At 64.9% G+C, this 91,143-nt stretch carries 76 protein-coding genes; 27 read left to right on the top strand and 49 right to left on the bottom strand.

Features of this window, described 5'->3' with window-relative positions; all coding sequences use genetic code 11:
• Positions 1–72: 72 nt before the first annotated feature.
• Positions 73–1,008, bottom strand: coding sequence for a LysR family transcriptional regulator (locus OK352_RS13160; RefSeq protein WP_265141945.1), 936 nt, complete (start codon positions 1,006–1,008; stop codon positions 73–75).
• 90 nt (positions 1,009–1,098) lie between these two features.
• On the opposite strand from OK352_RS13160, the gene OK352_RS13165 reads away from it, so the two are divergent.
• Complete coding sequence (locus OK352_RS13165) at positions 1,099–1,815, top strand: SDR family oxidoreductase (protein WP_265141946.1); 717 nt, start codon at positions 1,099–1,101, stop codon at positions 1,813–1,815.
• A gap of 60 nt (positions 1,816–1,875) precedes the next feature.
• Complete coding sequence (locus OK352_RS13170) at positions 1,876–2,946, top strand: helix-turn-helix domain-containing protein (RefSeq protein ID WP_265141947.1); 1,071 nt, start codon at positions 1,876–1,878, stop codon at positions 2,944–2,946.
• Here the strand turns inward: OK352_RS13170 and OK352_RS13175 are convergent.
• Complete coding sequence (locus OK352_RS13175; protein WP_265141948.1) at positions 2,894–4,981, bottom strand: oxidoreductase; 2,088 nt, start codon at positions 4,979–4,981, stop codon at positions 2,894–2,896. The genes OK352_RS13170 and OK352_RS13175 overlap by 53 nt on opposite strands.
• A gap of 75 nt (positions 4,982–5,056) precedes the next feature.
• Here OK352_RS13175 and OK352_RS13180 point away from each other — a divergent pair, with 75 nt between their 5' ends.
• Positions 5,057–5,707, top strand: coding sequence for a maleylpyruvate isomerase family mycothiol-dependent enzyme (locus tag OK352_RS13180; RefSeq protein WP_265141949.1), 651 nt, complete (start codon positions 5,057–5,059; stop codon positions 5,705–5,707).
• Between the two features lie 29 nt (positions 5,708–5,736).
• The gene (locus OK352_RS13185) at positions 5,737–6,246 is read left to right on the top strand and encodes a GNAT family N-acetyltransferase (RefSeq protein ID WP_265141950.1); all 510 of its coding nucleotides are present in this window, start codon (positions 5,737–5,739) and stop codon (positions 6,244–6,246) included.
• 236 nt (positions 6,247–6,482) lie between these two features.
• Here OK352_RS13185 and OK352_RS13190 read toward each other — a convergent pair whose 3' ends face one another.
• From OK352_RS13190 to OK352_RS13205, 4 genes are all read right to left on the bottom strand, one after another.
• Positions 6,483–8,159: a glycoside hydrolase family 13 protein gene (locus tag OK352_RS13190; RefSeq protein WP_265141951.1), complete on the bottom strand. Its 1,677-nt coding sequence runs from the start codon at positions 8,157–8,159 to the stop codon at positions 6,483–6,485.
• Between the two features lie 65 nt (positions 8,160–8,224).
• The gene (locus OK352_RS13195; RefSeq protein WP_265141952.1) at positions 8,225–9,106 is read right to left on the bottom strand and encodes a carbohydrate ABC transporter permease; all 882 of its coding nucleotides are present in this window, start codon (positions 9,104–9,106) and stop codon (positions 8,225–8,227) included.
• 17 nt (positions 9,107–9,123) lie between these two features.
• Positions 9,124–10,035 carry a carbohydrate ABC transporter permease gene (locus OK352_RS13200; RefSeq protein ID WP_265141953.1) on the bottom strand — a complete coding sequence of 304 codons (912 nt, stop codon included), beginning with the start codon at positions 10,033–10,035 and terminating at the stop codon, positions 9,124–9,126.
• Entirely contained in the window at positions 10,032–11,330 is a 1,299-nt protein-coding gene (locus tag OK352_RS13205) for an ABC transporter substrate-binding protein (protein WP_265141954.1), read from the bottom strand. Before OK352_RS13205 ends, OK352_RS13200 begins: the two co-directional genes overlap by 4 nt.
• Positions 11,331–11,475: 145 nt before the next feature.
• Here OK352_RS13205 and OK352_RS13210 point away from each other — a divergent pair, with 145 nt between their 5' ends.
• From OK352_RS13210 to OK352_RS13220, 3 genes are all read left to right on the top strand, one after another.
• Positions 11,476–12,690, top strand: a complete 1,215-nt coding sequence (locus OK352_RS13210) for an ROK family protein (RefSeq protein ID WP_265141955.1) — start codon at positions 11,476–11,478, stop codon at positions 12,688–12,690.
• A gap of 87 nt (positions 12,691–12,777) precedes the next feature.
• Entirely contained in the window at positions 12,778–13,080 is a 303-nt protein-coding gene (locus OK352_RS13215; RefSeq protein WP_265141956.1) for a 4a-hydroxytetrahydrobiopterin dehydratase, read from the top strand.
• Between the two features lie 4 nt (positions 13,081–13,084).
• Positions 13,085–13,450, top strand: coding sequence for an META domain-containing protein (locus OK352_RS13220; RefSeq protein WP_265141957.1), 366 nt, complete (start codon positions 13,085–13,087; stop codon positions 13,448–13,450).
• A 42-nt stretch (positions 13,451–13,492) separates the two neighbouring features.
• Here OK352_RS13220 and OK352_RS13225 read toward each other — a convergent pair whose 3' ends face one another.
• The 8 genes from OK352_RS13225 to OK352_RS13260 all read right to left on the bottom strand — a co-directional run bounded on the left by OK352_RS13225 (position 13,493) and on the right by OK352_RS13260 (position 31,671).
• Positions 13,493–17,068: a TM0106 family RecB-like putative nuclease gene (locus OK352_RS13225; protein ID WP_265141958.1), complete on the bottom strand. Its 3,576-nt coding sequence runs from the start codon at positions 17,066–17,068 to the stop codon at positions 13,493–13,495.
• Between the two features lie 148 nt (positions 17,069–17,216).
• Positions 17,217–17,939 (bottom strand): hypothetical protein, encoded by a 723-nt coding sequence (locus tag OK352_RS13230; protein ID WP_265141959.1) that lies wholly within the window; start codon positions 17,937–17,939, stop codon positions 17,217–17,219.
• Between the two features lie 12 nt (positions 17,940–17,951).
• The gene (locus tag OK352_RS13235; RefSeq protein ID WP_265141960.1) at positions 17,952–18,833 is read right to left on the bottom strand and encodes an ABC transporter ATP-binding protein; all 882 of its coding nucleotides are present in this window, start codon (positions 18,831–18,833) and stop codon (positions 17,952–17,954) included.
• Positions 18,830–19,189 carry a GntR family transcriptional regulator gene (locus OK352_RS13240; protein ID WP_265141961.1) on the bottom strand — a complete coding sequence of 120 codons (360 nt, stop codon included), beginning with the start codon at positions 19,187–19,189 and terminating at the stop codon, positions 18,830–18,832. The genes OK352_RS13235 and OK352_RS13240 overlap by 4 nt, the downstream gene beginning before the upstream one ends.
• A 249-nt stretch (positions 19,190–19,438) precedes the next feature.
• Positions 19,439–26,074, bottom strand: coding sequence for a hypothetical protein (locus tag OK352_RS13245; protein WP_265141962.1), 6,636 nt, complete (start codon positions 26,072–26,074; stop codon positions 19,439–19,441).
• 74 nt (positions 26,075–26,148) lie between these two features.
• Positions 26,149–27,474, bottom strand: a complete 1,326-nt coding sequence (locus OK352_RS13250; protein WP_265141963.1) for a hypothetical protein — start codon at positions 27,472–27,474, stop codon at positions 26,149–26,151.
• 94 nt (positions 27,475–27,568) lie between these two features.
• Positions 27,569–30,517: an AAA family ATPase gene (locus OK352_RS13255; RefSeq protein WP_265141964.1), complete on the bottom strand. Its 2,949-nt coding sequence runs from the start codon at positions 30,515–30,517 to the stop codon at positions 27,569–27,571.
• Positions 30,514–31,671, bottom strand: a complete 1,158-nt coding sequence (locus tag OK352_RS13260) for an exonuclease SbcCD subunit D (protein ID WP_265141965.1) — start codon at positions 31,669–31,671, stop codon at positions 30,514–30,516. The genes OK352_RS13255 and OK352_RS13260 overlap by 4 nt, the downstream gene beginning before the upstream one ends.
• Positions 31,672–31,908: 237 nt before the next feature.
• Here OK352_RS13260 and OK352_RS13265 point away from each other — a divergent pair, with 237 nt between their 5' ends.
• From OK352_RS13265 to OK352_RS13275, 3 genes are all read left to right on the top strand, one after another.
• Entirely contained in the window at positions 31,909–32,070 is a 162-nt protein-coding gene (locus tag OK352_RS13265; protein WP_265141966.1) for a ribbon-helix-helix domain-containing protein, read from the top strand.
• Entirely contained in the window at positions 32,067–32,798 is a 732-nt protein-coding gene (locus tag OK352_RS13270) for a VOC family protein (RefSeq protein WP_265141967.1), read from the top strand. The genes OK352_RS13265 and OK352_RS13270 overlap by 4 nt, the downstream gene beginning before the upstream one ends.
• A gap of 195 nt (positions 32,799–32,993) precedes the next feature.
• Positions 32,994–34,229, top strand: coding sequence for an APC family permease (locus tag OK352_RS13275; protein ID WP_265141968.1), 1,236 nt, complete (start codon positions 32,994–32,996; stop codon positions 34,227–34,229).
• An 86-nt stretch (positions 34,230–34,315) separates the two neighbouring features.
• Here OK352_RS13275 and OK352_RS13280 read toward each other — a convergent pair whose 3' ends face one another.
• Positions 34,316–34,960, bottom strand: a complete 645-nt coding sequence (locus OK352_RS13280; protein WP_265141969.1) for an NAD(P)-dependent oxidoreductase — start codon at positions 34,958–34,960, stop codon at positions 34,316–34,318.
• Between the two features lie 91 nt (positions 34,961–35,051).
• Between OK352_RS13280 and OK352_RS13285 the strand changes: the two genes are divergently transcribed.
• Positions 35,052–35,438: a winged helix-turn-helix transcriptional regulator gene (locus OK352_RS13285; protein ID WP_265141970.1), complete on the top strand. Its 387-nt coding sequence runs from the start codon at positions 35,052–35,054 to the stop codon at positions 35,436–35,438.
• A 168-nt stretch (positions 35,439–35,606) separates the two neighbouring features.
• On the opposite strand, the gene OK352_RS13290 is transcribed toward OK352_RS13285, so the two are convergent.
• Positions 35,607–35,939 (bottom strand): hypothetical protein, encoded by a 333-nt coding sequence (locus OK352_RS13290; protein ID WP_265141971.1) that lies wholly within the window; start codon positions 35,937–35,939, stop codon positions 35,607–35,609.
• Positions 35,940–36,020: 81 nt separating this feature from the next.
• Between OK352_RS13290 and OK352_RS13295 the strand changes: the two genes are divergently transcribed.
• Positions 36,021–36,701, top strand: coding sequence for an HAD-IA family hydrolase (locus tag OK352_RS13295; protein WP_265141972.1), 681 nt, complete (start codon positions 36,021–36,023; stop codon positions 36,699–36,701).
• Positions 36,702–36,808: 107 nt separating this feature from the next.
• Here OK352_RS13295 and OK352_RS13300 read toward each other — a convergent pair whose 3' ends face one another.
• From OK352_RS13300 to OK352_RS13310, 3 genes are all read right to left on the bottom strand, one after another.
• Positions 36,809–37,540, bottom strand: coding sequence for an IclR family transcriptional regulator (locus OK352_RS13300; protein WP_265141973.1), 732 nt, complete (start codon positions 37,538–37,540; stop codon positions 36,809–36,811).
• Between the two features lie 45 nt (positions 37,541–37,585).
• Positions 37,586–39,151 carry an N-acyl-D-amino-acid deacylase family protein gene (locus tag OK352_RS13305; RefSeq protein ID WP_265141974.1) on the bottom strand — a complete coding sequence of 522 codons (1,566 nt, stop codon included), beginning with the start codon at positions 39,149–39,151 and terminating at the stop codon, positions 37,586–37,588.
• Positions 39,152–39,359: 208 nt separating this feature from the next.
• Entirely contained in the window at positions 39,360–40,652 is a 1,293-nt protein-coding gene (locus OK352_RS13310; RefSeq protein ID WP_265141975.1) for a type III PLP-dependent enzyme domain-containing protein, read from the bottom strand.
• Between the two features lie 456 nt (positions 40,653–41,108).
• Between OK352_RS13310 and OK352_RS13315 the strand changes: the two genes are divergently transcribed.
• The 3 genes from OK352_RS13315 to OK352_RS13325 are packed head-to-tail and all read left to right on the top strand — an operon-like array spanning position 41,109 to position 43,123.
• The gene (locus OK352_RS13315) at positions 41,109–42,032 is read left to right on the top strand and encodes a sugar kinase (protein WP_265141976.1); all 924 of its coding nucleotides are present in this window, start codon (positions 41,109–41,111) and stop codon (positions 42,030–42,032) included.
• 3 nt (positions 42,033–42,035) lie between these two features.
• A complete protein-coding gene (locus OK352_RS13320; protein WP_265141977.1) occupies positions 42,036–42,641 on the top strand; it encodes a bifunctional 4-hydroxy-2-oxoglutarate aldolase/2-dehydro-3-deoxy-phosphogluconate aldolase in 606 nt (201 codons plus the stop codon).
• Between the two features lie 2 nt (positions 42,642–42,643).
• Positions 42,644–43,123, top strand: a complete 480-nt coding sequence (locus OK352_RS13325) for a rhodanese-like domain-containing protein (RefSeq protein WP_265141978.1) — start codon at positions 42,644–42,646, stop codon at positions 43,121–43,123.
• Between the two features lie 49 nt (positions 43,124–43,172).
• Here the strand turns inward: OK352_RS13325 and OK352_RS13330 are convergent, their stop codons facing one another.
• The 18 genes from OK352_RS13330 to OK352_RS13415 form a co-directional block, all read right to left on the bottom strand.
• Positions 43,173–43,838 (bottom strand): DUF6320 domain-containing protein, encoded by a 666-nt coding sequence (locus tag OK352_RS13330; protein WP_265141979.1) that lies wholly within the window; start codon positions 43,836–43,838, stop codon positions 43,173–43,175.
• Positions 43,835–45,628 carry an alcohol acetyltransferase gene (locus OK352_RS13335; RefSeq protein ID WP_265142035.1) on the bottom strand — a complete coding sequence of 598 codons (1,794 nt, stop codon included), beginning with the start codon at positions 45,626–45,628 and terminating at the stop codon, positions 43,835–43,837. Before OK352_RS13335 ends, OK352_RS13330 begins: the two co-directional genes overlap by 4 nt.
• A 29-nt stretch (positions 45,629–45,657) precedes the next feature.
• A complete protein-coding gene (locus OK352_RS13340; protein ID WP_265141980.1) occupies positions 45,658–46,719 on the bottom strand; it encodes an alpha/beta hydrolase in 1,062 nt (353 codons plus the stop codon).
• Between the two features lie 89 nt (positions 46,720–46,808).
• Positions 46,809–47,477, bottom strand: a complete 669-nt coding sequence (locus OK352_RS13345) for a DUF4433 domain-containing protein (protein WP_265141981.1) — start codon at positions 47,475–47,477, stop codon at positions 46,809–46,811.
• Between the two features lie 180 nt (positions 47,478–47,657).
• Positions 47,658–48,305, bottom strand: a complete 648-nt coding sequence (locus OK352_RS13350) for a TMEM175 family protein (protein WP_265141982.1) — start codon at positions 48,303–48,305, stop codon at positions 47,658–47,660.
• Between the two features lie 39 nt (positions 48,306–48,344).
• Complete coding sequence (locus OK352_RS13355) at positions 48,345–49,946, bottom strand: hypothetical protein (protein ID WP_265141983.1); 1,602 nt, start codon at positions 49,944–49,946, stop codon at positions 48,345–48,347.
• Between the two features lie 133 nt (positions 49,947–50,079).
• On the bottom strand, positions 50,080–50,940 hold the full coding sequence (locus tag OK352_RS13360; RefSeq protein ID WP_265141984.1) for a MurR/RpiR family transcriptional regulator: 861 nt from the start codon (positions 50,938–50,940) through the stop codon (positions 50,080–50,082).
• Positions 50,937–51,815, bottom strand: coding sequence for a metallophosphoesterase family protein (locus OK352_RS13365; RefSeq protein ID WP_265141985.1), 879 nt, complete (start codon positions 51,813–51,815; stop codon positions 50,937–50,939). Before OK352_RS13365 ends, OK352_RS13360 begins: the two co-directional genes overlap by 4 nt.
• Positions 51,816–51,930: 115 nt before the next feature.
• Positions 51,931–52,896, bottom strand: a complete 966-nt coding sequence (gene phnE / locus OK352_RS13370; protein WP_265141986.1) for a phosphonate ABC transporter, permease protein PhnE — start codon at positions 52,894–52,896, stop codon at positions 51,931–51,933.
• Positions 52,893–53,699: a phosphonate ABC transporter, permease protein PhnE gene (phnE, locus tag OK352_RS13375; RefSeq protein ID WP_265141987.1), complete on the bottom strand. Its 807-nt coding sequence runs from the start codon at positions 53,697–53,699 to the stop codon at positions 52,893–52,895. The genes phnE (OK352_RS13370) and phnE (OK352_RS13375) overlap by 4 nt, the downstream gene beginning before the upstream one ends.
• Positions 53,696–54,517: a phosphonate ABC transporter ATP-binding protein gene (gene phnC / locus OK352_RS13380; RefSeq protein ID WP_265141988.1), complete on the bottom strand. Its 822-nt coding sequence runs from the start codon at positions 54,515–54,517 to the stop codon at positions 53,696–53,698. The genes phnE (OK352_RS13375) and phnC overlap by 4 nt, the downstream gene beginning before the upstream one ends.
• Positions 54,518–54,551: 34 nt before the next feature.
• Complete coding sequence (gene phnD / locus OK352_RS13385; RefSeq protein ID WP_265141989.1) at positions 54,552–55,574, bottom strand: phosphate/phosphite/phosphonate ABC transporter substrate-binding protein; 1,023 nt, start codon at positions 55,572–55,574, stop codon at positions 54,552–54,554.
• Between the two features lie 33 nt (positions 55,575–55,607).
• Entirely contained in the window at positions 55,608–56,378 is a 771-nt protein-coding gene (locus tag OK352_RS13390; protein ID WP_265141990.1) for an HAD family hydrolase, read from the bottom strand.
• Between the two features lie 171 nt (positions 56,379–56,549).
• Entirely contained in the window at positions 56,550–58,043 is a 1,494-nt protein-coding gene (locus OK352_RS13395; RefSeq protein ID WP_265141991.1) for a mannitol dehydrogenase family protein, read from the bottom strand.
• 31 nt (positions 58,044–58,074) lie between these two features.
• On the bottom strand, positions 58,075–58,890 hold the full coding sequence (locus OK352_RS13400) for a DeoR/GlpR family DNA-binding transcription regulator (RefSeq protein ID WP_265141992.1): 816 nt from the start codon (positions 58,888–58,890) through the stop codon (positions 58,075–58,077).
• A gap of 34 nt (positions 58,891–58,924) precedes the next feature.
• The gene (locus OK352_RS13405; protein ID WP_265141993.1) at positions 58,925–59,797 is read right to left on the bottom strand and encodes a carbohydrate ABC transporter permease; all 873 of its coding nucleotides are present in this window, start codon (positions 59,795–59,797) and stop codon (positions 58,925–58,927) included.
• Positions 59,797–60,759 carry a carbohydrate ABC transporter permease gene (locus OK352_RS13410; RefSeq protein ID WP_265141994.1) on the bottom strand — a complete coding sequence of 321 codons (963 nt, stop codon included), beginning with the start codon at positions 60,757–60,759 and terminating at the stop codon, positions 59,797–59,799. The genes OK352_RS13405 and OK352_RS13410 overlap by 1 nt, the downstream gene beginning before the upstream one ends.
• Positions 60,760–60,845: 86 nt before the next feature.
• Positions 60,846–62,210, bottom strand: a complete 1,365-nt coding sequence (locus OK352_RS13415) for an ABC transporter substrate-binding protein (RefSeq protein ID WP_265141995.1) — start codon at positions 62,208–62,210, stop codon at positions 60,846–60,848.
• 195 nt (positions 62,211–62,405) lie between these two features.
• On the opposite strand from OK352_RS13415, the gene OK352_RS13420 reads away from it, so the two are divergent.
• From OK352_RS13420 to OK352_RS13430, 3 genes are all read left to right on the top strand, one after another.
• Positions 62,406–63,167: a DeoR/GlpR family DNA-binding transcription regulator gene (locus OK352_RS13420; RefSeq protein ID WP_265141996.1), complete on the top strand. Its 762-nt coding sequence runs from the start codon at positions 62,406–62,408 to the stop codon at positions 63,165–63,167.
• Positions 63,168–63,286: 119 nt separating this feature from the next.
• Entirely contained in the window at positions 63,287–64,699 is a 1,413-nt protein-coding gene (locus OK352_RS13425; protein WP_265141997.1) for a xylulokinase, read from the top strand.
• Positions 64,700–64,899: 200 nt separating this feature from the next.
• The gene (locus OK352_RS13430; RefSeq protein WP_265141998.1) at positions 64,900–67,194 is read left to right on the top strand and encodes a heavy metal translocating P-type ATPase; all 2,295 of its coding nucleotides are present in this window, start codon (positions 64,900–64,902) and stop codon (positions 67,192–67,194) included.
• A 231-nt stretch (positions 67,195–67,425) separates the two neighbouring features.
• On the opposite strand, the gene OK352_RS13435 is transcribed toward OK352_RS13430, so the two are convergent.
• From OK352_RS13435 to OK352_RS13465, 7 genes are all read right to left on the bottom strand, one after another.
• Entirely contained in the window at positions 67,426–67,797 is a 372-nt protein-coding gene (locus OK352_RS13435; protein ID WP_265141999.1) for a VOC family protein, read from the bottom strand.
• A 328-nt stretch (positions 67,798–68,125) separates the two neighbouring features.
• Entirely contained in the window at positions 68,126–69,226 is a 1,101-nt protein-coding gene (locus OK352_RS13440; RefSeq protein WP_265142000.1) for an ABC transporter ATP-binding protein, read from the bottom strand.
• Positions 69,223–70,389 carry an ABC transporter permease gene (locus tag OK352_RS13445; protein WP_265142001.1) on the bottom strand — a complete coding sequence of 389 codons (1,167 nt, stop codon included), beginning with the start codon at positions 70,387–70,389 and terminating at the stop codon, positions 69,223–69,225. The genes OK352_RS13440 and OK352_RS13445 overlap by 4 nt, the downstream gene beginning before the upstream one ends.
• A gap of 4 nt (positions 70,390–70,393) precedes the next feature.
• The gene (locus tag OK352_RS13450) at positions 70,394–71,374 is read right to left on the bottom strand and encodes an ABC transporter permease (protein ID WP_265142002.1); all 981 of its coding nucleotides are present in this window, start codon (positions 71,372–71,374) and stop codon (positions 70,394–70,396) included.
• Positions 71,371–72,435, bottom strand: a complete 1,065-nt coding sequence (locus OK352_RS13455) for an ABC transporter ATP-binding protein (RefSeq protein WP_265142003.1) — start codon at positions 72,433–72,435, stop codon at positions 71,371–71,373. The genes OK352_RS13450 and OK352_RS13455 overlap by 4 nt, the downstream gene beginning before the upstream one ends.
• 61 nt (positions 72,436–72,496) lie before the next feature.
• A complete protein-coding gene (locus OK352_RS13460; RefSeq protein WP_265142004.1) occupies positions 72,497–74,155 on the bottom strand; it encodes an ABC transporter substrate-binding protein in 1,659 nt (552 codons plus the stop codon).
• A gap of 53 nt (positions 74,156–74,208) precedes the next feature.
• A complete protein-coding gene (locus OK352_RS13465) occupies positions 74,209–76,833 on the bottom strand; it encodes a beta-glucosidase family protein (RefSeq protein ID WP_265142005.1) in 2,625 nt (874 codons plus the stop codon).
• A 149-nt stretch (positions 76,834–76,982) separates the two neighbouring features.
• On the opposite strand from OK352_RS13465, the gene OK352_RS13470 reads away from it, so the two are divergent.
• The 3 genes from OK352_RS13470 to OK352_RS13480 are packed head-to-tail and all read left to right on the top strand — an operon-like array spanning position 76,983 to position 78,913.
• Positions 76,983–77,690, top strand: a complete 708-nt coding sequence (locus OK352_RS13470; RefSeq protein WP_265142006.1) for a TetR/AcrR family transcriptional regulator — start codon at positions 76,983–76,985, stop codon at positions 77,688–77,690.
• Between the two features lie 23 nt (positions 77,691–77,713).
• Positions 77,714–78,100: a BlaI/MecI/CopY family transcriptional regulator gene (locus tag OK352_RS13475; RefSeq protein WP_265142007.1), complete on the top strand. Its 387-nt coding sequence runs from the start codon at positions 77,714–77,716 to the stop codon at positions 78,098–78,100.
• 6 nt (positions 78,101–78,106) lie between these two features.
• On the top strand, positions 78,107–78,913 hold the full coding sequence (locus OK352_RS13480) for a M48 family metalloprotease (protein ID WP_265142008.1): 807 nt from the start codon (positions 78,107–78,109) through the stop codon (positions 78,911–78,913).
• Here OK352_RS13480 and OK352_RS13485 read toward each other — a convergent pair.
• Both OK352_RS13485 and OK352_RS13490 read right to left on the bottom strand, forming a co-directional pair.
• A complete protein-coding gene (locus OK352_RS13485; RefSeq protein ID WP_265142009.1) occupies positions 78,903–79,970 on the bottom strand; it encodes a copper resistance D family protein in 1,068 nt (355 codons plus the stop codon). The two genes, OK352_RS13480 and OK352_RS13485, sit on opposite strands and share 11 nt — an antisense overlap.
• A complete protein-coding gene (locus OK352_RS13490) occupies positions 79,946–80,521 on the bottom strand; it encodes a DUF5134 domain-containing protein (RefSeq protein ID WP_265142010.1) in 576 nt (191 codons plus the stop codon). The genes OK352_RS13485 and OK352_RS13490 overlap by 25 nt, the downstream gene beginning before the upstream one ends.
• Before the next feature lie 232 nt (positions 80,522–80,753).
• Between OK352_RS13490 and OK352_RS13495 the strand changes: the two genes are divergently transcribed.
• Complete coding sequence (locus OK352_RS13495; RefSeq protein WP_265142011.1) at positions 80,754–82,742, top strand: cytochrome c oxidase assembly protein; 1,989 nt, start codon at positions 80,754–80,756, stop codon at positions 82,740–82,742.
• Complete coding sequence (locus OK352_RS13500; RefSeq protein WP_265142012.1) at positions 82,739–85,072, top strand: heavy metal translocating P-type ATPase; 2,334 nt, start codon at positions 82,739–82,741, stop codon at positions 85,070–85,072. The genes OK352_RS13495 and OK352_RS13500 overlap by 4 nt, the downstream gene beginning before the upstream one ends.
• Here OK352_RS13500 and OK352_RS13505 read toward each other — a convergent pair.
• Complete coding sequence (locus OK352_RS13505; RefSeq protein WP_265142013.1) at positions 85,045–85,962, bottom strand: helix-turn-helix domain-containing protein; 918 nt, start codon at positions 85,960–85,962, stop codon at positions 85,045–85,047. The two genes, OK352_RS13500 and OK352_RS13505, sit on opposite strands and share 28 nt — an antisense overlap.
• Positions 85,963–86,089: 127 nt before the next feature.
• Between OK352_RS13505 and OK352_RS13510 the strand changes: the two genes are divergently transcribed.
• Positions 86,090–87,130 carry an SDR family oxidoreductase gene (locus OK352_RS13510; protein ID WP_265142014.1) on the top strand — a complete coding sequence of 347 codons (1,041 nt, stop codon included), beginning with the start codon at positions 86,090–86,092 and terminating at the stop codon, positions 87,128–87,130.
• Positions 87,131–87,188: 58 nt separating this feature from the next.
• On the opposite strand, the gene glsA is transcribed toward OK352_RS13510, so the two are convergent.
• Complete coding sequence (glsA, locus tag OK352_RS13515; protein WP_265142015.1) at positions 87,189–88,565, bottom strand: glutaminase A; 1,377 nt, start codon at positions 88,563–88,565, stop codon at positions 87,189–87,191.
• Between the two features lie 199 nt (positions 88,566–88,764).
• On the opposite strand from glsA, the gene OK352_RS13520 reads away from it, so the two are divergent.
• From OK352_RS13520 to OK352_RS13530, 3 genes are read left to right on the top strand one after another with little or no spacing between them, the layout of a single operon-like run.
• Positions 88,765–89,784: an LLM class flavin-dependent oxidoreductase gene (locus OK352_RS13520; protein WP_265142016.1), complete on the top strand. Its 1,020-nt coding sequence runs from the start codon at positions 88,765–88,767 to the stop codon at positions 89,782–89,784.
• Positions 89,785–89,787: 3 nt separating this feature from the next.
• Entirely contained in the window at positions 89,788–90,030 is a 243-nt protein-coding gene (locus tag OK352_RS13525; protein WP_265142017.1) for a hypothetical protein, read from the top strand.
• A gap of 34 nt (positions 90,031–90,064) precedes the next feature.
• Positions 90,065–90,364 (top strand): hypothetical protein, encoded by a 300-nt coding sequence (locus tag OK352_RS13530; RefSeq protein WP_265142018.1) that lies wholly within the window; start codon positions 90,065–90,067, stop codon positions 90,362–90,364.
• A 138-nt stretch (positions 90,365–90,502) separates the two neighbouring features.
• Here OK352_RS13530 and OK352_RS13535 read toward each other — a convergent pair.
• Positions 90,503–91,143: HNH endonuclease signature motif containing protein (locus OK352_RS13535; protein WP_265142019.1), on the bottom strand; the 641-nt coding region annotated here is incomplete at its 5' end.

Genomic DNA, 91,143 nt, shown 5'->3' on the forward strand with positions numbered 1-91,143 from the left:
ATAGTTCAGAGCCCCGCCCCGCATTTGCGAGCCGAGGGGCTCTTCCAAGCGGCGTGAACACGACTGTCTGCCTCACACAGGTGAGGTGGGTGCTGCCGAGGCCACCGACATCGACCCGGACGGGCTCGACTTACGACTCGGCGCGTGCTCATCGCCCGTCGCGAGATCCATCGCCGCGCGCACGACGGCTGCAACACCGAGCGAGCGACTGGTCGCCGGCCACGCGACGGCCGTGGTGATCTGCGGCGCGTCCACGACTGGAACCGCGACGTGCTCGGGCCATTGCCAGGCACGACTCGACGCCGGAATCACCAAGAGAGTTCGACCCAGCGCGACCAGCTGTGCCAGCTGCGACTGCGTGCGAACCTCCGGACCAGGGCCATCCGGATATGTGCCGTCGAGCCGAGGCCAGCGGGCGATGGGAAGATCGGGAACGTGCTCAACATCAGCGAGCGTCAGCTGCTCGCGGGAGGCAAGCGGGTGCGCTGCGGGAAGAATGGCGACCTGGCCCTCAGTGACGATGTCTACGGCATCGAGACCCGCGAAGTCGTCGACGGGTCGGTGCATGAGAGCAAGATCAGCGGCTCCCGTGCGCAGCAACTTCGCCTGTTCACCGACCTCGCACAGCTGCAACTCGATCGGAACCGTTTCGTCAACGCGCTCGTACGCGGCGAGCAGGGAGTTCAGGAGGTCGTGCGATGCTCCCGCTTTGGTCGCGAGCACGAGCGATCGCACCGGCGCGGCAGCTCTTCGAGTGCGGCGAGACGCGGCTTCGACAGCGTCGAGAGCCAATCTCGCTTCGCGAGCCAGTACGTCGCCAGACGCCGTGAGCGTCACGCCTCGACGATCGCGTTCAAACAGCTGTGCACCGAGACGCGTTTCCAGCTGGTGAATCGCTCGCGAGAGTGGGGGCTGCGCAATTCCAAGCCGCTCGGCAGCACGCCCAAAATGCAGTTCTTCGGCAACCGCGAGAAAGTAGCGCAATTCACGCGTCTCGAGATGACCCACTGACACAGTGTAGCTCCGATACCCAGCGGGTATCACAGGTCACCGAATCGGTGTTGGAGATCGCCGAGATATCCCGGGAGCATCGAACATGTGAATACGAAACAGACAGCGCTGGTCACCGGCGCGAACAAAGGAATCGGCCTCGCAATCGCACACGCTCTCGGGGAGGCAGGGTTTCGAGTGGCCGTCGGCGCTCGAGATAGCGCTCGACGGGACGATGCAGTATCGCAATTGAGAGTCGCTGGTCATGACGCGTTCGGCGTCGCACTCGACGTCACATCGGACGTCAGCGTCGCGGCCGCAGCACGCGAAATCGAACAGGAAGTCGGCAGTCTCGACGTTCTGGTCAACAACGCCGGCATCGCGGGACGAATCGATGATGGCGTGCAGAATCCCACGACTCTCGACATCGACAATGTGCGCACTGTCCTTGAGACGAACGTCTTCGGCGTCGTGCGCGTCACCAACGCGATACTGCCGCTGCTGCAGCGCTCGCAATCGCCCCGAATCGTCAATATGTCGAGTGATATGGGCTCACTCACGCTGCAAACGGGCCCAATGCTGGCAGCATACGCGCCGTCGAAGACGATGCTCAACGCCATCACCGTGCAGTACGCTCGCCAACTCGCCGGCACAAACATCATCGTGAATGTCGCGTGCCCTGGCTTCGTCGCGACAGACTTCACCGGGCACAATGCCCCACGGACACCGGAGGAGGGCGCAGTGATCGCTGTGAAGCTTGCTACGCTGCCCGATGATGGGCCACGCGGAAGCTTCTTCAACGAAGATGGACCCATTCCCTGGTAACCACCCAGGCGTTCGCCCGCGACTTGCATCTCAAGCCACTTGAGCGCTCAGAGTGAGGATATGAATCACAACGAACCTACCCTCCACTCCATTGGCGACGTTGCACAGCGCACTGGGCTCAGCGTCAGCGCCATCCGGTACTACTCCGACGAAGGGCTCGTCACCCCGACAGAGCTGACGGACGGCGGGCATCGCCTCTACGACATCGATGCGATCGCCCGCCTCGAGTTCATCCGAACGCTTCGGGATCTCGAGACAGACCTGACCCACGTGCGGCGAGTCCTCACTGGGGCAACATCGCTGCGTGACATCCTCGCCGAGCATCTCGAAACCGTCGAGAAGCGCACAGACAAACTCCTGACGAAACGCGCCGTACTGCGCGCGCTCGTCCGGGCGGAGAGCACGGCCGAGCGCGCGCAGCTGCTGCAGAAGCTTGTCACGATGCCCGACGCCGACCGTGAGCGTCTGATCGATGACTTCTGGAGCGACGTCTCTGCGGGGCTCCCCTCTGCCGCACTCACTCGCTTGGACGGCGTAAGACCGCTGCTGACCGCCGACCCGACGCCCGCGCAGCTCGATGCCTGGGTCACTCTGGCGGAGCTGCTCGGTGACGAGCAATTCAGACATGCGACGCGGGAATACCTTCACGACACATACACGCACGGCGCGGGAGAAGAGATGTCTGCCCCCGGCGTTCAGGAGCACATCGAATCGACGGGCGCAGACCTGACGCAGAAGTTGGGCGCCGCCCACGCGGCAGGCCTGAGCGCAGACGACGCACATGTGCTCGAACTTGCGACGCAGTTCGTGGAGCAGACCGCGCAGGCCGTCGGCGCGAGCGTCAATGACGAACTGAGGATGCGGCTGGCAGATCGCTACCGCACCATCAGCACCCTCGCCCTCGAAACGGTGAACGATACCGGTTACCGGGCAACCGAGGGGCTCTATCTCGAGCTGGTCGCGATTATCAACGACGAGCAGAATGACGATACTGCCCTCTCGGATGCTGCACGCGGGAGCTCCGCCGAAGGGCACGGCCTCGACCTGCGCGCCTTCGGGCCGTGGCTCGCTGATGCCATCAGCGCAACTCTCCCGAGATTGACACCGAAGTCGAGCCAGACGGCCCAGTGACGGCGCCCAGCGAGAACGCGGCCTCGAAGCCGTCGAAGATCGCCGCGTCGATGGTGCGGGGTGCCCGCGCGTCACCGACCACCGTCGTCGGGCTCTCGAGACGAGAACCGTCGAACGGCACCTGCTCGCGCGGTGTCACCAGCACGATCGTGCCGGCCCCGACGACGCGCTCGCGCCCGGAACGCAGGTCTCGGATCGTCGCCTGCGCAGCATCCGGATCATAACCACTGACGGTGGTGGACTCGGCGATCTCGAACGAGCCCTCCCCCGGCAGCGCGCCCGGCGTGCCCGGCACACGGTAGAGCCGCCTGTGCAGATGATCGCGATCCTGACTGCCGCGAATAAACGGGAACGCCGTGTCGAAACGGGTCACCAGCCGCGCATCATTCGCCGCTGCGGCGACGGCGAGCGCGACTCCCGAGGCATACGGGGTTCCATCGTGGTCGACGATGACGACGGGACTCTGCAGAAGCTCGGGCCTCTCGACGGCCTGCCACGCGGTCAACACTCCGGGCTCCGCGGCGATATCGGCGAGCGCGGTTGAGGCGGCATCCGCCACACTGGTCCCGTGCTCGGCCGGGCGCGACCCTGTGGCGACGATGACGCGGTCGAACCGCTCGGGCGCCGCAGAAAGCTGCGCGGGCGTGACACGTGTTCCGAACCGGATGTCGAGACTGGCCGCGTCACGCGTGAGATCGTCGACCAGCAACCGGATGCTGTCGCGCCCCGGAACGCGGGCGGCGAGGTTCAGCTGCCCGCCGAGGTGCTCGGTCGCCTCGAACACCGTGACCCGATGCCCGTTGTTTCGAAGCTCGATTGCCGCTTTCAACCCCGCTGGCCCCGCACCGACGACGGCCACACGCAGTGCTTCAGCGACAGCATCCGGCACCGACCTGCTCGCCTCGCGCCCGACCGTCGGGTTGACGGTGCAGCTCATGGGCAGCCCGTTTCCGGTCCGCGCGAGGCAGCCCTGATTGAGGCGGATGCAGTGGGTCACCGGTGCGCCGGAACGCAGCTTCGTTGCGAGATCGGGATCGGCGATCTGCGCGCGCGTAAGGGCCACCATGTCGGCGACGCCCTCGGCGATCACATCGCGTGCGTCGTCGACCGTCGCAGCAGCGCCGACGCCGAACACCGGGATGTCGGCATTGCGCTGCTTCACAGCGGCGACGTCGTCATGCAGCCAGGCCGCGGGCATCGCCGAGGAGGGAAAGACGTAGTGCACTTGGTGGTATTCGCCACCCGCGAGGTTGATGTAGTCGATGCGCACGTTCGCGCGCAGGTGGTCAATGATCGCGAGGCAGTCCTCGCGCGAGAGACCCGCGTCAGCGAACTCGTTGGCGACGATGCGGATGCCGACGACGGCCTCGTCGCCCACCCGCTCGCGCACTCCCCGCAGCACCTCGAGGGGAAACCGCGCTCTCTCCGGCATCCCGCCACCGTATTCATCGGTGCGCCGGTTGTAGAGAGGCGAGAGAAACTGATGCAGAAGATACCCGTGCGCCATGTGCACCTCGACGCCGTCGAAACCGCCGCGCAGGGCGTTCTCGGCCGTGACCGCCCAGCCGTCCGCGAACGCGGCCAGGTCGGCTGCGGTCGCCGCGACCGTCGCCGCACCCGTTGAGGGAGACACCAGCCGGCTGGCGCTGAACACCGGGCGCGGGCCGTCAGGACCATCCGGAGATGCCTGGGCGCCATGGTGATTGAGCTGCGCAAAGATCTTGGCACCGCGCGTGTGAACAGCATCCGTCAACGCTCGGTCTGCATCGACAATGTCGCGCCGCCACCCATCGACGAAACCGCGAATCGCACTGGAGGGGTGCACAAACCGGTTGCCCGCGATGAACAGCGCCGTACCGCCGTCGGCGCGGCGCGCGAAGTAGTCGATCTCCTGCCCAGACTCACGGCCGCCCACGGCATACAGCTTGGAGTGCGCCGCCTGCATCAGCCGGTTGCGCACCGTCACGGTGCCAATGCGCAGCGGTGAGAACAGTGGGTCGGATGCGTCGCCGCCATGTTCCTGAACAATGCTCATGCGTTCACTCTAGGATGCTGTTGATAGTGATCGGCGCAGGGTCGCAGCCCTGACACGAGAACGCACGGGAGCGACATGTCGACCTTGTCCGACAACGAGTTGTGGGCACATATCCATGCCGAGCGCGCGAGACTCGCAGAAGACCTGTCTCGACTCAGCCGGGAGCAGTGGCGGCACGAGACGTTGTGCGGTCAGTGGGACGTCGAGCAGGTTGTCGCCCACCTCACCGCCGCGGCGAGCCTTGGCCAGTGGCGGTGGCTGCGCAGCATGCTCGGCGCTCGGTTTCGCCCCGACGTGCACAATCAACGCCGACTCGACGAGTATCGGGGCCAGACTCCCGCTGAGACTCTCGACACGTTCACGGCCGTCGTCAACGCCACCGTCGCCCCGTCAAAAGACATCGCCGCCTACCTCGGCGAGGTCGTGGTTCACGCGACCGACATCCGCCATCCCCTCGGAATCGACAATGTCCCGAGCGTCGAGGCACTGACGCCGGTCGCGCACTTCTTCGCACGGCGAAACTTCACTGTCAACAGTCGCACGCTGGTTTCCGGACTCCAGCTTCGCGCGATCGACGGCCCGTTCGCCGCGGGCGAGGGGCCGCTCGTCCGTGGGACGACGCTCGCCCTGGTGATGAGCATGGCCGGCCGCGCCGCATTTCTCGACGACCTTGAGGGCCCCGGTGTCGCAACGCTGCGTCATCGCATCACAAACGCGTCCGGCTGACGACAGGTCGTGGCGCTAAGCTCTGGGCTGTGAGCGCCCGAGAGTATTCCATTCGCCGCACCGTCGAGTCAGACTGGCGCAACGTACGTGAGTTGCGCCTGGAGATGCTCCGCGACACCCCGATCGGCTATGCCGAGTCATACGACACCGCCGCTGCTCGTGGCGAAGCCGAGTGGCGCATGCGCGCGGCGCGAGGAACAGCGGAGCACGGCATCGTTCTTGCCGCCATCGATACCGCCGGCCGCTGGGTCGGGACGATGGGCGGATACGTGCCGGAGCATGAGGTCCATCCGACCCTCGTCGGCGTGTACGTTGCTCCCGCTCACCGGGGTCGGCGTCGCGGAGTCACCGATGCACTTCTTGAGGCGATCGAGGACTGGGCGCGGGCGGAGAGCACCCGGTTGACCCTCCACGTGCACGAAGACAATGCGCGTGCGCGAGCGGCGTACGAACGACGTGGGTTCGTGCAGACCGGCCACACCGTTCCGTACAGCCTCGACCCCCGCAGACGTGAGCTCGAGATGATCAAGCGGCTCTGACGGTCACTCGCCCGCCGGGCTGAACTCCCGCGAGTCCCGTGGGGCGGTGCCCGCAGCCCCCTGCGGTTGCACACGGCAGTTCATATGGCCCAAATGGTCATTTGTGACGGTCTGAAGCGTGCATTTGCGCCACCTGAACGGCAGACACTGGACTGCTCGCCGGACGCCGATCAGGCCTTCAGTCGCCGGACGCCGGACGCCGATCAGGCCTTCAGTCGCCGGACGCCGGACGCCGATCAGGCCTTCAGCCACACCGTCGTCTCACCGGGAAGCGTGTCACCGGCTAGCGGCCCGCTCGACACGAGCACGGTCCCCGCGGGCAGGGCCACGGGCTCCGTGCCGAAGTTCGTCACGACCTCCCAGCCGTTCGGACGACGGAAGTGCAGGACGTCCGGGGCATCGGCCTCCACCCACTCGAGCTCCTCAGCGGTCTGCAGGTCGTCACGCAGTTCGAGCGCACGGCGGTAGAGGTTCAGGGTCGACGCCGGGTCGCCCTCTTCCGCCTCGACAGACACGGAGCCGAACCACGCCGGCTGCGGCAGGTGCGCCTCGCCCGACCCGAAGCCGAACGACACGCCCTCCCGCGTCCAAGGCAGCGGCACGCGGCATCCGTCTCGACCCGGATCAACACCGGGATTGCGGAAGAACGCAGGGTCCTGGTGCTCTTCAGCCGGAATGTCGGCGACCTCGCCCAGCCCGAGCTCTTCGCCCTGATAGAGGTACGCCGATCCGGGGAGACCGAGCATAAACAGGGATGCTGCGCGGGCACGCCGCAGCCCCGTGGTGACGTCAAGCTCCGGCGTCGTTCCGCCGGACAGCAGCCATTCGGTTCCCTGCTTCACGTCGCGGCCATGACGCGGCGGCAGCCCGTACCGCGTGGCGTGCCGCACGACATCGTGGTTCGAGAACACCCACGTCGTCGATGAGCCCGCGGTCTTCGCCTCGGCGAGGTTCGTGCTGACGATCTCAAGGAACGATCCGGCGTCGAAGTCTGCCTCGAGCAGATCGAAGTTGAATGCTTGGCCGAGCTCGGTCGGGCTGGCATATCGGGCACGGCGCTCGGCAGACGCCACCCAGGCCTCGGCGACGGCGATGCGCGGCGGGTCGTACTCGTTGAGCACCTCACGCCATTCGGTGTAGATGTCGTGCACCTCGTTGCGGTCCCAGATCGGATGCTGTCCGTCCGTCGTCGGCGTGGCATCGAGTTCCGCCTGGGTGGGCAACACCTCGGGCAGTTCTTTCGCGCAGCCGTGTGCCACGTCGACGCGGAAGCCGTCAACGCCTCGATCGCTCCAGAAGCGCAGTGTGGTGAGGAAGTCCTCGTGGACGTCGCGGTTCTTCCAGTTGAAGTCGGGCTGCTCCGAGGCAAAGAGGTGCAAATACCACTGGCCGTCGTCGACGCGTGTCCAGGCCGGTCCCCCGAACATGGAGACCCAGTCAGAGGGCGGCAGCTCACCGTTCTCGCCCAGCCCCTCGCGGAAGATGTACCGGTCGCGCTCTGCCGAGCCCCGCCCGGCGGCGAGCGCCTGCTGGAACCACTCGTGCCGATCGGAACTGTGGTTGGGAACGATGTCGACGATCAGTTTGATGTTCGCCGCGTGCAGGGCCGAAACCATCTCGTCGAAGTCGTCGAGCGTACCGATCTTCGGGTCAACGTTGCGGTAATCGTCAACGTCGTAGCCGCCGTCGGCGAGCGCTGACGGGTAGAACGGGCTGAGCCACACGGCGTTGACGCCGAGCTTCGCTAGGTACGGAACCCGGCTGGTGATGCCGACCAGGTCGCCAATGCCATCGCCGTTCGCGTCCGCGAAGCTGCGCGGGTAGATCTGGTACACGGTGGCTTGGCGCCACCAGGTGCACTCGTTCGCCTGGTCGGCGTGGTCGGCCGCCTTGCTGTCGATTACGGTCGTCATCGGTTGTTCTGCCTTTCCTGGATCCTGGGTATGTGTGTAGCGCGACTGCCGAGCATCACTGTCGTTTAGCCTTTCACAGCTCCTTGTGTGACACCCTCCATAACCCAACGTTGAGCAAACAAGTACGCGATGATTGCGGGAGCCATTGCCATCAGGTACGACGCGAACGCCACGTTGTAGTTGTTGCTGAACTGGGTCTGAAACAGGTTCTGTCGAACCGGGAGCGTTTGCAGATCGGGATCGGAGATGATGAGGGAGGGCATCATGAAGTCATTCCATGCGTACAGAAATGCGAAAATCCCCACGGTCGCACTCATCGGTGCCAACAGAGGGAAGATGAGCTTCCAAAACGTCTGCCATGTTGATGCCCCGTCGATGCGTGCACTCTCCTCCAACTCCATCGGAATGGAACGGAGAAAAGCGGTGAAGAGCAGCACGCTGAAGCTGAGCTGAAACATGGTGGCGAGGATGATGACCCCGAGCGGATTGTCGAGTCCAACACGGCCCGTGAGCTGAATCTGCGGCAAGGCTACGACGGGGAAGGGGATGAACATGGCCGCGAGGAGATAGTAGAACGACCATCGGAACAAGCGCTTGTCCCAATTGCGCATGATCGCGTACGAGGCGAAGGCGGCCAGGATAATCGTGGCGACAACCGTTCCCGCGGTGACGATGACCGACATCGCCAAGCCGACGGGAAACTCGGTGAGCTGCCACGCATCGATAAACCCTTGAAGGGAGAACGGCATAGGTAGTGAGAAGGCATTGCCGTCAACGGCCTGCTCCGAGGTCTTGAATGCCATCGACACCGTTACGTAGAGAGGTAGCACAACGGTAACGGCACAGAGCACGAGAATGACCGTGCCGGACAGGTTTGCGCGTGCTCTTCCGAAGCGAGACCACGATGATCGCCCGTCAATAGTGAGCAGACGGGTGCTATTTGGCATGCTGGTACGCGTGGACATCAGAGTGTGTTCCTTCCGCGAGTAACTGAAAGCTGCAAGAGTGCGACGAGAATCGCGACGACGAAGAATATTGTCGCGTTTGCCATTTGGTAGGCGTAGTCGCCGCCATTGAAGCCGGCGATAATTGTCATCGCGACGCTTCGTGTCGACGTTCCAGGCCCACCGTTTGTGAGTCCAACGATGATGTCGTACGCGTTCAAGAAGTTCTTGAAGCCCAGAATCACGTTGATGACGACATACCCCACCATCAGCGGGAGCGTGATTTGCAGAAGCTGCTGCGACTTCGAAGCGCCATCGATATCTGCAGCCTCATAGACATCGCTCGGAATAGCGAGAAGGCCCGCAATATAGATGAGCAGTGCCCCCGGAACCGCCTGCCACGCTGTAACAATGACAATCGCGGTCCAGGCAAGGTCCGGATTGGCCAGGATGCTTGTCGATAAGTAGGGAATCCCCAGTGCAGCTCCTGCGCCCGGCAGGGAGTTCGAAAAGAGGAAGTTGAAGACGTAGGCGATGATGATTCCGGACACGACCATGGGAATCACGAAGATGGCGCGGAGCCCAGCCTTCATGCGAATTCGAGACGTCAGCCCGACCGCGAGGAGGAAGGCGGCCACGTTCACAACGATGACCGTTGCGACCGAGAACCCGAAGGTGAACACGTAGCTCTCCATAATCGCTGGATCGCCGAACGCGGCAATGTAATTGATGAGGCCGATGAAATGCCAATCACCAATTCCGATCGAATCGGTGAAGCTAAAGAATATTCCGACGATGCCCGGGACTGTGACAGCGAGTGTGAACAGAATCAGGCTCGGCAGCAGGAAGAGAAAATAGATCGGTTCGACGCGACGCTTAGAGAGTGGCGCCGTCGGCCGATTTCGCGTGACGATGCGTGCGGTGGTCGTCATTTCGCTGGCTCCTCAGATTCGCTCGATCGCGCAGGCTGACGGAATGCGAGCCGTGACCAGTCGGCATCGAGCGTGCTTAACACGCTCTCCGTGTCAGCACCAAGCATGATGGACTGGGCGTAGTTAAAAACGGGAATTGTCTTTGGAATCAAGACGGAGGGCCCCTGATAGATCTTGCTGTCGTTGTAATACGGAATCATCCCGGCAATGCGCGGATCTGACGGATCAGGAGCGTCTTTGGTCGGGATAAACCCCAGCTGGGACTCGTTGTACTGCTGGATGATCTCGGGTTGAAACAGGTACTCGAGAAAGTCTCGCGCGGCGTCCTTGTGCTGCGAGCCTTCGGGGATCATGGCGGCAAGGTCGACGTTAACACGCACACTCAGATCCGTTGGATCCTCAGTCATGGGCAGCGGGAAGGTGCCCAGTTCGAGATCCGGGTCGGTCTTCGCGATCTCGCTGAACGCCCACGGACCCTGCAAATACATCGCTGCTTGACCCTTGGCGAACGCCAGATTGCCGTCACCGTACCCTCGACTTGCGGCGTCCACGTTAGTGTACGAGTTGCCAAGCTCGACGATCTTCTCGAGCGATTCTGCAAAATCCTTCTGGAAAGATGTCGTCGAATTCGGTCCGACTTCGTCGCCTTCACTCTCGAGGCGTTCGAAGAAGTCGATGACATCAAGGCTCCCACCGATGGCGTAGTCAAACCAGCCCTGTCCCACGGTCCAGTCGTCTTTGAATGTGGCGTAGAACGGGGTTACGCCTGAGCCTTTCAGCGTCTCGCAAACCGCCACGAGTTCGCTCCAAGTTCGAGGGACGTCGAGATCATGCTCGGCAAAGACCTTCTTGTTGTAGATCACGGATGCCGCCATGATCGAGTACGGAAGTGCACTTGTCCGGCCTTCGCAATGGCCGTACTGGTCCATGTACGGCTGGAGGTCAGGTCGGATGCTGTCGGCTGCTTGTGTGCTCGACAGGTCACTCAGTGCACACCGCTCGATGAATCGGGAGACCTCCATGTTGTAGTTGGCTAGCATCAAGTCGGGTGGGTTTCCACGGACGAAACTGGCTGAGACCACATCGACACCTGACGTGTCCAGCTCGACGGTGACGTCTTCCTGCGATGCGTTGTACTCGGCAACCAGGTCGGTCATGAATGAGATCGCCTCGCGCTTGCTGAAGGTGAAGCGGACGGTCTCAGAGCCGTCCATGCTGCAACCTGTCAGTAAGCTGCCCGCGATAGCGAAACCGAGCGTTGCGGCAAGTGTTCGCACGACACCTTTTACTCTCATAGACACCGTTGTCCCTTCAAATCACATTAGATTTAGATACTAAATGTAATGGCACAATTTATCTTGTGTCAATCTCGACGCGGCACACATCGGAGTTGATTCATCGCTACGATCAAGGAAGGTAGATCGAGAGGAGGGCAGTGCAATGGCGCAAGAGCAGCCCGTGTCAACCCGTGGCCCCCTGAACGCCTCAGCGATCCTCAGGTTCGCGTGGGACTCCCCAGCGTTCACTGCGAGCGACGCAATGAGTGCGACGCACCTCACCCGTTCGACAGTTATTGCGCTCTGCGATCTGTTGGTCGCTGAGGGCTGGCTTCGAGAGCTTGAGAATGCGCGAGCGGCCGGCGAATACAGCAAGGGTCGCCCCGCACGCCGGTACGTACTCCGCGCCGATGCGGGGGTCGTTGTCGGATTGGATGCTGGACAACACCACCTGACCGCCATCGTCAGTGACCTCAGCGGACGCGAGTTGGCTCGTGTGCAGTCGTCAGCGAACCCAGATTCCGACATCGCCCGCGAACGACTCGCTGCCGCCGATGGAAGCGTAAACGGCGCCCTTCAAAAAGCGGGCGTGACTTCCGATCGCGTCCTCTGCATCGTTGTGGGGGTCCCCGCCCCGACCGATGCTGATGGCCATTCGCCTGAAGGTCAGAATAGCTTCTGGCGGATCATGAATCCTGGCTACGCCGAGCACTTCTCGAAACGAGGATGGCCGACCGTGGTAGAGAACGATGCAAATCTTGCCGCGATCGCAGAAGGATGCCGCGGACGAGCTGCGGGTGCCTCGTCGTTCGTCACTTTGCTCTCGGGCGAACGATTCGGAGCGGGTTACGTCGTCGACGGGCGCCTCGTTCGCGGCGCGCAGGGGGGAGCAGGCGAAATGCGGCTTTTGTCACTCGTCGAAGGTGTCGGATCACCGGATGGGATCGGCGCGCTGGCACGTGACTGGCTCCACAAGGCCATCGCGCAAAACGTCGTGCCTCCTTCCAGCGCCCTGGCTGGGCTCCCAGAACACGAGCAGGATGCACGGACGGTCTTCCGCGCAGCCGACGCCGGTGATTCGTTCGCACTCTCGATCATTGATCGCATTGCCGAGCGACTCGCACGCATCTGCGCGGTTCTCGCTGGTTTACTCGACGTGGAGCGAATAGTTGTCGCAGGTGCCGTGGCTACGAGCATCGGACCGCTTCTGGAACGCACAGCTCGTCGGCTTACTGAGCTCACTCATCCACCAGCGCCCGAACTCACCGCGTCGACACTGAGCGACAACGTCGTTAGCATCGGCGCCGTCGCCCACGCCCTCGAGTATGCACGGGACCACGCACTCACCATGACCGTTGCCCCGCCGACCTCCGCCTAATCAAAACGCGTCCGTATCTTTCCCCACATCGCCATTTCGTGAGCGCACCCCCTGTTGCCCGCGCGCTTCCCGACGTAGCCTGAGGGCATGGTCGATCGAATCAGCGCAGAAGAGTTCAGTGAGGCTCCCGGCGTCGCTGACTGGGAGGCAGACGAGGCGAGCGCCACTGCCACGTTCGCGACGGGGACGTTCTCAGACGGAGTCTCGTTCGTCGACGAGATCGGGGCTCTTGCGGATGCCGCCGAGCACCACCCCGATGTCGAGCTCACGTATCCGGCCGTCACCGTCACCCTCACCACACACGAGGTCGACGGTCTGTCGGAACGCGACGTCGATCTGGCGAGGCAGATCTCGCAGGTCGCACACGACAGCGGCATCCACGCCACGTGATCCCGTGCCGGTGATCAGGCGACAGATACGGATGCTGGCGGGCGCCGCCGCGCTGGCACTCTGCCTGACAGCATGCTCGTCGGGCGAGGAGGTGTTCCCGGGCTCGTGGGGAAGCGATGCGACGGGCGAACCGAGCCTCACGATCGACGACGACAGCTCGTTCGAGGGAACCGATGGCTGCAACCATCTCTCGGGGCAGGGCACGGTCTCTGGTGACACGTTTCGATTCGGGAACTTCGTCACCACGCTGAAGGCCTGCGAGGGGGTCGACCAGTGGTTGGCCAAGGCCGACACGGCACAGGTCATCGACGGTGACCTCGTCGTCTACGGGCAGGACGGCGAGAAGATCGGAACGCTCGCCGGCGAGTAGCCCAGCACAGCGGGTTCCGGCTCCACTCAATTGTCGCCGACGTTACTCCGTACGTGCGCCGCCGTGCTCCACAAGCCGGATGAATGCGCTCAGCTGCGCCAACTCGTCGGGCGTGTGCGGCAGGTAGTCGACGAGCGCGGGCGACGAGACGAGGTATGCCGCCCACTGCGCGCGGGAGATCGACACGTTCAGCCGATTCTTCATCAACAGAAATCCCATACCCCTCGGCGCTTCTGACGAGTCGGATGCTGCAAGGCTCACGATCGCGATGACGGCTTCCTGCCCCTGGAACTTGTCAACGGTTCCCACGCGGATGCGCGTGTAGCCCGCCCGATCGAGTGCGACACGGATCTCGCCCACCTGCGCGTTATACGGCGAGACCACGATGATGTCTCGTTCGGTCAGTGGATCCCTCTCACGGTTGTCATCGGGATCCGTCCAGGCACGACCGAGATTCTCGCGCACGATGTCGACGACGCACGCGGCCTCCTGCGGTGATGACGTCGCGTTTCCGGTGTGCTCGATCGCGCGCATGTGCAGCCCGGGTTCGAGACCCGCGAGGTGACGAGCCCCCGCACACGCGTGTGAGCGAAGCGCTCCGTCGTATGACAGTTCAGACACAACGGCGGTGACTTCGTCGCGCATCCGCCTACTCTCGGCAAGAAAGTAGCCGAGGTCGTCGGGCAGCACGTCGTGACCGGCGCTCACCCAGCCAAGCGCTGACTCGTCAACGGGCTCGGGATGCGTGCCCTGACTCACTTGGGGCAGCTGCTGCGGGTCGCCGAGAAGCACGAGGTTGCGTGCGGCAACGCTCGCGGCGATCGTCGATCCGAGAGAATACTGCCCGGCTTCGTCGACGACGAGCAGATCGAGGTCGCGGCGGCCGACGTACGCGGGGTTGCTGAATGTCCATGCGGTGCCGCCGATCACGTAGCCGGTGGCCGCGTGATCAAGCCCGAATGTCAGATATTGCTTTCGGTCGAGCGCCGTGAATGCGTGGTCAGCGTCATCGCCCTGTTTGAGTGCCTTGCCGACCAGTGACGCGTCGAGTCCCGCGCTCGTCACGACCCGGTCGAGAACGTTCTCGACGACGGCGTGCGATTGTGAAACGACTCCGATCTTCCACTTGTGCTTTCGCACGAGTTCGGCGATGAGATGCGAGGCGAGGTAGGTCTTGCCCGTTCCGGGCGGGCCCTGCACGGCAAGGTATGAAGTGTCGAGATCACGCACGGCAGCCGCCACATCGACTACGTTGTCGCCGGAGCGCGGCAGAGAACCGCGGTGCGTACGAGGTGGAACGCGCCGCAGCAGGTCGAGCACGGGATCGTGCGGAAGCGCTGCGGCAATCGCATCGGGGTCGGATGCCGGTGTCGCCCCGGCCTCGGTGAGGGCGGTCAGAATGTTCTGCCCCCACCAGGCAATCGCGTCGACCTGCGTTCCCGGGTGGGGTGGGCTTTCGGGCGTGAGGGCGACGGGCATCACTGTGTACGGGTCAACGCCCTTGGCGAGTGTCTCTTCAAGCAGCATCCGCCCGTCATCGAAGACCTCGAGAACGGTGACGGTCTTGGCGAGGCGCGCGCCGGGATCTCCGCGCTCGTCGTGCCACGGCCCGGGGTAGTCGTAGAGGGCGGAAGGTTTGGCTCCCGGTTTCACCGTGCTTCCCGGTGCCCACGACCCACGCACGATCAGGTGTCGTCGGTCGGAGCGTTGCTTGCCCTCGCGATGCCAGTCGCGGTCGAGCACAGCCCGCTCGATCACAAAGCAGTCACGGGTGTCGGCCCACTCATCGATCGGTTCGGCGGGCCGCGAGTAGTGACCCCACCAGAAGCTCTTCTGCTCGCGTCTGTGGTAGTCGATCGCTGCCGCGGCGATGCCGAGCGCCCTCTGATCTCCCGTGCGATCAATCGCAAGCGGGTCGCCGCCGAATGTCACGAGCTTCTCGTGCAGCGGCGACGGTTCGATCTGGACGTCGTCGCGATCGTCAGTGGTGAGCGACTGCACTCCCGCATCGCGAGCGAGGCCGAGCAGCCAATCGCGCAGCCGCAGCGTCGAGACGCAGTCGTACTCGTTGTAGTCGGCGATCGACTGCAGCATGCGCTGCGCCTCGGCCGCGGCATCCGAATCTCCCGCCTGCCCCGCGGCCCTCAGTGCGCTGAAGTCGGCATACTCGGTGATCGAATCGCCCGCGTTTGTGACGTCGCCCTCGCGATGCTCGTCGCCCATGTACAGCGGTTCGAGCTTCTTGATCGAATACGACCGCGACCCGACGCGCACGCTGTGGCGCACGATCGGGTAGAGGTCGACGAGCACGTGAGCGCGCAGCAGCTCATCGACGTATGCCTCACCCACGCCGTGCCGCCCGGCAAGCGACAGCAGGTGCGTGCGCTCATACGACGCGTAGTGGTAGATGTGCATATTCGGATGCTGTTCCCGCCGACGCCGCACGTAACTGAGAAAGTCGAGCAGGGCCTGGCGCTCCTCGACGAAGCTGTGCGCCCAGAAGGCTCTGAAAGTGCCGTCTGACTCGATGAGACCGAACAGATAGTCGAGCCCCCATTCAGTCATTCCGTCACCGCGCGCCTCGCTATACAACGGATCTCCCTCGAAGTCGAAGAAGATGTCTCCGGGGTCGGGCTGGGGAATCGCGGCTAGTGCGGCAGGATCGACAACGCGCACCGCGGGGGCCGCGTGCCCCTGTCCGCCGACAGCATCCGTCCCGTGGCTTTCACTCTCACGCTGAAGTCGTGCCTGTTCGCGCAGGCCCGTGAACGTCGCCTCCGTCATGTCGGGAACGGGACCGGATGCTGTCGCGAGCGCGTCAATCGTGTCGATTCCCGCTTCGAGAAGTCGCGTCCGCTGCCGGGTGCTGAGCCCCGCGACGAGCAGAACATCGCGATGCTCGTGCACGGCCTCCTCGCACTGATCGCATCGCCCGCATGCGACATACCGTGCATCACCCCACGCCAGGGCGTCTGACGCCGCGAGCCGCTCATCGATGATGCGGTGCAGGCGGGCAACGCGACGTCGGTAGACGGGAATGATGTCGGCAAGACGGTGTTCGCTGTGGCTGCCATCGCCGAGGATCAGCCGTGCTATCGGTGAGACCCGGATGCCGAGAGCCGCCATCTTCTCCCCATATGCCGCGAGCTGCAGCAGTGCCGTGATCTTCGCCGACCGCGCGAGTTTCGTATCTTGCACCTCGTAACTGCCGTCTGGGGTGCGCACGATGAAGTCGGCGAATCCCACGAACGAGCCGTCCCAGAAGGTGGCTTGAAAGACCACGTCGGCGCCTGTTTCGAACGCGGAGAGCGTCGCGTCGGCGGCATCCTGGAGGTGCTCTGCCGACATCGATGCAGGGCGGTCGATCTCGACGACGCCCGTGCCAAAGCGATCACGATACTCCTGCAGCACGCGCGCTTCGTGCTCGTCGCCCAGCGCTGACGTTCGACGGTTCATGGCATCGCGTTCTTCAACGATAGGAGCGATGCGTCCAAGCTTCCCGTCAAGCTTCCGCAAGAACGCCCACTCGCAGGTCGACGCCTGTGTGAGGTCGCTCGCGCTCGTCACTACGTGGGGCGTGCCGTGGGCAGCATCCGCCGGTTCAGAGCGCAGAAACACGAAGACCTCCTCAAAACGCACGACGGTGTGCCGTGCATCATCAGGTTAGAGGCTGGCACCGACACCCGAGGAGGGTGAGCGTTCGCTACGGCAGCTGGCCCGGCGTGCGTGCGCACACCGGGCCAGCTCTCGCGAGGGCGACCGCTCCTTAGCGAGCCTGTGCTCTGCGTACCAGAATCGCCCACGCCACGGCACCGATGATTCCAATCGCGAGAACCACGCCCATCCAAGGCACCCATCCCATCGAGAGCAGAGAAAAGAGCCACGCCGCAAACTCGTCATTGAGAATGGCGCCCATGACGGCGCACAGACCAGCGAGCATGAACAGGGCAAGAAGAATCCAGAGCGAGAACTGCCCCCAGCGATTGACCATGGTCGTCGCAGCAGCACCGACGAACATGAACGCCGAAATGACCAGAAATGTCTGGATCAGCGTCTGCCAGGCGGGCCCAACACCCGTGTAGAAGACGTCGAAGAATCGGATGTGGAGGCCCCAGCCGGTGGTCGCCTCTTCAATCACTTTGCCGATCGTCACGACGACCGTGAAGATGGCGGCGAGCCCCAGAAACACCAGAGCGGTGCCGCGTGCGAACTCGCGCCGCGTCAGCCCGAGACCGGTCGCGAGCGGGAAATACTGGGTCATCGCCGCGATGCCAAAACCCATGAGTGGCCCGAGTAAGGCGAAGATCGCGCCGTTCCATCGCATGCCCTGGTACATGTCTGTGAGGTCCGAGGCGCTGCTGGTGACGCTGTTCGCGATGATCCCGACAACGAGGATGACGGCGAACGAGAAGCTCATGATCATGAGCGGCTGCCCGATGACCGTAAAGCGGTTAGCGGTGTGCAGGTTCACAACTGGTCGAATTCGCATGATTCCTGACTTTCACGCAGTGACGGTGGAACGCTGAGCGTCCGTCGTCAGATGGACGATGAGGTTTTGAAGCGAGACGGGAGACACTGACAGATCTGCGCGCTGGGCAGCATCCTGATCTCCCTCGTTCGCGATGAGCGTGGCAGACGCGAGCCCACCCATGCGCTCCTGAGCGATGACCTCGCGGTTTGCGACGAAGGCGTCGACGTCGGCGGCGCGACCCGAGATTTGAATGGCGTGTCCGCGGAGTTCCTCGGTGTCGCTGTCCAACAGCACACGACCCTCGTCGAGGACGACGACGTGCTCAAGCAGGTTGGCCGCTTCATCGATGTGGTGGGTCGATAGCACGACCGTGCGGGGATACTCGGCGAAGTCAGAAAGCAGGCGGTCATAGAAGATCTGGCGGGCGACAGCATCCAGACCCAGGTAGGGTTCGTCGAAGAAGGTCAGCGGTGCACGCGAGGCCAGACCAATGATGATGCCGATCGCACTGAGCTGACCGCGCGAGAGTTTCTTGATGAGCCGCTTGGTCGGCAGGCGGAAATCGTCGACAAGACGCCCGGCAAAAGAGTCGTCCCAGTTGGGGTAGACGGATGCTGCGACGGTGAGCACGTCTCGCGCTCGGAACGTGTCGGGGTACTTCTGGCTTTCCTGGATGAAGCAGGTCTGCGCCAAGATCTCAGCGTTCTCCACCGGATTCTCACCGAAGACCGTCATCGCGCCTTTCGTAGCGAAGATCTGCCCCGTGAGCAGCTGCATGAGCGTGGTTTTTCCGGCGCCGTTGCGGCCGAGAAGCCCGTAGATGCGGCCGGGCTCGAGGTCGATCGTGACGCCATCGACCGCGCGGACGTCTTTGTACGTCTTGGCGAGATCACGCGTAGATATCGCGGTCATGATTGTGCCTCTTTCGTGATCAGAGCGATTAAGTCTTTAGTGCTGATGCCGAGCTTCGCGGCCTCATGTACAAGAGGGGCGACGTACTCTGCGGCGAACGACGTCTGCCGTGATTCCTTCAGCTGGCGCGTGGCGCCGGTTGCGACGAACATGCCGATTCCCCTCCTCTTGTAGAGGATTCCGGAGTCCACAAGGCGATTGAGCCCTTTGCCGGCCGTGGCCGGGTTGATGCGGAGGAAGGCAGCGAGCTCGTTTGTCGAGGGCACGGCCGTTTCTTCCGGGTATGTGCCGTCGAGGATGTCGTTCTCGATCTGCTCTGCGATCTGAACGAACAACGGGCGACTGTCATCAAGCATCCTGTGTGACTCCTCGTTGGTTCATTACTCAACTAATGAACCATAGAACCTAACTCATGTCAAGATGATCGCTGAGATTCGTCGGCATCGGCAGTCACGGAAAGCCGCACGCATCGAAGCGCCCATGGAGTTGCCGTCTTACGCGCGACAAAGACAACTGCGCCCGAGTAGCGGCGCAGCACTAACCTGCTTTCCAGACAGGCAAACGGGCGGTCGCCAGAATTGGCAACCGCCCGTCGGCCAGGGGTCCTAGCGGCGCTTGAGCGACCGCTTGCGACCCACCAACTTCACCCCCACTCCGAGCAGCAGCATCAAAGCTGCAATTCCGAGAATCGCGGCCCCACCATCGGGACCAGTCGCAGGGAGCTCATCCCCTACGGCGCCGTTCTTCCAGGCTTCCGAGCTGTCGGAGGAAGCATCGTCGCCCGCGTTCTGTGAACCGGCCTGCTCACCTCCTGTGACTCCAGCTTCGGAGCCGTCGGAACTGTTCTCGTGATCGCCCGAGTCCCCGGTGTTCGAATCATCGTCACCGGAATTGCCCGAGCCCGAGTTGTCAGAATCTGAGCCATCAGAGCCTGACCCGTCGGAATCTGAGTCATCAGACCCAGTCCCGTCAGAATCTGAACCATCAGACCCAGTCCCGTCAGAATCTGAACCATCAGACCCAGATCCGTCGTTGGACGAGGAGTCGTCCGTGGTGCTGTCTCCAATAATGGAGATCGGCGAGTCCCCCACCGTCACCGGAATGTCGATGACCGGGGCGATAATCGTGTCTCCAAGGATGCCGTCGCCGGCGTCGCCACTGTCGGCATCGCCCGAGTCGGCACCGTTGTCGTCAGATTCACCGTTTCCAGCGCCTCCGTCACCAGCACCGTTCTCACCGATGTCGCTGTCTCCAGCATCGCTGTTTCCCGTGTCGCTGTCTCCAGAGTCACCGTCGTCAGCGGTATCGTCACCGGCATCGCTGTCACCAGCGTCACTGTCACCGGTGTCACCGTTGTCAGCGTCACCGTCGTCAGCAGCACCGTCACCAGCGTCACCGTCAACACCGTCATCAGAACCGGACGACGTCGAATCACCAATCACTGAGATCGGCGAGTCCTCCACCGTCACCGGAATCGAAACAACAGGGCCGGCAATCGGCCCGGTCGTCGAACTGTCATCAGTTCCGTTCTCACCGGTATCACTGTCTCCAGCATCGCTGTTTCCCGTGTCGCTGTCTCCAGAGTCACTGTCACCAGCGTCACCTTCGTCAGCAGCACCGTCACCAGCATCACCGTCATCAGAACCGGACGACGTCGAATCACCAATCACTGAGATCGGCGAATCCCCCACCGTCACCGGAATCGAAACAACAGGGCCGAGGTCATCAAGTGAACCTTCACTTCCTCCTGGAAGAACGTCGCCGATAACACCCGAGGGCACATCGGTTACGTCCTCCGGCAACCCCGGAAGACCGCCATCGAAGATGCCATCAACAATGTCTCCAGGCAAAGCCGGAAGGTCACCATCGACGACACCAGGAACAACGTCACCGATAACGCCCGAAGGCAAGTCGATCACGTCACCCGGCAGACCAGGCAAACCCGGAAGACCACCATCGAGAATGCCATCAACAACGTCCCCCGGCAGAGCCGGAAGATCGCCACCAAGGACACCATCGACAACGCCCGAAGGCAGATCGATCACATCCCCCGGAAGGCCACCATCGACAACACCAGGAATCAGGTCACCAAGCGAACCATCAAAGATCCCACCAGGCAGACCCGGAAGACCCGGAAGACCGCCATCGAAGATGCCATCAACGACACCAGGAACAACGTCACCGATAACACCCGAAGGCAGATCGATCACATCCCCCGGAAGGCCGCCATCGATAACACCAGGAATCAGCTCCCCAAGCGAACCATCAATGACGTCACCCGGCAGACCCGGAAGGTTGCCGTCGAAGATGCCATCAACAACGTCCCCCGGCAGAGCCGGAAGATCGCCACCAAGGACACCATCAACAACACCCGAAGGCAGGTCGATCACATCCCCCGGAAGGCCACCATCGACAACACCAGGAATCAGGTCACCAAGCGAACCATCAAAGGTCCCACCAGGCAGACCCGGAAGACCCGGAAGACCGCCATCGAAGATGCCATCAACGACACCAGGAACAACGTCACCGATAACACCCGAAGGCAGATCGATCACATCCCCCGGAAGGCCGCCATCGATAACACCAGGAATCAGCTCCCCAAGCGAACCATCAATGACGTCACCCGGCAGACCCGGAAGGTTGCCGTCGAAGATGCCATCAACAACGTCCCCCGGCAGAGCCGGAAGATCGCCACCAAGGACACCATCAACAACACCCGAAGGCAGGTCGATCACATCACCAGGCAGGCCCGGAAGCCCCGGAAGACCGCCATCGAAGATGCCATCAACGACACCAGGAACAACGCCATCAACGATGCCCGAAGGCAAGTCGATCACATCACCCGGCAGGCCAGAAAGGCCGCCATCGATAACACCCGGGAACAGGTCACCAATCGAACCATCAAAGATCCCACCAGGCAGACCCGGAAGACCCGGAAGGTTGCCATCGAAGATGCCATCAACAATGTCTCCAGGCAAAGCCGGAAGGCCACCATCGAAAACTCCATCAACGACACCCGGAACAACGTCACCGATAACGCCCGAAGGCAGATCGATCACATCGCCCGGAAGCCCCGGAAGGCCACCGTCGACAACACCAGGAACCAGGTCACCAAGCGAACCATCAAAGATCCCACCAGGCAGACCCGGAAGACCCGGAAGGTTGCCGTCGAAGATGCCGTCAACAATGTCTCCAGGCAAAGCCGGAAGGCCACCATCGAAAACTCCATCAACGACACCCGGAACAACGTCACCGATAACACCCGAAGGCAGATCGATCACATCGCCCGGAAGCCCCGGAAGGCCACCGTCGATAACACCAGGAAGCAGATCCCCAAGCGAACCATCAATGACGTCACCCGGCAGACCAGGCAGACCCGGAAGGTTGCCATCGAAGATGCCATCAACGACGTCCCCCGGCAGAGCCGGAAGATCGCCACCAAGGACACCATCGACAACACCCGGAATCAGATCCCCAAGTGAACCATCAATGACGTCACCCGGCAGACCCGGAAGGTTGCCGTCGAAGATGTCATCAACGACACCCGGGACGACGCCATCAACAATGCCCGAAGGCAGGTCAGTCACGTCACCAGGCAGATCCGGCAACCCCGGAAAACCGCCATCGAGAATGCCATCGAGAATGCCATCAACGATGCCCGAAGGCAGGTCGATCACATCACCAGGCAGGCCCGGAAGACCCGGAAGGTTGCCATCGAAGATGCCATCAACAATGTCACCAGGCAGTCCCGGAAGACCGCCGTCGATAACACCCGGAATCAGATCCCCAAGTGAACCATCAAAGATTCCACCAGGCAGACCAGGCAATCCCGGAAGACCGCCATCGAAGATGCCATCAACGACACCCGGAACAACGTCACCGATAACGCCCGAAGGCAGATCGATCACATCGCCCGGAAGCCCCGGAAGGCCACCGTCGATAACACCAGGAAGCAGATCCCCAAGCGAACCATCAATGACGTCACCCGGCAGACCCGGCAGAACCGGAAGGTTGCCATCGAAGATGCCATCAACGACACCCGGAACAACGTCACCGATAACGCCCGAAGGCAAGTCGATGACATCACCCGGAAGCCCCGGAAGGCCACCGTCGACAACACCAGGAAACAGATCCCCAAGTGAACCATCAATGACGTCACCCGGCAGACCAGGCAAACCCGAAAGGTTGCCGTCGAAGATGCCATCAACAATGTCACCAGGCAGACCCGGCAACCCCGGAAGACCGCCATCGAGAATGCCATCAACGATGCCCGAAGGCAGGTCGATCACATCCCCCGGAAGGCCACCGTCGATAACACCAGGAATCAGGTCACCGAGTGAACCATCAAAGATTCCACCAGGCAGACCAGGAAGCCCCTGAAGGTTGCCATCGATAACACCAGGAATCAGGTCACCAAGCGAACCATCAAAGATTCCACCAGGCAGACCACCATCGAGAATTCCATCAACGACACCCGGGACGACGCCATCAACGATGCCCGAAGGCAAGTCGATCACATCACCCGGCAGGCCAGAAAGGCCGCCATCGATAACACCCGGGAACAGGTCACCAATCGAACCATCAATGACGTCACCCGGCAGACCCGGCAGCCCCGGAAGGTTGCCATCGAAGATGCCATCAACAATGTCTCCAGGCAAAGCCGGAAGGCCACCGTCGAAAACTCCATCAACGACACCTGGAACAACGTCACCGATAACACCCGAAGGCAGATCGATCACATCGCCCGGAAGCCCCGGAAGGCCACCGTCGACAACACCAGGAAGCAGATCCCCAAGCGAACCATCAATGACGTCACCCGGCAGACCAGGCAGACCCGGAAGGTTGCCATCGAAGATGCCGTCAACAACTCCAGGAAGCAGGTCACCAAGCGAACCATCAAAGATTCCACCAGGCAGCCCCGGAAGGCCACCGTCGAAGATGCCATCAACAATGTCTCCAGGCAAAGCCGGTAGACCGCCATCGAAGATGCCATCAACGACACCCGGGACGACGCCATCAACGATGCCCGAAGGCAAGTCGATCACATCACCCGGCAGCCCAGAAAGGCCGCCATCGATAACACCCGGGAACAGGTCACCAATCGAACCATCAATGACGTCACCCGGCAGACCCGGCAGCCCCGGAAGGTTGCCATCGAAGATGCCATCAACAATGTCACCAGGCAGTCCCGGAAGGCCACCGTCGATAACACCAGGAATCAGGTCACCGAGTGAACCATCAAAGATTCCACCAGGCAGACCCGGAAGACCCGGAAGGTTGCCGTCGAAGATGCCGTCAACAATGTCTCCGGGCAGAGCCGGAAGGCCACCGTCGAAAACTCCATCAACGACACCTGGAACAACGTCACCGATAACGCCCGAAGGCAGATCGATCACATCACCCGGAAGCCCCGGAAGACCACCATCGATAACACCAGGAATCAGGTCACCAAGCGAACCATCAATGACGTCGCCCGGCAGCCCCGGAAGGTTGCCATCGAAGATGCCGTCAACAACTCCAGGAAGCAGGTCACCAAGCGAACCATCAAAGATCCCACCAGGCAGACCAGGCAGCCCCGGGAGGTTGCCATCGAAGATGCCATCAACAATGCCCGAAGGCAGATCGATCACATCACCAGGCAGGCCCGGCAACCCCGGAAGATTGCCGTCGATAACACCAGGAATCAGGTCACCAAGCGAACCATCAAAGATTCCACCCGGCAGACCAGGCAAACCCGGAAGGCCACCGTCGAAGATGCCGTCGACAACTCCCGGGACGAGGTCGCCGATAACGCCCGAAGGTACATCGATCAGATCACCCGGAAGGTCCGGCAGAATCCCACCGAGAACGCCATCAACAGCATCCGGGAGCAGACCGCCGACATCCACCACTGGCGGGTAAATGTCGTCGCCCGGGAACGTCGGAACGTATCCCGGAACAATGTCTCCCACGAGCCCGTCAACGACATCGCCCGGCACAACGCCGCCGACGACTCCGCCAACGACACCGGGGATCACCCCAGCAACGTCGCCTGACGGGACATCACCAGCATCACCCGGAAGCATCGGAACGTCACCCAGGATGCCGTCCACGAGACCTGGAATGATTCCAGTAGCGTCGCCAGAAGGCACCTCCGTGTCTTCCCAACCAACGGACACCGATCCGGAAACCGCACCGGATGTCGCATCAGCTCCGATGGAAACACCAAGATCGCCCAGCGAGACCGGGAGGCTGATTCCGCCTGACACCGCTGTGTCACCGGCAGTACTGTCATCGCCAGGGAAAATTTCCCCCACGATGCCCGTACCGATGTTCACGTCGACATTCGTCCCAGACTGTGATGTGTCCCCTCCGATCGACACCGAAAATCCGTCATCGGTAAGAGGCAAATTCACAACGACACCAGCCGTCGATCCGTCATTCGATCCACTCCCTGGAGGAGTGTCCGAATCATCGGTGGGCGGAACCTCACCGTCATCAGCGGGTGGATCAGTGCCCTCTGTCGGTGGAGCCGACCCATCCGTTGGCGGCCACTCGTCGCCAGCCGGTGGGACTTCCCCACCAGTCGGAGGCAGGATCCCACCAAGCGGCGGGAGCAAGTCACCTACCGGTGCCAGCACCTCGTCAAGAGGTGGAACCACACCGCCTGTGGGCGGAACAGCGTCGTCAGCTGGCGACGTTTCGTCGTCTGCCGGAGGTGTTTCGTCCTCGGCGGGCGGCGCGTCGTCCTCCGCAGGAGGCGTCTCGTCATCAGCCGGCGGCGTTGAATCCTCCGCTGGAGGAGTCGTGTCCTCAGCAGGCGGAGTCTCATCCGCGGGCGGCATCGAGTCCTCTGCAGGAGGCTCCGTGTCCTCCGCAGGCGGTGTTGTGTCGTCCGCGGGCGGCGTTGAATCCTCCGCTGGAGGCGCTGTGTCCTCCGCGGGTGGAGTCGATTCCTCCGCAGGCGGAGTCGCGTCATCCGCAGGCGGCGTTTCCTCCGCAGGCGGTGTTGTGTCATCAGCAGGCGGCGTCGCGTCGTCTGCCGGAGGTTGAGACCCGCCACCAGTTGCCGACGACACGATGTCATCGACAGCATCCGTCGCGGTGTCTGTCACGTCCGTGACGATGTTCGTGACGCAGCCACAGGCCGTGTCATCGTCATCGGGCGGAGACTCTGCGGCATTCGCCGCAGTCGCGCCGAAGAATATTATTCCTCCGGCGAGCAAGGTGCCATAGAGACACCTTGTCAAGGTTCGTTTCATTTCTCTCTCCTGATCGAAATCGGACCCATCGCGCAGATGGGTTGCGCATCGCCGCAATGGCGACTGCGCGCCCGTCAATCAGGAGAGCAAGTGAGAGTAAGTGTCAAAGATTCTGGGATGACGTCGTCATCGACGAGACCCGAAAGGATGCTGTCGCCCGCGACGACCGCGCCACTGGAGAGCTGGTCCGCAACCGGGCCCGTTGCGCCTGCGGAGCCGCTCGCGGTCGCGAGGCTTCCGCTGGTGAGCGTTCCGCGGGACGGAGCCGGTGCGGTCGGAGTCGGCTGCTCCGCGTCGCTGGACGAGTGAACGGCACTCGAGTTTGAGGGCGCCGGGTGGAAGGCACTGACCGACACACGTGACGCATCGGTCGTCGTGCTCTGCACAGTCGCTTCTTCGGCAGTCGCAACTGCTGCGTCACCAGAGTCCTGAGCACCCGTCTGCGTCGCCGATTCCACAGCCGCAGTCGCCTCCGACAGCGGTGAAGTAGCGTCCGTGACGCCGTAGACAGCTGTCGACACCGTCTGGTCGACGGTGACGGTCACAGCATCCGTCGTCTGTGTCGCCGTCGTCACGACATCTGAGACAAGTGGATCGAGAACCTCGGAAAGCGCGCCGGTCGTCGACGTTACGATGCCCGTTCCGACGACATCGCTAAGGCCGTCTCCGACAAGCGGCAGGCTCGCAACGAGCGGGTCGACAACAGAATCGACTGCCGTCGCGACTGGGGCCGTGACATCGTTGATGACGGTGTCAGATACGACAGATTCAACGGCGCCCGTGACCGACTCGGTCGGCGCGTCCTCAGCCTCCTCGGCGTCTGTCGGTGCGTCAGCTGATTCTTCTGCCGACGCGTCTGTCGTTTCTTCGTTCTGCTCGCCGGCCGCATCGTCTGCGGCTTCAACATCGTCAGCAGGGGGAGCCTCGTCTACAGGCTCATCCTCTTCTGCCGGCGGAGCATCATCAGCAGGGGGTGTCTGCCCCGAGCTGGAATCTGAGTCCTCAACCGGTGTGCTCGACGCCTCATCCGACTCGGACGGAGCCTCCGACTCGTCGGCGGGCGGAGCAGAATCTTCAGCGGGAGGCGCATCGTCTGCCGGCGGTGCGGGCTGCTCGGCCGGCGGTGTGACAGCATCCGTGACGCCATCAACAACATCGACGACCTCATCGGTTGCGGCATCGACGACGTCAGACACTGGGTCGGTCACGTCGTCAGTCACTGCGTCGGTGACCTCGGAGACGACGTCGCTGACGCTAGTGCTCGACTCGTCTTCGCCCTCATCGGCAGACGCCGGCGAAGCACCGAAGAACAGCTGTGCGAAGAACCACACAAGAGCGAGGGCACCTGCCGCGACAAGCACACGGGTGATATGGAATTCACCCCATGTCGCGGATTTCACGAGCTCCACCCCCGAAGCTGGCTCTCAAAATGCCGTTACTCGACAGGATGCCACGACAAGTGCGTCTTGGCCAGGAAATCTTCCTGACGAATTGTCACGTTTCTTGGTGAATCTCGCTCCATCCGCCGTCTGCCACGGTAATGCGCAGCTTGGCCGGAATCTGCTCTTTCATGCCCTCGACGTGGCTGATCAAACCAACAGTGCGGCCACCGGCGCGCAGCGAATCGAGCGTCGACATCGCGACCTCAAGGGTGTCGGCGTCGAGCGATCCGAAGCCCTCGTCGATGAACAGCGTGTCGAGAGTGATGCCACCGGAGCGCGCCGTGACCACCTCGGCGAGACCGAGAGCGAGCGCGAGTGATGCGAGGAAAGTCTCGCCACCCGACAGCGAGTGCGTCGCGCGCGCAACACCCGTGTGCTGGTCGAAGATCGCGAGGCCAAGACCGGACTTTACGTTGCGGTACTGCACCGAATCGTCGTGCTCGAGAGCGTAGCGACCACCCGTCATCGTCCGCAGCCGAGCGTTGGCCGCCTCGACGATGCGTTCAAGTTCGGCGGCAAGCACGAAGCCCTCGAGGCGCATCTTGCGCGTGTTCGGGCCGTCACCGGCGAGCGTCTTCGCGAGGGTGCGCACCCGCTCGAACTCGGCAGTCGCCGTCGCCGACTCGGCCAGCCGCTCCTTCACCATCTTCACCGTGCGCATGAGAGCCGCCAACCGTTCATTGAGCGCCTCACGAATGCGCACCGCCTCATCTCGGGCGGCGCGAGCCTCGGCGACGGTGGCCTGCGTCGCCTCGGTGTCGGGAATCTCAGTCGGCACGTCGGCCAGCTCGGGCTCGGCCAGGATCGACCGCACACTCGCACGGGCGTCGTCATGAGTGCGAATGCGCTCGCGCAAGCGTTCGAGGTCGGGCCCGGAGCGCCGAGCATTTTCAACGGCCGCCGCATCAGCAAAATCGCGCTCAGACATGCTTTGCGCGAGCTTCTCACTGGCTTCCGCCGCGTCCGCCTCGCGGTCGTCTCGCGTGCGCAGCGCCGATGCGAGCGTCGCAGCGGAGTCACGCAATGCCGTCACGCTCGAGACCACCTCGGCGATCGACGGGGCTTCTCCTCGCTGGGCGTCGACGGAGGCCCTGATGCGCGCGATCTCCGTACGCGCTTCACTCTCGGCAGCAGCCTGCGCGTCTCGCTCGGCGCGCAGCTTCTCGCGCTGACCGTCGCCTGCGTCGCGTTCCTCGATGAGCGATGTCTGTTTTTTCTCGAGCGCAGTGACAGTCGAGGCAGCGTCAGCTGCCGCCGTGACGCGCTGCCTCGCGGGCTCCAGCTCGGCGTCGATCTGCTCGAGAGTGCGGTCACCGGCGATGGCCCGCTGCTCGGCAAGCTTCGCATCGAGAGCGGATGCTGCGCGCGCAGCATCCGCTTTGGCCTTCTCTCGTGTGGCGAGAACCTCCCTGGCCGCGTCGACATCGGCCTCGGTCACAGGCACACCCGAGTGCGTTGCCGGTGACGGATGCTCGGTGGCACCGCACACCGCGCAGGGCTCCCCCGCGCGCAGCTCCGTCGCGAGTTCCGCTGCGTGACCGGCAAGCCGCGCATCGAGAAGTTGCTGCAGCGCCGCCGATGCCTCGGTGTTCTCGCGCACACGTTCGGCCTCGACCTGGCGTGCGGCGTCGCGTTGAGTCTCAACCTCGGCAGCGAGCGCCGCGGCAGCACGCGCGGTGGTCAGCCGGTCGACGTCAGCGTTTGCGGCGTCAGCCCGCGACGCGTCCACGCGGGCGGCCGTGAGTTCGTCGTTCACGGCCGTGAGCGCCTGGGGAAGCTCCGCCAGCCGAGACTCGAGTTCGGCCAGCGCCGACTCGGCCACGAACTTCCTCTGGGCAGCCTCAGCTTCAGCGGCGTCGAGTGCCTCGAGACGTAATTCTTGAACACGCACCTCGTCGAGCAGCGCGAGGCGCCCCGAGTGCTTCTCTGCAGCAGCATCCAGCTGATCTGCCGTCAGCGTTGCATCGCCTCCCGCGGCCGTGTGGGCGTCGATCGCCGTCGCGACGTTCGTGCGGGCGGCTTCCGCAGCGCTCTGCGCCGACCGCTGTGCCGTCACGTACGGCCACACCTGCTCCGCCCGTTCGGCAGCTGCCTGCTCGGCCCGCATGTGGGCAATCTCGGGCTCCGCCTCATCCAGCTCTGCCGCGCGCGTTCGCGCGTCAAAAAGTCGCTTCTGGCGTCGCTGCTGCTCGGTCGCCTCCGCGTGCTTCGCTTCGGCGTCATCGCGCACGGTGTCTGCCGCGGCGGCGTCAGACACCGCCGACGCGACGCGTGTTCCGAGCTCGATCACCCGGTGCTCGAGCCAGTCGACAACGCCTTCCTCGGGCGGCTCTGCTTCGGCGAGGCGCGCGGCTTCGCTGACCAGCTGATCGGTCTGCACTCGCGTCGCCGCCACCATTGCCTCGAGTTCGCGACGGCGTTCGTCGACGATTCCCTCGTAGTCGGCGAATCGCTTGGTGCCGAAGAGGCTGCGCAGCACCGCTTCGCGATCGCGGCTGCCCGCCAGCAGAAACTGTTGGAAACGGTTCTGCGCGAGCAGGATCACCTGCAGAAACTGCTCCTTCTTCATGCCGACGATCTCGGCGAGCTCGTGGCCGACATCGACGGGGCGCGACGCAATTCCCTGCCACTGGTCACCCGTCAGAACATCCAGCTGCGCCGCCGGCTTCTGCGTCGTTGTTCCGGTTCCGCTTTTCTTCGGCCTCTCATACTCGGGCGACCGCGTCACGCGATAGCGGGTGTCACCGATCGTGAACTCGAGTTCCACACGCGTCTCATCGCTCGGGGCGCAGTGATCGCTGCGCAAACGGGATTTCGTCCCGTCGAACCGAGGGACGCTGTCATACAGCGCAAACGCGATCGCGTCGAGAATGCTCGACTTTCCGGCGCCCGTCTTGCCCGAAATCAGAAAGAGCCCGTCGTCGGTGTACGCATCGAAGTTCACGGTCTGGGTCGTGCGATATGGACCGAACCCCGTGATGCTCAGCGAGTTGATTCTCATGCGCTGGTCTCCGCCGACCGCACCTCAGCGACAGCATCCCGGATGATCTCGCTCTCAGCAGCGCTGGCCCCCTCACCGTTGCGCACGTAGGCGAGAAACTCGTCGATCACGTCGATATCGCTCTTGCCCTGCACCCGCTGTGCGTACGTGCGCGTGCCGTGGTCGGCCACCACGGAGGGCTCGTGCACCATCGTGGCGCAGTGCGGAAACCGGCGTTGCAGCTTACGCATCGCGTCGAGTGGTCGCACCGTGTCTGTCAGCACGGCGCTGACCCAATCATCTTCGGCATCGGTGTAGGCGTCGTCGGTCAGCAGGTCGTCGAGCGTGCCGGTCAGGATGCTGAGTCGCCGCGGAATCGGCAGGTCGACCCAATCGACAGACGCGAGGCCCGTCGCATCGAGCTCGACGAGCCAGGCACCGCGCGGCTTTCCGGCTTCACTGAATGAGTAGTGCAGCGGCGCCCCGGAGTACCGGACGCTGTCGCTCAGCCGTGCGCGCCCGTGAATGTGCCCCAGGGCGGCGTAGTCGACGCCATCGAAGACGCTCATCGGCACGAGGTCAATCCCGCCAGATGTGATGTCGCGCAGATCGTCAGAGGCCGCATCGGCCACACCCTGCGCGAAGCAGTGCGACACGACGACCGAACGCCCTCCGCGCTCGGCAAGATCTGCGCGAATGCGGCGCATCGCGAACCTCACGGCATCCGCCTGCGTGCGCAGTATCTCACCCGGGTGCCGGTGCCTGATCAAGGCCGGCTCGAGGTACGGGATGCCGTAGATGTGCACCGGCCCATGATCGTCGTCGACAGTGACCGGAACGTCGAGCGTCTCGTCGCGAGTCAATACATGGATGCCGGCGAGACGGGCAAACTCCGATTGAAACCCGAGCCGCGCGGCGGAGTCGTGGTTGCCGCTCGTCGCCACGATGACGGCGCCCGTGTCGCGCAGTTCAGTGAGCACCCGCGTCAGCACTCCGTATGCATCGGCAGAGGGCGTCGCCGAGTCGAAGATGTCGCCCGCCACGATCACCACGTCGACGCTCTGTTCGCGAACGATGCGCGTGAGTTCGCCGAGCACTCCTTCGAGCGCGTCGAGCGTCGGGTGCCCGTGGAATGAACGCCCGATGTGCCAGTCTGAGGTGTGCAGAATCCGCATGCTCCGACGCTACCGGCTGCGGCCGACAACGTGGATTGCCTGCCTCGACCGCACAGTGAGTTGCAGGAAGTGGCGACCTCGCAGCGGGGCGGAGGCCGCCACTTCCCGCCACTCACTTCCGCGGCACGCAGATGAGCGCGCGCATTCAGATGTCAAAGGTTGCAGTAAACGAGGTCCTCAACTGCACATTGCGCCACCTGAGTTGCGATAGCGCACCTCCTGAGCTAGGTTGCTAGCATGGTAGAAGATGCGAGCACGAAGAAGGTGCAGTTCAATGTGTACCTTCCCGCAGCGCTGGTCACGCAGATCAAGCACCGCGCGATCGACGAGGGCACGTCGCTGTCTGCCCTGGTGGAGCGCATCATGACGGAGTACGTCTCGAAGGAGGGCACATCATGACCGCCATTCAGGTCATTCAGCTCACGGAGCGCCCCCGCCCCTGGCACGATCTCGCGCAGGGAATCGGCCTCACGGCACCCGCAGAGAGGAACGACGCGTGGACAGAGTTCGACGGCGACGGGATGCTGGCCGTGCACGGCGTCGAGTCGAGCGACCCGCTGGCGGGCACCGCAGAGATCTGGCTGCTCGTCGATGATTCTGCGGCACTCGATGCTTTGGAGTCGCGACTGCGCTCGGCAGACATCCCTGTCACGCGCGGCGAGATGGCGGACATCGGTGCCACGCTGGAGATCAGCGTCGATGACACCGCACGAGTGCACGCCGTTGTCGGTGCCGCACGTCCGCCGCACGGCGACGTCTCGCTTCAGCCCCTGATCTTCACGCCCGACGTCGACGGCGCATCGCGAGTTCTCACGACTCTCGGGCTCGCGCTGAAGATTACCTCGAACTCGGGCAGCTGGGCCGTGTTCGACGCAGACGGTGGCGGCAGCATCGCACTGCACGACATTGCATCGGCGACGACACCGGTGACGGATCCCGTCAGCCTGTCGTTCGAGCACCGCGGCGACCTCGACGCCGCGGTCGAGCGCCTGACGGCATCCGGAATCGACGCCTCCGTCGTCGACGAAGCCTACAACCGCACACTCCGTGCCCCGACGCCCGAGCACACCGAGCTCTGGGTGAACGGAGCCTCGACCGACCTGTATGGGTACACGGAGCACGGCTGACACGCTCTCGGCTCTGCCACATCGGCACAGGCCACCGGGCCGATACCGACGGTGCACATCGTTGCCCGCAGCGGTGGCCGCGCATGGCAAAGCTGCGCGCCGCGGCCTGGCTCATCGTGACCGCGCTCAGACGCGGCATCCGATCACAGGCTCGTTCATACCGAAGCGACACCCGCCGGTCGTACCCTGGGTGGTATGACCACGCTCGCACGCCGGCTCGGCCCCGCAGACGCCGTCGTCATCGGGCTCGGCTCGATGGTCGGCGCTGGAGTGTTCGCCGTCTTCGCACCAGCAGCGCGCGCCGCCGGTTCCGGACTGCTCATCGGGCTGCTCGTTGCCGCCGTCATCGCCTTCTGCAATGCGACGTCGTCTGCACAGCTTGCCGCCCAGCACCCGGTCTCCGGAGGCACATACGCATACGGTCGAGCACAGCTCGGGCCCTGGTGGGGGTTCGCCGCCGGGTGGTGCTTCCTCATCGGCAAGGCGGCGTCGACGGCGGCAATGGCACTCACCTTCGCGGCGTATGCGGCACCGGTCGGCGGCGAGAAGCCGATCGCCGCTGTCGCCGTCGCTGCCGTCGCGATCGTCAACCTGCTGGGCGTGACGCGCACGGCGATGGCAACGCGCGTGATCGTCATCATCGTGCTCGCGTGCCTCGGCGTTGCGCTGATTGCCGCGAACTCCGGCGTCGAGCGTGCCCCGTTCGGCGGTATCTTCGCGTCAGGCCCCTACGGGATGCTGCAGGCGGCCGCACTTATCTTCTTCGCATTCGCCGGGTACGCGCGCATCGCGACGATGGGCGAAGAAGTGCGTGACCCGGCGCGCACCATCCCTCGCGCGATCGTGATCGCGCTGGCGGCGGCGACAATCATCTACGCTGCAGTCGCTGTCACGGTGCTCACCACGCTGGGCGCCGATCAGCTGGCGGCCACGACATCGCCTCTCGCAGACGCTGTGCCGGGGTGGGCACAGCCCGTCGTACGAGTGGGTGCTGCGGCGGCATCCCTTGGCGCCTTGCTCGCGCTCATGGCGGGAATCGGCCGCACCGGTCTCGCCATGGCGCGCGAGGGGGATCTGCCGCGGTGGCTCGCCGCCGTGCATGAACGTCGTCGTGTTCCGCACCGCATCGAACTCGTGCTCGCTGTGGTCTCCATCGCGCTTGTGCTCACCTTCGACGTGCGCGGCGCGATCGGCTTCTCGAGCTTCGGCGTGCTGCTCTACTACTTCATCGCCAATGTCTCGGCCTGGACGCAGACGCGAAGCAACAGGCGCTACCCGAAGTGGCTGCAGGCTCTCGGCATGGTGGGGTGCATCGCCCTCGCGGCCGCTGTGCCGTGGCAGAGCCTCCTCGGTGGCGTGGCCGTTCTGGCGATCGGCCTGATCGGCAGGATGCTGGTGAGGCGCCGCCCCCGCACCGACCCACGGGCATGAGGCACACACCGGTGCTCACTCGCGCGGAGCGTGCGTGAGGCGACCGCGAGGGCAGGCGTGCGCCGCACACCCGCGGGGCGTGGTGCTCAGTGCCCCAGGTTGACGTGGGCTCGGTGGTGCTCGCCGCTCTCGATGAGGTCGACCATGCCGAGCGCGTAGTCTGCCGCCGAGATCGCGCCGCCATCCGCAGCCACGGCGACGTCGTCACCGAGCCGGTATCGGCCAAGCTCTTCTGCCGGCATGTGCGCGCCGAACCGCAGTGCAGGGCTCACGAACACCCAGTCCAGCGAGGGCGACGTGGCCGGGAGATCTTCCATGACGAAGGCCGCGCCCAGTCGAATCTCTTCGTGCAGTTCCTCGGGAATGCCGCTGAGGTCTGAGACGAAGCGTTCCACTCCGGGTGCGGGGCGCAGCGACGAGGCTCCCCCGACGATGTACAGCCGCACGCCCGCGGTGTCGGCGCGCTCGGCGAGGGAGCGATAGAAGTCGCGCCACGCGCTCGCGAGGTCTCCGCGCGGAGCGAGCGCGCCCACCACCACGTCGGATTCTTCGATGGCTGACGCCAGCGTCGCTTCGTCTGTGGCGTCGCCCTGCACGTATCTCACGTTCGGTGTGGGCTCGGCGGGAAGCGAACGGCTCAGCGCCGTGACTTCGTGGCCACGGGAGACGGCTTCGGCGACGATGGCGGATCCGGCGTAGCCGGTGCCGCCGATGACGGTGATGCGAGACATTGAGTGCCCTTCTGTGTTCGAAATGGTGGCGCCAGGTGGCGGCCACTAGTTACCATAAGAGAGCATCTCTCTGAACGGAAGAAGGCACTTTGTGGTAACCACCTCAGTGACATCGAGTTTCCCCGGCAATCCGTACAACGCCGACTGCCCGACGCGTCGTGTGCTCGACCGCATCGGCGACCGCTGGACTGTGCTCATCGTCGGCATCCTGGGGCAAGGCGATGCACGGTTCTCAGAGCTGCGCCGCCAGGTCGAGGGCGTCTCTCAGAAGATGCTGACGCAGACGCTGCGGGCGCTCGAGCGCGACGGCCTCGTGCGTCGCACCGTCTTTCCCGAAGTTCCCGTTCGCGTCGAATACGCCCTGACAGAAGCGGGGCGAACCCTCCTCGAGCCGCTCAATGCCCTGCAGGAGTGGTCGATCGCGCACATGGGCGACGTGGCGGAGTCGCAGAAGCGCTACGACAACGCCCATCAGTAACCGTCACACCTGCCGACGCGATCGCAGAGTGCGACGGCGTGGGATTGCCCGTGCGCTCATCGACACGGCTTTCCACGCGAGTGGCACAGAAAGGCTCGACCTGATCACGGACGAAGCCCAGGAGTTCTACCGCTCGTTTCCCTTTCGCGAGAAATCCGGGTTCCGCATCTATCCCGATTCCTCTGTGTGATGTCGCGACTGCTCTCCTGCGGCATACAGTCCACGATTAAGAAACCACTCCCACGAACGCCCGCCTCGCCCGATGAAGTCAACAAGGTCAACGCTCAGATCAGTGTCTGCGGCAACACGATCGACGCCAGAGCCCTCTGCCAGAGCGGTCAACACGGCACTGTCGAGTTCTCTGCTCAACTCCTCGGCAACAAGGACTCTCCTCTGCAGACCGGCCCCACACTCACGGGCGATCTCGGCAATCTCGGCTCGCACGGGGACCGATGGTCGATCGGTCGAACGGGTCTCACCGGTGAATGCTTGCTCGCCCATTGCTGCATCTTACGCTGCCCGTGGCCCAGCGTTTCTTCGGGTCGAATCGATACGATCGCAGAAGACGAACGGAGAACCTCTGTGACACTCGATCTCGATCAGGCAGCCGGCCTCGACACCCGCACGTTCCGCGGCGCCCTCTTCGACATGGACGGCACGCTGATCGATTCCACGCCAGCAGTCGTGCGGTCGTGGTCACGCCTCGCTGAAGAACAAGGCGTGCAGACGGACCTCGGCACGGGCAACCATCACGGCCGGCCGGCACGGGAGCTGCTCGCCAGCATCCTGCCCGCTGATCAGGTTGAAGCGGCACTTGCCCGCGTGACGCAGCTGGAGATCGACGATACAGATGGCGTCGTTGCGCTGCCTGGAGCCACCGACCTGCTCGCAGCGCTGCCCGAGCATTCGTGGACGATCGTGACGTCATGCACGCAGAAGCTTGCCGAGGTGCGGATTGCGGCATCGGGAATTCCCCGCCCCGATTCCCTCGTCACCTTCGACGACGTTGTGGCGGGAAAACCCGACCCCGAACCGTTCGAGACGGGCGCGGCTCGACTGGGCACTCACCCGAGCGATTGCATCGCCTTCGAGGATGCTCCGGCCGGGCTCGCGTCAGCGCGAGCAGCCGGATGCTTCACCGTCGGCCTCCCCGGAACACACACCGCTGAGCAGCTCGACGCCGACCTGGTGCTGACGAGCCTCGACCAGCTGACGGTTGAGCTTGTCGACGGCGGCGGTTTCCGCCTCAACGTCACGCCCTGACGGCCGAACCTGCCGCACGCGGGTCTTCGTCAGCTCCGGACACATTCGCGGGGTGTGCCCGCCGATCATGTCCGCGCGATGACACTATGCTGCGACGGCGTCAGCGATCACCCGAGCTCGCGAGCGATCTGCGCCGCCGTCTGCTGCATAAGGGGCAGGCGCGTCTTCAGCATCTCGAGATCTTCGGCCATGCGGATCGCCGTGAGAGACAGCGCGCCCACGACACCCGCCCGGCTGATGATCGGCACCGCGACGCAGTTGACGAAGTCCTCGAACTCGCCATCGTCAACGGCCCAGCCCTGCTCGGCGATGCGCTCCAGCTCGACGTCGAGCGCCTCACGCGTGGTGATCGTCTTCTCGGTGTACTTCGCCCAGTCAGTCGTCGCGAGCACAGCATCCCGGCGTGGTTCGTCGAGGTTCGCCAGAATCGCCTTGCCCACCCCGCTGCAGTGCGTGCGGACGGGGGCGCCGACCCGTGAGTACATGCGCACACCGCTGGCGTCTTCGACCTTGTCGACGTAGATGATGGCGCTGTCCATGAGCGCCGCCAGGTGAACCGTATTGCCCACGACCTTGTGCATGCGGCGCAGGTGTGCCGAAGCCACCTCGCGCAGATCGATGCTCTCGAGCGAGCTCTGCGCGAGAGCCACCAGGTGGAAGCCGAGCGTGTATGTGCCGTCTTTGCGCCGCCGCGCGTAGCCGACCTCTTCCAGCGCCTGCAGTTCGCGGAACATGGTTGACCGGTGCAGCTCGAACTCGTCGGCGAGCTGCACGACGCTCTTCGGCTCATCCGCGATCGAGTCGATGATGCGGGCTGCCCGCTTCACGCTCTGCGACATACGTCCTCCAGTGCTCCGGTATCGGCGACGGGATGCTGCATTGTGCTACCCCTCATTCTCGCGACGAATCCCGCTGCCCGGTGTCGCGCCCTGCAGCTCGCCGCCGGCGAGGACGGGAACTCCGGCTACGAGCACGTCGTCGATGCCGACGGCCTCGCCGAGGGGGCGGTCATAGGATGCTGTGTCAGCCACGGCCTCCGGATCCACAACGATCAGGTCGGCAATCCAGCCCGACGCGATGCGCCCGCGGCGACCGAGCGAGAACCTGTCGACCGGCGCCGTGGAGAGGTGGGAGACAGCTTCGGGCCACGACCAGGTCTGCGTCTCGCGCACATATTCGCGCAGGTATCGGGCGAACGTTCCCCGGGCACGCGGGTGCGGATGTGCACCGATGAAGATGCCGTCCGAACCGCCCATGTGCGCGGGGTGCGCGAAGATCTGCGCGAGCTCTGAGACCGGGCGCTCGTAGCGCACCGCCATCACGGCATTGGCCTGCAGGCGGGAGGCCGTAAGCACGTCAAGCGAGAACTCGATGGCGTCGACGCCCGCTCGGGCGGCAGCATCCTGAACCGTCATACCGAGCGCCCAAGCGTAGTCATCAGCGGCGATGTGGGCGAGGGTGATCATGCTCGGCCAGTCGGGGCCCAAGCTGGCCTTGCGGTCGACCTCGGGGAACCAGTCGCGGCGAAGGCGGTCGCGTTCGCTCGCGTCGCTGATAACGCGCACGACCTCGTCAACCGGCTGCGCCGAAAGTTCGGGCGGCAGCAGCGGCATCGCCAGAAGTGTGCACCCTCGCGTGTACGGGTAGGCGTCGAACGTGGCGTCGACACCGGCCGCGTCGAGGGCGTCGAGCTGTGCCTTCACGACGTGCGCTTCGGCATGAAAGTGCGACACGTGAACGCGGGCACCGGATGCCGCGGCGATCGCGGCGATCTCGTCGATCCCCTCGGCCGAGTTCGCTTCGTAGCCGCCGCGCATGTGGCTGATGTAGACGCCGCCCGCTTGGGCTACAGGCACCGTGATCGCGGCGATCTCGGCCGAGTCGGCGAAGATTCCCGGCACGTAGTCGAGTCCTGTCGACAGGCCGACGGCGCCCTCACGCATCCCCTGCTCGACGAGCTCGACCATGCGCGATCTCTCGTCGTCTGAGGCCGCGGCGGTCGAGCGCCCGCAAACCTCCCAGCGCACGGTTCCGGCGGGGATCGCGTATGCCGCGTTGAGCCGCGAGCGCCCGTCAACAGCGCTCAGATACTCGGCGACACCCCCACCGGAATAGCTGGGGTGGGACCCGTTGATCGCCGCGAAGTATTCGCTGCCGTAGCCGCCGTCTCCCGGGGCATATGAGACGCCGTCCTGACCGGCGATGATGCTCGTGACACCTTGTTTGAGCACCGCGCGCTGCACGTCGTCGTCCGTCAGCAGTCCATCGACGTGCGCGTGTGCGTCGACGAACCCGGGCAGCACGAAGCGTCCGGTGCAGTCGATGACGCGGTCGCCGTCGCGCACGAGGTCGGCGCCGATCGCGCTGATCGTATTGCCCTCGACGGCGACATCGGCGACGCAGTGGCCGTCGCTGTCGACGATAGTTCCGCCCGTCAGGATCGTACGCATAGTGCCTTCCTTCCCGTGTGTTGTGCCGCCGCTGTCCGGGGCGGGCGTGCCCCGGATGCTGTCAGCCGCGCCAGCCGCGACGACACCGACAATCGTCGCTGCGCTGCCGGGCGTGCGGGTGAGGATGCCCGTGCGGAGCCCTCCAGCGATGCGAGTCGCAGCGTCATGCGCGCCATGTCGGCGGGCAGATCGTTAGCGTGTCTGCGCATCAGAAGAACGTGCGCACGAGCGCAATCACGCGGTCAGAGTCGGCAGATTCGACGACGGGAAGGTAGTGCCATTTGTCGAACGCCGTGCAGGGGTGCGAGAGGCCGAGCGAGACGACGTCGCCGATCGCAGCATCCGGCGTCTCTGACCCTTCGTGCGGAAGCGCGAGGTAACTGTGCTGGTCGTTCATCGCGGAGATCGATGCCCCCTCAAGCGACCGCCATTCCTGCCCGATGTCGCGCGCGATCGAGCGGGGAATCGGCAGTCCCTCGTCGAAGGGGAAGTCACGCTTTCCGCCGTCGATCAAGGCGAGGCCTGGTTCGGGGTGCGAGACCACGCGGGCGACGCCGCGCATGGCGGAGCGCAACGGGTTCGCGACGTCGGTTCCCGCTTCGTCGAGGGGTGAGATGCCGCGGTAGAAGCCGTCATCGTGGGTGATGTATGCGCCGGATCGCAGCGTCCAGTGCGTGCGCTCGTCGCCGCGCATCGCACCGGCGTAGACGTCGGCGACGATGTCGAAGTAGGCGCTGCCGCCCGCGGTGACGGTGATGTCGCCGTCGTCGTAGAGGTCGCCGAGCGCCGTGTGCAGCTCGACCTGCCGTTCGAGATAGCGGCGCACGGCATCGACGGAATGCGCTGACCGGTCGTGGCCAAGGCTCCCTTCGTATCCGCCCACGCCCGCAAGCCTGACGACACCGGATGCTGCCGCGCGACGCGCGACGGTGATCGCCTCGTCAATGGTGCGCGCACCCGTGCGGCCGCCGTCCTGCCCCAGCTCCACGAGCACGTCGATCCGGCGGGGCAGCGACACGTTCTCGAGCGCACGCTCTATGGCGTCGATCGTCTCCACCGAGTCGACCCAGCACGAGAACCGGACGTCGGGATCGGCGAGCTCTGTGGCGAGAAAGCGTAGTGCGCGCGGGTCGACGGCGGAATTGGCGAGCATGATCGAGTCGAGCCCGAACGAGCGAGCGGTTCGCACCTGCCCCATGGTGGCGAGAGTGATTCCGGTGCAGCCGGCGTCGAGCTGCCGCTGCCACAGTGCCGGAGCCATGGTGGTCTTGCCGTGCGGCATCAGCTCGAGGCCGCGCGTGGTCGTCCATTCGGCCATCACATCGAGGTTGCTCTGCATGGCGGCATCGTCGAGCACGATCAGCGGAGTCCAGAACTCGCCGAGGCGCGGATCGAGGGCCAGAAATTCGGCGACGGTGAGGCCGATCGCGCGGGCGGGAAGTCCCTTGTCGTGCGGGGAGAGACGTTCGTCGGCCAGCGTGGCCAGGTTCAGCGATGTCATCGCGGGTTCACTCCCCTTGCGTTGCATTTCTTGCACACCGTGTTGCGTGCATTCTGCAACGCTAACCTTGCGGTGTCGTGTGCCGCAAGGCGGCGGTATTTCGTGGCGTGTAACGCAGTGGCCTCAGCGTGCGCGGCATGCCGTCGCTGCAACCGTCTCCTGTATCGCATCCTCGCGTCCCACATTCTGTGAATGTGATGGCAGCCGCAGCGACGGCGACAGAATCGGAACCGCGCTACAGAATTTTCGAGAGCGCATTTCCGATTCTGTAGCTCAACGGGTGACAGGGCAGGATGGCGAGCCAGGGCAGCGTGGCGTCACAGGGCCGGGCGGCACAAGCTGGGTGACGCGGGCAAGGCGCCCGGCTAAGGCGGCACGTGGCCGGCTCCGCGATCGTGCTGTGCATATGGTGCAACACGCATTGCAGACGCCGCACAAGAGGTGCATGATGGAGAAATGACTTCCGAGGCTGCTCCGCGCCTGATCACGATCGGCGAGACGATGACGCTCGTCACGCCCATGACCGCTGAACCGGTCGCAACGGCCACCGGTTTTCGGCTCGACGCAGGCGGTGCCGAGTCCAACCTCGCATCGCACCTCGCCCAGCTCGACATTCCCGCGGCGTGGGTCAGTGCCGTCGGTGCGGATGTGCTTGGCGAACGGCTGCGCGCCACCATCGCCGCGCGCGGTGTCGACACCCGATGGGTGACAACGGATGCTGACGCACCGACCGGTCTGTACGTGAAAGACCCTGGCAACGGTGTTCTCTACTACCGGGCTGGCTCGGCAGCATCCCACATGGGACCCGCATCGGTACGGGACGTCCCCCTAGAGTCTGCCGAGATCGTGCACCTGACGGGAATCACGCCGGCCCTGTCGTCGAGCTGCTCGGCAATGATCGACGCCATTATCGACCGCGTCGCCGCCAGCGATGCCGTGCTGAGCTTCGATGTGAACCACCGCCACGCCCTGTGGCAGCAGGGAGTCGCCTCCCCCGCTCTTCGCTCCCTCGCGAACCGCGCCGACATCGTGTTCGTCGGACTCGACGAGGCGCAGGACCTCTGGAACACCGACACGGCAGACGACGTGCGCGCCCTGCTGCCGGGGCCCGAACGCCTCGTCGTCAAAGACGGCGACGTCGGCGCCACCGAGTTTCACCGCACGGACGCCGGTGCAGACGAGCGCGTCTTCGCACCGACAACACCGGTCGACGTCGTGGAGGCCGTCGGCGCGGGCGACGCGTTCGCCGCCGGGTACCTCGCTGCCGCGCTGCGTGGCGAAGCAGCATCCGTTCGTTTGGCCGCCGGTCACGCGCGTGCGCGCCTCGTGCTGCAGTCGACGAGCGACTTCATCGCAGAGACCACAGAACAGAAGGGCTGACTCATGGCCGACAACACACAATTCGACGAGGTCTTCGCCGCCGCACCGCTGATGGCGATCATGCGCGGCATGGGCGTCGAGCGCAGCCTGAAGGTCGCGCGCGCGGCTTGGGATCTCGGCATCGACGTCGTTGAGCTGCCGATTCAGAGCGCAGACGACATCGAGGCGCTTCGTGTCGTGGCAGAGGCCGGTCGCGAGCGCGGCAAGAGCGTCGGCGCGGGAACTGTCGTCACCGTCGAACACGTCGCGCAGGCCGCGGCCGCGGGTGCCGAGTTCACCGTCAGCCCCGGTTTCGACGTCGACGTCGTGCGCGCCTCAAGCGAAGCGGGTCTGCCGGCGCTGCCCGGTGTCGCCTCGCCGAGCGAAGTTCAGCTCGCCATGAAGGAGGGGCTGACCTGGCTCAAGGCCTTCCCCGCCTCGCTGCTCGGCACTGCCTGGTTCGGCGCGATGCGTGGGCCGTTCCCGCGCGCAAAGTTCGTCGCGACGGGGGGAATGGATGCTGCGAATGCCGGCGATTTCCTCTCCGCCGGCGTTCGCGTGGTCGCCGTCGGCTCGGCGCTGGAAGACGAGTCGCAGCTGCCGAAGCTCGCCGAGCTTCTGAAGCGCTGATCATGACGGATGCTGGTGACAGCACTGCCACCCCGGAGAGCGATGCCGGTGCCCAGAACGGTGCTGCTGATAGCATCCGGGATCGCCTGAGATATGTCGAGGCGCGGCTCGCCTACGAGGTCGACGTCGTGGCTGCCCGGGCGGCCCAGTCTGGCGGCGCGGTGATCGTCGACACCCGCAAGCAGCGGTCGTGGGATCACGGCCACGTGACCGGAGCACTGCACCTGCCGAACGACAGACTCAGTGGAGACCTCGACGAGGTCCCTACGGATCGCACGCTGATTGTGTACGGGTGGGGTCCCGGATGCAACGGAGAGACGAGCACGGCACGTGTGCTGCTTGATCGCGGGTACGACGTGCGCGAGATGATCGGCGGTTACGAGTACTGGGTGCGCAACGGATTTCCCGTCGAAGGAGTCACGGCCGACGGCACACTCGTCGACCTGACCCGCCCGGCCGATCCGCTCGTCACCGCCGAGTAACGCACCCTTTTTGCGCGCAGGTGCAGGCGCTGGGCGTGCACGTGCGACGTTACACGTGCAGGCGCTTGCCCAGCTCGTGCCGGACGGTGCGGCCTCCGACGAGCTGCAGCAGAACGAGGACGAGCAGGCTGAGTCCGCCGCAGATGATCGACGGAAGCGCGTTCGTCACCCAGCCGAACGCCAGAAAGCCGATGGGCGCGAGCCCGAGCAGCACCGTCAGTACGCTGTAGACGACGTGCTCGCCTGTCTCGATGCGCATCAGCCTGACGGTGATCAGCAGGGCGAGGATGGATGATGCGCAGAGAATCGGAACCGCGTACGTCAGTGACCAGCCGGGCCAACCGGAGAGGTAGTCCCAGTAGACACAGACGAGGCCGACGATGACAACAAGGTAGACGGTGCTCTTGGCGAGGTTGCGGCGTTTGCGCACGGCCATCAGCACGACCAGCCACATGGCGCTCAGGCCCAGCCAGACCGACCGGATGACTCCGAGGCCGGTGAGCTCGTGGCTGAACAGAAGTTGGGCCGCGAATGAAGCGAGGATCACGGCAAGCGACGTGAAGAAGAGCACCCGCAACACACGACGCCGCGAGAACGTCAGCGGGACCGCCGGCAGTGGGCTGGCCGTCGCCTCACCCGTGGCCGGTGTTTTGCACAGCGGGCAGCGGGCCCAGGCTCCCTCGATGTCGACGGCGCACGCGTCGCAATGCCTCATGCCGACACCTCCGCGAGCTCGCCTTCCGTCACCCGTGCGGCGGCGACGGTGACAGCGACCCCGCGAGCGGTCAGCAGCCGCGCGAACTGCGTGATGTGATCGGTCTCGACGAACGGTGAGGTGAAGCTGACCGCGAGAGTGCCGGCGTGACTCATGACGCAGATCTGCGGTCGTGCTGCTGAGACGTGAAACAGCATCCGTCTAACGTGCGATTCGGCGGGTTCGGGCAGGCTGACGCGGCCGAGGTTCGAGACGGCGATGCTCAGACCGCGGTTGTTTCCCCAGTTGATCAACTTCAGAATCACGTCTTTGAGCGGCCGCGGAATGACCCTCAGGATGAGCATGCCCTCGAGCCGGATGAAGCGGCGCAGCGTCTTCTCGAGCGCCTCGGGGGTCACTTTCGGGCCGAACTGAGCATTCAGCTGCCGGCCGATCGTGCCGACGTCGTCTGTGCTGGTGTGGTCGGGGATCGCGTGGTCTGGGCTGGTGCGGTCCGGGATGCTGTGGTCTGGGATGCTGTGGTCTGGGCCCGCGGCGGTGGTATTCGTGGCGGTCGGACTCGCGCGGTTGCGGTCGCGGTCGCGGTCGCGAGGGATGCTGTCGGCACTCTCGCTGCCTCGGCGAACCTCGTCTTCGCTCTCGTACGTGTGGTCCACGCGGACCGTTGCGAAGAAGTTTCTGGGTGAGGTCGACGGAAAGAACTGGCGCAGATTGACCGGGGCCGAGGCCGACAGCGTCCGCGCCGTGCCCAGGTCGCCCGCCGAGAGGCGGATGGCCTCGAAGAACAGAGCCGTCAGGAACATCGTGAGCGGAACGCCTTCGGCACGTGCGAGATCGAGGATGTCCTTCGCGGGCATTGTGAGTTCGACGGCGCGCGTCCGGTTGTCCGGAGTCCGGGTGCCCGGGACTCGGTACACCTTCTTCTCGGGGAGGTGGAGCTTCTCGGGCAGACGCAGCACTCGGCCGATTCTTCGGCGCACACCCGGAGCGGGCCCGGCACGTCGCTCGGTGGCATCCGGATTCCCGGCGGCGTCCGGTTGCTCGGTGGCATCCGGTCGCTCGGCAGCATCCGCTTTTCCGGCAGCGTCCGGTTGCTCGGCGGCGTCCGGCTTTCCAGCGACATCCGGTCGCTCGGTAGCGGCCGGTCGCTCGGCAGCATCCTGTTTCTTGGTAGCAGGATCGTCGCTGAAGTCGGACTCCGTTGCCGGCGCCTCGTCACGGCGGCGCCGGCGGAAATAGTGCGCGAAGCTGTCGGCAACGAGTCCGTGCGCGGGTTCGGCGCTCTCCCCCGCCTGTGAGCCTCCGCTCTGCTCGTCGAGTTCAGCGGTCGATCCGGGCTGGGCACCGGGCGCGTCTGCGCTGCCCTGCTCGTCGGGGTATGCGAGTCGGGCGTACCCGGTCACGAGATCGGTGAGGAACCACAGAGCACCGGTGCCGTCGGAGAGGGCATGGAAGATCTCGAGGATGATGCGCTGCCGGTGATGCATCACACGGAAGAGCAGGGTGCGCCGGTCCGCCTGGTAAATGGGAGCGCACGTGTACTGCACCTCGCCGGTGACGCGTGGACGCAGGTCGCTGTCTTGCAGGTAGTACCAGAACACTCCGCGACGCAGCACCGCGTGGTAGAGCGGATAGCGGTCGTACGTCGCGTCTAACGCCTCTTGCAGAAGAGCCGGATCCACGTCGTGGTCCATCTCAGCGCTGATGCGGAATACCTTCGGATCGGAGTCGCTTCGCGCGGCGAGAAAGATGTTTGAGGCGTTGTCGAGCCGCACCCAATTGCGGCGCATTGCCTCGCCGCGCATCGCGCTGCCGCGGGTCACGGTGCCGCCTCCTGACCGGAGTCCTCGGCGTCTGTCTCGTCCGCGGTGGCGGACGCGTTCCCCGTTCCCGACGGATTCTCGACAGCATCCGTCACCGTGGTGTCCCGCGCGGTGGTGCCCACGGGAGACCCGAGATCTTCATCGAGGAACGCGTTGATTACGGCGTAGGCCTCCCGCACCGGCCGGGAGAATCGCGGCAGCTGAATGAATCCGTGCAACGCTCCGCCCACACGATGAATCCGCACGGTGTTTCCGGCGCGGGCAACGGCACGGCCATACGCCTCTCCCTCATCACGAAGGAGGTCAAGCTCTGCCGTCACCACGAGTGTTGCCGGCTGCCCGGTCAGATCCGTGGCCTCCAGCGGAGCGACGAACGGATCGCGACGCCGTTCCGGGTCGGGCACGTACATGTCGAAATAGTCCTGCACCTCGACGCTGGTCAGCCTGAGATCCTCGCCGTGCTCGCGCACCGAATCGAACGGTGACGTTGCCTGCGCATGGTCCCAGTGGGTCACCGGGTAGAGCAGGATCTGCCGCCCAGCACCACGGAGGCCGAGCTGGCGGAGCTTCAGAGACACGGCAGCGGCAAGGTTTCCTCCCGCCGAGTCACCCACCAGCACGATGCTCGCGGCATCGGCGATGCCCGCGCCTTCGGGGTTCGCCAGCAGCTGCTCGGCGACACTGAAGCAGTCATCGAAACCGGCGGGGAACGGATGCTCCGGCGCGAGCCGATAATTCACCGAGGCCACGGCGCACCCCGTGAGATCGGCCATCGTCGAGCATGCCGGCGTGTACGTCTCGATGTCTCCGGTGACCCACCCGCCGCCGTGAAAGAAGAGCAGGACGTCGTCGCGAAGCCGCTCTTTCGGTTGAAAGACGCGGACCGAGATCGAGCGTCCCCCGACCTCGGCGACGGTCTGCCGGTATGGCGTGCGGCGCCACGGCATCGACATCAGGGCGAGTCGCCGTTGGATGCGCCGGACTTTTCCGTAGTCCTCGCGCATGTTGATGCGCGGGGCAGCGAACAGCCCCAGCACGGACCGCGTCAGCCGGTTCATGGGCTTACGGCATCGTCGGTGGCGGGCTGGTGCATGCCTCCAGCGTAGAGGGCAACAATGTGTGGCGCAGTGTGCGCCGCGACCCCCGTCTACTGCGGGGCAAACCAGGGCTGGTGGGCCGCCACCTTTGTGTTCAGGCCGGCGTCGGCGAGCTGCTGCTTGACGCGTTCACGCTGCTTGATGCTCGCGACGCCGATGATGCTCAGCGCCGACACGGGGACCTCCCCGCGCACGAGAGCCTCGGCGACGAGCTTCAGCTCACCGCTGTCGTCAAGAGCGAAGCGCGACAGCATCCGCTCTGCCTGGTCGGGTTCACTCGCGAAACGGGTCAGCCCGGCCGCCGCGTCACCATCGGCGATCACCAGATCTGTCGTGTCCAGAGCACGGATGCTCGCAACGGTTGCCACCAGCATGACGTAGTCGTTGGGCGATGAGCGCACGAGGTCGGGGTTCAGCCGCACGTTCGGCTCGCGACTCCGGATGCTGCCCCACACCGATGCGTCGGGTGAGAGGAAGAACGGCACGTACGCAGACACCGTCGTGTCTTCGATGGTGATGCGTCTGCGTGCCGCGCGGTTCTCATCTGACGACAGCAGAACCTCGGCCGTCTCGGCGCGGTCGTCGTCGTGCAGAAGGTCGTCGCAGAGGATGCTGCCGCTGGCGATGATCGACGGCAGGTTGCGTACATGCGTGACGTGGAACAGCCGCTGCTGGTCGACGCGCACCGGCTTGCCCTGCTTCTTCGACCCACGATTCACGGGGCTCGATCGCGGTGTTCGGCGGGCCGTCGTGGCCCTCGTGGCGGCGGTCTTTTCGGGGATCTTCGGTGGATTGCAGATTGCGCACTGCTCCAGTTCGAAGCCGTGCCTACATTCGTCGCTCAAGGGAACCTTTCATCCGTCGGCCGCGTGGCTGCTCCGGTCGGCCGGGAATCAAGGTTACGCCCCGTGCCGGGGTGCGCGCGAGTTGGAATCTGCAGGGCGGTCATGGACGCGTCGCACCACAATCACATTGAGCGGCCAGCTCAGCACAAGAATGAACAACGCGTAGTAGTTGACCGTCGGAAAGACCACTCCCAGGATGCCGGCGAGCACGAAGAGCAGGGTGGTTCCTCCGCTATTCACCAGCACGTGCAGAGGCAGCCTGTCGTCTGGATCTTCGCTTGCCGAGCCGCGGATCACCAGAACAAGGAGCGTCAGCATCAGGCTCGACGCGGCCATTGTCGCGATGTAGAAGCCGATGACGCCCGGCTCGAGCGCGAAGTTCGCGGTCATGGCGGTAGGAAGCGGCATGATCACGATCGTGAGCGACCACAGAATGGTGAACATCAGGATGCGCGGCGAGTAGCTTCGCAGGTGCTCGAAGATGCGATGGTGGCCGACCCAGAGTCGCGCGATCACGGCAAAGCTGATCAGGAACGTGCCGATCTGCCCGAAATGCTCGTTGAAGAACGCCCCGAATGTGGATCCCTCGTTGATCTCGTCGGATGCTGCGTCGACAAGCGGGAGGATGAGCAGGGTGATCGCAATCGCAACGATCGCATCGGTGAACGCGGCAAGCCGTTCCGGGCTCTTTCTCGTTGCCATGCGCCAAGATTACTCCTGCCGCGCACCCGGCGAATTCCGTCAGGCGGTGACCGATTCCCGGGCGTGCGCGCGCCGGTGGGCGAGTCCGATGAGCAGGGTGAGCCCGAACGCGATGCCGAAGGCCACGAGCATCGACACCGTCATGCCGATCGCCGTCGTGGAGACGAACGGGGCGACGACGGCCGGCAGATAGGCTGTCGCCTCTGCACCGGTCAGGCCCACGACGGCTCCTCCGCCGGTTGCGGCGATGAGCGCGATGGCGAACACCCTTTTGTCGCCGAACATGAATGGGTACGAAGCCTCGACGAACGTGCCGAAGAAGAAGTTGACGGCGGCTCCAGAGCCGGCGAGCGCCCGTTCTCCGCTCGTGCGCGGAACGATGACATTCGCGAGCGTGATGCCGAGAGACACCATGACGAGCGAGACCATGTCGATCGCGCCGAAGAAGCTGTAGCCCTTCTCCCCCATCTCCAGCAGCACGAGCGGCAGAATCACCGAGTGATACACGCCGCCGATGATCGCCGGCCAGATCGCGAGCCCGGCAAGGGCTCCCGCAAGTGCCGGGTTCACGTCAACGGCCCATTCGATTCCGCCCTTCACACCCAGCCCGAGGGCGTCCGTGATGGGGGCGATCCCGTAATACACGAGCAGGCCGGGCAGCAGACCGGCCACGGCACCGGTGACGATATTCGCCGTCGTGGCGGGAAAGCTGTGTGACAGCGTCCATTTGATCAGCCACGAGCTGATCAAACCGGCCAGGATTCCGGAGACGAGCCCGCCGAGAAGACCGCCTTCGGTAGCGAGGATGCCCGCGACCGAGCCGGCGACGAGGCCCACGTCGCCGAGCCCAGAGATCTTTCGGGCGGCGATGGCGGAGACCACGACCGGCAGCCCGGCGATGAGCGTGTCGAAGACCGGAGTGAGGCCGTCGAGCCACGGGATCTGGCTCAGCGCGAGCACCAGCGCCAGCGCGATGAACGCGGGGATGCTGCCGACCATGATGCCTCGGATGCTGATGCGGCGCCATGCCGGCTCGGAGCCCGCCTGCTCCGGTGCCGATGAGCCGCCGAGCGACGGACGGTAGCCGACGCTCCAGTACCTGGCGAGTCCTGAGATGTACGACACGGCGCGCGTCGTACTCGTCGTTCCCGTCGTGCCGGACGCCGCGACGAGTTTGACGCCGAGCCGCTGAGCCCCGGCGATGGACGAGCCTCCGGTTCCGGCTGCGGGGATTCCTGCCGCCGCGGCCGCGACCATGGTGCGTTCGTTCGTGTCATCGGGGTCGGCGCTCATCAGGATGAGCCCGTCAATCTCGCCGCACGACAGCTGGTTGGCGATCGTCGCGTCCATCTCGCGTGCCGCCGTGTTCACCTCTGAGAGCGTTCCACGCACGACGACGGTCGGGGTGCCATCAACGAGGCTCCACAGCGCGGCCGGGGTATCGGAGGACGCCTGATCCATCGACGTGTTCGCCGCCACGAACTGTGCCGCCGCGACGGTGAACCCGGCGGCGTCTGCTTGCCGCACCACGTCGCGCAAGACGCGGTCGGGGTCATCGCCTCCGTGGCTGCGCAGATTGCCACCGCTGCTGCCGAGCAGCGCGATGCTGCGCGTCGTGGTGGCGTCGTCAGGCGTGGACACGTGACTTCCTCTCGACGGCTCAGTGTCAATGACACTGGCTGATGGCACAGAGCAGAAAATTCAGTGTCTCATGTCCGCGCGCGCTGTTTCGACGGGCGCTCCGCGGGTGGCGCACGACGACACGCGCCGGATGCTATTCGGCGAGGTTCTCACTGATCGCGTCGAGCGCGAGCGCCTTCGCGCGAACCGCCACGTCGCCGAGGCGGTGCGTCAGTGCGGCGACGAGACCCTCGATGAGGATCGTCTGCGGAAGCCGCGACGCCAACGTGATCTCATCGCGGAACGTCAGATCGGGCATCGTCACGACAAGGCTGATGTCGGCGAGCTGGGTGAGGGGGCTTCGCGCAAACGCGGTCACGGCGATGACCCGCGCACCCGCATCGCGCGCCGCCGTTGCGACACGCAGGGTCGACGCGTTCGAGCCGCTGCCGCTGACCGCCAGAAGTACGTCGTTCTCTCCGAGTAGGCGCGCGGTGATCTGCTGCCCGATCACGTCGAGTGGTGCCTCGGCCGGCCTGCCGATGCTGCTGAGACGTGCCGAAACGTCGAGGGCGAGCGGCGCCGAAAGCCCGTTGCCGCTCACGATGACCCGTGCCGCGTCGGCGAGCACCTCGACAGCCTTGTCGAGCTCAGTGTCGTCGAGCAGCGCCGTCATGTTCTCGATGCCGGCCGCCACGTGCCGGAACGTCTCGGCGACGATGCCCGCCGTGTCGGTGGCGTGGCCGCCGACCGGCTGCGGTGCCTGGGAGTAGGCGGCATCGCGGGCGAGCAGCACCCGCAGCTGCTGGTACCCCGTGAACCCGAGGCTCTGGCAGGTGCGGACGACGGTCGCACGCGACGCGCCCGCAGCATCCGCGACCTGCTGGGAGCTCAGCTCGACAATCTCGCCCGACCGTTCGAGCAGCACCGTCGCAACGGCTCGCTCCGTCGGGAGCAGCGATGGCAGAAGCGACCGGATTGTCGCGATGACCTCACCCGGTTTCGTCGGGGTCATGCGCCGCTCGTTCCCGATTGACGCGGAGGGCCGGCCGCTTGCGCGATGCGAGCGACATCGGCCGGCTCGAGGTTGAAGATCTCTTCACCGTCGCGCTCGCTGGGCGCCGCGAAGAACGTGACGACCGGCGAACCGTCCGCCGGCACGTCGACGATCGCGAACCCCGACCCGATCGTCGCCCGTTCATGCCCGGCAGGGGCGCAGGCGTCAGACGTGTTCGCAATGCCCGGTGCGACGATGACGGGCACATCGTGCTCGCGCGAGACGAGGCTGTGGTGGTAGTGACCGCTCAGCACCGCCGTCGCGCCGCCCGCGGCGCACACCTCAAGAAGCTCGCGTGGGTTCTGCAGCTCGAGTGCCTTCAGCAGTGGCCCGTACGCGGGTGTCGGCGGGTGGTGAACAACGACGAGCGACGGACCGGATGCTGCGTCAAACTCGCCGCGCAGCCAGCGCAGCTGCTCGGCGTCGACGTGGCCGTATCCGGCCTCGGGAACGGCGGAGTCCAATCGCAGGATGCGCACGCCGCGCACGTCGGTCGCTCCCGTGCGCGGCCCGAGAACGCTCTCGAACTCGGAAGCGCGGTCGTGGTTACCCATGGCATACACGACCGGTGCCTCGTGGCGCGCGGCCCAGGGCTCGACGATGTCGCGCAGCCGTTCGTACGAGGCGGTGGTCATGTCATCTGACAGGTCGCCGCTCAGCACGACGACATCGATATTCTCGATCGGCTCGGCCCGGTCGAGTGTGCGGGTGAGCGCCTCTGTCGTGTCGACGATGCCGTAGTGGCGGGACGTGTCGCCGTACACGTGCGTGTCAGAGAGATGCAGCACACGCAGCGGGCGCTCGGTGAGGGTGGGGGCGTCTCGATCAGTCACGCGATCACCTTACCGACCACCGCCGACAGCGGTGCAGTCAGGAGAGCACGCAAGAGAACAGTCCGCAGAGCAGCCAGCACTTCAGCTGGCAGAGCAGTCAACGCACCACCGGTGGTCATCGTGTCGACCCCGGCGCTGTGGCCTCGCGCCGGGCACGGCCGGCCGAGCGCCGCCGGAGGGCGCTGACGATCGGCAGCTCCCAGCGCCCGCTGATGATCCGCACACGGACGAGCCCCGAGATCTGGTCGATGATCATCGTGACGACAATCACCACGATCATCAGCATCCCGACCACATCCCACACGCGGAACTGGATGTTGTCGACCAGCATCTTGCCGATGCCGCCCGCACCGATGAGCCCGAGGATGGCCGAGGCGCGCACGCTGATCTCGAATCGGTACAGCCAGAACGCGAACACGTCGGGCTTCGCATTGGGCCACACGCCCCAGCGCATGACCTGCACGCGGGATGCTCCCGCCGCAGTCGCCGCCTCGATCGCGCCGCGATCAACGGACTCGAAGCTCTCGTAGCCCCATTTGCCGAGCGTTCCGATGGATCCGAGTGCGATCGCGAGCGCCCCGGTGAACGCGGTGAGGCCGGTGACCGAAAGCATGAGCACGGCGATCACGACCTCGGGGACGGCGCGCAGAACGGCGAAGACGCCGCGCACGGGCCAGCGCACGATCGCCGGCATCAGGCCGCGTGCCGCGAGCAGGCTCAGCGGGAACGAGATGATGATGCCGATCATCGTGCCGAACCACGCCATCGCGACAGACAGCATCGTGGCCGACAGGGCGTCGGGGAACGCCTCCCACGCGGGAGGAAGGAACATGAGCCCGAGATAGCGTGTGAGCTTCTGCGGCAGATCGAGAAGCGCCTGCCACGAGATGTCGACGCTCCAGAATGCGGCGACCACCACGATCGTCGACACGATCCAGACGATCGCGCGCAACCACCGCACCGGTTTACGGGGCCGGGCAGGGCCGGCATGTGCTCGCTTAACGTTCGCGTCAGCATCCGCCCCCGCTGGCTGCCCCGCGCCCGACGCGAGCCGGTCCGCTGACCGTGTCTGCGCCGTCATCGCACCAGCTTCTTTCGTGCGTAGGAGCTGAGAAGCTCCAGGGCGATCACGAGCACGAGAATCTCCAGAATCACCGTGCTGAGGTAGTGGTACTGGTAGAAGGTGCGCACCTTGTCGATCAGCATTCCGAGACCGCCCGCGCCGACGAGACCGATCACGGCCGAGGCACGAATATTGAGCTCGAGAACGTAGATCGTCTGCGAGATGTAGCTCGGCGCAACCTCAGAAAGCATGGCCGCCTTGTTCGCCTTAAACCAGGTGGCGCCAGAGGCGAGCGCGGCTTCCTGCCCGCCCCGGTCGAGCCCGTCGAGGGCCTCAGAGATCAGCTTCACCATGATGCCCAGGTTGAACATGACGAGCGCCATGATTCCCGAGAGGGCGCCCGTGCCGACCACCGTGACGAAGATTGCCGCGTAGAGCAGATCGGGAATGCTGCGCACCACGTTCATAATGAAGCGCACGATGCCGAAGACCACGCCGTTCGGGTTGGTGGCCCTCGACGCGAGAAACGAGACGGGGAGGGCGATGGTGATGCTGATCGCCGTTCCGATGACGGCCATCTGCACGGTCTCGAGAACCGCAGGCAGGGTCTCCACAATGAACGAGTAGTCGGGCTGCACCAGCTGAATGAGCGTCCCCGCCGCGTTCTGCCCGTTGCGGATTAGGTCGCCGAGGTCCGCCTTGACCGCGATGCCCGCCCACACGGTGAGGGCGACGACGATGCCCGCGACCACGAGTGTGCGTGGCCACGTCTGCGGCTTGCGCGGCCGCGTCGCTGGGCTGTCAGCGGTGATGCTCGTCATGGCACCACCGGGCGCGCGTCGAGCACATCTTCCGCCGTGAGTGAGCGGCCGTAGATCGATTCGAACACCGACTCGTCGGCTTCGGAGCCGGGTCCGTCGTACACGACCTCGCCGCCGCGCAGGCCGATCAGCCGCTGCCCGTAGCGCCGCGCGAGGTCGAGGAAGTGCAGGTTGACGACGACGGTGATGCCGAGCTCGGCATTGATCTGCTGCAGGTCGCGCATGACGACATGCGACGTGGGCGGGTCGAGGGATGCTGTCGGCTCATCGGCGAGGATCACGCGCGGCTTCTGCGCGAGGGCGCGGGCGATCGCGACACGCTGCTGCTGGCCGCCCGAGAGCTCTGACGCGTTCGCGTACGCCTTCTGCACGATCTCGACGCGTTCAAGCGCCTGCATCGCGAGTTCGACGTCGTCTTTCGACCAGGCTCCGAGAAGCGTGCGCCACGCAGCTGTGTGGTGCAGCCGCCCCATGAGCACGTTGTTGATGACCGATGTGCGCTTGGCGAGGTTGAAGCTCTGGAACACCATGCCGACCTCGCTGCGCAGCTGCCGAAGCCGGCGCCCCGATAGGCCGCGCAACTCGACGTCGCCGACGGTGATCTGACCGTCGGTGATGGGAACGAGACCGTTGATCGCCCGGATGAGCGTCGACTTGCCGGCTCCGGAGAGCCCGACGATCGCGACCATCTCACCGGGTTCGATGGAGAGGTTGACGTCGCGCAGCCCCGTGTAGCCGTTCGGGTAGGTGACCCCGACATCATTGAACCGGATGCTGGCGCCCGTGCGCTCTGCGTTGTTCACTCTGTTCCTCTCCATCGAGCCAGTCTGCCTGCTGCCCCTGACCCGCGCTCTAGCCGAGGCCGATCGAGGCGGCAGCCTTCTGCGTCTGCTGCAGGCTGGCCGGGTCGGCGTCGACGAGTCCCGTGATCTGATAGATGGCCTGCAGGGCTTCGACTCCCTCGTCCGTCGAGGCGTAGTCCTTGAGAGCATCCGCGATCTTGGTCTGCCAGTCGGCGCTCAGTTCGCTCGAGAGCGAGACGCCGTCGTTCGGGATCTCGTTGGTCAGGGCAAACACGACGACCTTCTCGCCGACGTCGGGAGTATCGCCCGCGACGACCTCGCGCGCATCCCAGTAACTGGTGCCCACCTCGGCGTCACCGTTGTACACGGCGAGAACGCTGGCATCGTTCGCGGTGACCTGGACCGTCTCGATGTCGTTGTCCGTGTCGATCCCGGCCTCATCCATTGCGGCGACGGGGAAGATGTAGCCTGCGGGCGACGCGGCCTGGAGCAGAGACACCGTCGCACCCTTCACCTTCTCGATGCTGTCGAGGCCGGCCGGGCCGGTTCCCGTTTCCGTGCCGTTGCAGTACAGCATCCCGTTCTCGCCCTCGACCGGCTCGTCTTCGCAGTATTTGTCGGGGTCGTTCGTGAAGAACTGGGCGGCATAGGTGCTCTTGCCATTGCGCTCGGTCTGCAGCGAGGGAACGGCGCCGTACTTGTCGCAGGCCTGGCTCATCTGCAGGCTTGGCAGCATCCCGATCTGCGCCTGGTCGCTGCCGATGGCCTCGACGGCTGCCTGGTAGTCCTGCGTGATGACACCCTTCACCGGAATGCCGAGGCGGTCGGTGAGTGCGTCTTCCAGGGGCTTGACCGTCTCGACGAGCTTCTTCGCGTCGCCCGAGGGAACGAGCGCCAGTGTGAGTTCTGTGGGATCCTCAGCACTGTCGTTCGAGGTGCCGACGCAGGGGCCGTCTGCGGCGTCCCCTCCGCCACCCGTCGGCTGCTGCTGGACGCCGCAGCCGCTCAAGGTGAGCGTCGTGATGAGCGCGATTCCCGAGACCATTGCCGCGGTGAGAGTGCGAGCTTTCATGGTGGTTTCCGTTCTGTGAATGGCGGTGCAGGGTCAGTGTTCTGTGGGGTGGGGCGCGGGGACGTCGTCAGTGGCACCCACGTGCGCGGGAACCGTCGGTGACGACTCGTGAGAGCCGGCCCACGAGCGGATGCTGTCGAAGAGCTCCTCGAAGACGGGGGCGCTGACGTCGGGGGTTCCCGCCCGCGTGCCGAATCGGTCGATGAGCGCCGTCGCACAACCCGCGGCGTGCGGCCCGGCGAGATCGTTCGCCCAGATGTCGCCGACAGCCATGCAGTGCTGGGGGTCACGCCCGGCACGCAGCTCGGGCAGGAGTGTTGTCCAGCTGCCCGGTTTGCGCGCGTCGGACACGATGCGGTCGATGTGCTCGGTGAGGCCGATCGCCTCGAGAGTCTCGGCGACGCCGTCGATGGGGGCATTGGTCACGAGGACCCGTTCGACGCGCGGGGACAAGTCCTCCAGCAGGTCGGCGAGGCCGGCGGGCGCGTGAACGTCGAGTGTTCCTTCGGCGAGCGCGCGTCTGCTCGCGCGGTAGGCACGCTGAAGCGTGTCGGCGCTCACGTGTGCGCCGGTCATCTGGGCGACGGCGGCGTATCCGTCGATGTAGTCGCCAGATACGCGGCCGTCGAGAAACGCTCCGAGCTGCTCCCGGATCGCGGCAGCATCCGTCTCGTGCGAGGTGTCACCTTCGGCAAGCTCGGCCAGCACCGCCTCGGCGTATGCCCACACGGGGCCATCTCCGATGCAAACGGTGCCGTCGAAGTCGAGCAGAAGCAGAAGAGGCTGGTCATCACTGAGCGTCACGTCCTCAGCATAACCATGAACGGACGTTTTGTTCATAACTTTTCTGTATATGAAACAACCGTTCACGTACGGTTCACGTCACGCCCCGCGCCAGATCGCCGCCACGTGACAGATCGCCCCCCACGTGACAGATCGCCCCCACGTGACGGACGACGGGCAGTGGCACCTCCGCTACGAGGTGTGGCCGAGCAGCATCCGCAGCGTCTCGCGCGCGCCGACCTCGTGTAACGACGAGAGCACACGATCGTAGGCCTCAACGAACACCGGCTGGTCGATGAGGTCGCCGAACAGCTCCTTGTCGCGCAGGAACGCGTGCTTGTCGTCCGGGTATCGCTGCGCCGCGGCCATCACGCGCTCCTTCAGCCTGTCGACGACATCAATGGGCTCACCCTGCTCATCGACGCCCTCGGCATAGCGAGCCCAGCTGGCCACGATCGCGGCGGCGAACCGCACGTGGGGCTCCGGCATCGCGAGCTGATCGCGTACGACGGGCAGCAGCCACTTGGGGATGCGATCACTCGACTCCGCGCACAGCCGGGCGACGGTGTCGCGGATGCCGGGGTTGGAGAACCGCTCAATCAGCTGCGGCTTGTATTCCTCGATGTCGAGACCGGGAACGGGCTTCAGCGTCGGCGTCGAATCAATGTTCATGTAGGCGAGCAGGAACTCGGCGATCAGCGGATCCTGCGTCGCGTCGTGCGCGTAGCGGTACCCCATGAGGTGCCCGAAGTAGCAGAGCCCCTGGTGGCTCGAATTGAGCAGCCGCAGCTTGATGAATTCGTAGGGCTCGACGTCGTCGACGACCTCGACGCCCGCCTCCTGGTACGGCGGGCGTCCATCGGTGAAGGTGTCCTGCAGCACCCACTGAAAGAACGGCTCGCACACGACGGGCCACGCGTCGTCAATGCCGAACTGCCGCGCGATCTCGGCGCGGTCCTCGTCTGTCGTCACCGGAGTGATGCGGTCGACCATGCTGTTCGGGAACAGCACGTTGTCGTCGATCCATGCCGCCAGCTCGGCATCCTTCGCGTGTGCGTATGTCGTGAACGCGTGCCGGGCGACCTCGCCGTTGTTCTGCAGGTTGTCGCACGACATAACCGTGAACGGCACGATCCCACGATCGCGGCGCCGCCGGAGCGCTTCGACGACGAGTCCGAACACGGTCTCCGGGGCATCCGAGCCCAGATCATGGGCGACGCGCGGATCGTCGAGCTGAAAGCGTCCGGTCACCTGGTTGATGTTGTACCCGCCCTCGGTGACGGTCATCGACACGATGCGGATGTGAGGATCCGCCATGCGCTCGATGGCGGCCTCGGTGTCATCCGGCGCGTAGATGTAGTCGACGATGGAGCCGATCACGCGGGCCGACAGCTGCCCGTCCGCGTGCTTCTCGACGAGTGTGTACAGGTTGTCCTGCGCCTCAAGAACATCGCGCATGCGCTTGTCGCTCGGCATGACCCCGATGCCGCAGATGCCCCAATCGTCGGCCAGGCCGCGGGCGAGGAGGTCGTCGATGACCTTCGCCTGGTGAGCACGATGGAACCCGCCGACGCCGAAGTGCACGATACCCGCGGTGACGGCGCTGCGGTCGTATGCGGGCACGTCCGCCGTGTCGATCGCGGCGAGCGACGCGGCACTCAGCTGCGTCACGTTCTGGCTGGTCATGGCGATCCTTCTTTCTGCTGTCAAGTTTCTGTCAGAGTCTCGATGGTGTGCCGTCGCGGCCGGCAGGTACGGCCGGGGAGACAGCGTGATAGGTGACTCCCGCATCGCGCACGAGAGCCTCGACGGGCTGGGGCAGCGGCGGGTCGGCGATGACGGCGGTGAAATCGGTCAGCTGGGCGTACGTCACGAGACCGCGCGCATTGTCGTCACCGTGAATGAGCGCCACACGGGTGTCCGCCGCGTCGAATGCCGCCCGTTTGATGGCCGCGGTTCGAGGGGTGGATGCTGTCAGCCCGCCAGACGCGTCGACACCGGTTCCCGAGAGGAACGCCACATCAATGCGCACGGTCGCGAGAGCCTCACGCGCCCACTGCCCCGACTGCTCCCCGTCGTCGCCGACATCGCCGCCGAGGTTGTACACGGCCAGATGCTCTTTGCGGCTGCCCGTGAGCGCCACGGGGACGGCATTCGTGACGACCTGCAGCTCACCAGCATCCGGAAGCAGCGCGGCAAGCGACTGGCACGCCTCACCGGAGTCGATGAAGATGCTGCCGGCCGCAGGCACGTACTCGAGGGCCAGCCGGGCGAGCTCGAGCTGAGGTGCCGTCGCACCGGTGAGGGACGGGAAGTCCTCGACGACGGAGGTCGGCAGGATCGCCCCTCCGTGTGCGCGCGTCAGACTGCCAGTCTGCTCGAGTGTGCGAAGATCGCGGCGGATCGTCTCTTCGGCGACGCTGAAGCCCTCTGCCAAGTCAGAGACCTCGACGCGCTTGTCACGCTCGAGAACCGAGAGAATCACCGCGTGGCGCTGTTCGACGGGAAGTCCGGGTGCGGGCGTGAGAATCATCGGTGCTCCTTGCTCTGGGTGCGGCGCAGCGGCATCACTTGATGGCTCCCATGGCCAGGCCGCGCACGAGTCGTTTCTGAGCAATCCATCCTGCTATGACGACGGGGAGAACAGCCAATGTGGCCGCCGCCGAGAGCACGGCGAGAAACTGCCCACGGCCTGATACGAAGCTGCCGAGAAATGGCGGAGTCGTGCGGGCGACGGTGGAGGTGAGGAGGTTGGCGAGGAAGTACTCGTTCCAGGCGAAGATGAAGCAGATGAGCGCAGCCGCCGCCATGCCCGGTGCCACGATCGGCATGACGATGCGCACGAGTTCCGTCCAGAAGTTCGCGCCGTCGACCTGCGCTGCCTCGATGATCTCCCCCGGCACTTCACTGAGGAATGAGCGCATCATCCAGATGGCGAGTGGCAGATTCATGCCGACGTAGAGAATGGACAGCGCCGAGATGTTGTCGAGCAGCCCCATGTTCTGCAGCAGGAGGTAGATGGGGATCACGATCGCTGCGAGGGGCATGAACTTGGTCGAGATGAAGAAGAACAGCGCGTCGGTCGAGCGGATGAGCGGTCGAACCGAGAGCCCGTACGCGGCGGGGATCGCCAGCACCATCACGATGAGCGTCGAGACCACGCTCGCCGTGAATGAGTTCGTGAGATAGACGAGGAAGCCGCGATCGAAGACGGCCTCGAAGTTCTCAAAGGTCAGCTGCGTGATAAACGTCGGCGGGTTCGTCGCAGCCGCCTTCTCGGTCTTGAACGCCGTGAACACCATCCACGCGATCGGGAAGAACATTCCGACAGTGAGCACCCAGGTGATGAAGGTGAGCACGACAGAGCCGGCGCGTTTGCGCAGCGGGCGGGTACGGCGCACCGTCCGCGAGCCGGTCGTGAGCAGCATCGTCGTCGACATCAGCGCATTCCTTCGGTTGTGAAGATCTTGAACAGCGAGCGAAGCGCCACCATGGCGACGATGATCGTCAGAATCACCGTGAGCACGCCGTACGCGGCGGCCTCACCGATTTCGAGCCCGACGAACGCGCGCTCGTACAGCAGATACGAGAGAGTCTTGGTCCCGCCCGTTCCGCGCGTCATGATCGCGATGGGGTCGAACACCTGCAGCAGCAGGATCGTGCCGAGCAGAATCGACAGTTCCATGTACTGCCGCATGTGCGGGAGCGTCATCGAGAAGAACGTGCGGATGGGGCCGGCGCCATCGACGGATGCTGCTTCGAGCACATCAGACGGTTGGCTCTGGAGCCCCGCGAGAAGAATCAGCATCATGAACGGCGTGTACTGCCACGTCAGCACCATGATGATCGTGAGGATCGGAACGTCTGTGTTCCACGCGACCGGGTCGATGCCGATGAACCCGAGCGCCCAGTTGACCATGCCGACGTTCGAGTCGAGCATCGACCATTTGAAGATGAGCGACGCCGCTGCCGGCATCATGAGGAACGGGGTGATGAGCAGCGTCCGCGCCAGGCCCTGCCCGACGAATTTGCGGTCGAGCAGCAGCGCGAGAACCATGCCGAACACGAGAGAGACGAGCACGCTCACCCCGACGATCACCACCGTGGCCAGAAGCGAACTCAGGAATGCCCCGTTCGTCAGCACCGTCGCGTAGTTATCGAACCACACGAATTTCTGGTCGCCGGGGCGCAGCAGGTTCCACTCCTGGAACGAGTAGTAGATGGTGACCAGGAACGGGATCTGGGTGATGATGATGGCCGCGGCGAGCGCTGGCCAGACGAGGGCGCGGGCGAGCCGCAGCCCCTTGCGCTCGCGCCGGGTGAGCGCGTGCTTGACCTTGCGCCGAGGCGGTGCCTCGCCGTCATTCTCGACCCGTCCGGGCCTGATAGCTGTCGCAGTCATTGTCGTCTTTCTCGCGATGTCCTTGGGAGGGGCCGCCCGGCCCGTCGGAACACGGGGACGGGGGCGGGCGGCCCGGGCGAAGCGCGCTATTCCTTCTGCGCGGCTCCGGCCTTCTCGGCGAGGTCCTGACCAGCCGAGAGCGCTTCTTCGACACTGGATCTGCCAGCGAAGACGTCAGCGATCTTCTGCGACACTTGGTTTCCCAGATCCTGGAACTCCGGGATCGTCACATACTGGATGCCGACCCACGGCTGCGGGTTGACGCCGGGCTGTTCCGGGTTCACGGCCAGCATGACGTCCTTCGTGATGTCAGCGAACGCCCCAGCGGCCTCCTGGTACTCGGGGATCTCGTATGTGGAGGCACGTGAGCCCGGGGGAACACGGCTCCAACCGAGTTCGTTGCCGACGAGCGTCATGTAGTCCTTGCTCGTGGCCCAGCTCACGAACTCCCACGCGGCATCCTTCTGCTTGGATGTCTCGGGGATCGCGAGGTTCCACGACCACAGCCATCCCGACTCCTCGGTCTCGACGGTGGGTGCGTGTACGTACCCGACGTTGCCTGCAACCTCACTGAGGTCCTCAGACTCCAGCGAGCCCGCGGCGCTCGTCGCGTCGTACCAGAACGCTGCCTTGCCCTGTGAGAACAGGTTGAGGCACTCGGTGAATCCGAAGGAGACCGGGTCGGACTCCCCAGCATCCGCCACCAGATCCGTGTAGAACTTCACGGCCTCGGTGAACTCGGGCGAATCGACTGTGGCGTTCCAGTCGTCGTCGAACCAGTTGCCGCCGAAGGTCTGCACCACGGTCGTGAGCGGGGCGAAGAGCTCGCCCCAGCCGGGCTTTCCGCGCAGGCAGATACCGGCGTGGTCGTCATTGTTCACTTCGCGCGCCATGTCGGCGACCTGCTGCCAGGTGGGGTGCTCGGGAACCTCGAGGCCCGCATCGGCAAGGATCTCTTTGTTGTACATGAGGAAGGACGACTCACCGTAGAACGGAACGGCGTACAGACTGTCGTCGACCGTCAGTGCCTGGCGGACGGGCGGCAGGATGTCGTCGACGTCGTACTCGCTGTCTTGCGTCGTGTAGTCGTTGAGGTTGGTGAGCCAGTCGTTCTGCCCCCAGATCGGCACTTCGTAGCTGCCGACAGTCACGATGTCATACTGCCCGCCCTTCGTGGCGACGTCCTTGGTCACGGCGTCGCGCAGGTCGTTCTCTTCCATCTGAATGAACTTGACCTTGATGTCGGGGTGGCTCTCTTCGAATTTGCCCTTCAGCTGCTCCATGTCTTTCATCTGGGGGTTGTTGACCGTGGCGAGTGTGAGCGTCACGGTGTCGCCACCACCGCCGCCTGCCCCGCCCCCGGCGCCCGAACAGCCAGCGAGCATTACACCGGCTGAGGCGACAGCGGCCAGGGATAGCCACCGCCGACCGCGGAGATTCGACTTCGTCATCTCATTGCCTTTCGTCATCGTTGACCCGCCGCTGTCGCGGCGCACACCTAGAATCGACCGAATATGTGTGTTTAAGCAACCAATAGTGTTGGTTCGTAATTGTATTGTAACCATATGTGACCGTTTTATGTTGTCTTTTGTTGTTTTAGAGTGGGATGGTCACGATAGGGCGTAGCCACAGCGAGGGAGCTGACGATGTACCCAGCCGAACGGCAATCCGCGATCGTCGCGGCAGCACACCAGCACGACGGCGTGCTGCAGGTCGCGACGCTCAGCGCGAACCTCGGCGTCACGACCGAGACGATTCGACGAGACCTGGCGGCACTGGAGCGTCAGGGCATCATCGTCCGTACGCACGGCGGCGCGAAGCTCGCACACGGGATGCCCTTCGAGATCTCCCTCGCCAAGCGCCAGGCCGAAGAGGCAGATGAGAAGCGACGCATCGCGCTGCGCGCGGTCGCCGAGCTTCCGAAAGACGGTGTAGTGCTGCTCGATTCTGGCTCGCTCGCGCTGGTGACAGCATCCGTCTTTCCCGATGTTCCGATCATCGTGGTGACGAACAACCTGCCGGCGATCCCCGTGCTGCGACAGCGTCCGAATGTGTCTGTGATGGCGCTGCCCGGTCGGGTGCGCACGATCAGCCAGGGTGCCGTGGACGAGTGGACCCGCCAGCGACTCAGTACATTGAACGTCGACCTTGTGCTGCTCGGTGCCAATGGCCTCACGCCCGCCGCGGGCGTCACGACGACGATTCCGGACGAGGCCGAGGTCAAACGCGCCATGCTTCTTTCGGCAAAACGACGCGTTCTCACGCTCACGGCGAGCAAGATCGGACTCACGTCGTTCTGTCATGTGGCCGATCTGGCAGAACTCGACATGGTGATCACTGACGACAGGATTGATCGAGAGACCGCAGACGCACTGCACTCTGCGGGGCCGGAGCTCGTGGTCGTCTGATCCCGCGCGGTGCCGCCGAAGATTTGGCAGACTGGGACGTGCGAGCATGCCTCGCGTTTTGACCGTGTGCCGTGGGCCCCGGGCATTCGGTCGCCCCCACCCCCAGCGAAAGGTGCGCCATGACTCTCGTAGCTGGCATCGACTCGTCAACGCAGAGTTGCAAGGTTGTCGTCCGCGAGGCGACGACCGGCGCCGTCGTGCGGCGCGGACGCGCAGCACACCCCGATGGCACGGCGGTCGACCCTGAGGCATGGCTGTCGGCGCTGCACACGGCGGTCTCCGAGGCGGGAGGCCTCGACGATGTGTCTGCGATCAGCGTCGCGGCCCAGCAGCACGGCATGGTTGCCCTGGATGCCGAGGGCGAAGTCGTGCGCGATGCTCTGCTGTGGAACGACACGCGCAGCGCACCCCAGGCGATCGACCTCATTGACGAGCTCGGGGGCACTGCGGAGTATGCACGCCGTGCCGGGGTCGTTCCCGTCGCCTCGTTCACAGCCACGAAACTGCGCTGGCTGCGTGATGCCGAGCCTGAGAACGCCGCGCGCGTCGCCGCTGTCGCACTCCCCCACGATTGGCTCTCGTGGCGCATGCGCGGGTTCGGCCCCAGACGGTCGAGCGAATTCGGGCCGAACCTCGACGAGCTCACGACCGACCGCTCCGATGCTTCCGGCACCGCGTACTGGTCTCCGACGACCGGCGACTATGACCGCGACCTGCTGACGCTGGCACTCGGGCATGATGCCGTTCTTCCGCGCGTTCTCGACCCCCAGGAGCGGGCTGGGATCGGCGCCGACGCATTCAGGAACACCGTCATCGCGGCGGGCGCGGGCGACAACGCAGGTGCGGCGCTCGGCCTCGACGCCGGCGTGGGCGACGTGGTCATCTCAATCGGCACAAGCGGCACGGTGTTCGCCGTGACGCCCGATCCGGTTGTCGACCCCAGCGGCACCGTCGCGGGATTCGCCGATGCCGCGGGGCGCTTTCTGCCGCTCGTCGCGACGCTCAATGCGGCGCGTGTGCTCGATACGGTCGCCGGACTTCTGGGCGTCAGCCATGGTGAGCTCGCCGATCTCTCGCTGCAGGCCGAGCCGGGCTCGCGAGGGCTCGTGCTGCAGCCGTACTTCGAGGGCGAGCGCACGCCCAATCTTCCGGACGCGACAGCGAGTCTGTTCGGCATGACGATGGCGTCGACCACGCGTGAGAACCTCGCGCGGGCCGCGGTCGAGGGGATGCTGTGCGCCCTCGCCGCCGGTGTCGACGCTGTTGAGAAACACGGCGTTACGGCCGAACGGCTGCTGCTCGTTGGCGGCGCAGCGCAGAACACCGCGGTGCAGACCGTCGCCTCGCAGGTGTTCCGTCGTCCGATCGTCGTCCCCACGCCCGGTGAGTATGTCGCCGATGGTGCTGCGCGGCAGGCGGCATGGGCGCTACACGGCGAGCGCCCCACGTGGCCGCTGCAGATCGCTGCGCAGCCAGCATCCGATTATCGTCCGGTGATCATGCAGCAGTACGACGCGCGTCGCATCGACTGAGAGACGAATGCTCGGCCGCCGTTACTCACGGTGAGACGTGCGTACCTCAAACAGCTCACTTGATTTCATACCCCCAAGGGGTATACATTGAGTGTCGCACGGGTACCCCTCTGGGGTAATCGCCACGGTACACCGTCGGCGCGCCACTGGGCCCGGAAGCATCCGAACACCGACGCGTGCTGCGGCAGAAGGGTCAGATCATGAGCTCTCTCAGGGACACTCCTCCCGCCGCCCCTTCCGACCACGAAGTGGAGCTCGCGATCGAGGGCATGACGTGCGCGTCGTGCGCCAACCGCGTCGAGCGCACACTCAACAAGCTGGACGGCGTCACCGCCACCGTCAACTACGCGACCGAGAAGGCGAAGGTCACATACGACAGCGGCGTCGAGCAAACTACCCTCGTGAACGCCGTCGAGCAGGCCGGGTATGCCGCGCACCTGCCCGAGCCGCCGCGCCCAGCAGACGAGGTCGGTGACTCGGATGCTGTCGAGCCCCACGATCCCGTCAGCGCATTGCGCACCCGCGTGATCATCTCGGCGGTGCTGAGTGTTCCGGTGATCGCCCTCGCGATGATTCCGGCCCTGCAGTTCACGAACTGGCAGTGGCTGTCGCTCACGCTCGCGGCACCGGTGATCGTCTGGGGAGGCTACCCCTTCCACAAGGCGACGTGGACCAACCTCCGTCACGGCGCCGTCACGATGGACACCCTCATCTCGATGGGCACGGGCGCCGCGTTTCTGTGGTCGCTCTATGCCCTGTTCTTCGGAACGGCCGGAGAACCGGGAATGACTCACGGCTTTGATTTCACCCTGACACCGTCTGACGGCGCCTCGAACATCTACCTCGAGGTGGGCGCGGGAGTCATCACTTTCATTCTTCTCGGACGGTATATCGAAGCGCGCTCCAAGCGACGTGCGGGCGATGCCCTGCGCGCCCTGCTCGAACTCGGCGCCAAAGAGGTGTCGGTGCTGCGCGACGGGCGTGAAGAGCGCATCAACGTTGGTGCTCTCACGGTCGGTGACCGGTTTGTCGTTCGGCCAGGCGAGAAGATCGCCACAGACGGCACGATCGTCGAGGGCACCTCTGCCGTTGACGCGTCCATGGTCACGGGCGAATCCGTTCCTGTCGAGACTGGTCCCGGCGATGCCGTCGTGGGTGCGACGGTGAACGCCGGAGGCCGCCTCGTCATTGAGGCGACGCGCGTCGGCTCTGACACGCAGCTGGCTCAGATGGCCACGTTGGTCGAGGACGCCCAGAACGGCAAAGCGCAGGCACAGCGCCTTGCCGACACGATCTCGAGCATCTTCGTGCCAATCGTCATCGTTCTGGCCCTCGCGACGTTCGGGGTGTGGGCGATTGTTGGCGATGCCGGAATCGCTGCGGCATTCACCGCCGCGGTCGCCGTGTTGATCATCGCGTGTCCGTGCGCCCTCGGGCTCGCGACGCCGACGGCGCTCATGGTCGGAACCGGCCGCGGTGCTCAGCTGGGCATCCTGATCAAGGGGCCCGAGGTCCTCGAGACGAGCCGCCGCATCGACACCGTCGTCCTTGACAAAACCGGAACCGTCACCTCGGGGCAGATGACGCTCGTCGACGTGATCACGGCAGACGGCGTGGACGAGATCGAGCTTCTTCGCCTGGCCGGAGCCCTTGAGGATGCCTCGGAGCATCCCATCGCTCAGGCGATTGCGCGGGGAGCGGTCACACGCGTCGGAGAGCTCCCTCCGGTCGATGACTTCACGAACGTCGCGGGACTCGGCGTCCAGGGAACTGTCGTCGACGGCGACTCAAGCCGCGCTGTTCTGGCCGGTAGACCTCGGCTGCTCGCCGACTGGTCGCAGCCGCTCCCTCAGAACCTTGAAACAGCGATGGATGCTGCCGCGGCGGCCGGGCAGACGGCGGTTGCCGTCGGGTGGGACGGCGCGGCGCGCGGTGTTCTCGTCGTCGCCGATGCCATCAAACCGACGTCCGCCGAGGCCATCGCTCAGCTGCGCGCTCTCAGCCTGACACCGGTGCTTCTGACCGGGGACAGCACCGCAGTGGCGCACTCGGTCGCCGCCACGGTCGGCATCGACGGCGAGAACGTGATCGCCGAGGTCATGCCCGCCGATAAGGCAGCGGTCATCACACGTCTGCAGGGCGAGGGTGCGCGCGTGGCGATGGTCGGCGACGGCGTCAACGACGCAGCAGCTCTGGCGACGGCGGACCTGGGGCTGGCGATGGGCACGGGAACGGACGTCGCGATCGAAGCATCCGATATCACTCTCGTCCGGGGCGATCTGCGGGCGGTGGCCGACGCGATTCGGCTCTCACGACGGACGCTCGGAACGATCAAGGGAAACCTGTTCTGGGCGTTTGCGTACAACGTCGCTGCCATTCCGCTGGCTGCTGTGGGGCTGCTCAATCCGATGTTCGCGGGCGCTGCGATGGCGTTCTCGTCGGTGTTCGTGGTGTCAAACAGCCTGCGGCTGCGTCGCTTCAGGCCCCTCAGCTGAGGCCTCTCCGGGCGTCACAGGATCGCAGGAGCACAGACCCGCTGGGTCGCAGGGCCACTGGTGCACTGGTGCACTGGGCCACCGGGCCACCGGGCCACCGGGCCACCGGGCCACCGGGCCACCGGGCCACCGGGCCACCGGGCCACCGGGCCACCGGGCCACCGGGCCACCGGGCCACCGGGCCACCGGGCCACTGGGCCACTGGGCCACTGGGCCACTGGCGCGAGGATCTCAGGCGAGATCGTCGACCGTGGTCAGGCAGAACGGGTGGCCCGCGGGGTCGGCGAAGACGAGGCATCGGCCGGCGTTCGGCTGGCAATCGTACTGCCGTGCGCCGCAGCGGATCGCCCACTCGGCGGAGGCCGCGAGGTCGGTCACGAAGAAGTCGAGATGGAGAAGCGACGGGTCTTCGGGCCAGCGCGGTTCTCGGTAATCGGGCACCCACATGCAGTCCAGTCGCCCACGGTCGCTTCTCATCGACGCGCTGTCCTGCTCGGCGGCGAACGTGACTTCGCCACCCGTGAGTTCCGCGTAGAAGGCGGCGAGCGCGGGTGGGTCAGGGCAAGCGAGTGTCGTCGTGCTGAAGCGAATTCCCGTCTCCATACCGAAGAGAGTACCGGGCGGTGTCTCGTTCGGATAGGTCAGCGCCGAAACCGTGACGGCTCAGCGCCCACATGACGGCGGGATGTTCTGTCTCCACAGACTGAGCGCACAACCGGCCGTAGTGTGGTTCGCATGACGACGAGTGAAGAGGTCGGGTGGACGACGCTGTCGCCCCTTGGAGCGTGCCGAAAAGAGGAGAGCTGACTGAAAAGAGGGCGTGAGAGCGCGTTCGCACCCTCCGTTCGGTCACATTACCTCTTTTCGGGGCCGCGGAGATGGCGCGAAGCTTCCCCGCGGAGCAACGCGGTTCAGCGCAGGGCAGCGTCTATCAGCGCGGGTCGACGCCGAGCAGCGTCCGCCCCTCGGGACGCACCGCGAGCTCCGCCGGCACGGCCGGAGTGTCGACCGCATCGTCGTGCAGATGACAGGCCACGCTGCGATGCGGCTCCTCGTCGCCGAACACCGTGCCGCCGAGCTCCGGCACGAGCTGCGCGCACGCGTCGACCGCATACGGGCACCGCGTTCGAAAGCGGCATCCGCTCGGCAACGACAGCAGATCCGGCGGCGACCCGGGAATCCCACCGAGTTCGCGCTTCGGCCCCCGCAGCGGCGGGAACGAGTGCAGCAGCCCCGCCGTGTACGGATGCCGCGGCTCGTGGTACACCTCGCGGCTGCCCGCATCCTCGACGATCTCGCCCGCATACATGATCGCGATGCGGTCGGCCAGCTCGATGAGCAGCGACACGTCGTGCGTAATGAAGATCACCGAGAAACCCAGTTTGTCTTTCAACTCGATGATCTGCTCGACGATCTGCCGCTGCATCACCACGTCGAGCGCGGTCGTCGGCTCGTCCATGATCACGAGCTCGGGCTCGAGGGCCAACGCCATCGCGATCATCACGCGCTGCCGCATGCCACCGGACAGCTGGTGCGGATAGCTGTCGAGCCGGTCGGCCGAGATCCCCACCATGGTGAGCAGTTCGGCGGCGCGCTCCCGCATCGCCGAGCGCGACATCTTCTCGTGCGCGGCGATCCCGTCGATCAGTTGTTTGCCGACCTTGTACACGGGGTTCAGCGCGTTCATCGACCCTTGGAAGACGATCGCCGTGTCGCGCCAGCGCTGCGCCCGCAGCTGTTTGTCACTCATGCGCAGCAGGTCGCCAGACTCGCGGCTGCGCGAGCTCGTGAACAGCACCTCTCCCCCGGTGATCACACCGGGCGGCGGCAGCAGTCGGGTCGCCGCATAGGCGAGCGTCGACTTGCCGCATCCGCTCTCGCCGGCGAGCCCGAGGATCTCGCCCCGGTGCAGCGTCAGGTTCACGTTCGACAGCGCGCGCACCGCGTCGTCGTCGTACCCGTAGTCGACAGAGAGGTTGCGGATCTCAAGCAGCGGCTCGGCCTGCGTGCGCTGCGGTGTGGTGATGGTCACGCGGTGACCTCCTCGGTGTCTGTCGTCGTGCGTGAGTTCGTGGGGAGCCCGGATGCTGCCGGGCGGCCCGGCACGGTGGCATCGTCCGCCTGCGCGGCATCGCGCCGACGTGCACCACCGCGAGGCGTCGTTCCCGTGTCAGCATCCGGTCTGTCGTCGTCTCGAGTCGTTTCCGGATGCTGTGAGCCGCCGCCCCGGTACACAGGGGTGAAGCCGATGCGCGCCCTAATGCCCTTCTTGCGCAGCAACGACGCGGATGCTGCCGTGTTGCGCAGCCGCGGATTGACGAACTCGTCGATGCCGAAGTTGATGAGCGTGAGCGACGTGCCGACGGCTGCGATGCAGAGGCCGGCGGGGACGAACCACCACCACGCGCCGAGCACGAGCGCTTGACTGGACTGCGCCCAGAACAGGATCGTTCCCCAGTTCCACTCAGAGATGCTCGTCACACCGATGAACGCGAGGGTCACCTCGGAGAGGATCGCGAAGATCGCCGTGCCAATGAACCCCGAGGCGATGATCGCCGTGAGGTTGGGCATGATCTCGAAGAAGATGATGCGCCACATCGGTTCACCGTTGGCGCGGGCCGCTTCAACGAAGTCACGTTTTCGCAGCGACAGCGTCTGGGCGCGCAGCACGCGCGACCCCCACGCCCACCCGGTGAGAGCGATGATGAGGGCGATCGTGACGCCGCCGGCCGATGGCACAAGTGCCGCGACGATGATGATCAGTGGCAGCGCCGGAATGATCAGAAACACGTTGGCAAGCAGCGAGAGCAGTTCGTCGCCGATTCCGCCCAGGAAGCCGGCCGTCACACCGACGATGACGGAGATCATGGTGGCGAGGATGCCGGCGAGCAGCCCGACGAGCATGACGCCGCGGGTCCCGACGAGCAGCTGCGAAAAGATGTCCTGCCCCGTGTTCGTCGTGCCGAGCCAGTGGTCGGCGCTCGGCGGCTGCAGGGAGTCCTGCGTGACAGCGTTGGGGTCGTGCGGCGCGAGCCACGGCCCGATTAGGGCGAGTACGAGGAAGAACGCCAGCATGATGAGGCCGATGAGCGCCTTGCGGTTGCGCAAGATGCCGAGGCTGCGCTTGCCCTTCTTGCCGGTCTTCTTCGCGGGTTCGACCTCGGTGAGGCCGATGGGGTCTGCTTGGACGGACACGGGTTCAGCCCTCCACTCTCGTGCGCGGGTCAAGGAATGCGTAGACGAAGTCGGCGAGCATGCTCGCGACGAGCACCGAGATCGTGACGACGAGGAAGGCACCCTGCATGAGCGGGTAGTCCTTCGAGCCGATGGCCTGGAACAGCATGTACCCAATGCCGGGATAGCTGAACACCATCTCGGCGACGAGCGTGCCGCCGACGATGAAGCCGAGCGACAGCGCAAAGCCCGAGATACTCGGCAGCACGGCGTTGCGGGCGGCGTAACCAAACATCACCTTGCGCTCGGGAAGGCCCTTCGCCTGCGCGACGGTCACGTAGTCCTCGCTCGACACGGTGACCATCATGTTGCGCATGCCGAGGATCCAGCCCGAGATCGAGCTGATGATGATCGTCAGGGCGGGCAGGATGCCGTGATAGATCGCCCCTCCGATGAACTCCATGTTCCATCCCGGAAGCGTCCCCGGGTCGTATCCGCCGGCAGCGGGAAACGCGGGCCAGGCCACGGCGAACAGGGCGATGGCGATGATTCCGAGCCAGAAGTACGGAATGGCCGAGAAGAAGTTCGCGATCGGCAGCAGATTGTCGGCCCACGTGCCGCGGCGCCAGCCAAGGCCGACTCCCGCGAGGGTGCCGAGGACGAAGCCGATGATCGTCGACAGCCCCACAAGAGCGATCGTCCACGGCAGCGACTGCGTGAGGATCTGCGTGACCGGGGTCGGGAAGTACGTGAACGAAATGCCGAGGTCGCCGTGGAAGAGGTTGTTCAGGTACGCCAGGTAGTCCTGCCAGACTGTGCGGTTCTCGTCGAGGCCGAAGAGCACATACAGCGACTCGACAGCATCCGTGTTGAGCCTGCCCTGGAACTTGTTGATGAGCGACTGGACGGGGTCACCGGGCAGCATCCGGGGAATGAAGAAGTTGAGGGTGATGGCCGCCCACGCGGTGAACAGGTAGAAGCCGAGGCGGCGCAGAAAGTACTTCATGCCTGGGCCTCGCCGGGTGTCTGTGCACCGAATGCGGCCGCGCGCTCGGCTTCGGCGTCGTCGGCGTATAGCCAGCACGCCGATTCATGGCCGCTCTCGGCAGAGAACATGGGCGGAGCATCGGTGCGACAGCGTTCCATCGCGAACGGACAGCGCGGGTGAAACCGGCATCCGGTCGGCGGCGAGATCAGACTCGGCGGTTCGCCCGTCGCCTCCGTCGCCTCACGCTCTTCGAGGCGGTCGGCGTCGGGGGCCGAGGCGATGAGCAGCTGGGTATACGGGTGAAGCGGATGCTGGGTGACGGCCTCGCTCGGGCCGCGCTCGACGATCTGCCCGGCGTACATCACCACGGTGCGATCGGCGAAGTACCGTGCCGATGCGATGTCGTGCGTGATGTAGAGCACGGCGAGGTGGAAGCGGTCCTTGAGGTCCCGCAGCAGGTTGAGCACGCCGATGCGGATCGACACGTCGAGCATCGACACGGGTTCATCGGCGAGAAGCACCTCCGGGTCCGCCCCGAGAGCTCGAGCGATGGCGACGCGCTGACGCTGACCGCCCGAGAGCTCGTGGGGAAACTTCTCGAGATACCGTTCGGGAGGGGTCAGGTCGACGCGCTCGAGCAGTTCACGCAGCATCCGCTCTCGCTCGTCACGCGACATGCGCCCGCGATGGATGCTGATAGACCGCGTGAGCACATAGCGAACCCGGTGGATCGGATTGAGCGATGCGAACGGGTCCTGCAGGATCATCTGCACACGGCGGCAGTAGTTGCGAAATCGTCGGCCGAACCGCGCGGTCACGGCTGTGCCCTCGAGCAGGATGTCGCCCGAGGTGTGCGGCATGAGCTTGGCGAGCAGCCGCGCGATCGTCGACTTGCCCGACCCGGATTCGCCGACGAGGGCCACGACCTCGCCCGCGTGGAGTTCGATGTCGACGCTGTCGACGGCGTGGACGACCCGGGAGCCGCCCCCTTTGACGGGGAAGTGCTTGGTCAGATTGCGTGCAGCGAGCAGCGGGGCGTCTGACGTGCGATCGGGATCGTTGTGAGAGTGAGAGCTCACGATGGGTGCCTTCCTGAACTGAGGGGAAAGCCGGGGCAGGCTGGGCCCGCCCCGGCTGTCGCTACTTCGCCGGCTTGAGATTCATCACGATCATCGAGAGGCTCGGCTGTGTCGGCTGCGGCACGGCATACGGGTCGTCTTCGCTCGGGAAGCCCGTCCAGTACTTCGTGCTGTACTCGGCGCCGATCGGACCGGCGGCCATGGGGATGGCCGGGACCTCCTCGACGAAGATCTCCTGAATCCGGTCCATCATGGACTGCCGCTTCGCATCGTCCGGAGTCACCGCGTAGTCGGCGAGCAGCTGCGTGACCTCGTCGTTTTCGAACCGGCCGAAGTTCCAGGATGCTCCTTCGCCGATCGGCTTGAGCTGGGCTCCGTCCATGATGTTCGAGTAGATGTCCCACGGCGTAGCGCCGGTGTTGGTCCAGTGCAGCGTCGCCTGGAAGTCACCCTCGGCGACAGCACTTGTCCATGCATCGACGGTGGGCGTCTCAACTGTCGCATCGACGCCGATTTCCGAGAGGTTGTCTGCCATGATCTGCAGGCTTGCCAGGTAGTCGGACCAGCCGGCGGGGTCGATGAACTCCACCGTCACGGGGTTTCCGTCCGGGTCGATCAGCTTGTCCTTCGCATCCCAGGTGTAACCGGCATCGGTCAGCACTGACTTGGCGCCCTCAACGTCGACCTCTTGGGTCTTTCCCTTGTATTTCTCGGCGGTGAACGCGTCACCCGCGGGCGACGGCAGGCCGGTCACGGTGTCGACGAGACCTTTGAACCCCGAGTAGCCCTGGGTGTGCACAGCTTCACGGTCGATCACCATGTTCGCCGCCTTGCGCATGGCGACGTTGTCGAACGGCGCCTCCTGTGTGTTGAGGAACAGCGCATCGATGCCGAGACCCGTCGGCATGTAGGCCTTGTTGGTGTCGGACTTCGAGAGGTATGTCTTCTCCATGTCGGGGATGAACACGTAGCTCCACTGGGCCGAGCCCGACAGCAGTGCCGTCAGCTGAGCGTTGTTGTCTGTGTACGAGGTGTAGCGGATCTCGGGCACCGGCGGCTTGCCGCCCCAATAATCATCGTTCGGCTCAAACGAGATGACCTGCTGCGTCCAGGACTTCAGCGTGTACGGGCCTGTTCCCACCGGATCTTCATTGGTGTCCTTCGCCGGGTCGTCCATCTTCGACCAGATGTGCTCAGGAACAACGAACGTGCCGAGCACCTTCGTCTGGTTGAGCAGCTGTGACGAGTCGAACGTCACGGTCACAGAGTCGCCGTCAACGGTGACGTCTTTGTACGCGATGGCGTTTGCGTTGAACCCCTCGGTGTCCTTCACGAGGTTGAACGTGAAGGCGACGTCGTCGACGGTCATCTTCTCACCGTCTGACCACGTCACGTCGTCGCGCGGGGTGATGGTGACGGATGTGAAGTCGTCGTTCCACTCCCACGACTTGGCCAGCCACGGCTCCGGGTCTGTCGCCGGATCGGTGGGGTTCCACTGGGCAAGCGGCTCGTACATGAGCCAGGTGTAGCCGAGGCTCGATGCCGCCGACGTAGCGATGAATGGATTGTTGTTATCCGTCTGAGGTCCGTTGGGCATGCCAATGGTGAGGGGATGCTCCGCGCCTCCCCCGTCGCTGCCTCCGGTTCCACTGCAGCCGGTGAGTACCAGGGCGAACGCTGCCGCCCCGATGGCGAGTTTCGCCATCATTCCTTTCTTCACGGTGTGCCTCCTTGCACATTGCGCCCTGCCGGGCGGTGGGGGTTTTCGTCGTGTCAGATGTTGTCGTGGTGAGTGATGGTCAGCTCGAGCGGGAGATTCTCGCTCGATGGGCCGATGCGGATCCGGTAGGGGCCGGGAGGGAGCGTCCACGTATGCGCGTCGACGTCCCAGATCTCGAAGGCGCGGCGGGGAACGGTCAGGGCGACGACTCCCACGCCGGAGCCTGCAAGCGCGATCTGTGCGAACCCGCCGAGCCACCGAATCGGCCGCGTCGGGTCGCCCGAGGCATCCTCGATGTATGCCTGCACGGTTTCGGTGGATTCGCGGTCTGCCGTGTTCTGCAGCTCGACCTCGATCGTCACGTCGCCATTCACCCGGCGCTGCTCGTGGGCTGCGAGGTATCGCCAGGTGCCGTAGCCGAGGCCGTAGCCGAACGGACGGGCGGGAGACTCAGCCTGGGCGAGCCACCCGCGGTAGCCCACGTGCACGCCCTCGGCGTAGTCGACGATGCCGTCCTGCGGCACCGCGTTCGGCACGGGGCAGACTTCGAGGCGCGCGGGCAGCGTCCACGGCAGTCGTCCCGCGGGCTCGGTGACTCCGGTGATCGCGTCGGCGAGACCCGTTCCGCCCTCTTGCCCGGGCAGCCACCACCAGAGCACTGCGGCGACATCGTCGATCCAGGGCAGCAGCACGGGCCCACCGGCGTTGACGACGACAACTGTCGGCGTCCCCGTCGCCGCGACGGCCCGGACAAGGTCGTCCTGGCGGCCCGGCAGATCGATGTTCTGGCGATCCCAGCCCTCTGATTCGGTCTCTTCGTTGGTGCCGACGATGACGATAGCGACGTCAGAGTGCTGCGCTGTGGCGACAGCATCCGCGATCTCCTGATCGATCGTGAGCGCGTCGGGTTCATGGCGCAGCGCGAAGCGCACGAACGTCCCGTACCCGTCGGCGTCGACGACCTGCAGTCGGGCGTCGATCTGCACGGTGAACGGCTCGGCACTCGAGAACAGGCGCGCGGGGCCGTCCGGGTTGTTGGCGCTGGAGTTGAGGATCACCTCGCTGCCGGCACGCGCGTCGGACTGCGACACGACCTCGTCGTCGAACCGGATGCTGTGAGCCCCACACGTGCCCACATCGATGCGGTGCGTTCCCGCCGCCAGCCGTACGTGAGCGCGCACTCGTGCGCTGCGGGCACGGTCATCGACGTGGCGATTCCAGGCATCGTCGGCGGCGACGATGCGCGGGTCCCCGAGGGGTGTTCCGTGGTCGTCGAGGAGTGTCAACTCGTACCCGGGAGCGCCGTCGGGCGTCTCGACGAGGCGCGGGTCGATGGCGGGAGCATGCGCCCGTGCGGATCCGCCGCGCGATACCGTCAGTGCGGCATGCGGGAAAGCCTCGCGGAGCGCAGCCTCGGGACTCGTCGTGTAGGGAGCGTGTACGAATGCGCTGCCTCCGCCCTGGATGAACGGGTCGACCGCGTTCGGCCCGAGCAGCGCAATGCTCGTTGGCGCTGTGCGGCCTGCGGCACCAGCACCAGCACCAGCACCAGCACCAGCACCAGCACCAGCACCAGCACCAGCACCAGCACCAGCACCAGCACCAGCACCAGCACCAGCACCAGCACCAGCACCAGCGCCAGCGTCGAGGGGCAGGATGCCGTCATTGCGCAGCACCACGATCGATCGTGCGACAGTATCGCGCAGCAGCGCGCGCGTCGCCTCTGCCGACGGGGTGTCTGGGTCGATGCCGTCACGCGGCACGTCGACTCCCGGAGGCGTGGATGCGGGGCGGCCGAGAGCTCCGACGCGCGCGGCGAGCCGCAGCATCCGTTCGACCTTGTCGTCGATCGTGTCTTCGCTCACCCGGCCCGCGCGCACGGCGTCGAGCAGGTTCTGCTCCCACGGTCCTCCCGGGCCGGGCATCACGAGGTCGAGCCCGGCATTCGCGCTCGGAGCGGTTGACTGCGTGGCGAGCCAGTCGCTGATGACCACGCCGTCGAAGCCCCACTCGTGCTTCAGCACGTCGACGAGCAGGTGCGTGTGTTCGGTGGCAAGGTTTGATTCGACGCCGTCGTCGATGCGGTTGTAGGCGGCCATGATGCTCCACACGCCGTCCGCAACGATCGCTTCGAACGGGGCGAGGTAGACCTCGCGCAGCGTCCGCTCGTCGATGCGGGCGACGTAGCTGGTGCGGTCCGTCTCTGACTCGTTGGCGACGTAGTGCTTCACGCACGCGGCGACGCCACGCTTCTGAATCGCTGCGATGTATGACCGGGCGAGAACTGTCGTCAGCAGCGGATCTTCTGAGAAGCATTCGAAGTGTCTGCCGCCCACGGGAGTGCGCTGCAGGTTGATGACGGGTGCGAGAACGACATCGATGTTCTTGCGTTTTGCCTCGCGGGCGACGAGGTCGCCGAGGTCTGCAGCGAGCTGCGGATCCCACGTCGCGGCGAGGGCGGACGGGCTCGGCAGCTGTGCTGAGGCGGTGTGCTCCTCGTCGACGCCGCGCACTCCGATGGGCCCGTCGGAGACAACGAGTGTCCCCAGGTCGAGTTCGGGCAGCGGATGCAGTGCCCACGGCGTCTGGCCGGTCAGCAGACGCACGCGGCTCTCGAGCGGGACGGCACGAATGCGCGACCGCAGCTCGCTGTCCTCTTTGGTGAGGGTAATTCCCACGATTGCTCCACTCTGAGGAATCGATACTGTCGAAAGTCGAGATTGACTCGTGTTGAGACTGTAGCAATACTTACAAACAAGTTAGTAAGTATTTCCAATCACGTTTTGGTAACAGCGTCGTAAGCTTATGAAGCGAGAGAGGACCGCGCATGGGACGACAGACGGCAGGCGGCGGCATTGTGCCGGCCGCATCACGCGCGGTGCGACCGCAAGCGCGCACGGCGGCGAAGCGCGAGAGCATTCTGAAAGCTGCGCTCACGGTCTTCGGCACTCGCGGCTACAACAATGCAGCGCTTGCCGAGATCGCGGCAGAGGCAGGCATGACCCACGCGGGTGTGCTGCACCACTTCGGTTCGAAAGAGGGGCTGCTCGTCGCGGTCCTCAAATATCGCGACGGCGAAGAGACAAACGGCGTGAAGGCGCGCGCTCAGGTGGAGGGCCCTGCCTTCCTCGAACACATGCTTGACACTGTCATTGCGAATATGTCGCGCCCCGGCGTGGTGCAGACGTACGCGGTGCTCTCCGCTGAATCGGTCACCGACGACCACCCCGCGCAAGAGTATTTCCGTGGCCGTTTCGCCGGGCTGCGCCGCAAGATCGCGGGCGTCATTGCCGGCGTCGCTGGCCGCGAGATCGACACAGAGGTGCAGGATGCCGCGAATGCGGTGATCGCGGTCATGGACGGCCTGCAGGTGCAGTGGCTGCTCGATCCGGATGCTGTCGACATGCCTCGCACCGTCGCACTCGTGCTCGACGAGCTGATCGACAGACTCTCAAGTGGCGCTCCCGCTCCATCGGCGATCGACCGTGCCAAGCGTGTCCCCGCTGACACCGTCGGCGACGGTGTCACGCTGTAGCATTGCTGGCGAGAGGAGCAGCAGTGGCCGGACCAAAGACACGCGAGCGCGGAGAGCTCGAGCGTGCGATCATGACGGCACTGTGGTCGGCGGATGCGCCGCTCAGCGCCCACGACATCCAGCAGTCACTGACCGGGGCAGCTCCCGCGTACACAACGGTCCTCACCACGCTTGACCGTCTTGAGAAGAAGCACCTCGTTACACGGATCGTCGAATCGCCGCGCAGGGTGCGCTTTGCGCCGGCGCACTCTGAGACTGAGCAGGCGAGCCTGTCGATGCACACGGCCCTCGCCGATGCCCGGGATCGCCGTGCTGCGCTACTGAAATTCACTGGTGACCTCAGCACCGACGACCTTGACGTGCTGCGTTCCGCCCTCGACTCGACGCGCGGAAAGCGCCGAAAGTCGTAGAGTCGGATGCTGTCGTCCGCCGTCTTCATCGCGATCGCCCTGATTCTGCTCGTCGTCACCCCCGCTGCCCTTCGGGCCGGGCCCTGGGCGGTCCACCACCCCCGCACCACTCTTGTGCTCTGGTTCAGCCTGTTCTCACTTGGCTGTGTGAGCGTCATCGGCTCGATCGTCACGGCGGTCATCGGTGGCCTCATGGCCGCGGACGCTCCCGACGGCGCCACGGCAATCGCGCTCACCGCGACGTCTTGGCTGGGGCTCGGAGCCATTGGCGCCGCCGTCGGATTCATCGTCACGACGTCTGAGCCCATCGTTCATGACTTCCGCGTGTCGTTCCAAGACGTCGTCCCCGCTCATGCTTCGATCGAGGAACGCCGCGCACTGACACTCGCGCGAATCACGAGTGACGACGTTATCGCGTGCTCACTCCCGGGCCGCGACCCGGCGATCATCATCCCCTCCCGGCTCGAGGAATCACTCACGCGCCCTCAGCTGCAAGCCGTAGTGGCGCACGAATACGCTCACCTGCGAAGCCGACATCACCTGCTGCAGCGTGTCGCGGTGCTCAACGCCGCGTGCCTTCCACAGCGTCTGCGAGCCGGGCGCGAGTTCCAGCGCGCGACGACGCTCCTCCTCGAACTAGCGGCTGACGATGCCGCGGCGAAGCAAGCCGGCCCCGTTCACCTCGCCAACGCGCTGGCGGTGATCGGTGACCTCACCGGTGATCCAGGGCTTCACCTGCGCGCCGAGCGCCTGACGACACGACGTTGGCCCCCTGCACGGACCCGTCGTGTTCCCGTGGCCATCAGGATCTGACAGACGAGCCCACGGCGGCCACGGCTTCCAGGGCACCATGACCGTGCGGATCAGCATTCGCGAGCAGGCCGCTGACCACGACGATGACCACGAGCAGCGCAGCCTCGATCAGCACGACAGTGCGTAATGCACTCCACTGCGCAGCAGCATCCAGATGCCGTGTCACGTGCGGCAGCAGTCGCCACCGATTCCAGGCGGCGGCAGCGCCTACGCAGAGCACGAGGACGGTCTTGATGACGAGAATGCGCCCCCAGCCCGTTGTCGCAATCTCTGCGGGGGAATCGAGAACCAGCAGCGCCAGCACTCCCCCGGCGCACACGAGTGCAATCACCGTCGCGAGCGCGATCGTCGAGAACCGAACGGTGATGAGTGCGGTCACCGCAGCTTCACCGCTGCCCTCCCCGACTCGTGCCGCACGGTAGCAGAGAGCCAATGCGCACGTCCCTCCGACCCAGAATGCCCCGGCCAGCAGATGCACGACGTCGACCAGCTGCACAAGCCCGTGCGGATGAACACTCTGTGTGTGTCCGAGAAGCACGGGGACGGATGCCGCGGCAGCGGCAGCAAATACGGCGACGATTCCCCACGCGTCCACTCCGCGGTTCGTGAGAGCGACGACATCTCGCCCGCGACGCTCGGTCGAGATGGTGACCGCACGGTTATCGTCCACGTGTACGAGCGCCCGACGGCGGAGACAGAGTACGGCGCCCGCGAGGCAGACTCCGGCCACTGAGACCGCCCCGGTCGCCGCAAGCTGCCACCAGATCGCCGGGGCCCACGCGTTCGGCGCAGTGATGGCGTCGATCTCACGACCCGAGACGCGCAACGCCTCGGTCACGACGAGCAGAGGGGCGCACACGATCGCGCTGATTCCCGCCGCTATGCGAATTCGCCGCAGGAGTCGCGGCGTCTCACGGTCGCGCAGCACTCCGACCTCGCTGAAGACCACGCCCGCGAAGACGAGAAGTCCGAGCGTATGGACGATCTGCACCAGCAGCACAACGGTGTCGGTGATCGGAGTCGGAGCGAACATCAGCTCGTCATCATCGGCCAGCACATGACGACCATCCCCACACACATCGCGGCATTCGTCGTCGCGTGCAGCCGGCCTGCGGGTCGCCGTGCGGCGTCAAGTGCGAAGATGACCCCTGCCGCGATAAGAAGGGCGACGAGAATCGAGCCGCTGAGCCCGGCGACTGGGCCGAGCGTCCCGTGGTTGTGTCCACCCGCCGACGCTAAAGCTTCGCCCTGCGACGCCACTGCCGGCCCCATCGCGGCGACCATCCACACCATCACCAGCATCATGACGGCATGCGACGCCTGATGCAGTACGAACCGAGCTGTCGCCTGGCCGCGACGCCAACGTTGCCCGAGCCGTGAGGCGTACCAGACCGCCGCCGCTCCGAAGAACACCCCCTGTGGCAGTGCGGGGATCGCCGTCCACCACGGCCAGCACATCGCAACCATGTCCAGGCTCATGACCATGTGCAAGCCATGGCCGATACCGCTCCCGATGGTGCGGCTTGCGGCAGCGAGCCCCACCGAGTGCAGTGCCGTCGCCACGAAAACGAGTGCGAGCGTCCATTGCAGCCACGCGTCTTCGACCACGATCTTCTCCGTCCAACAGCATCCGGCATAACTACTATCTCATGTAGAATTAGGGATTGTGCACACTCCTTCCGCCGTCACCGCCAGAGGGGCCGGTTGGCCAGAGACTCACGGCGAAGCGCGCTCCCCCGGCACCCCACGTTCCGCTGAGTCCGCCAGCACACCTGTCTCTCCTAGCACGTCCCCGGACACCAGCGCTCCCCAGGTCCACCGTCATCGCGGACTCATCGCTGTGGTACTGGTCACCGGCATCGCGATTCTCTTCGGCCTTCCCATCGCGACAGCCGTCGTCGCGGGTGCCGATCCGTACACGGCCGTTGTGTCGGGATTTCCCGGGTACGGCGTGGCCGTCGCAACCACTATCGCGCACGTCATCGCCGGCGTCGCCTCAGCGGCGACGTTCGGCGCCCTGGTCACGGTGCTCTTTCTGCGCGACGCCCGTGGCAAGGCCTCGACGACAATTCCCGTCGGAGTCGAGCTCACGGTGCTGCGCATCAGCTCGGCGCTCTGGTCTATTTCAGCCGGCACCCTCATCGTGCTCGAGGCTGCCGACGCAAACGGCGTGCCGCTGGCAAAGTTGAGCGATGCGGGCGGCTTCGCGTATCTCTACAGCGCGAGCGACCACCCGAAGGCGTGGACGATCGCGTTCGTGCTCTCCGGACTCGTGTGCATCGCGAGCCAGTTGGCGGCGCGCTGGACGGGACTGCTCATTCCTCTCGGTGCCAGTGTGCTTGCCCTTCTCGCCCCGGCGGCGGTCGGCCAGCTTCTCGTCGGCAAAAATCATGATCTCGGAGGGGACTCCGGGTATTTGCTCACCATCGCCGCGGCCGTGCACTTCGGCGTACTGATCGTCGCCGCAGCACGCGTCGCCACCGGCCGTCTGATGCCGCCGCGCGTCCTCACCAGATTCACGGGGATCGTCGCAGGGAGCCTGGGCGTGATGATTCTGACCGACCCGATCGTGTCTCTATTCAAACTGGCGGGAACCGGTCTCGATTCCACGACCGGCTGGCAGATCGCGGTGCGCAGCGCCGTCCTCGGCGTCGAGCTGCTGCTGGTCGTCGCCTTCGCGTGGCGCCTGCGCACGGGAAGACTCACCGACCGGGCGCTCACCATCACGTTTGCCACAGCCGGGCTCTGCGCCGCTGCGTGGACGGCCATCGACGTCGCGATCAGCCGCATCCCTCCGCCCAACTACTTTCAGGCCACGTCGATCGCCGAGGTCTACATGGGGTTCGAGACTCCGGATGCTCCTACCCCTGACGTGCTGTTTACGGACTGGCGTGTCAACATCCTCTTTCTCGCCGTTGCACTTGCCGCGACCGCCGTCTACCTCAGTGCCGTACGCGTGCTGCGTCGCCGTGGCGATTCCTGGCCACTCGGCCGGACCGTCGCATGGATCGCGGGCTGGGCGATCACGGTGTTCATCACGAGTTCGGGTTTCGGTCGTTACTCCGCGCCAGATTTCGGCATCCACATGATCGTCCACATGACGCTCAACATGCTCGCGCCGATGTTCCTCGTTCTCGGCGGCGTCGTGACTCTGCTGCTCCGCGCATCGAAGCCCTCACGCACACGTCCGGCTGGCGTTCACGAATGGCTGACGCGGATGCTGTCGTGGAAGCCGATGCAGGTGATCTACAACCCGCTGCTGGTGTTCATCGGCTATGTAGTGTCGTACTACGGGCTCTACTTCAGCCCGATATTCGGCGAATACATGCGTTTCCATTGGGCACATCAGCTCATGAACGTGCACTTCCTTATCATCGGGTACCTGTTCTATTCCCTCGTCATCGGGGTTGACAGACCGCCACGGCCGCTGCCGCACATCGGAAAACTGGGGTTCGTTCTCGCCGCAATGCCGTTCCACGCGTTCTTCGGCGTCATCCTCATGACGAGCAACGACATCGTCGCCGAGACGTTTTATCGATACCTGGATATGCCGTGGGCAGATCTGCAGGCATCGCAGTACGTGGGCGGAGGCGTCGCATGGGCGGGCGGCGAGATTCCGCTCATGATTGTGATCGTCGTTCTAGCGGTGCAGTGGTCACGGCAGGACTCCCGCGAGGCCCGGCGCACGGATCGGCACTTTGACACGGGCCGCGATGACGAATTCGACGAATACAACGCCATGCTGCAGTCGCTCATGGAACGGCAGTCGACGACGGCTCCCTCGCCCGCACCCACCGTCCGCTCGACAGAATCGACTCCATCCTCATGACAACGCGCGCTACGACATCGATCTCCGACCCGAACGCCCGCCGCGATCTCTCCGAACGCTCCGCCCGAGACCGTTCTGGCGAGCCCGTCAACGATACAATCAGCGACGACGTGCTCGATCTCGACATCTCCGGGATGACCTGCGCCGCGTGCGCCCGCCGCGTCGAACGCGCGCTTGGTCAGCTCGACGGTGTCAGCGCCACCGTCAATTACGCGACAGAACGCGCCCGCGTGTACGGGGCTGGCACGGATGCTGCTGCCGCCATCTCCCGGGTCGAGAAAGCCGGATACGGCGCACACATACACGACGACGCCGACGACACGTGGTCGAAGCGGGCGACCGAGAACCGCATCACTTCACTGCGCCGACGCCTCGTGGTCTCCGCCCTGCTCACGGTCCCGCTCATGGACATCACGATCGTGCTCGCCCTCGTGCCGGGCTGGCGCTTTCCCGGTTGGGAAGCTGTGTGTGTGATCGCTGCTCTGCCGATCGTGACGTGGGCGGCATGGCCGTTCCACCGGGCCACCCTGCGCAATCTGAGACACGGCTCAGTGAGCATGGACACCCTTGTGTCGCTCGGCATCACGGCGTCGTTCGGTTGGGCCGTGCTCTCCCTCATTTTCGGATTCGGCGACTCCGGCGACCCGGGATTCTGGCTGGGGTTTGGGATGACGCCCGCGGGAGCCAGCTCGATCTACCTCGATGTGGCAGCCGGGATGACCACATTCCAGCTGGCAGGCCGCTACTTCGAGACACGCTCCCGGCGGAAGGCAGGGGATGTTCTTGGAGCTCTCGGAGAGCTCGCGGCAACTCACGTGCGCATCAGACGCGACGACGCGGACAGCGTCGAGCCCATCGCGGCACTGACATCGGGCGACGAGGTCGTTGTACTGCCGGGCGAGACGATCCCGTGCGATGGCGAAGTCATCGAGGGAATCGCGGCCGTGGACACCAGCATGATGACGGGTGAGCCGGTACCCGTCGACGTGTCGCCCGGGTCAACCGTCACGGGCGGAACCGTCAGCACGAATGGGCGGATGCTGTTGCGGGCAACCTCCGTCGGTGCTCACTCACAGCTCGCCCAGATGGCCGCCCTCGCCGAGCAGGCACAGGCACGGAAGGCCGGAGTCCAGACACTCGTCGATCGCATCACCGGGTACGTCGTACCCGGTGTCATCGTGCTCGCGATCCTCGTCACTGCCGTGTGGACATTCACGGGCACGCCCTTCACACGCGCATTCGGCATCGGCATCTCGGTGCTCATTATCGCCTGCCCGTGCGCCCTTGGTCTGGCGACGCCGACAGCGCTCATGGTCGGTGTAGGCAGAGGGGCACGCCTCGGCATCCTGATCAAAGGCCACGACGCGCTGGAGGCCAGTGGCATGATCTCCACGGTCGTTCTCGACAAGACAGGCACCCTCACCACCGGTCGCATGACGGTGCACGCGGTCACCGCTGTGGCTGAGGTGCCGGAGCACGAGGTGCTGCGCGTTGCAGCGTCCGTTGAACTCGGTTCTGAACATGCCGTGGCCGCCGCTGTGCTCTCTGAGGCGAAGCGCCGCATCGTCGATTTGCCCAAGGCACGCGACTTCGCAGCACACCCGGGGCAGGGCGCCGAGGCCCGCGTTGACGGTGCAGTGGTGCTGGTCGGAAGTCCGGCGCTCATGCGTGAACACGGCGTCGCCCTGGATGCCGCAGCGACGCAGATCCGCGATGCGATCGACAGCGCCCGCACGATTGTCGTTGTCTCGATCGACGGACGCGCGGTCGGGGTGATCGAGGTCGGCGACACCATCAAGCCTGATGCTGTCATGGCCATCAGGGCGCTGCGCGCTCAGGGCATCCGCACCGTCCTGCTGACCGGCGATTCGGAGCAGGCGGGTCGTCGGATCGGCACAGAGGCAGGAGTTGACGATGTGTATGCCGGGGTCCTGCCCGCGCAGAAGGCCGATGTGATTCGTCAACTGCAGCATGACGGTACGAAGGTCGCGATGGTGGGCGACGGCATCAACGACTCCGTCGCGCTGGCCGCGGCCGACCTCGGCCTTGCTGTCGCGACAGGAACGGACATCGCTATGAAGTCGGCAGACATCATCGTGGTGCGTGACGATCTGCTCGCTGTGCCCGAGGCCATCGCGTTGGCGCGGCGCACGCGGCGCACGATCCGCTGGAATCTCGGCTGGGCCTTCGGCTACAACGCCGCGGCGCTGCCCATTGCGGCGATCGGGCTGCTGAATCCGCTCATCGCGGCGGCGGCGATGAGCCTGTCGAGTGTGCTCGTCGTCTCTAACAGCCTCCGTCTTCAGAAGATGCGGCTGCGCGGCCGGTGAGGCTCTGGCCGCACACTCCTGTCCGCCTCTTCCGTGCTCTCAGCAGCATCCGAAATATCTGCACCTGTCTCGCCTGCGACCATCGCCCCGAGCAGGGCCAGCTTCTCATCGTCCTTCGGGCGTGCCGCATGGTAGATGACGAGGACGATCCCATCGGTTCCCGTAACCTCGAGCTTTTCCCTGTGCACCATCAGATCGCCGAGACTCGGATGCTGAAACGTGACCGTCCCGCCCTGACGTTCGCGAACATCGTGGCGCGACCACAGACGGCTGAAGGTCGGACTCGCGACCGACAGCTCTCCGACGAGCTCGACAACACGAGCATCGTCGGCATCTGAACCGACGGATTGGCGGAAGCCCGCAATGAGCGCCGCCGCTGTCTCTTCCCACTCGGGGAACAGAGCCCGCTCTTCGGGGTCAAGGAAAACATCGCGCAGGCGATTATGCCCGCTGGTAAGCCGAGGAGATACCGCGGTCGCGAGCGGATTTGCCGCAAGAACGTCAAGGTACCGCCCCTCGACGAACGCCGGGAACGGCAGCGTCGGAACGAGTTTCATGAGGCTGGCAGGCGGGGACTCCGCGCGATACCGTCGCAGCTTTCGGGGCGTACGATCCGCAGCCGCGAGCTGTAGAAGGTATGCCGCTGCCTCATCCTCGAGGAACAGCACACGCGCCAGAGCGGTCAGCACCTGCTCTGACGGATGCCGATCACGCCCCTGCTCGAGTCGCAGGTAGTACTCAACACTGATGCCGGCGAGCATCGCGACTTCTTCACGGCGCAGACCCGCGACACGTCGATTGCGCTGAATCGGAATGCCGACGGCGGCTGGCGAGACCAGCTCACGCCGTGCCCTCAGAAACTCACCGAGCAGGTTATCTGTGTCGCTCACACCCCATGGTAAACACCTCACCCGCACGGCGAACATGTCCCTGCCACTACTAGGAACGCAGGGGATCTGGATCGCTCGGAGGGACGGCGAGATGGTGGAGCCACCAATGAAATCGAAAGGAAGAAGTATGGCTTCTCAAAACATTCTCGTCACGGGTGGCACGGGCTACATCGCCGGCCACATCATCCTCCAGCTTCTCGACTCAGGGCATAGTGTTCGCACAACGCTCCGCGATCTTGGCTCCGAGGCGGCCGTTCGCACGGCTCTCCGAGAGGCCGGCGCAGAGCACGACGATCGTCTCGAGGTCGTCGAGGCCGATCTTCTCTCTGACGCCGGGTGGTCCGAGGCCGTCAGCGGTGTGGATGCTGTCATCCACGTCGCTTCTCCGGTTCCCGCTGGGCCCATCGCGCACGAAGACGACGTCATCGTTCCGGCACGCGAGGGCACTCTCCGTGTTCTCCGAGCGGCTCGTGATGCCGGCGTTCCCCGGGTGGTGCAGACCTCGGCGTTCCATGCAGTTGGGTTCGGGCACCCGCCGCTGGATCGTGCGTTCACCGAAGACGACTGGTCGGTTCTCGATGGTCCGGGCATGGACATCTACGGGCGCAGCAAAGTTCTCGCTGAGCGTGCGGCCTGGGATTTCGTTGTTTCTGAGGGCGGCGCCTTGCAGCTCACGACGATTCTTCCGGTCGCCGTAGTCGGCCCCCTCATCGGATCTCGTATCTCGGGTGCCAACAACTTGATTGTCCCGATCATCAGTGGACAGCTTCCGGGCTACCCCGACTTCGCCGCTCCGTTTGTCGATGTTCGCGATGTGGCTGAGGCACATATCGCCGCGCTCACGACTCCGGATGCTGCCGGCGAGCGGTTCCTCATTTCGGCTCAGTCGGCGTCCGTCCCGCTGGCAGAGGTCGGAGCGGCCCTGCGTGACCGGCTCGGCGACCGGGCTCGCAAGGTTCCGACAGGCTCAATTCCCGATGCCGAGGTGCGTGCTGCTGCCGGGTCGGCTCCGGCATTGCGTCTGATGGTGGCTGAGTTGGGGTATCGCAAACAGGTGTCGACTGAGAAGGCTCGTCGTGTGCTGGGCTTCAGCCCTCGGCCGTGGCAAGACGCCGTTGTGGCAGCGGCAGACAGCATGATTTCTCAGGGACTCGTTGACATTGACTGATCTGGCGCTGTAAGTCGCGACAGTGACGACTGAGCTCTGTCCTATCGCAGGACCGAGCTCAGTCGTCGCCGGTCGTCGACTCTGCAGCATCCTGAACGGCCGTCTCGAAGTCGGCGAACTGCGACAGGCCGGCGACACCGAGGCTGCGGCCCTGCGGATCACTCGCGATGACTCGCATGCCTCGCTCGCCACACCATGACGCGAGCGCTGCGAGCATCCACACGGCGACAGACTGCAGCTGTGTGACCTCGGTCAGGTCGAGCACGATCACCGCCGGTGCGATGCGCTCCGGCGGCCGGGACTCGAGCCAGTCATCGAGATCGAGCAGAAGCCGCTCGGCACCGTCGAAGTCGATGTAGCCGCGCAGCCGCCACACAGCGAGGTCATCGGCGTTCTCGGCGAGCAGCTGCGCGGCAGCAGCATCCTGGCTTGCACCAAGCCCCTCGTCGAGTTCGTCTGCCGCCGCCGCGACCTCGGCCGCCGATAGCGTCAGCGGGCGGTGCAGAATGTGAAGGCCGAAGCGCTTGGCGAGCTGCTGCGCCGCGACGACCGCACGTACGCTCGCCCCGCTGTGATCAAGGCGCGGACTGTACAGGCCAAGCCCGAACTCACCGGGGGATGCTGCGACGAGCCCGCCCGCGACACCGGACTTCGCCGGAAGCCCCGCACGAAGCAGCCACTCCCCCGCATAGTCATACATGCCGCACGTCGCCATGATGGTCATGACGTGCTGGCAGGTCTCGGCGCTCGTGACGCGGCGGCCGGTGAGCGGGTTGACGCCGCCGTTCGCCAGAGTGGCGCCCATGACGGCGAGGTCCCGCGATGTGACGAGCACGGAGCACTGCCGGAAGTACACGTCGAGTGTCTCGTCCACTCCTGCGATCAGCGAGCCGGCGCTGCGCATGAGGTAGGCGAGTGCGCGATTGCGGTCGCCCGATGTGCGTTCCGACGCGAACACCGACTCGTCGACGGTCAGGTCGCGGCCGGCGAAGGCGCTGAGACGATCGAGGATGCGCTCGAACCGATGCTCGGGATCCGCCCCGTTCACCAGGGCCGTCGTCACGATCGCTCCCGCGTTCACCATGGGGTTCGGCGGGCGTCCCGTGCTCGACTCAAGTTTGACCGAGTTGAATGCCTCGCCGCTGGGTTCGGCTCCGACCCGCGTGTGGACGGCGTTCAGCCCGTTGTCGTCGAGGGCGAGTGAATAGACGAACGCCTTCGACACTGACTGGATCGTGAATTCGACACCCGTGTCGCCGCTTTCGTAAACGCGTCCATTCAGCCCGCAGAGGGCGAGACCGAATCTGTCGGGTTCGGCATCGGCGAGCTCGGGAATGTAATCGGCGACATCACCGCGGCGATCGGCGAGCAGCCGGTCGTGGACGACGTCGAGAAACGAGGTGACGATGTCGGAAAGCGTCGCGGGTGACCTCATGCGCCCATGCTACGTGCCAGGGCCCCGGATGCTGGTGAAATTGTCGAACTCCACCAGCGCCACGAGCCTTACCCTATGAAGTGCCGCAGGCACCGTCGCGAGCCCGCGCGGCACCGAGGTTCGCTGGCGTGGCCTGTGAGGATCCACCGCGTTGCAGAATCAGAGGAATACGCGCGTCAACCGGGACGCTAACCCACATATGAAGAACATTGGCTTTCTCTCGTTCGGCCATTATCAGAGCGTGCCGGGCTCGCGAGTCCGAACGGCCCAGGATGCTCTGATGCAGACGATCGAGTTGGCGGAGGCTGCCGAGGAGGTCGGCGTCGACGGAGCGTACGTCCGTGTTCATCACTTTGCGCCGCAACTGGCTTCTCCGTTTCCGCTCCTCGCGGCGATGGCTGCACGCACGAAGCACATCGAACTCGGTACCGGAGTTATCGACATGCGGTATGAAAATCCTCTTTACATGGCCGAGGAAGCAGCAGCGGCAGATCTGATCAGCGGAGGTCGCCTGCAGCTCGGCATCAGTCGCGGATCACCTGAGCACGCTGATCGCGGCTTCGAGTCATTTGGATATGTCACGTCGGAAGAGACAAGCGATGCTGATGTTGCCCGGCAGAAGACCGAGGTCTTTCGTGCCGCCATCATCGGTGCCGGTGTCGCGAAGGCGAACCCACAGATGGCTGGCCACACAGGTGCGCTCGCCATTGAGCCGCGCTCGCCTGGGCTCGAGAAGCGCATCTGGTGGGGTTCCGGCTCGCGTGCCACGGCCGAGTGGACGGGACAGCAGGGCATGAACCTCATGAGTTCGACGTTGCTCACGGAAGACACCGGTGTTCCTTTCCACGAGTTGCAGGCTGAGCAGATTCGCCTTTACCGGAAGGCATGGGCGGATGCTGGACATGAGGGCGAGCCGCGGGTGTCTGTGAGCCGCAGCATCATGCCGCTCGTCACAGATGATGACCTCCGGTACTTCGGGCTGCGTGCGCAGGCGGAGAGTGCGGATCAGGTCGGTCATCTTGACGGTGGTCTCGCACGTTTTGGCAAGAGCTACATCGGCGAGCCGAATGCTCTCGTGCGGGAACTCGCCGAGGACACGGCTATTGCTGAGGCAGACACGCTGCTGTTGACGGTGCCGAATCAGCTCGGCGTCGAGTACAACGCAACGTTGCTTGAGAGCGTCGTGAAGTATGTAGCGCCGGAGCTCGGCTGGCGGTGACCCATGGGCGAGCCGGAATCGTCTGGTGATGCGGATGCTGCCCGGTCACCAGATGCTCGTCTGCTGTTCTGGCTGAAAGTTCCGTATGCTGCCGATGTCGCTCTCGTCATCATCGGTGTCGTGCTTCTCACTGCCGATAATGCGATTGGCTGGTGGGTGCTCGTCTTTGCAGCAGTTCGTGCAATCATCGGAACGATTGCGCTGTTCTGGCTCTATCCGCGACTCCCGGCACGGCGCCGGTCGTGATCTTCTCGTCACAAGCGATATATCGTGAAGCACCATGACCGGTGAAATCAGTGATGAGCCGCCGGACGGCGAGTGGCGCTGGAGTCCGGCTCCGCCCGATATGGAGACGTACGTCGACGTGGGTGATGTCACGGTTGACGGCGAGACTTTCGTGGTGAGGCGGCGCGACGGCGATGGCAGCTACCACTATGACTGGGTGACGGGCCCCAATAAGGACTATGGCTTCTCTCTTGGCAGCCATCTTCCCCTCGACTTCACCGTTGAGCAGCACGAAGAGCAGATTCGTGATTTTCTTGCCGGGATTGATCCAGCTACGGGGTATCTGGCCGACTGACCCCTGCCGAAGCTGGCACCCCTCGGCTCGGAAGAGCCCGTCGCTCTTGCCGGGCGATTCACGCGGTGTCGGCGTACTCCGAGTAACGCTTCAAGCTGTTCTGCTTGTGCGTTACGTGTGTTGGGGCCGCCGCGTACGCTAGGTGCGCGGCCCGGTATCTCGCCCGTAGTCAGGTGGGTCGTCTCCGGGAATGTCTGGCCCCTCGGGACTGCCTCTCTGTTCGGAACCGGTACCGTTTCCGAGGCCGCCACTGCCTCCGGGACAGCCGCTACCGCCTGGCCGGCCACCATCGCTCGGTCGGTCACCGCCGCTGGGACCGTCGCCGCCTGGACTCTCCCCAGGACCATCGCCGTCTTCGTTGTCGCCTGGTCGGTGTCGTTTGCCGAGGTATCGCCGGTTTACGTACCAGCCTGGTGGCACGAGTTTCGGGTGGCCGTCGTGGTTGCGGGTGATCGCCCATTCGCTGTGTTCGACTAACCGGTGGTGGAACCAGCAGAGCAGGACTCCGTTGTCGAGGTTGGTGGGGCCGCCGTTGTCCCACCCCTGGATGTGGTGTGCTTCACATAGCCAGGCGGGGATGTCGCAGTCCGCTGCCGCACACGTGGTCCCATCCCGTGCAACCAGAGCAAGGCGCTGCTTCGCAGTGAAAAACCGTTCCGTGTCTCCCAGGTTCAACACATCCCCGTGGGCATCGATCGTGACTTTGTGGGTGTTGCCGTTGCACCGCATTTGTTTCACAAACGACATCGGTAACGCTGCTGGTGTCCCCGGCGACCATG

The sequence above is a fragment of the Microbacterium sp. MPKO10 genome, assembly GCF_026107415.2.
Taxonomy (GTDB): domain Bacteria; phylum Actinomycetota; class Actinomycetes; order Actinomycetales; family Microbacteriaceae; genus Paramicrobacterium.

Excerpts from the sequence above, each read along its gene's own strand:
- OK352_RS13395 (WP_265141991.1), bottom strand. The coding sequence starts at position 58,043 with ATGACCAGCCAGAACGTGACGCAGCTGAGTGCCGCGTCGCTCGCCGCG.
- OK352_RS13280 (WP_265141969.1), bottom strand. The coding sequence starts at position 34,960 with ATGTCTCGCATCACCGTCATCGGCGGCACCGGCTACGCCGGATCCGCC.
- glsA (WP_265142015.1), bottom strand. The coding sequence starts at position 88,565 with ATGAGGTCACCCGCGACGCTTTCCGACATCGTCACCTCGTTTCTCGAC.
- OK352_RS13450 (WP_265142002.1), bottom strand. The coding sequence starts at position 71,374 with ATGAAGTACTTTCTGCGCCGCCTCGGCTTCTACCTGTTCACCGCGTGG.
- phnD (WP_265141989.1), bottom strand. The coding sequence starts at position 55,574 with ATGAAAGCTCGCACTCTCACCGCGGCAATGGTCTCGGGAATCGCGCTC.
- OK352_RS13470 (WP_265142006.1), top strand. The coding sequence starts at position 76,983 with ATGGGACGACAGACGGCAGGCGGCGGCATTGTGCCGGCCGCATCACGC.
- OK352_RS13195 (WP_265141952.1), bottom strand. The coding sequence starts at position 9,106 with ATGCCAAATAGCACCCGTCTGCTCACTATTGACGGGCGATCATCGTGG.
- OK352_RS13260 (WP_265141965.1), bottom strand. The coding sequence starts at position 31,671 with ATGCGGATTCTGCACACCTCAGACTGGCACATCGGGCGTTCATTCCAC.
- OK352_RS13510 (WP_265142014.1), top strand. The coding sequence starts at position 86,090 with ATGGCTTCTCAAAACATTCTCGTCACGGGTGGCACGGGCTACATCGCC.
- OK352_RS13425 (WP_265141997.1), top strand. The coding sequence starts at position 63,287 with ATGACTCTCGTAGCTGGCATCGACTCGTCAACGCAGAGTTGCAAGGTT.
- OK352_RS13245 (WP_265141962.1), bottom strand. The coding sequence starts at position 26,074 with ATGAAACGAACCTTGACAAGGTGTCTCTATGGCACCTTGCTCGCCGGA.
- OK352_RS13500 (WP_265142012.1), top strand. The coding sequence starts at position 82,739 with ATGACAACGCGCGCTACGACATCGATCTCCGACCCGAACGCCCGCCGC.
- OK352_RS13420 (WP_265141996.1), top strand. The coding sequence starts at position 62,406 with ATGTACCCAGCCGAACGGCAATCCGCGATCGTCGCGGCAGCACACCAG.
- OK352_RS13205 (WP_265141954.1), bottom strand. The coding sequence starts at position 11,330 with ATGAGAGTAAAAGGTGTCGTGCGAACACTTGCCGCAACGCTCGGTTTC.
- OK352_RS13180 (WP_265141949.1), top strand. The coding sequence starts at position 5,057 with ATGTCGACCTTGTCCGACAACGAGTTGTGGGCACATATCCATGCCGAG.
- OK352_RS13210 (WP_265141955.1), top strand. The coding sequence starts at position 11,476 with ATGGCGCAAGAGCAGCCCGTGTCAACCCGTGGCCCCCTGAACGCCTCA.
- OK352_RS13435 (WP_265141999.1), bottom strand. The coding sequence starts at position 67,797 with ATGGAGACGGGAATTCGCTTCAGCACGACGACACTCGCTTGCCCTGAC.
- OK352_RS13190 (WP_265141951.1), bottom strand. The coding sequence starts at position 8,159 with ATGACGACCGTAATCGACAGCAAGGCGGCCGACCACGCCGACCAGGCG.
- OK352_RS13350 (WP_265141982.1), bottom strand. The coding sequence starts at position 48,305 with ATGGCAACGAGAAAGAGCCCGGAACGGCTTGCCGCGTTCACCGATGCG.
- OK352_RS13410 (WP_265141994.1), bottom strand. The coding sequence starts at position 60,759 with ATGACTGCGACAGCTATCAGGCCCGGACGGGTCGAGAATGACGGCGAG.
- OK352_RS13480 (WP_265142008.1), top strand. The coding sequence starts at position 78,107 with ATGCTGTCGTCCGCCGTCTTCATCGCGATCGCCCTGATTCTGCTCGTC.
- OK352_RS13430 (WP_265141998.1), top strand. The coding sequence starts at position 64,900 with ATGAGCTCTCTCAGGGACACTCCTCCCGCCGCCCCTTCCGACCACGAA.
- phnE (WP_265141986.1), bottom strand. The coding sequence starts at position 52,896 with ATGACGGCGCAGACACGGTCAGCGGACCGGCTCGCGTCGGGCGCGGGG.
- OK352_RS13230 (WP_265141959.1), bottom strand. The coding sequence starts at position 17,939 with ATGCGAATTCGACCAGTTGTGAACCTGCACACCGCTAACCGCTTTACG.
- OK352_RS13325 (WP_265141978.1), top strand. The coding sequence starts at position 42,644 with ATGACGGATGCTGGTGACAGCACTGCCACCCCGGAGAGCGATGCCGGT.
- OK352_RS13305 (WP_265141974.1), bottom strand. The coding sequence starts at position 39,151 with ATGCGTACGATCCTGACGGGCGGAACTATCGTCGACAGCGACGGCCAC.
- phnE (WP_265141987.1), bottom strand. The coding sequence starts at position 53,699 with ATGACGAGCATCACCGCTGACAGCCCAGCGACGCGGCCGCGCAAGCCG.
- OK352_RS13270 (WP_265141967.1), top strand. The coding sequence starts at position 32,067 with ATGACCGCCATTCAGGTCATTCAGCTCACGGAGCGCCCCCGCCCCTGG.
- OK352_RS13255 (WP_265141964.1), bottom strand. The coding sequence starts at position 30,517 with ATGAGAATCAACTCGCTGAGCATCACGGGGTTCGGTCCATATCGCACG.
- OK352_RS13360 (WP_265141984.1), bottom strand. The coding sequence starts at position 50,940 with ATGACCCCGACGAAACCGGGTGAGGTCATCGCGACAATCCGGTCGCTT.
- OK352_RS13315 (WP_265141976.1), top strand. The coding sequence starts at position 41,109 with ATGACTTCCGAGGCTGCTCCGCGCCTGATCACGATCGGCGAGACGATG.
- OK352_RS13330 (WP_265141979.1), bottom strand. The coding sequence starts at position 43,838 with ATGAGGCATTGCGACGCGTGCGCCGTCGACATCGAGGGAGCCTGGGCC.
- OK352_RS13175 (WP_265141948.1), bottom strand. The coding sequence starts at position 4,981 with ATGAGCATTGTTCAGGAACATGGCGGCGACGCATCCGACCCACTGTTC.
- OK352_RS13405 (WP_265141993.1), bottom strand. The coding sequence starts at position 59,797 with ATGTCGACGACGATGCTGCTCACGACCGGCTCGCGGACGGTGCGCCGT.
- OK352_RS13215 (WP_265141956.1), top strand. The coding sequence starts at position 12,778 with ATGGTCGATCGAATCAGCGCAGAAGAGTTCAGTGAGGCTCCCGGCGTC.
- OK352_RS13300 (WP_265141973.1), bottom strand. The coding sequence starts at position 37,540 with ATGTCGCAGAGCGTGAAGCGGGCAGCCCGCATCATCGACTCGATCGCG.
- OK352_RS13265 (WP_265141966.1), top strand. The coding sequence starts at position 31,909 with ATGGTAGAAGATGCGAGCACGAAGAAGGTGCAGTTCAATGTGTACCTT.
- OK352_RS13310 (WP_265141975.1), bottom strand. The coding sequence starts at position 40,652 with ATGACATCGCTGAACCTGGCCACGCTGGCCGACGAACGTCTCTCCCCG.
- OK352_RS13290 (WP_265141971.1), bottom strand. The coding sequence starts at position 35,939 with ATGGGCGAGCAAGCATTCACCGGTGAGACCCGTTCGACCGATCGACCA.
- OK352_RS13340 (WP_265141980.1), bottom strand. The coding sequence starts at position 46,719 with ATGAACCGGCTGACGCGGTCCGTGCTGGGGCTGTTCGCTGCCCCGCGC.
- OK352_RS13525 (WP_265142017.1), top strand. The coding sequence starts at position 89,788 with ATGGGCGAGCCGGAATCGTCTGGTGATGCGGATGCTGCCCGGTCACCA.
- OK352_RS13415 (WP_265141995.1), bottom strand. The coding sequence starts at position 62,210 with ATGACGAAGTCGAATCTCCGCGGTCGGCGGTGGCTATCCCTGGCCGCT.
- OK352_RS13235 (WP_265141960.1), bottom strand. The coding sequence starts at position 18,833 with ATGACCGCGATATCTACGCGTGATCTCGCCAAGACGTACAAAGACGTC.
- OK352_RS13170 (WP_265141947.1), top strand. The coding sequence starts at position 1,876 with ATGAATCACAACGAACCTACCCTCCACTCCATTGGCGACGTTGCACAG.
- OK352_RS13335 (WP_265142035.1), bottom strand. The coding sequence starts at position 45,628 with ATGCGCCGCAATTGGGTGCGGCTCGACAACGCCTCAAACATCTTTCTC.
- phnC (WP_265141988.1), bottom strand. The coding sequence starts at position 54,517 with ATGGAGAGGAACAGAGTGAACAACGCAGAGCGCACGGGCGCCAGCATC.
- OK352_RS13320 (WP_265141977.1), top strand. The coding sequence starts at position 42,036 with ATGGCCGACAACACACAATTCGACGAGGTCTTCGCCGCCGCACCGCTG.
- OK352_RS13530 (WP_265142018.1), top strand. The coding sequence starts at position 90,065 with ATGACCGGTGAAATCAGTGATGAGCCGCCGGACGGCGAGTGGCGCTGG.
- OK352_RS13400 (WP_265141992.1), bottom strand. The coding sequence starts at position 58,890 with ATGATTCTCACGCCCGCACCCGGACTTCCCGTCGAACAGCGCCACGCG.
- OK352_RS13275 (WP_265141968.1), top strand. The coding sequence starts at position 32,994 with ATGACCACGCTCGCACGCCGGCTCGGCCCCGCAGACGCCGTCGTCATC.
- OK352_RS13200 (WP_265141953.1), bottom strand. The coding sequence starts at position 10,035 with ATGACGACCACCGCACGCATCGTCACGCGAAATCGGCCGACGGCGCCA.
- OK352_RS13240 (WP_265141961.1), bottom strand. The coding sequence starts at position 19,189 with ATGCTTGATGACAGTCGCCCGTTGTTCGTTCAGATCGCAGAGCAGATC.
- OK352_RS13520 (WP_265142016.1), top strand. The coding sequence starts at position 88,765 with ATGAAGAACATTGGCTTTCTCTCGTTCGGCCATTATCAGAGCGTGCCG.